The sequence below is a fragment of the Microcoleus harperi Pol14_C6 genome, from assembly GCF_036701295.1.
Taxonomy (GTDB): domain Bacteria; phylum Cyanobacteriota; class Cyanobacteriia; order Cyanobacteriales; family Microcoleaceae; genus Microcoleus.
The window spans coordinates 1-115343 of the sequence record NZ_JAUBQN010000004.1 but is presented as its reverse complement, the minus strand read 5'-3'; the positions used below and the strand labels follow the sequence as shown (position 1 = coordinate 115343).

The following is a 115343-nucleotide window of genomic DNA, read 5'->3' as shown; positions in this document are numbered from 1 at the left end:
ATCCAAAATGGTATATCAGCGGCAATTTGTTTCTCTTTATTGATTGCTAAAATGTCAAATCTGCCTGTAATCGTTGTGTCTTCATCTTCTATAATTATGTTAGCAATGTCTTGTTCGAGACTCATCTTGATTGGGCGGCGGTAGAAGCCAGCCAATAGCATTAAGGGAAACGTAGTTAAAGCTTGTACCAGTCCTTCAGAGACTCTTTCCACTGAGAGGTATTCGCGAAAATCGTTGCGGATTTGGGCGAGTTCTAACTGTTCTATCTCTGTTAAGGATTCTAAGGATAAAAAATTTGTGTAGGCGTCATTATTAAGCTGCTCTGGGAATTTCAAAAATTGACTGACTTCACCGAGCGTTATATTTTTGGCGTTAATAGTTGTTGTCATGTTTAATAGTTATTTAAGTTTTAATTATAATTATAACATAACCCTAATTCTCAAATATAAGTTTGTAGTAAGAACTTTACTTATTTCAATCTTGGAATTAAGGACTAAAGTCCTTACTACGAACCTAATCTATCCTTTCCATCACAATCCCATCAACTATTTCATAACCCCAATTAAAATAATGTCGATTTGCCAACTGCTCGGCCATTTTATATTCGCCTAAATTGCAGAGCTCAACTAACATTTGATATGCTTCATCTCTTTCTCGCTGTAACCTTTCCTCTCGCAGGTTTTCTCTCTCTTTCTCAGAAGGATTTGGTCGCTCTTCCCCCAGCGGATTGATATCGCTAATTCGTTTCATATCAGCCTCATTAAAAAGGTATTGATTCGACTATTTCACCGTCAACTATTTCGTAGCCCCAGTCCGGGTTTGCAGCGATTTGTTTCTCAACTATACTTCGGCCGAGAGGAGTTTGGTAAGCTTTTTGCAAAGAGGAAATACTGGGGATTTCGGCGGCGGTTGGTGGCTCTTTTAGTTCGATGTTTGGCGGTTCAGGAACTATTTCAGATGTGGATTGATTTAAGACCGATTGAGGTGCGATCGCCCCTAATTTCCGCATTACGCTATCCTTGGTGATTTGCGGTTTTTCGTTGAAGGAAGAGGGCAGATATGGTGTGTCAACGCCCTGCTGTTTGGCTTTGAGTGCATCATCAGCAATACGATCGCACTTTCGCAGAAATCCCTCCCACAAATCTTTGCCCAAAACCGGGTTTCTCAAATCAGCACGGGCTTTAGATACTGCTGCTTCCAGCGGTTCGCCTTTGTGCACGTAATACTGAATTCGCTCTTCTTCAAAGGCAGGATAAGGCACTTCCGGCTCGATTTCCCAATCTCGTTTAACTTTCTGACTTTCTCCTAAAGGGATTCCGGCGATAAATTCATCCCAAAAAGTCGAGGTTAAGCCTTTTGTCATGCTGTCAATAATTTTAAATGCCCATCCAGAAGGATTGCCAAATCCTAAGTTGTGCTCTTGAGCATATGCTTCTAAAGCTCGCTGAAAGTTGTGCAGTTCTTCTTGGGAATTCCAAGGCCCGCTAAATCGGTAATGAGGCGTGACAGCAACGGCTATTTGCTGGCGGGGTTGCCCGAAATATTTGTCTGTTTTAACTACATGATTTGGGGGTGATATTTCGCGGAAGATTTCTACAGGGTGATTGTTGTTTTCGCGATTTATCGGTGTTATAGTATCTGGCGGATTCGGTGTCCAAAAGTTATTGAGTTTTTCCTCGAAAGCGTCAATGTCCGCCCAGAGTTCTAGGATGCCCGTGTTGGGATTGGTTAATTTTTCTTTCAGGAGCGATCGCACTTTAAGCAGGCGTCTCGCGAGTTCTTGTTCTTCGTGACTTAGACCGGTGGCTTTTTCAATTTCGCTGCTGTTAGTTTTTACCCATTCGTCGGAGTTGGACTTTTGTGATTGCCATTGCAATAATTGGCAAAGAAAAATACTCGCCGCGACTCCGCCCGTAATTGAGGCGAGTTTGGGATAGTAGATGGCAGGGTTTCCTAGATTTCCTAAAAATATTCCTATTTTCATTTTGTATATTCTTAATTCCCTTGAATCTTAGGGTTATTATTGGCGCAGCTTAGCTTTAATTCTAGGGGGCGCATGGGGGCAGCTTACCTCGACTAAACTAGCATGGAGAAACTTAAGATTTTCTTTAAGCTTCTGTCTATTCCTGACTGAATGGAGTTTCTAGACTAAAAACGGGGATCGCTTATTCGATCGCGTGATTGACAGGACTGAGTTAAACGTAATAATAAATTATTTACTGTACAGCTTCTGCCAAAATGAATCCAGAACGTCAAGAGGCTTATTTGAACTTAATCGAGCGAGTGCTTACCTGTCCCAACGGCCAAGAGCCAGAGGTTTTGAGTTCGTGTTCCGATTTAATTGATGCGGGATTTGTGCAAATGCTAATCCAGATATCGGCTTCAATGGCGCGCGAAGGTGACGAAGATACTGCTAATTTTTTAGTGCAACTTGCTCGTTTGCTGGGGAAATCTTTGGGTTTGTCGCCGGATTTGAGGCCGGCTGGGTACAGTAGTGCAAAGGGGTAGAGAAAAAGTGCGATCGCCTCGTTGTATCATGTTTTGAAAAATCAGGGCGATTCCCTACCCTTTGCGATAGCTTAGCTTCACCTAAATTTTAAATGCAGCGATGGCTTTACAGTTTATATTCGAGAGGCTCGCAAAACTCATTCACCCCAGTTTTAAATACATAAATAATCACCGAAGTCACCAAAATATCAGGGCAAGTTTTTGCTGCAACTAAATCTCTAAAGGCTGCATTCAATTGTCCGTTTGCTAACTCTTCTTTAACCTCGGATTTGCAGATAGCAACGCGGCATCTTTTAGCTAATCCGTCTAACCAATTTTCTGATATATTCGGTTCTTGTCCGGCTTGAATTGCTAGAGATATCGCTGCATCCTCGATGTTACCTTCGCAATCTTCGATTGCGTCTAGGGCTTTTAGGGCTTCGGGATATTCGGCTAATTGCGAGCGAAACTGGGCAATTTGTTGGGAGGTAATAATCATCATATTATTTTCCTGTGTTCTCTGCTGGCGGGACAAGTTTAGCAATTAAAGTTGGTATTATAGCATTTTTTGGAGTCAAGGTGGAATTGGGCGATCGAACCTCATTGCATTTTCAACTAATATTTTGGACTTCGCAATAGTCCGCCTGGGGTTGGAACCCGTGTCAAAGCTTAAGTGCTCTGGCATAGGAATGATGTTAAATGCGATCGATATCTGGCATTGACACCCTAGCCCGTCTGGGGTTTAAACGCATTTCAAAGCTTAACTGTTTTTGCCTAGGACTGATGTTAAATTAGATTAGTTTCGTCTATTATTTACAAAAAGCAGCCCTAAAATAGGTTTGCAGAACTCATATTTCTAGGGAGTTGGGAAAAATGATAACCGTTACTTTAAACTTAGATACTGTCGAACTAACAGACGAACAGTTTTACCGTTTGTGCCAGATGAATCGAGATTGGCAATTTGAACGAACTGCTAAAGGAGAAATTATCATTATGTCACCAGTAGGCGGAGTCAGCGGCAATCTAGAAGCCGATTTAATTACAGATTTGGGCTTGTGGAACCGTCAAACGCAGCTAGGGAGGGTGTTTAGTTCTTCCACAATTTTTCGGTTGCCCAATAATGGCGATCGATCTCCAGACGCAGCTTGGGTTAGCTTGGAAAGATGGTCGGCTTTAACAGAAGAACAACAAGAGAAATTTCCGCCAATTTGTCCTGATTTTGTCATTGAATTGCGCTCGCGTACAGACCCGCTGTGACCCCTTCAGGAGAAAATTCAGGAATACCTCAACAGCGGCTTGCGCTTGGGTTGGCTAATTAATCCTCAAGACGAACAAGTAGAAATTTATCGCCCTTCTCGCGAGGTAGAGATTGCACAGTTTCCTGTGAGTTTATCAGGAGAAGATGTCTTGCCCGGATTTGTCCTTAATTTGCCGATGATTTGATATTGCCTCAAATTTTTCCTGTTTCCAACTGTATTTTCTTCGGACAAATATCATCATCGTACCAACCCGTCAAAGCCACCGCCAAAGCATCCGCCGCATCATCCGGTTTCGGAATATAACCCAACTCTAACTCCCGCGCCACGGCCTCTTGCACTTCAGATTTATCCGCATTACCGCGGCCTGTCAAAGCTTGCTTAATTTGAGCCGGCGTAAACTCGAACAGCGGCACTCCACACTGCGCTAATACCAGTGTCAAAACACCCCGCGCTTGCGCTACCAGTATGGTATTTCCCATCTTGTAAAAAAACAATTTTTCGGCAATTGCTACATCTGGTTTAATCTCTTCAATTACCGCGTGCAAATCGTCGTAAATTGTTTTCAAGCGCTGGCCCATTTCTTGTTTTGGCATTGTTTTTATCACGCCGCAATCAATCATGGAAACAAAGTTTTCATCTTGTTTACCGGGGACAATTTGACAGCAAATTGCCCCGTAGCCGAGATTTGCTAAGCCGGGATCTAATCCTAAAATTCGTTTTTCCATTGCCAGAATTAGTAATTGGAAATGGGGAAGGAGGCATTAAAAATTTGGGAAATGTTTCCTCACCACCCATTACCAATTACCAATTATTAATTACCCCTCAGTTGTTTCTAGGCCGAATACCCGATCGAACACTTTAGTCACTTTATACCCCGAATCTATTGATTCTAGCGGGTCTTTCCGCAACCGGTGCCGCAAACACAGAGTCATCACCCGGCGAATATCGTCCACAGTTACCTCTGTGCGGCATTCCAAAGCCGTGAAAGCTTTCGCAGCCCGATTCGTCACCAAATCGCCCCGCAGCCCGTCTACGTCCAATTCCGCGCAAACTTGGGAGATTTTTACCCGCAACTCTCGATCGATAGTTACCGATTTCAATCTTTCCTGGGCTTCCACCAACCTCTGCTGCAGTTCATCTTGTTCGCGCTGGTATTTCGCCAGAAACTCCGCTGGATTTTGGTCAAAACTCGATCGCTGTTCGACAATTTCCACTCTTAAATTCGGGTCTTTCACAGTCCGAATTTCTGCGTGCATCCCGAATCTGTCGAGCAACTGCGGCCGCAATTCTCCTTCTTCTGGGTTGCCGGAACCGATTAAAATAAACTTAGCCGGGTGGCGGATCGAAATGCCTTCTCTTTCAACAGTATTCCAACCGCTGGCGGCCGAGTCGAGCAAAACATCGACTAAATGATCGTCGAGCAAATTGACTTCATCAACGTACAGAATGCCGCGGTTAGCTTTAGCTAAAAGACCGGGTTCAAAAGCTTTAACTCCTTCCGACAAAGCTTTCTCGATGTCGATCGTACCGCAAACTCGGTCTTCGGTCGCGCCCAGAGGCAAGTCTACCATTTGGACTTTTTTGCGGGCGATTTTAATGTCAGTTTGAGATAAAGTGCGATCGCGCACCTCATCGCTCATCAAATCTGGATCGCTGGGATGACTGTTAAAAGGATCGTCAGCCACCACCTCAATTTCCGGCAGCAAGTCAGTGAGGGCGCGGATTGTGGTAGATTTACCAGTACCTCGATCGCCCATAATCATCACGCCGCCAATTTTGGGATCGATGACATTCAACAGCAGCGCCAGTTTCATCTCCTCCTGGCCGACAATCGCAGTGAAGGGAAAAACAGCGCGGCGCGCTGGGGTAGCGGTAACGCTTGGTAGAACGCCCGCATTTAGGGTATTGCTGACTTCGGCAGTAGGACTCACAGGATAACTCAAAATATAATAATTGCTTGTTTATTGTGACATACAAGCGGACAACAGTCGATCTGCAGCCTTGAAATCCAAGTGCAGAGTTTGTGTGATTCCTCTCAAAACGCCGCCAAAAACAGACTATTACTGAGACACAGAACGCGGCAACTCTAAAATTTGTTGCTGACGTTCATCACACAAACGTTCAACTATCGCAGCTAATAGTTCCGATACAGACAACCAACGCCTTTCTTTCGACTTCCAAACAACTAAAAATTGCTCGGTAGACAGAGTATACAAAGCTATCGTTTCGCCAGAGCGATCGCTAAATTCTATTTCGTAATTTCCATCATCATAACAATCTACAATAGCCCGTCAAGCACCTAGGTGTAAATGAGATTCAGGCAATGTTACTAACAATTCTACTTACTACATCAAATACTTCTGGCACTATCGTGCTTACCTCCTAACGAATGATGAAGAGATTCAATGTATCGCTCAATTTCCTCATCCGTGCAACTAATTCCATTCTGCCAAAGTTCATATTCACTGATATCGATATCTTCATTCCAAACCAGTGCATAACCACCAGGTTCAATTTTAAAATTTCTGAAAAATCCAGGATTGCGTAACGTCGCAAACATCGGATTGTCTAATAACTTAGAGATGTCGTATTTCTTGATTTCAAGATTGGTAAACTTGACCGTCAAGGTGGGATTGTCAATAGCTTTAGCAGAAACAATGCGCTCAGGTTTAATAAAAAAAATCACAGTTATTTTAAGGGCGGAAGTTTACTAAATTTTTGGCTATTCCACATATCCAGCAGTTCTTTCTGGTACAACGTAGCCCATTCTATTACCAGCTTTTGGGCCCGATTCGGTCAATCTCCTTCAATAATCTATAAAGATTCAATGCCGATCAAAGCATTGTACTCACCGTAAACTGCGTGAAAATGAGGAGGTGGGTGATCCCCAAAGAAAATTTTGATGATTATTCCGTAAAATCGTGTAACTTCTGGCATAAAGCTTTTCTAAACGACGATAGGAAGATTATTGTATATAACCACGAAGAAGAATGACCAATAACTAATCACTACCACTGCGGCCCAGAAGCCATCAAAGCAGTCGCAGCCTCGCTCGGTAACGGCTTAGCAAAAAAATAACCCTGACCGTATTCGCAGCCGATCGCCCTTAATCTAGCTAATTGTGCCGCCGTCTCCACACCCTCAGCAATCACATCCATACCCAAAGCGTGAGCCAGCGCCACAATCGTGCGGACGATCGCCACATTCTCCCCCTCGCTTTCGAGCTCCATCCGCCCCACAAACGACTTATCAACCTTCAAAGTATCCGTAGGAAAACGACTCAAATAACTCAACGACGAATAACCAGTGCCAAAATCATCAATTCCCAACTTGACATTTAACGCTTTCATCTGCTTCAAAACCGCGATCGCCGACTCCACATCATCCATCACCACACTCTCAGTAATCTCCAACTTCAAACTATCGGCACTCAAACCCGTTGTTTCCAAAATCATCTGAATGCGATCGACCAAATCCGGCTGGGCAAACTGCTTTCCCGACAAATTTACACTCATAATTAAAGGTTGATCGAAATCAAACATTCCCTCCCAAAGCCGCAACTGCCAGCAAGCCTCCTCCAACACCCACTCACCCAGCGGCACAATTGCCCCCGTTTCCTCAGCCACCGGAATAAATTTCACCGGCGAAATCAAACCTCGCAGCGGGTGCTGCCAGCGCACCAAAGCCTCAAACCCAATAATCCTACCAGTTGCCAAAGATACAAACGGCTGGTAATGCAGCAAAAACTCCTGACGCTTCAATGCCACCCGCAAATCAGTCTCCAACTGCAATCTCTCCACCGCCAAAGCGTGCATCGAAGCATTAAACACCTGATACCTTCCCGTTCCCAAAGCCTTAGCCCGGTACATCGCCGTGTGGGCGTCCCGCAGCAAGTGTTCCGGCTGTTCCCTGACAGTAGCAGCAGGTTCGCCGCCCACCGCAATCCCGATACTTGCCGTCACAAACACCTCCTGCCCCTTCAAATCAAAAGGCACAATTAAAGCTTGGTGAATGCGACCGGCCAAATCCACCGCACTGCCAACATCAACATTCCTCACCAAAATCGCAAAATCGTCACCCCCCACCCGCGCCACAGTATCCCCGGAGCCAATAATCGCCCTCAACCGCTGCACCACCGACATCAGCAGTTCGTCCCCCGCCAAATGACCCAAAGAATCATTAATCACCTTAAACCTGTCTAAATCCAGAAACAGCACCGCAAACAGATAGCTGCGCCGGCCCCTAGTATTGGCGATCGCCCGCCCAAGACAATCCACGAACAAATCCCGGTTGGGCAAACCCGTCAGAGAATCGTGAAAAGCATCGTAAAGCTTTCTGTAAGCACTGACACCCACACCAGTCACCACCAAACCCAAAGTCGGCGACACTAACGGTACCCACCCACCCCCAGTAAAAATCCCATAACTAATCCCCAGCAGTCCCATCAATCCCGCACCCCCAGCCAATCCCGCCTTCACAGGATGCTGAATCCGCCAAGCCAAAACCCCGCCAACCATCGCCCAAGCACCGTTCCACAAAATTTCCGCCCATTCCGGCCACACCCAAAAGAGCGATCGCCCATCCAAAACAGCACTCAATATTTGGCTGAGCATTTGCGCGTGCAGCAGCACTCCCGGCATTTTCGGACTTTGCTTTTTAACGGGACTGTAGGGCGTCAGAAACACGTCTCTGGTGCTCGGTGCAGTCGTCCCGATCAACACAATTTTGTCCTTAACCCAGCTTGGTTCAATTTCCCCCTTCAATACCTGCGTGATACTGACTTGTCGCGCCACATCCTTACCAGAACGGTATTTGAGCAGAATTTGGTAGCCTTTGGCGTCGAGATTTGCATAGCCACCGCTGTGAGAAGTTAAAGGCACAAATTCTGCCTTTCCCCAGTTGATTTGGTGGGGATGAACAGGACTATTTTTCTGCTGTACTCTGTCTTTGAGATACAGCAAAGCCACTTGCACAGAAAACGATAAAGCAATCTTTTTGTCTGGTTGCGAGACTGAGAGCAAATTGCGGCGTACAACGCCATCAGGATCGAGCACGAAATCGTTAAAACCGAGCCGATCGGGCGGTATCCCCGGGGGCGCAGCCACTCCCTCACTTTCTGAATCGCTCAATTTATAAATCGCCACAACATTCCGTGCTTTGAGCCCGGCCAGCAATTCTTCGTGTCCCGGCGCTTGAGGCAAATCCCGGTACAAATCCAAACCGATGACTTTTGGCTGATACTTTTGCAGTTTTGCCAAGGTTTGAGCGATCGCACCGTCAGAAATGGGAAATCTCCCCAAAGCTTGAATATCGGCCTCAGAAATTCCCACTACCAGCAGTCGCGGATCGGGTCCCAAATCAGGCTGCAAGCGCAGTAACGAGTCAAAACTCCCCAATTCCAAGTTTTGCAGGCCTCCCAACTGCCGAACTCCCATATTCAGCAGCGTTACAGTCGCGCCCGCAAGCATTGCAGGCAAAATCCTGATCCGTCGGTTTTGAAAACTCAGGTTGAGACCAGTTGCGACAGACATGACATATCTAAGATTTCGAGAGAATTTGGCAGTCACAGAAAAAATATGTCGGTGCAAATTAGCTTTGCACAAGTCTGTTCTTACAGAATTGAGCTTAATATGAGATTGAATGTAATTTTTTCAGAACTTGTGCCGCAACCGAGTTTCTTTAAGCTAATTACTCGATTTGGCAAAGTATTTCTCGAATGGGAACCGGGTTTTTGAAGATTTGCCGACAAATCCTGTCTTTCATTCCTTGTTTCCCCAAATTCGCACAAGCGTTAAAATTTAGTCGATCAAACTTTCAGGATATTTTTGAGATGATGGCGAATCAACTTCCGATTCCGGTGATTGTTAACGGTGCAGCAGGCAAAATGGGCCGCGAAGTAATTAAGGCGATCGCCCATGCTAGTGACATGACCTTATTTGGGGCTGTAGACCGTTCTCCTGAGTACCTCAACGCCGATGCCGGCGAATTAGCCGGATGTGGCCCGTTAGAAGTTCCCATCACTGACGACTTGCAAGGAATGCTGGTATTAGCAGCTCAGGAAAAGCAGTTAGGCGTGATGGTAGATTTTACGCACCCTTCGTCAGTTTATGAAAACGTGCGATCGGCCATAGCTTACGGCATTCGCCCGGTAGTCGGCACTACCGGCTTGAGCAGCAAGCAAATTGAAAACTTAGCTGAATTTGCTGACAAAGCCAGCATCGGCTGTTTGATCGTACCCAATTTCTCGATCGGCATGGTTTTGCTCCAACAAGCCGCCGTCACGGCATCTCAGTATTTTGAACACGTAGAAATTATCGAGCTGCACCACAATCAAAAAGCCGACGCCCCCAGCGGTACGGCAATTCAAACTGCCCAAATGCTAGCAGAAATGGGAAAAACTTTCAATCCGCCAGAAGTTGAAGAAACCGAAAAATTAGCCGGAGCGCGAGGTTCAGTGGCGGATGAAGGGATTCGCATTCACAGCATCCGTTTACCCGGTTTAATTGCCCACCAAGAGGTAATTTTTGGCGGCGCCGGTCAAGTTTATACTTTACGACACGATACTAGCGATCGCGCTTGTTATATGCCAGGAGTCTTGCTGTCTGTACGCAAAGTCCTTGAATTGCGATCGCTCGTTTACGGCCTGGAAAAAATCTTGTAGTCATTAATCATTAGTCATTAGTCATTAGTCATTAGTAATGTGGAATTAATCTAACTTCTAACTTTTGACTTCTAACTTCTGATTTTTGACTTCAACATCAATCCGTTAAATCTGTTAAATCCCTTAATATAATCCGCTTCCGAACAGATAGCCGTTGCATCCCGTACATTGCTCGTTGCCGAACTTCCTATGCTAATTCCCTTAACCCGCGAAACCTTTCAAGAACTAATTCCCGCCGTCGCCACGGGAGCGCAATACAAATATATCTGGGGAAAACCGCCCGATTTTTTGAGGCGAATGTTAATCTCAGCAGTCAGCGTAGTTTTCCTCCTGGTAGTCTACAACTTCGCCGGTTCCGATGTCGGACCGCTAGTTTTAATCACCGGATTGATAGCTGGTTTGTACTGGCTGTGGGGGCCGATTTTGTGGGCGAGTTTGCGGAATGCAGAATGTCGCAAATATCAATACTGCGGTTTTTGGCAAGGACGAGTTTTGGATATATATATTACAGATGAAGTCACCAGTCAAGAAGAAACAGTCAATCAAAAAGGACAACTCGTAATAGTTGACAACTTAGAACCGCGAATTAATTTAGAAGTAGGCGACAAAACCGGATTTACCACTACACTTCGAGCTCCCTTGCGGAAAGATCACCAAGGAATTGCCCGCGGCCAAGCTGCTTTAATGTTAATCATGTCGAATCAAGAAGATTTGGGACGGATTGCCAAAGTTTCAGATATTTACATTCCCAGCCGCGACGTGTGGGTGAGCGACTATCCTTATCTGCGTAGGGATTTGTTTGTAGAAATGAGCCAGCAAATTAAAAAAGGTAGGAAAAAAGACCGCGATCGCGATAATCAAAGTAGAGGAGTAAAAAGGCGATCGCCCGCTGATTATTAATTAATAAAACAGACTACCTAATCCACGTTCAAGATTCTATTCTGCGGTTGAAACCGCCCAGAATTAAAAAGAAGTTTTCAACACGGATTTGGTATTAATTTCTGCTCGAAGGTCGAGTTTTCGGACGCCAGAAAAATTCAGACAGCTTCATTTTTGGTTGACCTAGCCGTTTTCGCCACGCTTCCATATAAGTGTAAAATACCGGAGTAAGATACAGCGTTAAAACTTGCGAAAACAGCAACCCACCGACGATCGCAATTCCCAACGGACGGCGCGATTCGGAACCGCTACCAACTCCCAGGGCGATCGGCAAAGTTCCAATTAAAGCCGCCATCGTCGTCATCATAATCGGACGGAAGCGGACGATGCAAGCTTCGTAGATGGCATCATAGGCGCTTCTGCCTTCTTTGCGCTGTTTCTCGATCGCAAAATCTACTAGCATAATACCGTTTTTCTTAACAATTCCCACCAGCAGAATAATCCCGATAAACGAATAGAGATTGAGTTCAACCTGAAAGATTACCAGCGTTAACAGCGCACCAAATCCGGCTGACGGCAAACCTGACAAAATTGTCAGCGGGTGAATGAAATCCTCGTACAAAATGCCGAGAATTAAATAAATCACCACAATAGAAACTAGCAACAACCAACCTAAATCGTTAAAAGATTGGTTGAATACCTGTGCTGCACCTTGGAAACTTGTTGTCACTGACGGCGGCAAAACATCCTTTGCAACTTTCTCGATAGCTGCGGTTGCTTGACTCAGTGATGTGCCTGGAAGAGTGTCAAAGGAGATTGTAGCAGAGGGCAATCCCGTTAGGTGATTGACGGTTAGCGGGCCGACTGTTTGGGTGACATTTGCGATCGTATTTAACGATATCATTTGTCCGGTGTTCGATCGCACGTAAAGCATCGACAAAGCACTCGGATCGCGCTGAAACTCAGGCTTTAGTTCTAACACAACCGTAAATTGATTGTTCGGGGTATAAATCGTCGAAACCTGTCCTGAACCGTAAGCTGCGCTGAGAGTTTTTTGCACTTGTTGAGCACTAACGCCGACGGCTGCGGCTTTGTCGCGATCGACTTTAACTTGAAGCTGAGGCGTGCTCAATTGCAAATCGCTATCGACACCGCGCAATCCCGGTAGCGTTTTGATTTTAGCTAACAATTCCGGCACCGCTTGACGCAGCGCTTGCAAGTCTAAACTTTGCACCGTAAACTGATATTGTGAATTTGTTTGTTGACCGCCGATCGGAATCGCAGCAGGAGAGCGTATAAAAGCTTGAATGCCGGGAATTCCGCGCAATTTAGGAGTGAGTTGTTGGATGATTTCGTCGGCACTGAGGCGGCGCTGCGATCGGGGTTTGAGCCTAATGGTAATGCGTCCGTTGTTCGCAGATGCGTTCGGCCCGCTAGCACCTACGGTTGAGTTCAACGCTGCGATGTTGGGATTTTTCCGAATGATATCAACAATTTGTTGTTGGTGAAGCAGCATATCTTCAAAGGAAATATCTTGCGCTCCTTTTGTGTTAGCCATCAGTTGTCCGGTGTCTTCAGTCGGAATAAAGCCTTTCGGAACTAGAACGAACAGATAAGCCGTCAATACCAGCAGAATTACAGAAACAATCAGCGTCACGAAACGGTATTTCAAAACAGGTTTTAGCGACCCTTCGTATCCTTGCAGCAGCAGCTCAAATCCGCGCTCGGAAATGCGGTAGAAGCGGTTTTGTCGTTGGTGGTGGGACGATTTGAGAAATCGACTGCACAACATCGGCGTCAGGCTCAGAGAAACAAATCCCGAAACCAAAATTGCCACCGAAATAGTCACCGCAAATTCATGAAATAATCTACCGATTAATCCACCCATAAAGATAAGGGGAATAAATACGGCAACCAATGAAAGCGTCATTGATAGAATTGTAAAACCAATTTCTCTCGATCCTTTTAATGCTGCTTCTAGCGGTGCTTGTCCCATTTCTTGATGGCGGACAATATTTTCGAGAACCACGATCGCATCATCCACCACAAACCCCACTGAAAGCGTCAGCGCCATCAGAGACAGGTTATCTAACGAGTATCCCAACTGATACATCACCGCAAACGTGCCGATAATTGCCACAGGCAAAGCTAAACTCGGAATTACCGTCGCTGTAAGGTTCCGCAAAAATAGAAAAATTACTAAGACAACCAGACACACCGACAAAACTAAGGAGAACTTCACATCATCTACAGAAGCCCGAATTGATTGAGAGCGATCGTACATAATTCCCATTTCGATAGATTGGGGAATTTGTTGTTTGAGTGCGGGTAACATTTTCACAATTGAATCGACGATTTCGACAGTATTTCCATCGGGTTGAGGCTGCACTGCCAGCAAGATTGCAGGTTGATTTGTAACATTTTTATCGGTGTACAAATTCAAGACTTTGTTATTCTGCACGTCGTCAATCACGTTTCCTAAATCTTGCAGCCTCACTGCTGCGCCATTTTTGTAAGCAACGATCAGCGATCGATATTCGGCTGCCTTATTTAATTGACCGTTTACCTGAATTAAATAGCTTTTGTTATCGCCCGAAAGGCTTCCGGTTGGCAAGTTGACATTTCCTTGCGTAACTGCGGTTCTAACTTGATCTAATCCGATTCCCCTGGCGGTCAATTCTCGCGGATCGAGTTGAATTCTGACTGCATATTGTTTCTGCCCGTAAACCTGCACTTGCGCCACACCGTCGATCGCTGAGATGGGTTGTGCGATCGTCACTTCTGCAGCTTCATCCACTTCTGCAATTGGCAGGGTTTTGGAGTACAAATAAAGGTATAGAACCGGCGCAACTGAAGGGTTAACTTTGCGGTAAGTTGGCGGTTTGGGCATTCCCGATGGCAATGAACCTGCGGCGGCGGCGATCGCAGCTTGTACGTCTTTAGCAGCAGAATTCACACTGCGGCTGAAGTCGAATTGTAGGGAAATGTTCGCGCTACCGGTGGAACTGGTGGAGTTAAACGAATTGAGGCCAGCTATTTCAGTGAACTGTCTTTCTAGCGGCGCGGCGACTGAGGATGACATTGTTTCGGGGGTTGCACCGGGTAAGCTAGCAGAGACACTCACAAATGGATATTCAACGTGAGGTAAGGCGCTAATTGGTAGCATAAAATAACTCATCAAACCGAAAATTAGAATGCCGATTGTGACCAGGGCGGTCATCACGGGGCGGCGGATAAAAATTTCTGAAAGGTTCATAATAATAAGGAAGTTCGGCAACGGATTATGTAACGGATGTAACGGATTAAAAAATTTGTTGGTAGTTGAGATTTTAGTTGTAGGGTGTGTCGCCCTCGAAAATACTTAACTAAATATCCACAACCTTATGGCGACGCACCTTATCTCATTTTGACAATCATAAAATTATCTGCGTTTATCTGTGTTTATCTGCTTGACATCTGCGGTTTCTGTATCAATCAAAGACTTATGCAATCTTGTCTGTTTAGTTGGGATTTATTGCCGACGACGCACCCTACGAATACTCACCCCAAGACAGGTGCGTCGCCCTGAGATTATCGATATTTAGTTGGGATTTATCGCAGGCGATGCACCCTACGACCAAGTTATTTTACCGTCCTCATTTAAAGGAAAAGACTTGCCGAAACTTCACCTGGCTGAGCTTTTTCCGCCACGATTCCATGTAGATGTAAAAAACGGGCGTGAGATACAGTGTCAAAACTTGTGAAAACAAAAGTCCGCCGACAACGGCAATTCCTAACGGGCGGCGAGATTCCGAACCCGCACCAACTCCTAGGGCGATCGGCAATGTTCCCATTAGTGCCGCCATCGTGGTCATCATAATCGGCCGAAAGCGCACTAAGCAGGCTTGATAGATTGCTTCCGCTGGTTTTTTGCCGTCGTCGCGCTGGGCTTCGATCGCAAAATCCACCATCATAATGCCGTTTTTCTTAACAATCCCTACCAGCAGGATGATGCCGATGAATGAATAAACGTTGAGCTCAACGCCAAACAACATCAGCGTTAATAACGCCCCAAATCCCGCCGAAGGCAATCCCGACAGAATTGTAATCGGATGGATGAAATCTTCGTACAAAATACCGAGAATCAAATAGATGACGAGAATTGCCACGGCCAACAGAAACCCTAAACTCGGCAGCGAACTTTGAAATACTTGACTCGCGCCCTTATAATTGGTAGAAATGCTGTCAGGAATTACCGATTTCACGATTTTGTCGATCGCGCTGTTTGCATTTCCCAGCGCCACCCCAGGCGCGAGGTTGTAGGAAATTGTCGCAGCATTCATCCGCCCGACATGGTTGACAATTAACGGTGCAACTCCCGGAGTGATTTTGGCAAACGTTGCCAGCGGTACTTGTGTTTTACCGCCAGAAGCATCACTCGAATCACTGCTTGTTGTCGCGATGTAAAGCTGCATCAAAGCATTGGGATCTTTTTGATACTTGGGCTCTAGTTCCAAAATAACTTGATACTCGTTGCTCGCACCGTAAATCGTGGAAACTTGGTAAGCACCGTAAGCATTTCTCAGGGTGTTTTCGATTTGTTGAGCTGTAATTCCTAATGCTGAGGCTTTGTCGCGATCGATATCAACTTTGATTTGAGAAGTCATCTGCAAATCGCTGTTAACATCCTGAATTTCTGGCATTGCTTTCATTTTGTCAACCAGTTGCGGGACGTACTCCCGCAGCGGAATTACATCAGAACTTTGCAGCGCGAGTTGATACAATCCAGTGCTTTGTTGAGTGCCTAGCGGGATTGCCGGAGGATTTTGCAAGAAGACTTGAATGCCGGGAATCTCTGCTAGTTGCGATCGCAAATTCTGCACAATTTCGTCGGCTCCCATCTGCCGCTGCGATCGCGCTTTCAGCCGAATAAACAAGCTTCCCGAATTTCCGGCAACAGCCGCCCCGCCGCCATTTGCACTCGCTCCTGCCCCGATATTCGAGTTAACTGCTTCCACATTCGGATCTTGGCGAATCGCGCTGACAACGGCTTGCTGGTGGCGAACTAATTCATCAAAAGAGGCATCTTGTGCAGCTTGAGTAATGCCCGTGATTTGTCCGGTATCTTGGCTGGGAATAAAGCCTTTGGGAACTACGACGAACAGTCCAACTGTGACAAACACCATTGCGAACGACAAAATCATCGTGGTGCGGTGATATTTTAAAACTTTCTTGAGGCTCCAATCGTACAAACTTAAAAAACGATCGAATACATACTCGGAAGCTCTATAAAGTCGGCTTTGATTGGCGTGATTTACCGGACGCAAAAAACGGCTGCACAACATTGGTGTCAGGCTCAAAGATACAAAGCCTGAGACCAAAATTGAAACTGCAATCGTCACTGCAAATTCATGAAACAAGCGCCCCAACAACTCGCTCATAAACAACATCGGAATAAACACCGCCACCAACGAAAGCGTCATCGATAAAATCGTAAAGCCGATTTCCCTAGACCCGTTTAGCGCAGCTTCTCGCGGGCTTTCTCCTTCTTCTATGTGGCGGACGATGTTTTCAAGCATGACGATCGCATCATCGACTACAAAGCCGACGGATAGCGTCAGTGCCATCATCGACAAGTTATCTAGCGAGTAGTCCAATAAGTGCATGACGCCAAAGGTTGCGATCAGCGAAACCGGCAGCGCTAAACTGGGAATGACGGTTGCAGACAGATTGCGTAAAAATACGAAAATTACTAAGATGACTAGGGCGATCGTCAAAACGAGGGTAAACCGAACATCATCCACCGACTCGCGAATCGATTGAGACGCATCGTACATCACCCCAAGATCGATCGAACTCGGAATCTGAGTTTTTAAGTCGGGCAGTAATTTTTGAATCGTCTCTACAACTTCTACAGTATTTGTGCCCGGCTGTCTTTGAATCGTGAGGATAATTGCGCGATCGTTGTTATACCAACTCGCAAGTTGAGTATTTTCTACGCTGTCAATTACTCGTCCTAATTGTTCCAGATAAACAGGCTGTCCATTTTTGTATGTCACAATTAAACGGCGGAATGCAGCAGCATCCTGAAGCTGTCCGTTTGTTTGCACAGTAAAGTTTTTATGGCTACCGGAAAGGCTTCCTGTGGGTAAGTTGACGTTTCCTTGTTCGATCGCAGTTTGCACTTGATCTATGCCAATTTGCCGCGTTGCTAACTGTTGCGGATCGAGTTGAATTCTAGCAGCATACTTTTGAGAACCGTAAATTTGCACTTGTGCCACACCTGCGATTGTGGAAAGCTTTTGCGCTAGATAGGTTTGTGCGTATTTATCAACCTCAGAAAGCGGAAGCGTTGGTGAAGTGAGATAAAGGTAAAGAATCGGCCCGTCGGCGGGGTTGACTTTGCTGTAGGTAGGCGGATTTGGCAAATCGTTGGGCATTTGGCCGGATGCCGAGGAAATTGCTGATTCCACATCTTGGGCCGCATCATCAATATTGTGGCTGAGATTGAATTGAAGCGTAATTTGAGTTTTGCCGCTGGTACTTGTGGAAGTCAGCGTATCGAGTCCAGCAATGCTGGAAAATTGCTTTTCTAGGGGGCGCGCCACCGATGCCGCCATCGTTTCCGGGCTAGCGCCGGGGCGGGAAGCGCTGACTTGAATCGTGGGATAATCGACGTTTGGCAAATCGCTAATCGGCAGTAAGCGATAACTCATCCAACCAAAAATCAGAATTGCCGCCATCACCAAGGTGGTCATAATTGGACGGCGAATAAACGGTTCTGAGAGATTCATTATATCAAGTCCGGTTAATTACTTATCAAACTTATACGGGCATAGGGCATAGGGCATAGGGCATAGGCAGGAGTGGGCATAGGGCATAGTCGAAGAAAAAAAAGGTACGATCGCTATTCAACCGGACATGATATTAGTTGCCTCCGCCCTGCGGATTCTGGCGCGATTTCCATGACTTATTTTCAGATGAATTCGAGCCTATGCCAGATTTTACACCCGATTTTTTAGATCCAGATATGTCTGAATTATTCCCTTGACTTCTATCAGAGCTCTTGCCTAAACCATCAGAGTTATCTTTAGCATCCCCTGCGGTTTTAATGCGAATCTTGCTACCATCAACCAGATTAGCTTGTCCGTCGGTGACAACTTCATCACCCGCATCCAGACCTTTTTGGATCACACTTAAGCCGTTGATTGTATTGCTGACAACTACAGGCACATTTTCCACTGTATCGTCTTCTTGGGCGACAAATACGAATTGTCCGTTCGGCCCAGTCTGTACAGCTTGTGAGGGAACAACAATCGCATTTGGTTGTTGACTTAATGTTAGAGTTGTGTTAACAAATTGACCGGGGAAAAGTTTGCCATCTGCGTTATTAAAGTCGCCAATCAGTTGAATAGATCCAGTGGCATTGTCAACCGTATTGTTCACAAATGATAAGGTTCCCGATATCGGACGATTGTTTCCAGCAAAGGTGACATCAACTTTAAGTTTGCCGTTATTCAGGTATTTTTGGATTTGTGGGAGGTTGGATTCAGGCACGGAAAAGGCAACTTGAATTGGATTAATTGTGGAGATTGTCACCAAGGGTTTGTCGGTGCTTGCTTGCACCACATTGCCGACTGTCACCAGCACATTTCCGGCACGCCCGTCGATCGGCGCATAGACCTTGGTATAGGATGATTCCACCTGAGCATTTTTCAAGGCACCGCCGTCTGCACTCAACCCAGCTTGAGAACCCTCGATCGCAGCCCGATCGCCCTCCACGACAGCCCGAGCGTTCTCAATCCCCACGAGATCGCTTTTCACCGCCGTCTCAGCATTCTCAATCCCCACGAGATCGCTTTTCACCGCCGTCTCAGCATTGGCGATCGCCACTTCATCACCTCTGACGACTGCCTCAGCATTTGCGATCCCGATGCGATCGCTCTTCACCGCCGTCTCAGCATTGGCGATCGCTTGCTGGTCGAGATCGACCGTTGCCGCTGCGGCTCGGCTGCTGGTAGCGTATTGCTGGGCTTGATCTTGACTGATTACTCCTTGTTTGTAAAGCTCTGCATACCGCTGACTTTGGGCTTCGGCATATTGTGCTTGCGCTCGATCCTTGGTCAAAGTGGCGATCGCTTGCTTAACTGCACCTTGGTCTTTTTGGAGCGTCATTTTGGCTTGTTCGACAAGTCCTCGGTCTTTTTGAAGAGTCGTTTTGGCTTGTTGGACAAGTCCTTGGTCTTTTTGAAGAGTCGCTTTAGCTTGCTCAACAATTCCTCGGTCTTTGTCAAGGGTTGCTCTGGCTTGTTCGACAACTCCTTGATCTTTAGAAAGGTTGGCTGTGGCTTGTTGCACCTGTGCTTGGCTTTTTGCTACGATTCCTTGAGCTTGCTGGATCGAGGCAGTTTGAGAGCGATCGTCGATCGAAAATAGCAGTTGTCCTTTCTTAACTTCTTGCCCTTTCTTGAAATAAACTCCTGTAATCCGCCCGCTAGCTTGTGCTGTCACCGAGACAGTAGAACTCGATTGCACGTTGCCGATCGCTTGCAACTGTATCGGAACCGTTTTTTGCGTTACTGTTGCTACTGTCACCGGAGTCACTTGCAGTTTACCGCTGCGACTCGGTTTTTCCGCTTTAGGGGCAGTCGATCGCACCCAAACCAAAAATCCCAACCCACCCACCAGCAGCAACCCCAACAGAAACAGCGCAATCCGCCCTTTCGCCAGCACCTTTTCTGTCGGTTGTTTGGTTGCAACACTTTCCGCCGGTTCGCTCTGGGGCAATGCTGGAGCTTCCTGAAAAACTTCACGGAGAGCGTCTTTTGGAGTTTCACTAACAATTTCTACGTTGTGCGTCGGTTGCTCGTTCAGCTTCAGATTTTCGTCAGAAACTTTAGGGCGAGTGCCATTCCGACTTTCATTAATAATTTCCTCGATCATCACAAACCTCTGTGGAAAAATAACTCTTAAAAACAGTTGCAAAAAAACTGTCAGGGAAGGAAACTGCAACCTAAATCATCAGGTTTCGGGAGGATGTCAAAAAAATCATTTACCCTCACCTCGATTCGGCGATCTCAATCTGCTATGAGGTTTAGGGCAGCTATAAATTACTATGAGAAGTTTTTAAGCTACTTAGAAATTGCTCTTATAGGACTTACGCTCATCAACTCGGTTTCTGGTAGAAATCTTGGGAAAGTCAACGAGGCACCCAAAGAGTGAAACCGGGAAAAATCAGCCCACACGGGCAAGTCCTGTATCTGTTTCGCACTGCAAATTGCCCGATCAGAGCGTTATTGCGAGCTTGTTTGAGACTGCTTTTGCCCCCGAGGATAAGCAGTCTTGAGAATTTCTTTAATTTTTGTCCTTTGTTCGGCGGTGAGATTTAGCTCGGACAAAGCTTTCCGCATTTTTTCACCTCCCTTAACTTTAGTTTCCAACTGTTGTACCTGCTCGGGCGTCAACACCGCTTCGACTTGTTTGCGAAGTTCCTCGCGTTTCTGTGCGCGTTCTGCATCCGTTGCTTTCGGTTGCGCTGAACTTGGAGTTGCAGTCGCCGCGACAGGTTGAGCAGTTTGAGTGGAAGCAGAATCCGCCTTCGCTTGGTCAGAACTTACTGGATTGGTCGCAGTCGTGTCAGGTTGGGTAGCTTCGGAAGTATTGGATTGCCTACTAGCAGACAAACCGCCTACCAAAAGTGCACCGACGAGGACAAATGCTGCTGCGATCGTTGTTCTTTTCATGCTTCACTGCCTCTAATTAACCTTCACCAACAAATCTTATAGGCTAAAATCAGCCAGCGCATGACCCAAGACTCCTAACCTAACCAGTCAAAAAGCACTTTGCGGTTGTGACTTTTTTCCTAGTCCCAAACCCCAAAATCAGTCTAAAAGGCTCTATCGGCAGCGTTGGCGGATTCGCTAAGCTGCTACACATAAATTGTTTGTTATGGCAAAAGGGGAGCGCGGGACAGTGGGAGAGTGGGAGAATTGGAGAGTGGGAGAATTGCTCAATGACCAATGACCAATTCCCTCAACATTCATCCGTTAAATCCCGATTCACTGCGCGTTGCCGAACTTCCTTCCGAACATAAGGGGGTAACGTGTTTTTTGACTCCAAGATACCTTCTACAATTAGGTCAGCGACCTTGCTTGAATCGCTCCAGCTTTTGATGGGGAAAAGTTCTATGATTCGCTTGACCTATCCGTCCTTTCGTTTGTTGCTTTATTTGGAGTGGCTGCTGCTGGCGACGGCAGCCTTGATGGAAGTGCTGCATCCGTTCCAGTCGCTCTGGTCGCCGCTGTTACGGGTTGGCGCGATCGCACTTTTCGGCGCGATCGGGTTGCGTTTGCCAACCGTTCGGTTAGGTAGAAAAGTTTTATTTACGGCCCTAGAATTTGGCTTGATTTTGCTGCCAATTGTCCAGGAAGGGTTATCGAGCCGATCGAGCTTTTTGCTTTTTCTCGTGCTGCTGATGCGTAGTTGTCTGATCTTCCGCCAGCCGGGGCAGGTGACAGTCTTGGGTTTAGCCCTGCTGTCCTATAGTTCGCTACTGTTATTAAAACCTATTTTACCTGAAAAAGTCATTGCAACTGTTTGGGAATGGCGATTTAGCAATGTGTTATTATTTGGCTTGACATTAGTGTTCGCTTTATTGTTAATTAATGCGTTGATTGCGGAACGCCAAAGCCGAGAGCAATTAGAAATCGCTCACGATAAATTAGCCATAACTCACGAACAACTCCGCCACTATGCGCTGCGAATTGAAGACCAGGCAACTTTGCAGGAACGCAATCGAATTGCCCGCGAAATCCATGACGGACTCGGACACACCCTCGCGGCTCAAACGATTCAGCTCAATAATGCCCTATTGTTCTGGAAATCGGAGGATGAGAAAGCGCTGGAGTTTCTGAAACAGGCGAAACAACTCGGATCGGAAGCTTTGTTAGAAATTCGCAAATCTGTTTCGGTGTTGCGATCGAATCCTTTGCAAGGATTGTCGCTCGAAAGTGCGATCGACAAACTTCTCCAAGACTTTCAGCGCATGACTGCGATCGAAGTTTCCAACTCGATTCGCTTACCAGTTCTGCTATCTCAGGAAATGAATACCACACTTTACAGAATTGTACAAGAATCGCTCACAAATATTCACAAACACGCTGATGCAACGATGGTGACAGTTGGGTTGCAGCAACACGCAGGACAGATTTATTTGTCGATTTCTGACAACGGCAAAGGCTTCGATCCCGCGCAAAATACCACGGGCTTTGGACTCCAAGGAATGCGAGAACGAGTGGCGGCGCTAAACGGTCAATTTGCTATTTATAGCGCGTTTGGAAACGGTTGCCGGATTTCGGTTTCTTTGCCCTCTCAAAACATATAGCAGAAGGAAGAACGAAGAAGGAAGAAGGAAGAGGTAATAATAGCTATAGACGCGGTTTCAACCGCATCTATACAAACTTTCGTCTGCCTGCGAGGACTGAAGAAACGAGCGTGCAGTGCGATTGTTTTCCCTACGCTAATTGATATGAGGATAGCTATATGATTCGGATTTTGCTAGTTGACGATCGGCATATTATTCGCCGGGGAATAAAGAGTATGCTGGAATGCTATTGTGATATGCAGGTAATTGGTGAAGCGGAAAACGGACAGGAAGCGATCGACCAAATCCCCATTCTAAACCCCGACATTGTGCTGATGGATATTCGGATGCCCGTGATGGATGGCGTAGCAGCAACCGGGGCGATGACACAATCTTATCCCGATACAAAAGTGCTGGTTTTAACCACATTTGATGACGATGAATATGTCAGCCAAGCAATGCGGCTGGGTGCAAAAGGCTACCTGCTCAAAGATACCGAACCCGACGAACTTGCGTTAGCGATTCGCGCTGTTTATAAAGGACACACGCAACTCGGCCCCGGATTGTTTGAAAAAGCCCTGATGACTCCTGCTGTAACTAATCCGACGGTTGTTTCTCCACCAGAATTAGATCAACTCACGCCCAGAGAATTAGAAGTGTTGCGTTTAATAGCTTCGGGCGCGAACAATCGAGAAATTGCTCAAACCTTATTTTTGTCGGAAAACACGGTAAAGAACTATGTAACGAATATTTTGAGTCGGTTAAATTTGCGCGATCGAACTCAAGCCGCGCTGTTGGCTCATTCACTCTTCAATTAAGGACTTATCGATGCCTGAAAGTGGCGATCCAAGCCTTGCTCAGAGACAGATTCAGCCACTTTCTTACCGCCCGATTTTTTACACCCACCCATCCGCGCCAGTAGCACACAAAATCATCAACTGTTCCCCTCTTGGCCGTAAGCCTGCCAAGCCAAATCCACCAGCCCGTTAACAATAGCCACAGCCACCACAGCAGAGCCCTTGCGGCCCTCAATCCGAATGTGAGGAATCATCGAATCGTGCAGCCGCGACTTCGCCACGTCAACCCCTACAAACCCAGAAGGAGTCCCAATTACCAAAGCCGGTCGAATTTCCTCAGATTCAATCAAATCCACGATCGCCGACAAAGCAGTTTGAGCCTGGCCCACCACAAAAATCCCTTCAGGATAGCGTCTTGCCAAAGTTTCAATCCCCCAAGCCGCCCGCGTCCTTTCCTTTTGAGGGCGTGTCAAAGCCTCCATCGAACAGTAAACCGGATTCGCAAAGGTACTTTGGATCAGAGGCGTAATGCCCACCTGCACCATCGGCACATCTACCACGATCGTAGTCCGAGCAGCCAAAGCCGCCGCCCCAGCCTGCAAAGCCTGATCGGAAAAACTAATTAAAGACTTGTACTCAAAATCAGCAGTCGCATAAATCACGCGGCGGACTATTTCGTACTCCGCCGCTGAAAAACCGTGGTCGCCAATTTCGTTATCGATTAATCCCAGACTCTGGGCATCGCTTACGTGCCATTCCATTTGTTGGATAGCTGTCGCCTCTGAGTTGTCAGGTATCAGCTTACCAGCTTTTAGTCATTCGTTGACTGTTGAGTAAAATCTGCCCAGTGCCAACTGACAACTGACAACTAAGTTTCCGACGACGAAGAAGATTTGCCCAACACCGGAGTCAGGAATGCCACCAAAACTCCGATCGCAAAACCCGCCACATTCCGAACCACAGGCAACCAGTCAGAAGTCCGAGTCACCACCGGCCCAAGTCCGAAAGCGAAAAACAGAATTCCCCACAGCGGCGAAAAAATCAGCGCCCACTGCCAAGCCACAACCTGTCCCGGCTTCCGAGGTTGAGCCGCAAAGCCGCAGATGACGCCGCCAACCACCGACGTAATTAATGTCAGAACCCACTGTTCCCTCGGCAAACCGGGAACCACGCGGCATCCGCCCTGACGCAAACAGCCTTCTATCGACTCCAAAGATTCAATAATCGCTCGATCTTCGCCATTGTCCCGCACAAAAAATTGATTACCGTAGCGGGTTTGCAGTTCCACCCAAAAAGTTCGCGGCAGCAGCGGATACAGCGAGTCGCCCACATTAAAATTGAGCAAATTGCCCCCTCGGGGGTCAGCAACTAGCAACACACTCTTGTCATCTAGCCCCCAATAACTTTTGACAGCCAAACCGGGCGTGCGATCGTACTGAGTCAGCACTCGCAGTTTCCAACCGGTTTCGGCTTCAAATGCCTTTAAATTTTTTGCCAAATTTTGTTCTTCAATATCCGTAAGGGCTTTAGCTAAGTCAATGATCGGCGTCTGAGTTGAAGGCAACAAATCGGGATTATTGAAAGCGTGGGCCGCCGGTGCGATCGCCCACACCGACAAAGCCAGACAAAATGCGACAACAGAGGCTAGAAATTTTCGCGGGAAAAGCTGTGACATAGGAACTTATAATCCGGGTCTTAATTGTGAATGCTAGCTGGTCGTCTTAACCAGAGGATAAGAGAAAACTCATATTTCTTTACAATTATTTACTTTACAGGAAGCCGAGACCAAGGGGAAGAGTTCGAGTAAGGAAAGTTTGGAATCCCTCTTCCCTCTTCCTTCTTCCTTCTTCCCTCTTCCCTCTTCCTTCAGACTACAATTGAGATTTTGCCCCAACCCCCTCACAAAGACCCCGATCGCGATCGCTCACATTAGGATTAGTTCTCAGATAATCTCCCACCCAGTCACAGCCCCTCACCAGCAAATCGTCAAGATCCAAATTCCACAAAATCACCCGATTATCCCGGCCCGCAGAAGCCAGAACCTTCCCATCCGGGCTAAAACTCACACTCATCACGCTATCCTTGTGACCCGTCAAAGTTTTCAGCAAAGTCCCGCTGCGACTCCACAACTTCACCTTATGGTCATAACTGCCCGAAGCAACCAACAAACCATCCGGGCTAAAACCCACGCTAGTCACGCTGTCGCTAGAACCCTTCAGCAGCGTCGCCACCAAAGTCCCGTCCACCTTCCACAGTTTCACGGAATTGTCGTAACCAGCCGAAGCCAGCATTTTGCCATCAGGGCTAAAAGCAACCCCCAACACAAAACTGTTGTGAGCTCCTTCAAAAGTTCTCAGCAAACGACCGTCTCGATTCCAGAGTTTGAGAGTACCATCATCGCTTGCAGAAGCCAGCATCGAGCCGTCGGGACTGAAAGTCACCCCAGTCACCCAGCCTGTGTGTCCCGTCAAAGTCTTAATCAGCCTGCCGTTTCTATTCCAGAGTTTCACAGTCTTATCCTTACTCGCCGAAGCCAGAATCTCGCTGTCGGGGCTAAAACTCACGCTCATCACGCTGTCGGCGTGGCCGTCGAGAGTGAACAGCACAGAAGGCGAACACGGGAATAGCGGAGCCGAAGGACAAGGGAGAATATTATTCATGCCATCTTCTGTCAAACTCCAGACTTTCACCGTTTTGTCGTAACTCCCAGAAGCAAGTAGCTGGCCGTCGGGGCTGAAACTGACGCTGGCGACTCTCTGAGTGTGTCCTTCCAAGGTTTCTAGCAAAACTCCCGTCCGACTCCAGAGTTTGATAGTTTTGTCCGTAGAAGCAGAAGCCAGCCTTTGGCCGTCGGGGCTGAAAGTAACGCCTTGCACCCGGTTTTGGTGTCCGTCGAGGGTTTTGAGCGGCACGTCATCGAGCCGCCACAGCCTGACAGTTTTGTCAAAACTTGCCGAAGCCAAGGTTTTGCCTTCCGGGCTAAAACTCACCTGAGTAACTCGATCGGCGTGTCCCTCAAAAGTTCTCAGTAAGCGACTCTCTGGTTTAATGTTGCTAGCATCGGTTGGGCGTTTGTCCCCAATACCAGCAAGACTCCAGAGTTTGACAGTCCCGTCTGCACTTCCCGAAGCAAGTGTTTGACCGTCGGGGGAGAAACTGACACCAAATACCCACTTGCTGTGTCCCCGCAAAGTTGTTAGCAGTTCACCTTTTTTTGCTGGTGTATAATTTTCTGTTGGTGGGTGTTTGAGTGCAGCGATGCTCCAGATTTTCACCGTTTTATCTTCACCCGCACTGGCTATCGTTTCACCATCGGGGGAGAAACTGACGGTGTAAATTTTCGAGGGTTGTCTGTTTTCGCTATGCCATAAATTAGCGATTAATCGGCCGTCAGAACTCCACAGTTTCACGGTACCGTCATCACTCGCCACAGCGACTATTTTGCCGTCGCGGCTGAAGCTTAGCCAATTTACGGGAGCAAATTGTTCGATCGTTCTCAGCAGCGTGCCGTCGGTTTTCCAAAGTTTGATAGTTTTATCTGTAGAGCCACTGGCGATCGTTTGACCGTCAGGGCTAAAAGCAACGCTGGTAACGCTGTTAGTATGCCCTTTGAAAGTTGCCAGCAAACTGCCGTCTGTTTGCCAAATTTTGACAGTTTTATCTAAACTTGCCGAGGCTAGGGTTTTGTTGTCGGGACTGAACGCCACACAGGAGACACTGTTAGTATGGCCTTTGAAAGTTGCCAACAAACTGCCGTCGCGCCGCCAAAGTTTGACGGTTTTATCTACACTAGAAGAAGCTATTGTTTCGCCGTCTGGACTGAAGCTAAGACCCCAAACTACATCGCCGTGTCCTTCCAAGCGGTTGCGTTCTTTGACTCCATAAACTGCCTGCTGGAGGGCAGCAGAAATCAAAATTTCGGTGTCTTTGAGAGTATACATTTGTTGGGAGTGTTCGATTTGTTTCCACTTTTTACCAGCTCTCAAACTTTCCATCATGGCGTCAAATTTGTTGTTTGAGAAATAAAGTGCTTCAGAAGCTGCTGTCAGGGTACTGATTTCGGCTCGCTGAGTTTGAGCGACAGCTAGCTGTTTTTGACCAACGGCCCGCCACCAAAAGTTGACGGCAGCGATGGTGGAACTGGTTAGCAGCATGACGCCGATCACTGCTACTCCCAGCAGTTGTTTGAGAAAAGTATTGGCTCGGTAGAGCTGTGCTTGACTCATTTTTTTGTCTGCTTCTGCTTTGTGCAGTCTGGCTTCTAAGCCGAATCTTTGGCGGATTGGTCGCACTAAATAGTCGTGTACCAATTGATAGCGGTCTTCGGGCGCTTCCCGTAGCAGAAATAGCAAACCATGACCAACTAAAATGTCTAAAATTAAGTCGAGGTTGTCGGTTTTATTTTGTCGGTTTTCAGAGTCTTTTGCGAACTGTCGGTGTAAGGGAATTCGGTTTCTGCCGATCGCCGATAATTCGGTTTCCCGGGCCTCGGCTGGCTGCGGACCTGTCACTAACGAGAGTTCGTGTTTGGTTTTTATCAGGCGAACGCCTCTTTCATCTGTCAGGGAAAACAAGATTTTCCACGCTGCATCTTCGTTAACCAGACCGCAGTCAGAGATGACTCCTTCGAGCGATCTTTTCACTAATTCCGCTTTGGGATTGTCCCCCAATTGCTGGTATTGTGCTAAACTGGTAATGCCTTCTTCTTGCAGTTGCGCTCCTACTACCTGCAATTCGATTGGTCGCACTTCTTGCAGTTCGTCTGCTAAATCTTCTACGAAGGCATCGATCAGTGCCGGCTCTAAATAAAATTCCGCCCGCTCTGTTAAGTGTCCAATGACAGCCCGCGCGTCTTTGATAGAAAAACTCCGCAGTTGGTAGCGGATACTTTTGTCGAGAATATTATTGTTAATAGCGTCAAGATTTGGGAAGCGATCGCAATCTAGTAAGTAGTGCAAATAATCTTCGCGCAAGCACAGAATTATCTTGACATAAGGCAAATTCAAGAACAACCGCAAAAAATTATAAAAAAGTTGTCTTTGTGCCACTGAAGTCGAAACAAAGAAAAACTCTTCAAATTGATCGAAAATCAGCACAGTCAATAAATTATTTCTGGCATTTTCGCGCAACTGCTCTATAATAAAAGAAGAGACTTCCGAGCTGCGAGCAGGAATAACCGAGCAACTTTTTTGGTGGATTTCCTGTAGTCCTTTCGAGATTAATTTACTTTCCTCTTCGGCTTGTTTGTCGTACAGTGCGCTGTTCAAAGCATTTTCTAACTCCACCAGCCAGTCGGTGTAAACTTTGACTACTACGGGCAATGTATCCCGTGCGCCCGGAGTAATATTTTTCAAAGCTGGTACTAAGCCGGCATTGACTAGAGAACTTTTCCCGACTCCGCTGGGCCCATGAATAATAGTTAATTTATGGTCGTCCCTGCTAATTCTTTCTAGCAAGCTATTGATATCTGTTTGTCGCGAGTAAGCTGTCATTTCGGCTGCGATGGCAGCTTGGTTTTGAGCTGAGGGACCTGAAGGATTGACCGCTTGGCGCTGCTGCTGCAATTGGCTGGCTCCGATAAAAGCTCTAAATCCGTATTGATATTCGATCGAACGCTGGGTTTTTTTAATCCGAAACGCTTTCAGATACTCTCCCTGCTCGAAATAAACCGCTTGCAGTTCTGTCAAAATATCGATGTAAAGTCGGGGGTCGTACTTCGGCTCGCTTTGAGATTGAGCTAACTCCAAAGAATGAACCGCCGCTTCCCACTGCCCTAGCTGTCGCAAACTTCTGGCTAAAAGTAAAAGATACGAACTCCTGTCGGATTTAGGATGTTGGATTTTAGATTTGGGTTCATTACTTAACTCGTTAGGACCCACAAATTCTGGATAATTTCCCTCAAACCCCAATCTCAAATCTTCAATCAGCAATCTCAAATCATTAGGCGTTTGATCCAAAATCGCCAAAGCCAACTCGGCTAGCTGGCGGGCTTGACTCCACCTCGACTGTTGCAGGGCAACTTCAGCCAAAAAGCCGTAATCTTGAGCTAGTTGACTGGGAGTACCGTAAGTGAAGTGCAACTGCAAAGAATTTTCAGCTAATGCTTGCAACTCTCCCCAAGCTTTCAGGCGCTGCAGCACTTCTCCGAGGTGTGCTGTCACCTCAGCTACCAATTCGGGGCGTGAGGCAAGGGAGAAAGCGTTTCTAGATTGTTCCAGGCTAATCCAAGCTTGTTCCCAGTGCTGGCGGTTAGCTACCGGATTTCTGGCTGCTTGCAAGCGGTGACACAGGGCTATGTGAAATAGCACTATCCCTTCTCTCTCTAAAAATAGGATGTTGGGGACAGGATTGGACAATGAGCAGGAGAGGGTTTCTGGGTTTTCGGAATTTTCCCAGTTTGCGAGTTCCCAATTGCCAGTTTGATGCTGCCAAAATACTAAGCTTTCTTGGTAGTGAATTAAGGCAGTTTCGGTTTGGTCGCTGACATAGTAATCTCGACCGAGAACGAATTGCAGGCTGGCTTTGAGGGCGGGTTCTAATTCTTCACCGCGATTTTGTAAATCTCTTAAAGCTAATTCTAGTTCTCGGCGTGGCAAAGAGCCGATCGCCAAATCGAAGGTATTGCCCGGGCTCAATGGCGAATACGAGTGGACATTTGATTGTCGTCGGTTTTGGGGCGCTGAGTTAAAAGTTAGAAAGCGTTCTCCAGAGCTGATTTCGCGCTCCAGACCGCGTTTTTCGCACGGGGTTTCGCAGGTCTCACAATTAGCTATGCTGCTGACGTTGCTGCTGGCGAGTTCTTGATTGAGTTCGCCTATTTTAAATATAGTATCGGCCCGCTTAGCGAGGAAATTAATTAATTCGTCAACGCTCATTTCAAATTTAATTGTGGCGGCGGCCCAACTTTTGAAATCCGGGGCCAGACGAATCATTTTGGTCACGATGTCATCTGTTACCCACAAAATCACTGGGCAGGAAAAATTTTTGCGAAATTCGTCTCGCACTTGATTGGTAGAAGCCATCAGTTCGTCGATCGCTACTACTGTTTCTAAACCGAATACCATCAAAGCCGAGGCGGCACCGACAGGCGAGTACCCCTCCTGGAAAGTGCTTGCCTGCAGAGTAGTGTAAAGGGTTTTGACTGAAGCTGGCAGGAGGAGATCTTGAATTGGAACTGGGGACACTTCTCGCAGCCGCTCCGCTATTTGCTGCCGCAACTGCTCGTAGTTGCAGCGCACCAAAATTAGCGAGAATTGGTGTTGAGACATTGTGATTGACCTGACCAGAGTTTTGAGCGAGCGCTCGTTGTAGTTGGCAGTTTCTTGTACCTTAATTAGATCGGTCATGCGTGCACCTCTTTTGCATTCATCAATTACCTAACGCTCGCCAATCGTGACTGAAAGCGTATCTACTTAGACATAGCCGTCTCTGTCTGACGCTTTATCTCTGTATAAATACGTAGTTTTCCGTACTTGTATTATCAATACTTACATAGTTATTAGAGCCAATGTAAAGATATCATACCTCTCAATCTCAGAGAATGCTAGACTTCCCAATAAAAATTTAAGGTCATCCTTAGATTTTTTGATTCAGCTACATATAAAGGACTACAGATCGTAAATAGGGAACTGCTAAGTTCACGATCGTACCGACTGCTAGCTATTAGTAAACAACTTCGATATATCTGTAGCAGGCATTTAAAACAACCGCAAAAAAAATGTTGTTCGGGCTCAAATTATGTGAAATTAAGAGCAACAGATAAAAACAGAAATAGGGGGTCTGACATTGCAGATATGAGAGTTGAGAGTGGGCAAAGTCCTTAGTGGTGGCAAAGTTTTACACGACAATAACATTCACCGCCTATAGCCAGCATTCAACAGAAATCAGCCAGTGGCAAAAACCGCTGACTGATTTCTGTATTGGATGGTAAGATTTCGGAGTTGTGAGCGATGAATTTTCAGTTAAATACTTTCTAATTCCCTCGTGGTTAAGGGTTCTTAGAGTCACGAAGCTATCTCACAAATCCCAACTATTTTGCTTCACAGCGCTGCAGCCACTCCTTATATTTTCTGGTTTCTGCTAGAGCTGGATTAATCCCAAACCAACGACCTTCTTGATCGCGGTATTCAAAGACAAACATACTTCGCAACAAGATTTGAGACTCTTCTTCGCCTGTTACACTTTGTCGCTTGACTACTTGAAACAGCAATTCCCATTCCAGGTCATTGATGGCTCCCAAAAGGTCATCGCGATATTCTTGAATGACGCTTTCGAGGCATTCGCGAGAGAAGGGAGGGTCTTCGTGCTGTAAACAGCTATACAAAAGCATTAGTAGATTGCGAACGTGACCGCCGCTAATCCGACAAAGCCGATCTAAAGTTTCGGGAGAGTCAAACACCTGGGAAATCAAATCGATGCGTTGATGGGGAGCAACTGCGGGGAAAGCTCTAGCTAATACTAGCTGCCGCAGCAGTGCCATTCCTTCAATGTGGTCGTCGCCCGATCGCATTTGCACCGGTACCATCGGCATCACCTTGGGTTTGACTCCAAATCGACTGGCAAGGCGGCCGAAGTCGTTGGAAAAAATCAAAGTCAGGGGAATCGTGTAGACGACGTGGCAATTGAGTTTTTTCAACTGTTCGCCGCGGTCTAAAAACAGGTATTCTGGCTGGGTGCGTCCGCTGGGTTTGAGGGATGCGTCGAGGCGATCGAGGTTGTCAACGATAACTGCGAGTCCTTTTTTGCCTTGCTGCTTAAGTTCAGCGTTAGCTTTGTTGAGGAGTTCTTCGTTGATCGACTGCAAAATGCTGTTGGTGCGGGGTTCGAGATATTGCCTAAGTTGCGATCGCAATTTGGGAGAGTCTTTAGTTTTAGCAGTAACTCTCGCAATGCCTACAGATAACTCGGCTTCCGCTGACAAATCTATGGGAGTCTGCAAAAATTCTGCTACTTCTGCAAACAGATTTGTAAAATAGCTCGGTCTGAGTTTGATTTTAGCCGATTCCATAGTTTCGCTGACTTGGCGCGCAATGCTCAGCAAAATATCGCTGATGTCTACATCACCCATGTCTAAGTCTTGGGAAGACTCGAAGTAGACGACGCAAAAACCCTCTTGCTCTAACTCAGCTTTCAGCCGAAACAATTCCGTAGATTTGCCACACCCGATATGTCCTGTAAATAGCTGACAGGTTGGCTCGTTGGGGGAGATGCGGGTAATCGTTCGCTGTAAAGATTCAATGATTTTCCCGCCGCGCACGGAACCAAAATCAATGTAGTATTGATAATCTCCTGGGTCTCCCGCAACAAGAGTCTTGCTCGGGTTGCAGGCTTTATAGAATCTGTCTAATTCGAGTGCGATCACAATTGAAGCCGAATAAAAGTTAAAAAAGTTAATCGAAAGTCTAAACTTTCTTTAGTTGAGTTTAGTTTGATTTATAACCTTTTGCCCTGTGGGGTAATGCCCTAAATACCCAAACAACCTTGATCTGGCAAGGGGTTTTCCCGGCGCGGGAATTGCGAATTTTTAATTAATAATTTTTTATTACTTAGTGGGATCAGTGATATTACTGATATTGGCAGGAGGCTGGGTAAATTTGCGGGGATCTGGTTAAATGGTAGGGGAAAACAGGGCTCAAGAGACAAAGATTAAACAGTTTTGAATTTGTGCTAATCCTTAATTACTATATTGTCAAGACGTAGATGGCTAGTTTTGGAGCGGTTTCTCAAACAGAGTTAGGGCGCAGGCGCCAAAAGTTGCGGCAGCAGAGGCGCGCTCGATTGGCGGCTGTTGTGTGGCAAATGCTGGCAGCGAGCGCAATGGCTGGAGGTTTGCTGTGGTGGATTGCTCAGCCGGCTTGGTTAATTGCCCGATCGGAACAAGTGAAGGTGGAGGGCAATCAGTGGCTATCCGATAAGGCGGTGCGGTCTTTGGTGCCGCTGTCTTACCCGCAGTCGCTGTGGGGGATTCAACCGCAGGCCCTGGCCGAAAAGTTGGAGTCAACGGGGCCCATTGCCAAAGCGAAGGTGACTCGCAACTTGTTTCCCCCTAGTTTGACTGTAGAAGTGGCAGAACGCCTGCCGGTGGCGGTGGCGCAGCCGACAGCGGTGTTGAGATCCAACAGCGACAAGGAAAAAGTGGGGTGGCTGGACGCTCGCGGAGGTTGGATGCCGTCGGATAGTTATACTGCTGTACGATCGCAGAATAGTTCGATCGGGCCCGGCAGCATTCCGGGAACGCAGCCTCAGCGTTCTTTGCCCACTTTAAAAGTCATCGGGCCTTTGGAACAGTATCGCGCCTATTGGCCGAAGTTTTACCAAGGACTCAGCGGCTTGACGGTGAAAGTGTTTGAGATTAATTGGCAAAACCCGAACAACTTGATCTTGAAAACAGAGATCGGTACCGTACACTTAGGGCCGTACAGTTCCAGGACTGCGGAGCAACTTAAGGTTTTAGACCGAATGCGACAATTGCCAAAACAGATAGATTCAAGCAAAATAGCCTACATTGACTTGAAAAATCCTGCTTCGCCGATCGTCCATTTGCCAGAACTCCCCCCCAGTTTGGAGAGTTCAACTCCCGCACCCACTCGCGCCCAGAATTGATTCTCTGTCAACAGAACGTAGAAGGTATCGATCGGACGGCAGAATTTTTAGCCATCAGGATCAATACCCAGCGCTGGAAATAAGGACTGTTTTTTAATATCGAGTCCGGAAAAAAAATCTGATTTTTCTTTCCATCCCGATGCCTCTGAGGCTAGTATCCTTTTTTTTCCTTCTGCCTTGCTTACAACTGCCTTAATCCGGTCAAGTACCTGGATGGCGTCAAGCGAGGTCTGGGCTAGCGAGGTCGGCAAAATCCGAGATTGCTAACATTAAGCATCGACCAGTGTTAGTTTTTCGCGCAACTTAGCCTATAGTTGATTGTGAATTGGCGTTTAGTTAAAAAGCTGTAATCTACTATCCCCGACTCTAATGAAGCTTAATAATAGACAGGGGTCTGACCAAGACAGTCCCCCTTCGGAAGAAGTAAAAAATTTTCCGGTGGCTGCAGATTCCGCCAATCCCTTTAGACGCAAGTCTGGTTATGTAAATGTAGATAGTATTGATATCGATCCTATGGTCAATCCCAAAGACATAATGCCCAGCAGTGCTGCCAAAATCAAAGTAATTGGCGTCGGCGGCGGTGGGGGCAACGCCGTTAACCGGATGATTGCCAGCGAGGTTTCTGGTGTCGAGTTTTGGTGCGTGAATACAGATTCCCAAGCTCTGGTTCTCTCAAATGCTCCGAAACGCTTGCAAGTCGGACAGAAATTGACGCGCGGTTTGGGCGCGGGGGGCAATCCGGCGATCGGTCAAAAGGCTGCGGAGGAATCTCGCGACGAGGTTGCTAATGCTCTGAATCATGCGGATTTGGTATTTATCACAGCCGGCATGGGCGGCGGTACGGGCACAGGCGCGGCTCCGATCGTGGCTGAGGTCGCTAAGGAAATGGGCGCATTGACTGTGGGCATAGTGACGCGGCCTTTTACGTTTGAGGGACGGCGGCGCACCAGCCAAGCTGAAGAAGGGATTGCGGCTTTGCAAACCCGGGTGGATACGCTGATCGTAATTCCTAACGACAAGCTGCTGTCTGTGATTTCGGAACAAATGCCGGTGCAAGAGGCTTTTCGAGTTGCTGACGATATCCTGCGCCAAGGGGTTCAGGGTATTTCTGACATTATTACTATTCCCGGTTTGGTGAATGTTGACTTTGCTGACGTGCGGGCAGTAATGGCTGATGCCGGTTCGGCTTTGATGGGCATCGGCGTGGGTTCTGGGAAGTCGCGGGCTAGAGAGGCTGCGATGCAGGCTATTTCTTCGCCTCTGCTGGAAGCTTCGTCTATTGAGGGCGCTAGAGGTGTGGTGTTTAACATCACTGGCGGTACTGACATGACGCTGCACGAGGTGAATGCGGCGGCTGAGACGATTTACGAGGTTGTCGATCCGAATGCCAATATTATTTTTGGAGCGGTGATTGACGAGCGGCTTCAGGGCGAAATTAAGATTACTGTGATCGCTACTGGTTTTTCGGGGGAAGTTCCGTCGCCTCCGCCTACGGGGCGGACGCAAAATGTTAATGCTCCTTGGCGGGCTGCAACTGTGCCGGTGACTCCTGCTCAACAGACGCCCGATCCGAAAACGAAACCGCCGCAGGATTTGGGATTGGATATTCCTGAGTTTTTGCGTAACCGTCGCCCACCAAAATGATTTTAGATTTTAGATTTTAGATTTTGGATTGGGGATTGTGGATGGCGGATTAATCTCAAATCTCCAATCTGAAAAATCTAAAATCTCTTGAGATTTGGGATTTGGGATTTTAGATAAATCTAAAATCTAAAAAATCTAAAAAATCTAAAAAATTTAAAATCTAAAATCTAAAATCTCTAGGGTTTGGCCTGGTTCGGGTTCGAGAAGTTGGGTGGAAAGTCCCGATTTTGCTAGCAAATCCCGAAATTCGGGGATGCTGCCGACCGATCGCACTAACATTGGTAAAATGCCTGTGGCTCGGATGTCTCCCGCCGCTGTAGGCAGGAAAAACCGAGGTTTGAGTGTTTGGGCGAGGCTGAGGGCTTCCGAAGGGCCGATGATGACTTGTCCGAGGAATGGGAAGATTTGACCGATGACTGGGGCGATGGCTACGTCTACTGTGTCTATTTTCTGTTTGACTTTTTCTAATGGTGGCCGGTGCGGTTCGTAATAAAGTGTCTCGCCGCTGCTTAAATCTTTGAGCAAATAGCCGTTTTCTTCTTGTCCCGGCCCGATTTCGGCTCCGGGTACGGCAGTAATTTGTAACTTTTCTTTAAAATTTAACTCTTGCCAATTTGCTAAAGATGTGATAGTGGTGTAGCCTAAACTGCTGAGGACTTTGGCGGCGGTGGGTGAGGTGATCGCGGGAATTGTGCGATCGAGCTGTTCGAGTGTTTGTTTGTGACAGTGGTCGTCTAATCCTTGGGAAATCAGGATGAGGTCGATCGGCGGTAAGGTGCTGGGAGTGAAGGCGACGGGGGTGTTGTGGTAGGCGGTGAACAGCCAGGGTTGACCGTAAAATACCAGGGGATCGACCAGCCAGGGATCGACGAGGATGGTTTGCCCTGCGATGTGGAATATCCAAGAGTTGAGGTCGATTCGGGTGAGTTTCACAGTTGTTTGCAATAATTCTTTACATTGGTTTTAATCATAGCTAATTTTGTTTGGGAAGTTTTAACCGCAGATGAGGGCGGATGAGCGCTGATGAACGCGGATAAGATGGGAAGTTTTAACCGCAGATGAGGGCGGATGAGCGCTGATGAACGCGGATAAGATGGGATTTATCTGCGTTTGTTTGCGTTTATCTGCGGTTGCAAAAAAGATGATTAAATCGAAAATTCCTGTGGCTTTGACTGTGGCTGGTTCCGATAGTGGCGGGGGGGCCGGGATTCAGGCGGATTTGCGGACTTTTGCGTTTCACTGCGTGCACGGTACGAGTGCTTTGACTTGTGTGACGGCTCAAAATACTTTGGGGGTGACGCGAGTTGATGCTTTGTCTGCGGAGGCTGTGGTGGCTCAAATTGAGGCGGTGGTTGGGGATATTGGGGTGGATGCTGTGAAGACTGGGATGCTGCTGAATCGGGAAATTATGGCGGCGGTGGCTTCGCAGGTAGAAGCTTTGGGAATAGGGAATTTGGTTGTCGATCCGGTGATGGTTTCACGATCGGGCGATCGATTGATTGACGAGGGGGCGATCGCATTTTTGCGGGATATTTTGATTCCTTTGGCTGCTGTCGTGACTCCGAATCGGTTTGAGGCTCAGATTTTGAGCGGTTTAGAGATTGTTTCTCTAGACGATATGCGATCGGCTGCGGAGAAAATTCACAGTTTAGGGGCGAAGGCGGTTTTGGTGAAGGGTGGCGGGATGAAAGGAGATTTGCGGGGAATTGATGTTTGGTTTGACGGTACGCGGTTGGATGTGTTGAAGACTGAAAATGTTGATACTGGGAATACTCACGGGACTGGTTGTACTTTGAGTGCTGCGATCGCCGCTAATTTGGCTTTGGGGAAAGATTTGTTTACAGCCGTGACATTGGCTAAGGATTATGTGACTACTGCTCTCAAATATGCTTTGGATATTGGGGAAGGTCAGGGGCCAGTAGGTCATTTTTTCCCGCTTTTACTGAAGTAAATTGTGAACTCATCCCTTCTCTTCCCTTCTTCTTTCGCGTCCTTTGCGTCTTCGCGGTTCGTTTAATTTCTTAATTTTTCAGGCGATAAAGCGATCGCCACCAAGTCTTCGATTTTCTTAATATTCGGATCGCCGGCCAAATAACCAATCCCTCGGTGCAAGTGCAGGCGAAATTGTTTGGCTAGAGTTTCTTTTTCTGTGCCTAAATTGTCTTGGTGACACCGCTGCTTGAGGGCCATTATCAAGATATCGGCCATGTCGCCGCCGAAGACATCCCAGCTTAATTCGACGTTGCTGTCGCTGGGAACTGGTACTGGCGAGGGGATGCTGGGTTCGGCGAGTGATCGGCAAAATCCCCACCGACAGAGGATGTTCCACTGGTCAATTTTGGTCGATCGTTTCAGTTTTGATAGTTGGTCTTTGCCTGTTTGGGATAGGCGGATGCGATCGACTGGTGGTTCCATAGGTTGATAATTTTGTTACCGCAGATGAGGGCAGATGAACACGGATTAACGCAGATAATAGCATGAGATTGTATCTGCTGCTTAGAAGTTATTGACTATTCGTTGAATTTCTACTTTAGGGTTGCCAAAATTGATGAGCAAGCAGACGGTTAGTTTTGTAGCTTTTATGACATTGAGACACTGTGCCATTTCTCTTTCACCCAGTGATTTAATAGCTTTGAGTTCTACAAGCACGGATCTTTCCACCAACACATCTGGGATGAATTTGCCAACGATGATATCTTCATAATGGACATAAATGACAAACTGAGGTTCAACCAGCATCCCTGTTTTGCGAAGTTCATAAACCAAAGAATTCTGATAAACTTGCTCCAAAAATCCACAACCTAAAGTATTTCCTACCTTAAAAGCACAACCAATAATTTTTTCCGTAATCCCATTCAATTCCAATCTGCGTTCATCCGTGTTCATCTGCCCTCATCTGCGGTTAAAAAAATCCCACATCCCAAACTATACCAAAAATCCCCATCCAATCCAATCTGCGTTCATCCGTGTTCATCTGCCCTCATCTGCGGTTCATTCCCAGAAGTAACCTTTTTCGACGGTGGTTTGGTGTTTTGCGGAGTCGTATTTGAGGAGGTAGCTGTGGGCAATCGCCTCTAATTCTTGGAGTTTTTCGTATTCTACTTTTCTAATTTCCGTGTCGGTAGAAAGCAGGATGACTTGGTGGCTGGCCGAGGGGAAATAGCGTTCCACTAGGTTGTTTCTGTGGGAGGAGTCGAGGCGGCCCAAAGGAGTGTCGATCGCCACTGGCAATTGTCTCCCGGATACTCTCGCTAATCCCCACAAAAAGGCGATCGCCAGCAATTGTTTTTCCCCGGCTGAAAGTCGGTGTTTGGGTACCGGTTTGCCTTCTGGATCGTAAATGGAAAGGCTAAATGTTTGAGTGTCGATCGCAACTCTGTGCACGAGGTCGGTTTTGTGCAACAGGTAGCGGAAACAGTCGGTAATTTCTATTTCGAGTTTGTTGAGTTTTTTGAGGGTGAGTTTTTCTTTAAAGAGTTTGAGGGTGGCTTGGGCTTTGGCGATCGAAGCGATGACGTGTTGGCTGTTTCTGATGGTGATGTATTCGCTACTGTAGTTTTCTAGTTCTTTTTGGTTTTTGGCTAATTCTCTCTCTAATTCATCGACGCGGCGGTTTGCTGATTCCAAGGCTGCGGCTGCGATAGCGACTGCTTTTTGGGCTTTCCTGACTTGTTCTTCTAGTTTTTCGTAGGCTTCGGGGGAAGCTGCGGCTGCGAGTTGTCTGTCTGTGAAGTCGATTTCTGCTTCGATGTTTTTGATTTCTTCTATTTGGTCGCGGGCTATAATTTGCTGGGCTTTGATTTGGTAGCTAAGGAGGTTGTCTAGTTGCTGGATGCTGTTGTTGTCGGCGTTCATCCAGGGCGGGGACTCTGTGCCGGCTTGCTGTTCGAGTTCTTGGTTTTCTTGGCGGATGAAGTCTTGAATTTTATCTAGGTGTTGGGGATTTAACGAAATTTCCGCGATATAGTTGAGGAGGCGATCGCTTCTTTGTTTGATAACATTTTGGGCAATCTTTGCTTGCTGCTGGGTGGCTTCTGTTTCTGCTTGCGTTTTTGCTTCACTTAGCAAGGGCGAAATTAGGGCTAGTGGTAGCGTGTTTGATGCCAATTCCATCATGGCTTGACGGGTTTTGTCTGCCTGATTTCTGTAGTCGTTTAGCTGTCTGTCTAGTTGACTGCGATCTGCGGCAATTTTTCCGCCTTCATAAATAAACTTTTCTGAGGCTTGTTGCTGATTTTTTTGAGCTTTATCTAATTCGTTTTTAAAGCTGGCTTGTTCTTGCTTAGCTGAGTCTATGTCATCAGTAATTTTCTTAAAACTTTCTTCGATTTTCTCTAAAGCAGCCAAGTCTTTTTTGCCAGCAATTTCTTTCCGCTTGCGGCCGGCTAATATTTCTAAATCGACGGCGAGGCGTTCTGCTAATTCTAAACCTAAAAGAGATTTAATCGCCCCGACGACAAACTCTGGTGGTGTTTCGAGTTCGGCGAGTTCTTTTACTTGTTCGCCGTCAAACAGAAATAGGTTGGATATTCCGACGGGCAAAAGGGTTTCGATGTATTCGTCCCAGGTGTTGGTAATCGCTTTGTCGGACCACCAATCGCTGACAATTTCGCTGTATATGAGAATGCTTAAGTTATCTTTGATATCGGCTTTTTTCCAGTATCTAACTATTTTGAATTGAGCTAATTTGTCATCTTGGACTTGTTCAAATGTTAGTTCGACGCGGGTATCTTCTAATGGGGGAGTGTGGCGGTTGACGCATTGATTGAGAAAGTCGCTGTAGCTTAAATTGCCTCTGGTGGAACATTGGGCGCGACCACCGTAGAGGGCGAGGCGAATGGCGTCCATGAGGGTGGTTTTGCCGCCGCCATTCATGCCGCCAAATAAAATGACTGGGCAGGAATTTCCGTCTTTTTCGGGGCGGAGATTGATGGTTTGGGTGCCTGCATAGGGGCCGAAGTTTTTGAGGACGAGTTCGAGGAATTGCATTGTAGATGTTGTCGGTGGTTGCTGATTTGTTTGGTAGGTACGCCAGCGATTGGGCTATCATTATGTCGAGAATAATGATAGCTGACGCACCTTACGCAGGGGAAATTTTGATTTAACAGATTTAATCTTTGCTATTTTTATCTCCTACATCGGGAGTAGAAAATTTGATGTCTGCCCAAGATAGCTGTCTGCTTTGATTGCTGTTGCTTTCGAGTTCTTCTTTAAGTTTGGCAATATCAACAGTATCGTTTTTTGCGGAACTGTTGGTTTGGGCGATCGCATCTTTGAATTGCTGAATGTTTTCCGTCGGATTTGCTTTAATATCTTCCACCGCTTTTTTTAAATTGCGTTGATAGTGGGCGTTGCCAATCGCTTCTTCCTTCGATCGCGAACTGGTTTCAAAGCATTTGTCCAAATCGCCGTAAATTCCTGTACGGCGGGGTTTCGTGTAGTATTGGCGTTCTGTATCAAGGAGTTTTGCCATCAATTCGAGGTGCATTTTGTCCTCGCTGCAAATCTCTTCGATCGCAGCCCATTCATCGCTACCGAGGAGTTTTCTTTCGGCGGCGGGACGGGAATCTTCAAAAGGTTCGCCCGTGACTTCTTCGTAAATCCGGGGCAAACTGTCGTCAAATTCGTGTTTTTCTTCCAGCCAAATGCGACGGATTTCGCTAAGTTCTTCTGGGGTAATTAAGGTGATGTCGCGCATTTCTAGGGGTGCGGTTTTGCGGATGTGGGTTTGTGCTTCCAAGACTCGTCTCAGCCAGTGTTCTCGCCAGAATTTGGTGTAGGGCCCTGGGATGGGTTCGACGGAGGTTGTGTCGTCGCCCATGTTGCGTTCAAACAGTTCTACTCTACCGTAGATGCGGCGGAAGTCTCTTTTTGGGCGATCGTCTTCAACATCTAATTCGTTGCGAATATCCAGGAGAGGCTGCATCCATTCTTTTTCCTCATCATTTTGAATCATTGCTTCCATAGATTTATCTTGGCTTACCATTGTGCAAACCCAGCAGCCAAAGCGAGAATTTCCACAACTAGGAGTAGAAGTATCGACAACTAAAGGACATTCATTATCTGCAGTTGCACCTCGATACATGGTTAGTAAATCTTTATTGTTATTTCCCCAAGGATTATCCCACTGCATCAAGTAAAGCCACACTTCATCTGTTCGCCAATCTTCAATGGGAAGGTAAATATAAGAGTTAGGGCGAGTAGGATTAGCATTGAGGCGTTCGCTTACCCGCCACTCCCTATGTTTTGCCATATTTGCGGCGCGTTTTGCACTTTCTGCCTTGCGAGTCCCTAGAACAAGAATTACCTCACCGCTAGTTCTAATTATTTCACGAACAAAAGAACCTGTTGGTTGTATTTTCAATCGTTCTGTACACCATCTAAATCGGTTTCTAGGTGCTGGGTATCCTTTACCTATTAAGCACACCCAAAAGGTATCTTGAACGGCTGGATAAGTTAAATGAGTCTCTATTGGCATTCCCTGTTCTTGGGCTGCAACTTTCATCCGTTTTAGAGAATTATGTACTCCAGCAGATACTATAGGGTTTTCTACCAGTGTATCATTTGTTAAAACATGAATTTTTTTGTGGCGTTTCTCAATGGGTAACTCTGCAATCGCATACCAGACAAGCTGTAAGACTGCCGAACTATCTTTGCCGCCACTCCAACCGATTACAAGTGGGAGTTCATCTTGACAATAAAGCTCTTGAATTTCCTTTTTTAAAATTTCTATGTCTGCCATTAAATCGCCAATACTGCGGGGCGGAAATAGTGACATCTGTTGTAATTCATTCATTTTATCGCTCTCCCTTTGGATTTTGAAGTAAACACATTTTTGCGATGCCATTGAAGCGCATCTATTCTCGGATAATATTGGTCTGAACTTGGCAAAAGAATCTCTTCTCCCTGAAACTCTCTCATTAATCTAGGGTATGGTGAGTCCTCTTGTAGATCGCTAGCAACTATAATTTGATAACGATCGTCAACAGCAAACCATCCTCGGTCGAATGCCCAATGATGATTTTTACATAGTGAGAGTCCATTATCTGGTCTATTATCATAAAACTCAGAGAATGGCTTGATATGTGCGCCGTCTACAATACTTTGACTAAGCGAACGTGTAACTTTCAATCGACAAAAAGCACATCGGTAATCATACAAATGCACGATAGATTTACGAAAAAAAGCCTCTCTAACCACAGATTTTTTTAAATACACCTTTGGTTGTCTATCTGTATTACCAGATTCAATAGTATCTAATTGATGCAATGTTGAATCTTGAAAAAACTGGTTAATATTTAAAATATCTTCAATTTGTTTATTGGTAGATGAAAACCAGACCGAGATCAGTACATCTATTAATTCTTTCCTGGCATTACTATCTTGCAATAAATTAAATAGTTTCTCGTCCAGTTTGGCACTGTCAACATTTCTTTTTAAGGTGGTGATTGATTGACCACGCTTTCCTTCATATCCTTCGTTAAATTTAAGGTGCCAAAATGGAGGCTTCCTATTGTTTATGCTTAAATGAAAAAACGCAATAGAAAAACTCACCTTCTCGCGAGAATGAGGACTCAGCACAGACAAGTATTTGTTGAAAGTGTTAGTTAATTCATCAGAAATCGTAATTTTGTTCTCCTCGATCAAACCTTGTGCAATTAAATCAGTTACAGACATTAGTAGTATTGGCTGATATAGAGCATCGACTCTTTTTGTATACTTGTCTCGCTTGCCTACAATGATCTGAGAAAAACAATTGCGATAGTATGCTAAATTCTTATTTTTGGACTCTTCCCCTGTAGTCATTTCCTCCTCCAGCTATGATTAAATACAATCCAACCTAAAATTTTACACTCTTTTCAAGAAAAAGTTAAGCACCGCAAGGCACAACCATAACGCAGAAAGTAGACAATTTAAGCAGTGTCAGCAGACTAAAAAGTAATTTTCTAGCCTAAACAGGAGATAATTATATCACTGTCCGCGTGCATCTGCGGTTTCCAAGCCCAACCGCTTTTTCAAATAATTAGTCATCCAACTAACACTCGCCCTCGATCGCGAAATCCCCCCTTTCAACAAAATCCCACCCTCCCAATCAGGATTAGAAATCGACCAATCAACCTGCTGCAAAAGGCTCAAACGTTCCTTCCAACTCTCAGGAAAAGCCCATAGCAAAGCCGCCCCAACTTCCCCCAAACTCTCAAGCACAACACTGTGACAGTGCACGCAATCCCGGCGCATTTCCCCCGCCGCCACTTGCTTGTGCAGAACTAATTGCCAATCTGGAATAAAATTGCTAACCGCATTCCAATAACTAACCGCCAGTTGTATTTTTTGAGCGAGTTCTTCCTCTTTCTGTTCTTTTTTGGTGCGAGAACCAGAGGGTTTTGCCTGTTCGCTGCCCTCAATATTAGACAGCAAAGCCACGATCGCACGATCGATCGCACTCAGCGTAAACAATTTGTGCGATCGCCCGTTCAAACTCCCCCTCTCCATCTCTGTCAAACACCGGAAAACCTCAACCTGCTTAACAACAGCCTTCACCACAAAAGCGCGATCGTCCCGGTGGTTGTAAAGTACACTTAGCGACGCCTCCAAAGGAACTTGAAAATTATTCAAATCAGCAAACATCTGCTGCGATTTTTCCAACCCAATATCGAGAAACAAAATCAGCGCCACCGTCTCATATCCCAACTGCGGATTTTCCCTCAAAGCCATCTCAAAAGCCGCCCGGCGATGCTGTCCGTCATTAATAGTAAACTTAGCATCCATCGGCACCCGCAAGCGACCGATTTTCCTTTCCTCCGCCTCATTTCCCACTGCTTCAAAAGTAATATCCGCATCAATCGAAGCAGCAATAGCCCCACAAGTATAATTTGTAGGGTTCTTGACAAAATAATCAGCAATTTCGGGAATCCTAGCTTTGTTAAGCGCGCGTTTCGCCCGCATAGACGGCGGCAACTCTTCTGATTCAAAGGGAAACAATTTCGGCAAAAAACGCACCGGACACATCGACACGTAATATTCGCGGCCCGCTTGAATTCCCCGGATGACCGGCAAAATGTATTCAAAGGAAGGAGTAGACATATTTTAGAATGGGGCCTTGGGAATGGGGCATGGGGCATTGGGTATGGGAATTAAGCATTAATAGCTATTGAGTTTATGCAATTTTTATGATATTTAGGGGCAAGTAGGGCATAATTTAAGTATTTCACAAGGTTTTTTTAAAAACAAGTGTTGACATAAACTTTAATATATGATATTTTTTTAAAAAATATCATATTTATATAAAAACCGCCGATGACTACCAACCCAGCGGATGACCTCGCTAGTCAATTTTTGGAAAAAGAAAATCGCGAAAGACAGCAAATCGCACTTTTATTAGATAATTATTTAGGAAAGGACGATCGCATTTTTGTCCAAAAAACCCAGATGGGAAACACTGAAGCATACATCGGTTCAGTCACCCTAGAATGGTTAGACTCTCGCGTCCGTTTCGCCTCGCAAATGCCGCTTTTCCGCCAAAAATTCGACCTCCAAACGAACAACATCGTCCGCGACGACGAAACCATTGACGAAATTATCCAGCGTCCCTTAGATTGGTCGCGCCAAGCCACCCTAACTCAATATTTAGCAGCCCGAAAATCGCACAAATTCCCCGCAGTTTTAGTAGTCGTCAGTCCCCCGTGGGTAGACAATCCTTTAGCCGAGGAATGGGATAAAAATGGCGTAGCAACTAAATCGGCTGCTGAATTTACATCCTTTGATAAAAACGAGAACATAGGGCTTTTGAATGTCTCTCAAAAAGTCTCAATTTTTGCCTTAGACGGCCAGCATCGGCTGATGGGAGTTCAAGGTTTAATGAGTTTAATTAAAACCGGAATCCTGCAAAGATACAACAAAAATAAAAAACCTGTCGGCGCTGCAATTACTCTGGAAGATTTAGCAGAAGAGTATCAAATCGACCCCGAAACAGTGTATAAATTAGGTCACGAAAAAATCGGGATTGAGTTTATCCCGGCGGCGGTAGCGGGGGAAACGCGACAGCAAGCACAACGGCGCGTGCGATCGATCTTTGTGCACGTTAACCTAATGGCGGTAACGCTGAGTCAGGGCCAGCTAGCATTATTGAACGAGGACAACGGATTTGCGATCGCGGCCCGAAAAATTGCCGTCACCCATCCCTTATTAAAAGAACAAGATGACAGAAACCCCCGCGTCAATTGGGACAGCGCCACAGTCGCAGCAAAATCAACTGTCTTAACCACATTGCAAGCGCTGCAAGATATGTCCGAACGGTATTTAGAATACAAATTCCCTCATTGGAAGCCGGAACGAAAAGGTTTAATTCCCATGCGTCCCGAAGATGAGGAACTAAAAGAGGGAATTGAAGAGTTTAAAAAACTGTTCGATCATTTAGCAACTTTGCCCAGCTATCAAAGAATTGAAAGCGGCGAAGAAACGGCGGAATTGCGCCGATTTAGTTTTGAAAAGCCAGGGGGCGAGGGAAATATTTTGTTCCGTCCCGTCGGTCAAATTGCTTTAGCTAATGCTTTGGGAATTCTAGTATTTAGAAAGAAACTTTCCCTGAAATCTATTTTCGACAAACTCCGCAGATTCGATGTGGATGAAGGATTTAGCCACATGGATAATCCTGAGTCTGCCTGGTACGGGATTTTGTACGATCCGAACAAAAAGCGAGTGCTAGTTTCTGGAAAAGATTTAGCGACGAAGTTAATTGTATATTTGGTGGGGGGAATTCAGGACGATATGGAGCGAGCTCATTTGCGGCAAGCGGTAGCGGAAGCGAGGACTTTTGAGGATAAAGCTATTAGTTTTAACGGCAGGTTTGTGCAGCCGCAAGAGGTAGGATTGCCGCCAGTGCTGAGCTAAGTTTTTCTTGGGCAAAGTCCACAGCGACGAAGACAGATAAAGCAGGAAGCAAATTGGTTTTGTATAATTGAATCTGCACCTTGCCTAGAACCAGATTATGACCATCGCTGAACAGATTTACGCAATCGTCAAAACCCTTCCCAAAGACCAAGCCAGCGAAATTCTCACTTTCGCTGAATTCGTTTGTGCCAAGCACCTGAGCGCAAACCAACCAACAGACACCGTAGACTCTCCGATTCCTTGGACTGAACTTGTTTTTTCCCTTGCTGGAACTTGGGCAAAAGATTTTCCACCCTTGGAAGATATTCGTGCTGAATCCGGACAAGACATCCTGCGGGAGAGTCTGTAAATGTACGTTTTGGATACCAACACTTTGATCTATTATTTCAAAGGTCAAGGAGAAGTTGCTCAAAATCTTGCTAATGTTTCTCCCCAGGAAATAGTCGTTTCTACGATCGTCCTTTTTGAGTTGCAAGTCGGCATTGCTAAATCAAATTCGCCGGCAAAACACACCCAACAACTTCAGCAATTTTTGAGCAGAGTTAACGTTATTCCTTTCGATCGCGATGCTGCTCTTGCGGCTGCTACCATTCGCGCCCAGTTGGAGCAACAAGGTACTCCCATCGGTCCGATCGATGTTTTGATTGCAGGGACAGCCGTAGCCCTCCAAGCGACTCTCGTCACCCACAATGTCAACGAATTTTCTAGAGTTTCGGAACTCGCAATCGCAGACTGGTATTGACTATAAAACTTCTCACAATCTGGCTTCCTTTAACAAAATAAGTTCTGCTCCTACAGGCAAATGATCGGACTCCGTGGCCTTCAAAACCGAACTAGATTTAGCAGCCCAATGCTTGGAATACCAAATATAATCAATCCGGAAAACGGGATAATTTAATCTCCAATTCGACCTTTTTACCAAGAATTTAAGTTCCCAACCGTGAGGCCAGGTAAAACCAAACCCCAATCCAGATTTTCGGAAAGAATCTTGCATGACTTTCTGCACCCTGTCATAGTCTTGAGTTTCGTCGGTCATATTAAAATCGCCCGCGACAATTACTGGCAGAGTTTCTCGCTCAACTCGCTGCACTAAATCTTGAATTTCAGGCGATCGTTTGTCATATTTGTAAACTGGAACTTTGAGAAAACGCCATTTTTTAGAGAGTTTCAACCACGGCCCGGTAGCTTGCATATTATAAATCACTACTTCTTGTTCGTTAAATTTAATAATGGCCCGCTGCTGCGTTTCTGGATGGCCGGCTAAGTGCAGTATTTCGCTAGATACAATTGGATATTTACTGAGAATTCCTACAGGGGGAGTGCCAATTTGATAGGGGTAGTCTGCTTTTAACCAGGTGAAAGCTCTTTCGGTATGTTTCCTAACGATTTCTTGTAAAAATATAATATCGGGTTTTTGCTTCTGAATCAGTTTAAATAAAGTAGGTGACTGAGTTTTATGCCAACTGAGGTTATGGGATAAAATTTTGATGCTGGGCTGCGAATCTGTGATGTTGATAGGTGCGGGAGAAAAGTATTTGACGTGCAGCCAACTTATTAGGAGAATGCAGGCGATCGCAGAAATAATAGTGAACCATCTTTTTTTTATAATTAACAATGCGATGATGGTAAGCAGGAAAGTAGGTAAGAAAATTAAGGGGCTAAAAGTGCTAACTAAGGCAATAATTCCTATTTGATCCCAAAAGATTAGTTTGAGAAGCAAATAGCAGATAATAAATGCTGAGTAACTGTAAGCAAGAAATTTTGCAGCTTGCTTTAAGCATCTCTTGATTATATCTTTTGGGATGTGCATCATTGGGAACCTATTAAAATAAAAACTTGCTTAAATCGAATTCTTCATTTGACCGATGTTGGTTGTCTCTTTCTGAAATCAAAACCAACAAAAGGCGATCGGTATAATCCGCCGCGCCCCGCAACTCTTCGCGCAAAATTTCCAGTCCACCATTAGCATATTCTTCAAAAATTTGCAAGCGTTGTGCTTCCAATTTTTCGTCGAGATGGGAGAGAATTTGAGGATTTTTAGTTTCGGCGATCGCAATTAATTTAATCGCCATATCGTAACCCCTGGATACAAAGATATCAACATCTATTGCCCCCGGTTCTCGTTTAGAAATTTCTCCCAAGGGCGATCGTTTTTTCCGCTGATTTCCCAACGCTGCGGCAAACGCGATGACATCGGCGTAAGTCTGAAATGGCGCGGAGTTGTTATCCGATAAAGTTAAGGATTTGACTAAATCGGCTTTATCTTTAGCAATTCTAATTTTGTTAGCAGCCATTGGGATTAATATGTGATTTTTAACTGAGTAATTTGATTGATAGAGTAACCGCAGATTAGAGGCAGATAAACACAGATTAAGGCAGATAATTTTCAGAATGTCCGCAACAACATAATTTTTTGTGCAAAACCTCCTCTGGCTTCCCGCCGCTTCGTTTGTTCGGCCAAAAGTCGATCGGCCGAAATGCCAAAACTCGCCATCACCGCATCTATTACTTCATACAAATCCGCCAATTCCGCCACCAAATCTTCCTCATCAGCCTCCGCCGCTTCCCCTGCTTCTTCAATTAATTTCCGCAGCAAAGCTTGACGGTATTCTGCATCCGACAAAATTACAACCTCGCATTCGTTCCCACTTTGGCGAATAATTTCAGGAATGCGATCGCGCACCAACTTATGATACTCTTTTTCCACGTCCAACTCCCTTCAACCTTGACTAAAAGTTTGAATCAACCAGCGATTAATTTCCCCATCATCTTGGGTTTGACTGCGGTTCAAAGCTTCCTCAACTAACCGGATTTCCAGCCCAGGCAAAACCCGCGACTCTTGAATTCTCCCGCTACATCCGTTATTAATCGCAAACGCAAAAACCTCCCGCGTGTGTGCACGTTCAACCCAATATTCACTAATTCCTGCATTTTCGTAAAGCAACCGCTTACTGCCTAAATCATCGTTAAAAGAAGATGCACCAATTTCTATTACCAAATTAGGCGGATCGTATTCATCCAAATCAACAGGTGAATTGCTGTCATTAGGAGGAACTCTCAAATCTGAACCAATGTAGTAAGCTAAATCAGGTTGAAACTCGCCGATCCCTGCTTTGCGAAAACTGGTGTTAGTAAACTGAACTACTCGGATATTTCTGAATGTTGCAAACAGAATAACTACACAGGCCACAATTGAATTTTGACGCCCGTGCAATGGCCCTACTGGTGACATTTCTACTCTCATGCGTTCTTGATAGTAATAAAACTTGCCCTTTTCCCATGCTGAATTCTCAGCAAAATTCAGAAACTCTTCCCACGTCGCCTTCACCCAAATATCCGTTTCCAAAACCTGCGTAATTGCCGAATTAGAAGCCATAATCCACCTCTACAATTTCTGTATATTCAAACTCATTTGGACTGCGCTTAACTAAAGGATAGCGCGTCCCGCCCAGTTCGATCGCATCTTCTTCACAATCAGCTTTCGGAGAATTGTACACCAGCACGTATTCCCTGCCGATGAAGCTTTCCATCTCTTGAGCAACTTCTCCACGCCACTGAGTTTTTGTTACCAAAACTACCAATTGATTCGCCAACTTCGGTAGTTTATTGGCAATTTGCTTGCGATAAATCTCGTCCAAACTGCCAAAGGGAGAATCCATCACAATTGGAAACGTACTGCTATCCGGGCCCATCAAAGTATTTTTTTGACTCCACTCACGCACGCCCTCAATAATTCCCCCGATAAACGACAAACTGAGAATTTGATTTTCTCCCGTAGAAGCGGCAACCAAAGATTCTTTACCCGACGTATTTTCTACTAGCGTCAGTTCGTATTTATCGCTCAACTTGGGGATGTAAGGAGTAAAAGAAATTTGACTGAAAATATCTTGCACCCGCTTTTCCAACTGAGAACAAAACTGTTTTTCTAAGCGCGATCGCACTTCAGTTAGGCGATCGATCGCATCCTGAGTCGCAGCAATCCGGCGCTGGGCTAATACTTGCCTTTGCTCATTCAGTTGCTGCTTGTCGATTTGCTTGTCCAGATTCGCGATCGACGCCTTCAAACTCTCAATCTGCTGCTGGTTAGAGCCTGTTTCCCGGTGCAAATCGCCAATTTTTGCCTCAATTTCATCCAAGCGCTTTTGCAAGCGGCTGACATCGCCGTCAGGAAAATTTCGCAGCTTGTTGTGAATATCGTCTAGCTGATTTTCCACCCGAGAAAGTTCGGTTCTGTCACGGCTGATATTGGCTTGTTGTCGGTCAATTTCCTCCCAAAAACCAGCCACTTGCCTATCAATTTCATTGACGCGATCGCTAATCCGAATAGTTGTTTCTTCCACATCCCCAATTCCTGCTTTATCCATCCAACCGCTAACCTGTTGGCGAGATTCAGAACCCTCCACTAATTCCGCCCCGCAGATACACCGCTGCTGCGCTAATAACTCTTCCAAAAACGGCCGCTGAATCCCCGAAAGCAACGAGCCACCTTCTCGTAAGCCCCCTACTATTACTTCAAATTCAGCCACCGCATCTGACAGAAAAACCGCGTAACCACGCACAGAAATTGCTCGTTTTAGAGCATCTGTAGCCTGGACAATTTGTTGCTTCAATAAAATTTTCTGCATTTCCAATTCGTCTCGCAATTTTTGCAAATCGGCAGCACCGCTGAGTTCCAAAAAATTACCATTAACTGCTTTTTTTAACTCTCCTTGGTTTGCCAATTCCCGCTCGATTTCTACTTGTCTGCTTGCAAGTTTCTCAGCTTCTTGCTCAATTTTTTGCTTATCTTTTAAAAGTTTCTTCGTTTCAGCATTCCCAATTATATTTAAATCTGTCTCTAGAGATTTTTTTGCTTCTAGTAAATGCCGGATCGATCGATTCAAGACTTCCACCCCCAGCAACTCCTTAGTAGCTTCCGCAATTTCTGCCTTCTTGTCATAGCGGACAATTTGCTCGATTCGCTCCCCGTCAAAAAAGAAATATTTATGTAAACTTTCCGGCAAAATCCGCCCGATAATATCATCGGGATGCTGATCCGGCTTCAGCCAGAGACCGTTATCTTTTGCTACAGTCAGAAACAATTCAGCCTTGCCATGTTCTACAGTATTTTCACTTTTATAAGCACGACAGATGCGTTTTGCTTGATAGCGCATGCTGTCGTGTTCAAACACAATCTCCGCCCAACAACCTACGGCTTTTCCCATTTCCGCCTCAGCCAGAGCGCGCTTGTTTACTAATTGTTCTTCTGCCGCAAAAGCTGCGCTAAATTCTCCGTAAAGTACCCACGTAAAAGCATTCATCAAGGCAGTTTTTCCAGCGCCGTTATTACCGTGAATTACTGTAATATTTTGCCGACCCCAAGCTAGTTTAATTTCAGGACTTTTGCCGTAAAATTGACGAAAGTTGCACAGAGTAATTGAGATTAACTTCATACAATTGCTTCCTTAATGATTTTTAAAATGTCATCGTTAATGTGGCGGGGAGCTCTCATGTACAACTTATCTTTTTCAAGTTCCAATACCCGCTCAATAATTTGTCTGACTTCTGGCGGCGCGCTAGTAATAGGTTGCTGTACGTCGCTGAATTCGTGATGAGTTTGATAAGAAGAACGCTTTTCTGCTAAAATGGTTGTCGGTACGGATGCGATCGCACTATCTTCATATCTAAATGCCATAATCAGATTTTCATGCAGATTTTCAGTCATTTTTTTTCAAATATTAAAAGCTAGAAACTCAAACTGCGATCAAATAATTCTCTATTCTCAAACATAAACCGAACCTTAATAAATGTCAAATGTCTAATAGCCCGTAACGCTTCTGAAGTTGCAGCAATTTCACTCTAGCTTCCCCAGCATTGTCGGCTAAATCGGCAAATTCCAAGAACCGCTTCAACTCTTTTCGCAGCAAATTGCGCTCGACTTCTAAGGTTTCACGACCCAAATCTGGAGGCAAAACTATCATGTCAAATAAAGTTGCCCTTTCCTTCCCCGGATGCGGCCGCAAAATGCGTCCTCGGCGCTGAATAAACTGGCGCGGATTGCTGCTGCTTGCTAAAATTACAGCATTGCGAATTGCTGGAATATCAACGCCTTCATCCAAACACCGAATCGCTACCAAACCTTGCAATTCTCCACTCTCAAATTGCTGGCGCAATCGTTCTCTTTCTGCTAAAGGAGTTGCTGCAGTATAAGTGTTAACTCGGTAGCCTAATTCTGAACCCAATAACTTCGCGGTTTCTGTTAGTTGGCGGTTATTATTTCGGCGCGCACCTCCTTCGATCGCACCGTCGCCGCAGTAAAATAAAGTGTGGGCTGTGTCGAGACGGTGAATCATTAATTCTCGCAAAGCTGTTAATTTATTAGCTGCAGCCCCAATCAACCGGGCTCGCTGCATTAATAAAGTTGTTAAAGCATCATTTTCTTCTACTTTTTCATCGCCCCAAAGCGCCCAGCCAATTTTTTGAGTTAAGCGGGAATACTTGCGGGTTTCGGCTTCTGTCAATTCTACTAAAATTGGATAGTATAAATAATGTACTAATGCTTTTTGGCGGATGGCGTCGGCTAAGGTGAGTTCCGGCTGCAAAACAGGGCCGAAATAATCTAAAATCGCTTCGGTTCCTTGTTCGTCGAAATGCCTTTCTGGGGTGGCGGAAAGGGCGAGTCGCAGTCCAATATTGCGCGGCAAACTTTCTCCTAAACGGGGCGCGCCTAAGTTGTGAACTTCGTCTCCAATAATCAGGGTTTTTTCTGGGAAATAGCGCAGTTGCGATCGCAAGCTATCTCCCATTAAGGTAGCATTGGTAGTGATGATTGTGAGAAATGCTCGCTCGCCTGATCGCACTTCATACAAACCCGCAGCCAGCTTGTTTTGCCAACTGCGGGCGCTATCAAAAGCCAAAATAGGTTTTAAACCAAATTTCTCCGATTCGCGCGCCCACTGATTCACCAGGTGGCAGTAAGGGCAAATTACGAGCAGAACTTGCAGGTTAATTTTGTTGTATAATTCAGTGGCGATCGCCAGTGCAGTAATCGTCTTCCCGCTACCCGTCGCCATTTTCAGCGTACCGCGCCCCTGATTCGCAAACCAATTAGCAACCGCCACTCGCTGATACTGTCGCAATTGCAGCGATGGCGGCATTTTCGGAAATCCAAATTGCGAACTATTAGCCGTTGAGCGATTCACCTTTAAATGCCGTTAGATGCAAAATTCCCTATACTCAACTTTAACTCACTGGCGATCGAAACTTAACAGCCCAAACAAATCATCCGCCGACAGTTGCAAATCCGACAGCACATCGAGCACAGGTAAAAGATCTTCATTCTCTTTAATCTCAGGTTCCTGCTGCGGTTTAAAAACAATTACCAATTCTTCTTCCGGGTCAATCAGCCAACCTAATTTAGTATGATTCTTGAGGCAAAACAGAATCTTATTAATTACGCGAGTTGAACTTTGCTCCGGCGATAAAATCTCAATTGTCCAATCCGGCGCAATTTCAAACCTATTTTCAATCTTTCCCTGAGAATTCAGAGGAATGCGCGGCCACTCGAACACTGCTATGTCTGGAACAATAGAACTTCCATCAAAAGAGCAGCGCAATTCTGGAAACGCATAAGCTAACTTCTGCGGTTTGCCAACTCGATTAATAACAGATGGAAACTCGAATTGTAACGTGCTGTGTTTTCCTTGGGGCATAGCTTTTTGATAAATTTGACCGTCAACATACTCGCTAGCCGGCTTAGTCTCTGGCAATAGCAGAAACTCTTCCAGAGAAATCTTTGACGGAGGCTGAATTGACGTTACCATAAGCCATTAACCCCTCAACAACTCAACTGGGCCATCAAAAATCTGCATCGCCGTCTGTTTCCCAATCAGCACAACTTTCGGATTCCACACCAGTAGGGTGCATCGCACAAACCAACAAATTTCCCCCGTAAACTTGACCGTGATAGTTGCGGCAACCGCGACAAGCCGGCTGCTGCGTCGGCGAAGGGTCTACATAAGTCACCATCGACAAATCTATCTCATCAAATTGCGGGTCGAAGTCGCGGCAAATTTCAATTATCGGTTCGATAAATTCATTAAATAAACCGTCAAATTCATTGAAATAACCGTCAATGTCGTTAATCAGATTATTTTGTACTTGTTCAGTAAACTCTTCCGACATTTTTGCCAAAACGTCCAGCATTTCGACAAACTCTTCGCTGATGTCGCTGAAAAAATGCTCTACTTCAGAAACAGCATTTTCCATTGCTCCAAAAAAATCTTTAGACCAATCTTCCATGAATTTGACAGTTGGCTATTACAAAATATTTTACAGACAAGTGCAGCCAGCCTCATGCGAAGCGATCGCACCTACTTTCAATTCTATTACCTATTGCCTGATATCCGTCCACATCTGACAGGAGAGATATTCAAAAAGGGAACTCAAGAGTATTATCCTGAGTTCCCTTCATGCTTTGCTGAGCGAGCTTTTTCCTGCTTAATCCCGCTTCAACCGCCGCAATTCCTCTTGTAAATTCTGCACCTGTTCGCGGAGCTTGTCTACGCCGCCTGTCTCTTTAGCATCTTTTGCCGAGACATCTTCTTCCTCAGAAATAATTTCAATCCGCCGAGGTTCAGCGGGTTTTTCGTTCCCAGCCGATGCTACGGGAGGCTGCTGCTGAGCCTGTTGCACCATGTCATCAACAAAGCGGCGAGCTTCTTCCGTGGACATCTCGCCCCGCTTCACCAATTCGTCTGCCAGCTTTTGGGCTTCAGTGCGTAATTCAGTTAACTTGCTGCCAGCTTTTTCACCAGCGTAGGAAGCTAGCCCGACACCAAGGTAAACTGCTTTTTGTAAAATATCTCCGAAACCAGGCATAGGAGCTACACCTCATAAAACTGGGTGAACCGGAGACCACGCCTATTACAAGCATCCCGTGTTGCTGCTACCTTCCGGTCCTGACAAGATTTGGGCGTTGGAATCGCGTGGGTCCAGTTCATAAATGAGTATAACACAGTTATTTATTCTTCAACCACACACCAGTGATAAATTTCATAAATAACGCAACCGTTCTTCACCAGCGGGTCTTCAGCGACGATCGCCTTCGCCTCATCCATCGAACCCGCCTCAAACAGCAACATACCGCCGCCCCGCCGCCCCCAGTAGCCAGTTTTCGCTCGGTGTCCTTTAGAAATCAACTCTCGGACATAAGCTCTGTGAGCTGGCACGTATTGGTCAAAGACAGGCTTTTCGACAATTCCTTGCTCAATTTTGACAAACCAAGGCATTTTTATTTGGGATTTTAGATTTTATATTTTAGATTGGGAATGGGTGATCACCAATGGGATCTAGGGCAAATGCTCTCTATTCCATTTTGCACCATCCTTTCTTAACTGCGATGTTATCCGATGAACCAGTCAAAACAGCGATTTTTTATTGCCCTAGTGCCGCCTCCCGATATTGAACAGCACATTACTGAGATTCAACAGTATTTTGCGGAACACTACAACAGCCGCGGTGCTTTGAATTCGCCGCCGCACATCACGCTGCAACCTCCTTTTCACTCGTTAGCGGAGGATGTTCCCAAATTAGAGGAAAGTTTGAACCAGTTTTCTGCAAATCGGCTGCCCATTCCCGTTACTCTGTCCGGTTTTGCTGCTTTCGCGCCCCGCGTCATTTACGTTGATGTTGTCAAATCGCCCGAATTGCTGGAGATTCACAAAGATTTGATGAGTTATTTGGAGGCAAATTTGGGAATAGTCGATCGAGTTTCTCAGACTCGCCCCTTTGTACCACACATGACAGTAGCCTTTCGCGATTTAACTAAAGAGAATTTTCAAACGGCTTGGTTGGAATTTGCAGGGCGATCGCTCCACTTTGAGTTTACCGCTTCGGCATTAACTTTACTGCTTCACGACGGCAGCCGTTGGAACATCAGCAACCAATTCCCGCTTCCAGCCTAAACTCTCTCCCTTCTCTTTTTTCGTGTCCTTAGCGTCTTCGCGGTTCGTTTTCCCAAAAAATCTTATTAGCAAATCCCGATCAATATCATTTCTTCACTACAAACCTGTTTAAAATTAAAGCCAGTCACAACTTACCGATCGCTCTTATTCGGAGTTGCCAGTGCCACAGTTCCGTAAACCGAAATTCCCGACAGTTTCAATATTTGAATTGCCGACTTAACCGTAGTACCGCTAGTGTAAATATCATCAACTAACAGCACTCGATCGCGCGGAAGGCGGCGACGAAAATCTTTCCCCAAACTTAAAGCATTTTTCATTTCCGCTTGGCGCTGCTGTGGCGTCAGAGCGAATAAAGCCTGAGTATTTTTCACCCGCTCCAAACCGTGCCGCTGCAAAGGCAAACCAGTCAGCTCGCAAAAACTTTCAGCCAACAGTTCTGCTTGGTTAAAACCGCGCTCCTTGACCTTTTCTTTGTGCATGGGAATCGGTACAACTGTTAGATTGTCTATAGCTAATTCCGGAAAACTCAGCCAAGCTTCTGCCAGCCAGCCGCCTAGAGGTTTGGCTAATTGCGGATTGCCGTCATATTTCAAAGCTGCGATCGCGCGTTTGAGAGCCCCGCCATACTCACCCCACACAAAAACACGCTGCTCAGAATTCCAAAATCTACCGGAATCGCTTAACTGACATCGCTGAAGTTGCTTGTGACAGTACAAACAAAACTCTCCGGCGGCCGGTCGCTGACAAAGAGGACAGTTAGACTTAAGAAATAGATTGAGAAAAGATTTGACTAATCCCGTCCATTGTCGCTTGTTCATCCTAAAATTGTCGTAAGTGATTAATGGGAAAAACTTTCAACTTCAATCAGTTTCCACGAACAGGCTCGCAGCGTGAAAAACCTCTACTGGTTAGACAAAATTCAACCTTCAGACCGAGATACAGTGGGAGAAAAAGCATTTTACTTGAGCTGTTTGCTCCAGAAAAATCATCCTGTTGTACCGGGTTTTGTCGTGCCGGCTACCACATTCTGGCAGTTTTTAGAGTCGATCGAGTGCCTAGAACCGCTGTTTGCTGACTGGCCACACTCTTCCCTGCACTTGAATGTCGATGAACCCAGACAACTGCAATCGATCGCCCGCAGCATCCGCCACCAAATCCTCGCCAGCAAACTGCCAGATTCACTGCTCTCCACCCTAGAGTCTGCTGTTAGTCAACTCAACTCCAAGTCAAACTTAAACTCCACAGCCTTAATTTTTCGCCCTTCCCTGACTTCCTGGAACCCGAAAACATTCGGCATTCTGGAATCTCAGGCAGTACGGGCAGAACCCGAAGCCATTGGGGCAGGACTCCAACGAGCTTGGGCAGAAATGTTCAGAGCCCGAAGTCTATTTTACTGGCAGCGGTGCGGCCTGCGGGTACAGCAAATCAATCCCGCAGTTTTGGTGCAGCCACTTCAAGAAGCGATCGCCGCAGGCGATGTGAAAGCAAAGGCGGGCGCACAGTGGGAAATCCAAGCCACCAGCGGTTTGGGATTGTCCCTCGCTAGGGGAGAAACCATCCCCGATTACTATCAAGTGCAGCCGGAAACAAGGGCGGTTAAATTCCAGCGGATCGGTTACAAAACATTAGCCTACAATCTCAAAGTCGGCGATGGTGAACCGAAAAAAAAACTGCTGCTGGGCAAGTTTGCTGCTTTCCCAATTTCTGATTCTCCATTTATAATTCCTGATTTTGCTGATTGTTGCGTGCAAGTTTTAGCGCTGGGAGAGGAAGCACAAACAGAATACGTTTTAGAGGAAGCGCAACTGCAAAAAATCATTGAATTGAGTAAAAAAGCGATCGCAGAATTTGACTCGGATGTAATTTTGGAGTGGACGCTAAACCAGACAGCCAACTGCAGCGAACCGCAGTTTTATTTCACTCAAGTTCGTCTTGTGAAAGCGGAAAAAGTCGCGCCACTAGAGGAAAACTCGATCGCCCTCCCGCAGCCAAACTCGATCGCCCCAGCCCGAACTCCTGCCATACTCAGAGGTGTGGCAGCAGCATCAGGAAAAGCCGAAGCAATTGCCCAAGTTATGACTAATTCCCACCCAGAAAACGCGGAATTCTTAGCCGGAGGCATTTTGGTAGCCCGGACAATCGAGCCGAATTGGCTGCCTTGGCTGAAGGTTGCTGCTGGGGTGGTTGCGGAACAAGGAGGTATGACAGGCCATGGCGCCATTTTAGCGAGAGAATTGGGGATTCCCGCCGTTGTGGGAGTGGCCGGGGCCACTCGGGCGATCGCCTCGGGCGATTCGGTTTTGGTAGACGGCGATAGCGGAGAAGTTTTTGCCCTCGCCCAACACGATGCGATCGAGACAGGAGACAGCGGCCGACTTCGGGACACAGCAAAAAAGACAAATATCTACAGTACAGCAGCCAAAATGTCAATAGCCAAGCACCAATCTTCTATCTCCGATCGATCGTCCAATTCCGCGCCTAAATCTCGACAATCTGAGTCTACTCAATATGTTTGGGGCCCACCAACGGCGACTCAACTGCTAGTTAATGTCAGCCAAACAAGTTCGATCGACCGCCTCAAAAATCTGCCAATAGACGGCATCGGATTGCTGCGATCGGAATTAATGGCATTAGAAGCTTTGGACTGTCAAAACCCCAAAGTTTGGCTGCAAGACGGCCGCCAATCGGAATTTGTCGATCGCATGGCGGATTGCCTCAGCTTATTTGCTGCTGCCGTTTCGCCGCGGCCAATATTTTATCGCTCTCTCGATTTACGGGAGTCCGGCGCCCACGGCAGTTTCAGTTATACCTTTGAACCGGAATTATTTGATTGGGAACTCTGCGTACTTCAAAAAGTCGGCGAGTCAGGCCATACGAATGTTAATTTAATTTTGCCTTTTGTGCGCTCAGTTGACGAGTTTATCTACTGCCGCCAGCGCTTAGAAACTGTTTGGAAAAACCGCTCAACCGAGTTTCAGATGTGGATTATGGCGGAAGTTCCTTCGGTGTTATTTTTATTGCCAGATTACGTAAAAGCAGGAGTTCAAGGAATTTCCATCGGCACCAACGATTTAACCCAATTGCTGTTAGGTATTAACCGCCACTCCGACCAGGTAGCAGGTGCTTTCAACGGGCGCGATCGAGCAGTGATGAGGGCGATCGAACAATTAATCAAACAGGCCCGGGCCGCCGGCATTCCTTGCTCAATCTGCGGCGACGCTCCCGCATTGTATCCCGAAACAGTGGAATCCTTCGTGCGATGGGGAATTTCGTCTATTTCGGTCAATGTCGATGCTGTAGAACAAACTTGTAGGGCGATCGTCCGCGCCGAACAGCGCCTACTCCTAGAACTCGCTCGATCGATAATTAACAATTAACCACTCCCGGACTCACTTGACCCCAAAAATTCGATTTCTAATCTAAATCATAGCTTTGGCAAGCAGCCACCCGCTCAGAAATCGGATTTCTAGACAACCCGTGCGTCCAGGAATATTAACAACTACAGAAACCCGGTTTCTGAGTAGATATAGCAACCGCCCTGACGGTTAGGAAATTCTTACTTTCTCAAACCCCTGCTTTGATTCCTTTTATTGCTTCTTCCTTCTTCCTTCTTCCTTCTTCCCTCTTCCTTCTTCCTTCTTCCTTCCACTAACATCCGATTTTAAAGCTAGGATAGAAATATCACCAACTCTTGACCCGGAGGTACCAACAGTGAAATCAAAAATTATTGCAACCGCAGCAATACTTGCCGCCCTGGGCTTTCTGCATCCCTATCCAGCATTATCTCAACCTGCAACTGACGGTGGCACCAAACCCGGATTCTGGCAACCTCAAGCGCAGGTTGACAATACTCGCAACATTACCCTCAGACTGTTAAATGAAACGGGATTAAACTTAGAATACGGTCCATCAGGTGCCAGCTTGTCATCCTTGCCCGTCGGAGCCAGCAAAAACATCATTGTTCGGATCAGCAATCGCACCGGCGATATTGCCAATATTCCGATTAATGCCACAGGAGGAAGCGCAACTTTGAAATACGACTATAACGTTGACTCGCAGACAAACATTGTGACGATTCGCATCACCAGATCAGACCCCCGCACTAGGCAAGACCGGTCAGTTTATATTGATGAAAAAGGGCGGGTTTACTCTTTCTAAGACTAACGCTCATCAACCCGGTTTCTCCTGATAAATTTTGCTTTTACCAGCGAGGTATCGCGGCAGAAATCGGGTTTCTAGACTAGCGTGCATAAATTCTGTCTTTCTCAAAAAGTTAGGAATCAAGTGCAGCCCATAAAGAAGCGATATTTTTGTGCAGCGGATTTGACATTTCATCCCCAAAATCAACTGCTGTTTGCAATTCGGCGCTACTGGCGCACTGGTGCATCAGGTGGGTTTCGAGAGGATGTCAACCGCCGCATCGCGGACTAATATCCGTCGTTTCTCTTGATACCTGCGCCTCGATTTCCCTCTTCTTTCGGTTTAGCTTTGTTCACTCGCAAGGGGCGTCCCATCCACTCTGCACCGTCTAATTCGGCAATTGCAGCGTCTTCTTGGGCATCCTCCATCATCTCAACAAATGCAAAACCGCGCATCCGACCGGTTTCCCTGTCGGTAGGCAAGACAACTCGCTTGACTGTGCCGTATTCTGCAAATACTGCTTTCAGGTCTTCTTCGGTGGCGCGGTAAGACAGATTTCCAATATAGATAGTCATGTCGATCGAACTGAACTTGTTGTGCTATACATAATAACCTTTTAATTTAACTGTCAAGTGCTATCTGGCATACAACTGGGCGATCGACTCTGACTAAAAGGGTTTGCCGCACTGACCAACTCTTGGTACTGGCTGCAATAGTTAGCTTAATCAAAACTCATATCCTCACTCATCCGCATGGCGAGTCCGGATATGAGTTTTGGGGCGGCGAGGAATTCCACCCCTGAACAATACTTGATTTTAATCAGATCAGTGATAGGTGGGCGACGCATCGCCAAGCATCTTCGGAAATAAAGCGAGTAACAAGGTATAAGATATTAGGCTGCTCTGGATCGCGATCTTGGATATAGCGGTTTTCAACTTTCGTGAGGTACTTGGCAGTTAATTACCAATTCCCCACTTCTTCCATTCTTTAATCTAAAATTTAAATCTGTACCTCATTAACTTGAGAATTGCTATACACATCTAGACAGGCCTTTGAGCAAACGTACTTCACATCTGCCCACCCCTTTCTAAACGGGGAGATGTCACCTTCAATCCTTGGGCAAAATTGGGAATTGCAAATTGGAAATGAGGAATTGGGAAGATTTTTTCTCCATCTCTTTAATCCCCAGTTTAGTCTATTACTTTTCTCATTTAAACTAAGGATGTGAGATTTAAAGCAGCTTTGTTAAGTGTTTGAGTGCCGATTCGACTTTGGGTAATACCGCTGGCTGTTTCCGTTGCTCCTTTACTCAGAACATTCATCGCATCTACCACTTGCTCAATAGCGATCGCCTGCTGTTTGGTATTCAGATAAATTTGCTGACTGCTCACAACTACACTGTTAATAGCATTAGCAACATTGTTAAAATTATCCGCCGTACCTTCAGTCAATTTTAGGCTATTATCTAAAGTTTTCTTGCCCTCATCTGTTACCATCACTGTTTTATTAATGGAATTCTTAATACCGTTTATTAAATCATTAATCTGATCCGACGATTTTTTGCTTTGATCGGCCAGTCTGCGAATTTCCGTCGCTACCACCCCAAACCCTTTTCCTTGTTCTCCGCTGCGTACTGCTTCCACTGTAGCGTTAATTGCCAGCATATTAGTTTGATTAGCCAAATCGCTGACTAAATTGGTAATATTAGCAATCTGATTGGTTTGCTGGCTCAAATGTAAAACTTGATCGGCGATCGCTCCGACTTTTTCAGTCAAACTCAACATTCCCTGCTGGGTTTTATGCACTACTTTACTGCCTTCTGCGGCCAAGTTTAAGACATTACTGGCATTCTCAAGAGCTGACTCGGCTTGCATAGCTGATTGCCTCGATGATGCGCCCAATTCATCCATGGTGGTAGTTGTTTGATTAACAGAAGCAGCTTGTTGTACAGCAATACGTTCCTGTTGCTCTATTGTCGCAGCGATCTCGGTAGAAGAACTGACAATCATATTAATAATACCTTTCAGGGCATTATCTAAAGGTTTGGCGATCGCTATGCTTAAAGCTATTCCTAAAATAATCGCTGTTAGCGGTCCAACTGTCATACCCAATAATACAGCTACTTGAGTATCACTACTATCATTTTGTGCGGTTTTATAAGCATCATCTGCTTGCTTTCGGTTGGATTCAATTACTGCTAAAATCGCTTGTTCTGCCTTTATATATTCAATGCGAATTACCTTAGATTGCTGACTGAGTTCATTCAAAAGGTTACTAGCTGTCTTGGCTCTTGCCATTTCGGGCGAATTACTTTTACCTTGATTAATTAGGTTTAGCTGCAAGCCCAAAGGATTCAAAATTCCCAATTTCTCAAATTCTTGATTAATTCGCAGGAGTTCTTGATCTTCCTGCTTCCACTTCTCCCAATACTTAAGCATTTGTTGATATAGTGCGTTTTCATCTGCGGTACGTGGAGTGGCTTCGTATGCTTTAAACCCATCTTGAATCTGCTGCCAAGCCTTGTCCATTCTGTTTAAGGCATCTTGCCTTTGTGCTTGACTGAGGGCAGAATTAATTAGCGCTCTCTCGGATGACTCAATTTGGGTTTGTCCCTCGTTAATTTTAAATAATCCTTCAATACTCGGTAAATTATTTTTACCTATAGTACCTATGTGTTGACTGAGATTAGATGTTGAGTTCCATCCTACCCAAGCAACTAAAAATACTAAAAGTCCCATAATCAGAAAGGCGCCGATCAGTCTGGTTTGTAAATTCATTTTTCTCAACATACTATTTCTGCTTCCTTCTACTACAGTTATCCTCGCTGTCATCCTCAACATATCTTGTATATTATAGCTTTTCTCCAGTAGATCAAGTACCTATTAAGATTTTAGCTTTGAGATTTTACCTTTTAAAATTAGTAATTAATTGAGCGGTAACTCGCGATCCTGAAAGTCGCTATCGATTTGGGGTGACGACGCAGTTACGGTAGCTTTTTGGTTGTCATCATGCTGAATTCATTTTTATAAACCCCTTTAGTCTACAGCTTAAAACCTGGCTTTACACAAACCAAGCCTGCCCACGCCAATTATAAAAAGTGGTAAGATTATAATTAAGTTTAGAGTTCAGAGATAAAGCCTTTGTGAGGCAGATTAGGTATCATATTGTTGACTCATTCATAACGGTAAAATATAAAATATAAGATAAATGAATTATAATTCGCTCAAGAGTCACAGCATCACCCTAAGTAGAGGAGACGCCCCCTCCACTCACAGCACGTTTGTTTGCCAAGCATTGAAAACATCATACATTACTAGCAATGAAAGCTGATTATCTTGATTTTAGACAAGAAATTATCGATGTTTATCATTACGGAAGCAATCTCACAAAAATTCATACCTAACTGTTTTTTGGGAGTTCTCAGTTTTGTCCAAAAAATTACTTAAACCGACTCCTAAAACCAAAACTATTGCTCAGCGAGCTAATTTATGCGATCGTGCAAAATTAAGGCAGAAAAACTGCTAATTTTAGCGATGAAGGCAAATAAAAAGAATTCAACTCTTGAATAACTTCATTCTTAACTATTTCCCAAAAAAGTTCAAGGGGTAAAAATCAAAGGAAGAAACCTGTGAAAATATTTTTCACAACCACTTTATATAACAATCAATAAAGTTATAATATAAGTGATTTGAAGACGTAAAAGGATACAATACATTTGAGGCTATTATGCTCCTAAAACCAACCACAAATAGGGAAAAATGCTTTGGTAGCGAGGGAGAATGGTCATAGAAATAGACAAAACAAGTAAAGAAAGTAATTAATAAAAACGGCGAAAGTAATATACTTGCCGCCCCCTTTGTCCGATTTATCACAAACCTGAGAATTGATGGTCAAAACTTAAATATATTTTCAGTTTTATCAACACAACAAATTATCAATAATTAGGAAAGGCGATAGAGTTTGCATTCCGTCAACTTTCTAAGGTCAACTTTCTAAGCAAGATATTTGGAACTGGTTTACACACTGCTGTTATTGTACTTTATCTATCTGAGAAAGACTATACGGGAATCGAAAGTGTCAGTGCAGACTTTCTAGCGGGCACTGAGAAATTAAGTCTAGCCAAGTGTGGAAATCCCGTAAGGGAAAAACGCGAAAAGCCAAACTGTGAAGTTTGGAAGCCCACGCCATAACTGTAATCAGTTTGGCGTTGGGAGGATGTTACTGCTTTTCCTTAGTCGATCGAGATTGACTGAGGCCCTGTGCTTTTACCGTTGGTGGGTTCGGCTGGGGGAGTAGTGTAGGAAGTTGAACCAGCTTGCTCGTCGATCCAGCTTTTAACGGGATCTTCGTGAAGGTTGAGTCGAAGCAGGCCAGAAAAAAATCCGCCAGTGAAGGCGATCGGCTGTTCGATCAATTCTTTCGCCATTGGGATGAGTTCGTCGAGGAACATTAAAGAGTCTCCTTGTGCTGCAGGGGTTCTACCTTAACTGTATCGTTTGTACTGCGATGCTGGCAGCGGGCAACAAAAAACCTTGTTGCCAGCGCTGAAGATGCCCGATCGGGCAATTTTTCGGCTAATGACTTACAATGCTAATCACATTGCTGCAAAAATTTTATGTGCCGTTTGCTTGGCTACCTCGGGGAGCCGATTTTACTCGATGCTATTTTGTACAAGCCGGAACATTCCCTAATTGTGCAGAGTTACGAGCCCCGCGAAATGACTTCTGGCGTACTAAATGCTGACGGTTTTGGTATTGGTTGGTATCACCCACACTTAGATACTGATCCGTTTACATATAAAAATGTACAGCCAATTTGGAGCGACATTAACCTTCCGAGTATCAGTCGATACGTTGAATCTGGATGCGCGATCGGATACGTTCGCAGTGCAACTTCAGGACAAGCTGTAGATTTGAGCAACTGTCAGCCGTTTCAGAACGATCGCCTGCTGTTCGTACACAACGGCTTCGTGAAGAATTTTCGGCAAACTCTTTACAGACCAATTCGCGATCGACTTAGCGATACCATTTATCAATCAATTAACGGCACTACAGATTCAGAGCATATCTTCGGTTTGTTTGTCAATGAATTGACAGCGGCCAATGTGACTCTAGAAGCTGCTTTGCAAAACACGCTGAAAACTGTGGCAGAGCTAGCAAACTTTCACCAAGTAGAATTTTCAGCTAATATCATTATCAGTGACGGACACCAGCTTGTTGCCTCTCGCTTTGCTTCCCAAAAAACCCCTCCTTCCCTCTATTGGCTGCGGGACGATTTAAATTTCCCGGATTCTGTCATCATTGCTTCTGAACCTTTATTTGCAGGCAATTGGCACGAGTGCCCAGTCCAGAGCATTATCAGTACCGGAGTAGAGCGTGATATCGAAATCTATCCAATCTTGTAGAGAGGCAATTTATCGCGATTTGCAGCAGTGTCGCCGCGGCACTTTCAAGCTATTTACAGACATCGACTACGATACTTTTTGCCGTCAAGCTCATCCTGATTTCAGTCCAGTTGGCTGGCACTTAGGTCACATTGCTTATACTGAGGATTTGTGGCTGTTGCAACGGTGTGCTGGCTTGGAACCTGTCTTTCCTCAGTATCACCAACTGTTTGCTGCTGATATTTTGCCGAAAAAACAACGGGTTTTTCTGCCGACGTTACCTGAAGTTGAATTATATCTGGACGCGGTTAGAAAAAAGGTGTTAGATTATTTGGAAGTAGCGCCGATCGACAAGCAAGAACGTCTCTGGCGGTTTATTATTCAGCACGAAAGCCAGCACTGCGAAACAGTTGCTTTCGTGTTGCAAATGCACAAGAAGAAGGAAGAAAAAAGAGGGAAGAAGGAAGAAGGAAGAGGGAAGAAGGAAGAAGGAAGAAGGAAGAAGGAAGAAGGAATATTAATGCCCAATGCCCAATTCCAGATGCCCCATGCCCCATGTCCAATTCCCAATTCAGCGATTGAAATTCCGGCCGGGGAATTTTACATGGGAAACCATGCTGCTGAGGCTTTGGATAACGAGCGATCGCGTCACCTGTGTTATTTAGAAGCATACTCGATCGATCGCTATCCCGTCACTTGCCGTCAATACCGAGATTTCATGGAATCCGGCGGCTATCAAAACCCTGATTGGTGGTCAGCGGACGGCTGGAAATGGCTGCAAGGCGAAGCCGTCTATCAACCGCTTTACTGGTCCGAAAATCCAGCTTTCAACAACCATCCAGTCTGCGGTGTCAGTTGGTACGAAGCCGAAGCTTATTGCAACTTTATCGGCAAGCGTTTGCCATCGGAAGCAGAATGGGAAAAAGCTGCGAGTTGGGATGCCACAAATCAAACATATCGCATCTATCCTTGGGGAGAAGAACCGCCAAACGGCAGCCTGTGCAATCACGGCAATAATATTGCCAATACCTCGCCAGTTGATGCCTTTCCCAAAGGAGCAAGTGCGATCGGCTGCTGCGATATGTTGGGCAATGTTTGGGAGTGGACTGCTTCAACCTTTGACGCCTATCCGGGATTTGAAAGTTATCCTTACAGGGGCTATTCTCAAGTTTATTTTGATGGAGAACACCGGGTTTTGAAAGGGGGGAGTTGGGCGACTTTTCCGCAAGCACTGCGATCGAGTTTTCGCAATTGGTACTATCCAGGAGTGCGGCAAATTCTGGCAGGCTTTCGCTGCGCTCGATGATTTTGTCAGTTATCAAACAAGTTTTTTCGGTGTTTCATCAGTGGAGGTTTGCTGTTTCTTCCAGTCGTCTGTTAGTAGCCCTGAGAATCCCCAGTCTTCTTCTGCAATTTCTTGGATGACGATATGCGTATGTTCTGGCTTTTTGCCAAGAATGCGTACCAGTGAGTCAGTCACTTCTTTGACAAGTTGAGCTTTCTGCTCTCTGGTAGCACCTTGCGTAATCTGAATGTTGACGTATGGCATTGTGATTTCTTGAATCTCAATAGTCAATACAAACTGACCGCTATTTTATCAGCCTTTGTAAGGCTTAGACTTACAATTGATAATTTATAATTTTCAATTTGAGGAGGGATCGCCATCCGGTGAGAAAATACAGAATCCAGAGCCGCATGAAAAATCTGACTTGAGCGCGATATTTGGCAACGCAACTGCGTGCTATACCGATATGTGCATCTAAAAATTACTTTATGAAATCCCCAAGACTGTCCGATACAACAAACTCAGCCTTAACGAAGGAAAACCGGCTGCACTTAGAGCGACTGGTGAGCGCTGCGGCACTGACACCGGCAGAAATCAATGCTGGCAGCGATGTAGTTAGCGGGTTGACTCAAACCCCCAAATCCCTGCCTCCAAAGTATTTCTACGACGATCGCGGCTCAAACCTGTTCGAGTTGATTTGCCAGTTGCCAGAATACTACCTGACACGGACTGAGACGGCGATTTTGCAGGGGTGCGCGGGGGCGATCGCCAATTTAACTGGCCCCTGCGAAATCGTCGAACTCGGCAGCGGCAGTTCCACCAAAACTCGGATTCTCCTCGATGCTTACAGTCAACTGGAGTATCCCCTGCATTATTTGCCGATCGACATCAGTCCTACTATCCTAGAAAGCAGCGCTTGTCAACTGTTGGCCGATTATCCGTCGCTCCAGATTCACGGACTTGTCAGCACTTACGAATTAGCCTTAGCTAAAATTGCACCGTCGCCGTTGCCAACCCGAATGATTTGCTTTCTCGGCAGTACCCTCGGCAATCTCAACGCTCAAGAATGCGATTTGTTCTTCTCGCAAATTGTCGGTGCATTGCAGCCGGGAGAGTATTTTTTGCTGGGAATTGACTTGGACAAATCTAAAGATATTTTAGAGCCTGCATACGATGACAGTCAAGGAGTAACGGCGGCATTTAACTTGAATATGCTGCGGCATTTAAATCGAAAATTTGAGGGAAATTTTGACTTAGTACAGTTCGATCATTGGGCTTTTTACAATCAAGAGGAATGTCAAATTGAAATGCACTTAAAAAGTAAAAAAACGCAAACAGTGCAGTTGCGTTCTCTCAATTTAACGGTTGAATTTGCAGCGGGAGAAACTATCCGCAGCGAAATATCGCGCAAGTTTAATCTCAATACTGTAAAAAAAGAACTTTCGCAGCGTGGTTTAATGCCTGTGCAGGTTTGGACAGATCCAAATCAGTGGTTTGGCTTGATGCTTTGTCAGATGTCAGTTGACAGTTGACAGTTGGCAGTTGACAGTTGGCAGTTGACAGTTGACAGTTGGCAGTTGACAGTTGACAGTTGACAGTTGCCAATTGTTATTTGTTTTGAATATCTCCCAATAATCAGTAACTACTGACTACTGACTGCTGACTAATAACGTTCGCGAGCGGGGAGAGCACTATGACTACTGACTACTGACTGCTGACTACTGACTAATTAACAAATTGGCCGCTGTCCGGGTTTGACGGCGTGAATGTACTCGCTGCCCGAGGTCGGCCATCCCCGCTTGTAATAAGCTTCCTCCGGCTTCCCCCAGCCCAACTGTAACAAAATTTCTAGAAAATCCAACTTTTCCCACTTCGAGAGACTGGCCCATTCTGTGCGCTGGGCTATAGCCTCTACATCAACCGGCTCGATAGATCGAAAATCCTTCCCGCTGTTAATGCTTAAATACAAATCCATCCCGGCAGTTACCTGCTGCCAGAATTCCAACATAGCAATCTTAGCTGCCTTCAGCGTGATCAAATCAACCGGTAGAGCTATTAATTCGTCATCTACTGCCGGATAGCGTAGAGTATTGCCTTTAACCGCGATTTCCCGCCAGACAATCCCAGAAACTTGATGTTCCCGCTGGTATTCGTGTACGGCAGCCTTAAAATTTTGATAAGCAGTGAACTTCTGAACTCCCTCAGATTTGAGAAAGCGGTCAATCACGGGGTTGCCTGTAGCAGGAGTTTCAGTCAAATTGAGGCGCCGCCCATGCAAGCAGGCTTGGCGCTCTTCTTCGAGGATTTTAATGAGTTCCGCCGTGCTGTAGACCTTGGACATCTTTATTGAGGCAAAATCAAGATATTGGCTGATATTCGGCTGGTTTTCTCGACTAATCTTCGGTAAAGATAGTTTTGCTGTTCTAGGCAATATTCAGTTTTGCCGTTATTCTAACTTTTCTTACTGCTTAATTCTAGTTTGATAGTTTACAGGAGTCGAACCGCGAAATCCCGACTGCCTCTTAAAAAAAGCAGTTAAGAGGGTATCGAATCACGCACTAGAGTGGGAACTGCACCGCAGATGTACCTCGCGGGATTTTTCGCCAAAAACAAAGCCCCCTCCAACGAGGGGGCAAAACTGATTTAGAGGTTTGGGAGTTTTATTTGATGGGTCGATCGAACAACTGGAAAAAAAAGCAGCATTCGCACCTGCAGTCAACTACCAAAACTCAAATTTTCAGTGTCAAAGCTTAGTAGCGTCGTGAAGAGCGATCGTTGTCGCCCCAGCCACCGCCGCCGCCCGAGGAGCGTCTGTTGTTGTTGTTTTCGCGAGGTTTGGCTTTGTTGACTTTCAAGTCGCGGCCCATCCACTCAGCACCGTCTAGAGCTGCGATGGCTGCTGCTTCTTCTGCCTCGCTTGCCATTTCCACAAAAGCAAAACCCCGCATCCTGCCTGTTTCCCGGTCCACTGGCACTTGGACGCGGCTTACAGTACCGTACTCGGCAAATACTTCGTTGAGGTCCTCTGATGTTACCTCATATGAAAGATTACCCACGTAAATCGACATAAAATCTCCAGAATCATTAGGGTGCAGAGACTTAGATTCGGAGAGACGCTTGTAAATAAATACCAACAAACTACGCAACCGAATTTAATTCTTGGAAAACCACTATAACATGAAGCCAGCAGAATCAGCAATTGGCTGGCATAATTTTCAATTTAGGGTGCCGTCGGGCAATCGCCAACAGAAAGTATTCGTGATAACTGACATCTTACACTGTTGGCGTCATCTGCTTGGTTTGTTGCTGCGCGATCGACCTGATATCTGAGATTTTTCGTCGCTGTTACCAGGTTGATTGGGTCTGATTGAGAACAGTGCCTGAGATTCACTTATCACTAACATCACGCACTGTTATCCCTGGACAAGCCTCCTGCCCGTTCCACCAGAGATAAATGTTTTTAGCCCAGGATTAATCTTCCGAGTCAATCTCCCCTCTCTCATCGCATCCGATTTAGCACCAGAGAATAACGGTTCCCAAATAATTATCAAAAGAGTTATTAGCCATATCTACGCGCATTTTATAAATATATAGCAATCCTCGCATCATTTGTTAATTTCTTACTCCCTCCCCGAACTCGCTCTGAGGGTTGGGGTGGGGTAAAAATTTTACAACTCCTGCAAGTATTGCTATATATGTATAATTATTTCTATAATATTTCCCTTTTATTCATTTTTTAAGGCTTTATGTAGTTTCTCTATTTGCTCTTTCTCTAAGATGATTCTATGGTGTCCTTTTTACACTAATTACATGAAGTTTGTTTTCGTTTATACCGTATTTAAATGCCTAAAAGCTTATGTCCTGGGAAAGATGCGAGCGCACTCCTGCATCCCTAGCATTGTAAAAGTTGAAAGCCCACAGTCCACAAAGATTGTCTGGTACAGAGAAAAGCAAGTCTAGACAAACGAGCGTGAAGCAGTAACAGAGGATTTTAAATGGTTATAAACAGTTCGTTGACCCGGCCCTGGGCTGTCGTGACGGGTGCCTCTAACGGTATCGGTTACGAACTCGCCAAACAGTTCGCTCAAAACGGATTCGATCTCCTAGTCACCGCCACCGGAGCGAGCATCAATGAAGCGGCTCAAGCCTTTGAGGGGCTCGGTGCCAAAGTCGAGACAGTGCAGGCAGACCTCGCTACCTACGACGGTGTTGAGACGCTCTACAACCATATAAAAGCGACTAATCGGCCAGTGGATGCGATCGCAATTAATGCCGGTGTCGGCGTCGGCGGCGACTTTGCCCGCGAGACAGACTTGAAGGACGAACTAAATCTGATTAACCTCAACGTTGTCTCGTCTGTGCATTTGGCTAAACGGGTAGTTAAGGATATGGTCGATCGAGGCCAGGGACGGATTCTATTCACTTCCTCCATTGCCGCCCTAATGCCCGGCCCGTTCGAGGCAGTCTACGCGGCATCCAAAGCATTTATACACTCCTTCTCAGAAGGGCTGCGTAACGAGTTAAAGGACACAGGCGTCACCGTTACCGCGCTGATGCCAGGGCCGACGGATACCAACTTCTTCCATCGGGCGGGAATGGACGACACGAAGGCGGGCGCAGACAAGAAAGACGACCCGGCCGAAGTTGCCAAGCAAGGCTTCGAGGCGCTGATGGCGGGTAAGGACGACATTATCGCCGGTTCACTTAAGACAAAGATTCTAGCCAGCGCGAGCAAGGTTTTGCCTGATACCGTTAATGCCGAAATGCACCGCCAGCTTACTGAACCGGGATCTGCTAACAAATAATTCGCGCCCGTCTTACTATTCTTATGTGCAGATTTAAAGGAAGTAAACATCGCAGATAATGGCAAGATTGCAGCCGATAAAAGCGTGTTTACTTCTCCCTGTATTGGCGATTTAGCACAGTTTTCTCAGGAGTTCATCGATGGCATCATGTAGCATCGGCCTTGGATGCGAACTGAGGAATAAATGGTTCCCGCCTAAGTAATTTAGTGCAGCACATTTATGCAAATTCATCATCTCAATTGTGGCTGTATGTGTCCCATTGGTGGGGCGCTTTTCGATGGCTTCAGTCGGGGTTTGACGGCTAACCTCGTCTGCCACTGTCTGCTCGTTGAAACGAATCAGGGACTTGTTCTGATCGATACCGGTTTCGGATTGCGCGATATCGAGTCGCCTTACTCCCGGCTCAGCCCGTTTTTCGTTCATTTTAATAATATCCAGTTCGATCGCAAGTACACGGCAATCCATCAAATTGAACAGCTCGGATTTTCACCAAGCGATGTGCGCCATATTGTACTCACCCACCTCGATTTCGATCATGCCGGTGGTATCGAGGATTTCCCGGAAGCCACGGTACACGTCATGCAGGCTGAAATCGATGCCGCACAGGATCGGCACGGTTTCATCACAAAAAGGCGTTATCGTCCGGGGCAGTGGGATGAAGTCAAACGCTGGAAATACTATTCGGCGGGTGGCGAACCTTGGTTCGGTTTTGAAGCTGTCCGCGACCTCGACGGATTGCCGCCGGAAATTTTGCTAATCCCGTTGGTGGGGCACACGCGCGGTCATGCGGGTATTGCCATTGATACAACCGATGGCTGGCTCCTGCACGCAGGCGATGCCTATTTCTACCGACAGGAGATGGATGCCGCTAACCGACGCTGCACGCCCGGTCTGCGGGCCTACCAATGGATGATGGAGGTCGATCGCAAGGCTCGGTTGCTCAATCAAGGCCGGCTGCACGCATTATCGGTGCAGCATAGTAAAGATGTGCGCCTGTTTTGCAGTCACGATGCTATTGAGTTAAAAGCCTTCGCTGGCGGGTCTAGGAACTCTTAAAACTAGAAATTTCATCATTATTTTTTTGGTAACAGATTCTGATGGTTCGATCGACCATCGGCGTATCCAAGGCTTTTTTGTCCGCGACACTCGTCCGCTCTTTTTCTACAACATCTCATAGCAAGGGCATCAGTATAAAGAAGGTTGAGGGCTGACAATTTAGATGCGGAAAGCTAGTTCAAAGTCGAAGGGTGGGAGGGGAACAAGCTCAAATTTTCAGTACACGATCGCAAATGGTGATGCAAGGATTTTGTGCTATTTTACCTGTTTATCTTGCACTATTCCACATTTTTTAGCTCACACAATCCATACAGTGTTTACTTGGAAAACTAATTCAGCAAGCCCTAATTATGCTCAGGATATTCAGGCGGATATAGCAATACTAATGGTTTGGGGAATTAGATTTTTTTATTAACCGCAGAGAACGCAGAGGAAGAGAGAAGAGGGAAGTTTTTGTAGTTTTAAGTTAAATAGTTCCCGCTTTACCCCAGCCCGGTATTACGAGGAACAAAGCAATTCCAAAACTCAAAACTATTCGTCAATTTCCCCTTACCACTTTCCTGACATCGCGTCCTTGAGTCTCAATTCTTCTCGACTGACTAGAGCTTCGTAGTAATCGGGTTTGATTTCGAGGGCGACTCCGTAAGAGCTAATGGCATCTTGAGTTCGCTGCAATTTTTGCAAAACGTCGCCCCGCTGCGCCCAAGCTTCCCAGTTGTCTGGCTTGAGTTGAATCACTTGGTCAAAAGCGACGAGTGCTTGGGAATAATTCTGCATTTCCCCTAGGATCAAACCTCGCTGTACCCAGCCTTGATAGTTGTCGGGCCAGACAGTAATTGCTCGATCGTATGATGCTAGAGCTTGTTCGTACTGCTGCAATTTTGACAAAGCGTTGCCGCGTTGCAACCAAGCTTCAAAATTGTCTGGCACGATTTTTAGTACGCGGTTGTAAGCTGCGACGGCTTCTTCGTAACGCTGCAATTTTTCCAGCGCTGCGCCTTGCTGCAACCCTACTTTTGATGTAATTTCTGCTTCTGAAGTCAGAGAGATTACTTTATCAAAACAGGCGATCGCTTCTTCGTATTGCTGTAATTTTTCCAGAGCTTCGCCTCGCAAGTTCCAAGCTTCTAGAAAATTACCTTCAATTTGTAGGGCATTGCTGTAAGCGATAATTGCCTCTTTGTAGCGTTCCAATCCTGCCAGGGCGATGCCTCTACCCAGCCAAGCTTCGGGAAAATTCGGATTAATTTGAACGGCTTGGTCAAAAGCTGCGATCGCCCCTTCAAAATCTCTCGATTCTGACAGTGTTTGACCGCGCCCGATCCATGCTTCGGGATAAAAAGAATTAATTTGAATTGCCCGATCGAAACAAGCAATTGCCGCGTCTGCCCACTGGTGTTTGAGGGCCATTCCTTTATAAAACCAAGCTTCGCAGTCGTTGGGCTGCATTTGCAGTAGGCGATCGTAAGCTGTCACCGCTTCTGCATATTTGTGCAATTTTGCGGAAGCAATGCCCCGATTGAACCAAGCCAGACTATTTTGCGGTTGCAGTTGAATGGCGCGATCGTAAGAAGTTACAGCTTCAGCGTAGCGTTCGGCTTTCATCAAAGCCAAACCTCGGTTCAGCCAAGCTTCCCAATTAGTCGGGACGAGTTTCAAGGCGCGCTCGAAAGCCGCCACGGCTTCAGGGTAGCGCTCCGCTTGAACCAACACGTTGCCTTGCCGATACCACATTGCGGGCAAATTTGGATGAAGTTGGGTTGCTTTTTTGTAACAGCTTGCGGCTGCATCCCACTGCTGCAATTCCTCTAAAACTCGGCCTCGCTGATACCAAGCTTCGTGCTTTTCTGAATTGATTTGAATTGCGGTGTCGAAAGCCGCGATCGCTTCTGAGTGATTTTGCAAACTTAACAGCCCTGTGCCGCGCAGCATCCAAGCCCAGTATTCTTCGGGATTAATTGCTGTAGCTCGATCGGCGCAGGCTACGGTTTCTGCGTAGGAATGCAGTTGCTTGTAAGCTTTGCCCAGATTCAGCCAGGCACGGGCCCAGTCCGGCTTAATTTGAACGGCTTTTCCGTAGCAAAGAACTGCCGCTTCGTACCTTCCTGCGGCGTACAATCTATTGCCCCGATCGTAATCGGGAAACGCTGCAAAAATTCTTAAAATCGGCGGCAGCAGCGCTGGCTGGGGGTTTGAGGAGTTTTCTGTAGCCGAAGTCGAGAGGTCTGGCATACGCCTTTCACATAAAAATTTAGTGGGATAACAAGCTTGCGGTCTTATATATTAACTTATGCTTTTCTTAATATCGCTGCTGTTTTGAAACAAATTTAGCATATCAGGCTTGGTGCGACAAATCCTTTTTACTTAATTCGAGTAGGTATAAAATTATGCACCCTTCTCACTTTTGGTACACCCCTATAAGATACGGTCAGTCGATTTTCGATTTTCGATTGACCGAAAGCATCGAGGACACAAGCACATATGCCCTAATTCAGGTTTAATACCAAATTTAAGATGCTAGAGTTGCACACGCTTTTAGATTTCACTGACTGCGATTGGGAGTTGATCGACTCCCACCCCAATTATTGGTACGAAGGCCGTTGTCCTCAAAGTGGCGAGCTGCTGAGACTGCCCCGCACTCCAATGTCCGAGGATCTCGCCCGGGGTTTGATGCGGTACCTTGCGGCTGACGATTCCTACGCTCGCGAGGGCAAGATGTACGGCATATTACTGGTGGAGATGCCTTCGGGGGAACAGGGGATACTCAAAGCATTTTCCGGGCTGCTGAACGGTTGCAGCATTGTTGAGGGCTGGGTGCCACCGATTCCCGGACGAGATCGAGTTGCTTTTGAGGAAGCCCGCACGTTAACTCAATTGGAGGCGATGAAACAAGAACTTATTGCACTGAATCAACTCCCGCAGCGACAAGAGTATGAAGCCTTATGTCGGGAGTTTGAAGTGCAAATGCAAGTTTTGAGCGATCGGCACCGCAATTGCAAGCTGCAGCGAGACGAAAAACGCCAGTTACTGTGTCAAACTCTCGCAGCAGAAACACTAGAAATTGCCCTGGAACAACTGAATCAAGAAAGCCGTTTAGAGAAAATTGAACGCAGGCAATTAAAACGGCAGCGGGATGAAACATTGCAGCCGCTAAAACAATTAATTGAAGCTGCAGATGGGCGGATGCGGGCGCTGAAACAGCGGCGAAAAGAACTTTCCCGCGAACTTCAGACGCAAATGCACGCAGCTTACACTCTGGTGAATTTTTTGGGAAAATCGATCTCGCTCTCCTCATTAATGCCAACTAATTCTATTCCGACTGGCACCGGCGACTGTTGCGCGCCAAAATTGCTCCACTACGCGGCAGTACACAATCTGAAACCGCTGGCAATGGCTGAGTTTTGGTGGGGGCCGCCATCGGGGGATAAGATTCAGGGAGAATTTTATGGCGCTTGTGGCGATCGGTGTCAGCCGTTGATGGGTTTTTTGCTGTCAGGATTGGCTCACAATCCGATTGTTTCTAATATAAATGAGGGTTTTACGGGCGGGCTAGAAGCCCAGCGCACAAGGAATAATTTTTCTTGTGGAACGGGCATCTTGCCCGTTACGGAAATGCTACCGATTATTTATGAAGACAAATGGTTTATTGCGGTCAATAAACCCTCTGGCTTGCTGTCAGTTCCCGGTCGTTATTTAGAAAATCAAGATAGTGTTTTTAGTCGCTTGCGTAACTTGTTACCGGATAGTTTTAATTTGACAGTTGTGCATCGTTTAGATGGGGAAACATCTGGGATTTTGCTATTTGCGCGGGACAAAGAAACTAGCAGTCAACTCAGGCAGAAATTTGAAACAAAGCAGGTTCACAAAGTTTATGAAGCGGTGCTTTCGGGTACTGTAAAAATTGAGTCGGGGACGATCGAACTCCCACTTTGGGGCGATCCAGAAAATCGCCCTTACCAGCAAGTCAATTGGGAGTGCGGAAAGCCCAGCGTTACTCGCTTTCAGGTAATGGCGAGGGAGGGAAATTGCGATCGCGTCGAGTTTTTGCCGCTGACGGGACGCACGCATCAATTGAGGGTTCATGCAGCGGATGTTCGAGGGTTAGGGATACCGATTTTGGGCGATCGGCTTTACGGATGTCGGGCTGCTGCGAAGCGGCTACACTTGCACGCGCGGGAACTTTCATTTGAGCATCCGCAGTTGGGAGAAAGGCTATACCTAAAGGCAGAAACACCATTTTGAGCTAAGAGCGATCGCGCAACGAAGGATAGTTAAGCAGTAGGAATTACAGATAGAGGCAGCAAATATTTATTGTTGAGTAATCTGAGCAACAAATGGGGTAACTTAAACTTAAGTTGTCACCCATGAGTAGAGCAGGCAACGAGTTACTTATTACTTCTTTTAGATCGCATTACTCGGAAATCTCTGCTTCAAAACAGGCATTACCGGACAAGGTTTTTGCTCTTGCAAATTCTCCGGTTTGTTCCAAGTAAAAGGCCCTTTCTTCTCCGCCGCCATCCACAGCAAGCTTTTTGCTCTGGTCATCGCCACATACAGCAGTCGAAACTCTTCTGCTGTTTTCAAATAACCTGCTTGTTCCCAGGCTTCGCCTAGATTTGGTAAAGGATATTTTTCGTGCAAACTTGCTCGAATTTGTGCTCTCGCTACCTCTGCTAAAGTGAAATCTCCTAAAAATCGGGTTTGTGGCAAAACTCGCAAATTTCCGGGGATGGTTTGTTCGTGCAGAAACGGCAAAAATACGCAATCCCAATCCAATCCTTTGGCTTTGTGCATGGTAATAATTGTTAGTTGACCTTTGCTGGTATACCGTTCTTCTATTTTGTCCTCTGCATCCACAGGTTCAAATCTTTCGGAACTGACAATTTCGCTCAGTACGTCCAAAATATTACGCATGGAATTGTTGCCGGCTGTTTGGATTGCTACTCGTTCTGCTAATTTGTCGGCGGTGGCTAATTCTGTTTGGTCGTATTGCAGCGCTAAGGCTAAGAAGGAAATGATTTGGTATGGTGGCAGTTCTAAACTAGCTTGCAGCAAACTGCAGCAAAAATAGCGGCATTTGCGAACGGGATCTGACTGCTGCGGGTCTAGGGGGCCTGGGTAAAGAAATTGCTCGGGGCTAGTCGCAAAAGCATTGTAGTCTTGTTTGGGGATCAGTTGCCGATCGCTCAAAATCTTTAAGGCTGCTTTCAGGTAGTCTGGAGAGTGCGGGCGATCGAGGAATTGCAGCAGTGTTAAGATTTCCCAAGGTACTTGAGAATGTCTGTCCCGCTCTCCCACATCCTCAATTTTAATCCCGTATTTCCGCAAATCAAAGCTTAATCCGTGTTTTTGAGGATTTTCCAGCACTTCTTTGATAAACTTACCTTGTTTGTTTTCCCGCACCAAAATAGCCATCGATTTCAAATTTTCTAACGGCAATTTGGCACTATTTTCCCCCTCGCTCGCTTCCCCGCCTGAATCGATATCTTTGCCATCCCTGCCAAATTCAAAATCGGTCGGTAAAAATTCCTCAACTAGATCAATTACCCGCTTGCCAATTAACTCAATTGTATGGTAAATATCGCGGGGAGTATGCAATTCTAAGCCGCGACCAATGGGAGCCGGATTTGCATTCTGCTGCGGGTCATGGCTGGGTACGGGCTTAATAGTTTGGTCGCGAAAAGGCTGTTCTGTTCCCGCTAATTTAGAGCTATTTACCCATTGCAACATAAAGTTAGCCGCATCGATAATCACCTGGGTGCTGCGACCAGCGCCGTCCATCGTCGCTAACTTATTTTCCACTTCGCACCGATCGCAAAATTGGTTAAAATAAATCGGGTCGGCGGGAGTGAAAGTAGAATTAATCGCTTGATTAGGGTCGCCAACTCTGATAAAATTGGGAGGTAAAGTAGGATGATCGGGATCGATCGCCAATGTTTCCAAAAGCCGAGTCTGCAAAGGTGTCGAATCCTGCGCTTCGTCCTCGAAAACGGCAAATACTTGCTTTTGCTCGATCGCCCTCGCTCTCGGATTTTCCAACACCCGCAAAGCGGCTAAAATCATCTCGTCGTAATCGATGAATTCCCGACTCCTCAACAAAGCCTGATATTTTTGATATAAACCCCCAGCTACTGCTAAAATCTCATAACCGTCCCCTGTATCAAGAGCGTTCATTTCTAACAACTGTTCGGGAAATAAACCAGAAGATTTCGCCTCGTGAATCACAGTTTTCGCTACCTGCGGCAAAATTTCTGTCCGCAAAACCGATTGTCGCCGCAGCCTCTCCGTTTCCTCTCCGTCGAATTGCTGTCCTTCCAACAAAACTTGATATCGGCGGGGGTTTTCGGCAATCCAAAGTTCTACACAGGTACGAATTAATCGGTGACTTTGAGTAGGAGTAACTAAGGTTGAATTTTCTAAATTTAAACCAGACAAATCGGGATGGCGCATCGCAATATTCAAAGCTAAACCGTGCAAAGTGTGCACCGCAAAACCGCCTTGAGATAAAGATAATTCTGCCAATCTTTCCCGAATTTTAGCTTTAATATTAGCAGCAGCCGATCGCGTAAATGTCACGACAATTAACTGGCGGCGGCTGTGAAGCTGGTTGCGGGCGATCGCAATTGCCGACGCAGCAGCCATTCCCGTAGACTTCCCGGCCCCCGGAACCGCCGAAACAGCAAGGGGGCCGCCTTGCCAATCCGCCATGTCCTGCTGCCCCGCACGCAAGCTTTCCCGAATTTTAAGGCAAGCTTGTTCTCGCAAAACTGCGGCAAACCCTGATTCGGAAAGCGCTGAGGCTACATCCGGGCGATCGATATTGGTTGTCGATCGCATAAAATCAGTATCAAATTCATCTGTCATGCGATTTTAGATTTTAGATTTTAGATTTTAGATTACAAAAATATTTGTGGCGTTCAGCCTTTTCAAACGGTATCAGAAACCGAGTTGCTTTAGTTGCGATCGCGTAGGCCCAGAACCCAAAGCGTCAATCGATTTTAGATTTTAGATTTTAGATTTTAGATTGAATAAAGCAACCCCGCTCAGAAATTCGGGGGCTGGCAATGAGGAGCGAGGAGCTTTTTTCTCCCTCCACTGATGAATCCGGGCACTGGCGACCAAATTGTTTTCGGTCATCGCACCAATATTTATTGGCTTTCATCTGCGTTTATCTGCGGTTAAAAATCCCAAAGTATTCAACCTCTACCGTTTCCATTTCGGTATCAGCTAAACTAATGCTATCTATTGAAGCTTAAATTGAAACCAGCATAAAATTCAATACCCAAGCCTTTTTTATAGGAGTCACCCAAATGAAAACTCACCTCAAAACCAATTCCCCGCCACACAAGCCAAACCCAAACCCAGCCAACAACAGCACAACTCGTTTTGCTGTGGCGGTATTATTAACTTTATCTTCAGCCATTGCTTTGCCTAGCTGCGGAGGAGATTCATCCACCAGCAGCGCTCCAGGCGGCACAGGTTCATCTAGCATCCGTGAAAACCAAGTTCCCGCATCGGCTCCACCACCCCCACCCGCACCCGAGCCAGCAGCCCAAAGGCCAAAAGCTCCTGGTTCATCAAAAAAAGCAGCAGAAACTCCAGCAACCCGTCCCCAACTGATTAAAAAAGCCGAACTCACTGTAGTTGTCAAATCAATTGACGCCAGCACTAAATCTGTTACTAATATTGTCGAAAAACAGCAAGGCGATATCTTGGGTTTCCAAAACCAAAAGCCGCCGGATTCGAGTGTCCGCCAAACGGCGTCTGTGGAGATTCGCGTGCCTCAACAACGGTTAGAAACTACTTTAGACACTTTGGCAAAACTCGGAACTGTAGAAAACCGTGCTCTGACGGCTGAGGATGTTACCGATCAATTAGTTGACAGCGAGGCTAGACTGCGGAACCTCCGCAAATCGGAAGAAATGGTGTTAAAAATTATGGAGCGATCGGGCTCTGTCGGCGACGTGCTCAAAGCTGCTCAGGAGTTGAGCAATATTCGGGAGTCGATCGAACGCATTGACGCTCAGTTAAAAAGTTTGCGAAATCAAGTAGCCTATTCGACTATTAGCTTAACTCTAGAAGCAGCAGTATCTGCTCAACAAACTCAGCAACCTTCTCTAGGTTTGCGGGTACAGGAAACTTGGGGGAAAGCGACTCATTCTGTGGGCGAATTGACGCTAGGTTTGTTTGCTTTGGGTATTTGGCTGTTGGCTTACAGTCCTTATTTTCTGTTAATTGCGGCTGCGGTTTACGGCTTTAATCGATTTAAGAAACAGCATTCTGTTGTTCCGCCAATTCAAGAACCGAAACCGCCTCAGTAGTCAGTAGTCAGTAGTCATTAGTTAGTAGTCATTAGTCATTAGTCATTCCACCCACGTAAAATTTATGTATTGTGGAACGGCCGGAAAACCCGTTCTTAAAACCAACGACAACTGACAACTGACCACTGACTAATCATCAATTTGCCATCCATCTTTGGTATAGTCTTCATCCACAATCTTTTTGGGACGCATCACCAGAACAACTCGCCCCAAAATAGGAATATCCGGGGATTGTTCAAACCAGTACAATTCTAAATTGCCAGCGTTATCGGCGAGGAAATAACTGTCAGCATCCCACTGTCTTTGGGCTCGATCGGCAATAATTAAAACTTCTTCAACTTTGCCTTGCAGCGGTACCGGCAATCTATCGCTCATTTCCAAAACAGCCACCGGATCTTCAGCGTTCAAAATTACCTGCCATCCGGGAATCGCCACCCAAGCTCCGGCTCCGGAAAATTTTACCATTCGGAACGGCTCGATTTCCTCCGGCAAAGGCACTGCCAGCAAATCTCTCGTAGAAAGCGGCAATTTGCCCACAACCGGGACAATGCGGGGCAATTGTTCCTCGGTATCGAGCCTGTAGACGGGCAGGCGGGGCGCTTCCCGTCTCGGAACTACGGTAAAATCAACGAGCAACTGCTCGATTTGTGCCCTAGCGGTTTGGCTGCTAGCTAATTTTAAACCGCGAGCAATTAAGCGCGATCGTTCTTGCAAATCGCTTTTCTGTCTCGCTAATTGCCAGCATTGGTAAGCCATAGCATCGCCGGGAGTGTCTGTGAACCCTTGGGGGAGACTCCCGAAGTGCGAAAACTCCTTGATCGCTTTAGCAACTTGGCGAGCATCGTCAACATCCAAATTGTGGGTTAGCATCAAAGCAGCCGCCCCCGCCCGCTCTACTTGAGAGAGAATCCGAAACTCGTATAAGATATCGCTACCTTTGCCCAAAAAGTGCGATCGAACTTCCTCGGAAGCCCCAGCATTTACCATGCTGGTGTAGACTTGGGCTGCGACGCTCACTTGATTTTGCTGAATTGGCTCAAAACCTGTTTCTTCAAAAATCCTTTGAGAGTTGTAGCCAGCTTTTAGCAGTGCAGTGCAGGCTTGTCCCCACTCTACCCAAGTGCCTTCTTTTCGGCGGAGCGATCGAATTAACTTTTCGGCATCCACAGCATTTGTGGAGGATGCAGATGCAGGAGGAGATGAATCTTGCGGTGTATCAGTCATAATTGAATCAAAAACCAGCGCTAAGTTATGTGTGATTGGATTACCGGCAAGGCTCGTGTCGCGGCAGAGCGATAGATTAATAGTAAGTGAGTTATGAGACTATTGTTACAGAATAGTTGCTCGCCTAAATTTACAAAGGGGAGTTTATCGTATTGTTATGGATAATGCCATTTCAGAGCTCGATCAAATTAAACGCCAGCTCATGACCCTACACAGACCGAAAAAGCCCAAAATGCTGGTAGTAGACGACGAACCAGACAATCTGGATTTACTCTACCGCACTTTCCGACGAGATTTTAACGTGCTCAAAGCTGAGAGCGGAATTCGCGCCTTGGAAGTCCTCGGCATCGAAGGCGAGGTCGCCGTCATCATTTCCGACCAGCGGATGCCCGAAATGAAGGGAACGGAGTTTTTGAGCAAAACCGTGCCGCAGTTTCCGAATACGGTCAGAATTATCTTGACTGGTTTTACGGACATTGAAGACTTGGTGGATGCGATTAACTCAGGACAGGTTTACAAGTATATCACCAAGCCTTGGGACCCAAACGAATTGAAAATGGTGGTGCAAAAGGCTGCCGAGACTTATGAAATTCTCAAGCAGCGAACTGAGGAATTGGACCGCGCCCAAAATCAAATACAACTGTTAGCAACAATCATGCAAACGGCTGTGGATTATCCGAGTTTGGAAGCAAGTTTAGACCCAATTGCTACTGCTATAAGTGATAATTTTTTGGCGGACTATTGCATTTTACAACTGGTGGAAGAAAATGTTTTAATACCACTTCAAGGCACTCACACCACGGGTTCCACTGTGGAAAATTGGCTGGCAGATGACCCTCTGGTTCGAGAAGCAATTAGCTCTCAAACTATTCAGGGTGCTGTGAATATTGGACTCGACACCGCCCTAGCTAGTCTGCCGCACTATCAGAACTCCGGCATTCAAGCTCACCTGAGCATCCCGGTGATTCACAAAGGTCGAGCGATCGCCCTGATTTCCATGCAGTGGAAGCAACCTTGTTCCCTTCGCCCCGACGAACTCACAACAGTTCACCTCGCCGCTCAAGAAGTTGCTTTGGTATTGACGAGTTTTCAGGGTCATTAGTCATCAGTCATGAGTCATCAGTCATTAGTCCTTAGTCGGCTCTAAGTCTTGAGTTTAAAATGATAGCAAACCAATGATTCTCGACAAAAGCTCACCGCTCGCTAACAAATAAAAAAGCATTAATGACTGGCGACAGCATGACATGAAAGCACGGATTAATTATTTTTCTTCGCTGATAATTACCAATAATCAATCACCCATGAAAAATGAGAAATGACTAATAACGCCGAACAAATTAAAACTATATTTAATCGAATAGCACCAGTTTACAATCAATTGAACGACTGGTTGAGCTTTGGGCAACACCGGATTTGGAAGCAAATGGCGGTGAAATGGAGCAGTGCCGGCCCCGGAAATACTTGTTTAGACTTATGCTGCGGCAGCGGGGATCTAGCTTTGCTGCTGGCCAAACAAGCAGGGCCGACCGGTTGCGTATTTGGAGTAGATTTTTCCGCCGAACAATTGGCCGTGGCGGCCAGGCGGGATCGACCTTTTCTCACCCCTATAAGTCCCATTTCCTGGGTAGAAGCTGATGCCCTAAACTTGCCTTTTGCTGACAATTACTTCGACTGCGCCACAATGGGTTACGGCCTGCGTAACGTGACTGACATCCCCCGCAGTCTTCAGGAATTGCACCGCGTCCTCAAACCCGGTGCTAAAGCAGCTATTCTCGACCTCCACCGCCCCACCAATTCCCTCATGCGGAGCTTTCAGCAGTTTTATTTAGACACTCTCGTAGTGCCCATTGCTCAGCAATTTGGCATGACTCAAGAATATGCTTACATTAATCCTAGTTTAGAAAAATTCCCGATCGGCCAGGAGCAAGTAGCGATCGCCCGCAAAGCCGGATTTGCCTCCGCCACCCACTACCCCATTGCCGGAGCTATGATGGGAGTATTGGTATTAGTCAGTTGAGTGTTGACTGTTGTCAGTTGACAGTTGTCACTTGTCAACAGTTAACAATTAACAATTAACAATTCCCAATTCCCAATTCCCAATTCCCAATTATTGATGAATCCGTCTGAAATTTGGCTGTTGTTGGCCCCACCTGTAGTGGGAGGAATTATTGGCTATTTCACTAACGATATAGCTATCAAAATGCTGTTCCGCCCCTATCGAGCTATTTACATCAAAGGGCGGCAGTTGCCTTTCACTCCAGGCTTGATCCCCCGCAACCAAGAGCGCTTGGCAAAGCGAATTTCCGACACAATTATGGGTTCGCTGCTGACGCCGGAGGAGCTGCAAAACTTAGCGCGCCGCCTCCTGCAAACCGAGCGGATGCAGTCGATAATTCTCTGGCTGTTGCAGTTGGCACTGGATCAGGTAAAAGCAGACGCAGAGCAAAAAACCGCTAAAATTCTCGCTAACATTCTGCGAGATTTGCTGGGGGAATCTGTGCCTCGAGTTCTCAAAGTTTTGGCGCGCCGGGAAGATTTTTTAGAAGCTCAGCTAAATCAAATTTTTGACCAAGTTTTGCTGGAGATTCAGCTAACGGAAGCTCAGGCTGCTCAGCTTGCTGAGTGGTTGTTGCAGGTAGTAATACCCCCGGAAGTGCTGCGGCAAGCTTTAATTGACTTTTTGACGGATCGCAATATTTCGATCATCGATGAAGGGTTTCGAGAAAAAACCAGCGGTACTTATTGGGTAGTAGCAAATTTGTTTGGTTTGCGGAACACTTTAACTCGGCTGCGGACTTTTTGTCTGGATGACAGAGATGCGACAAATCAGCGGTTAGCAGAGTTAACTGTTTCTTTGGGAATTCGCGGGCGAATTCAGGAATGGCTGCAAAATTTGTCGATGCAAAATTTACCGGTTTCTACTGTGAGACAGTTGCGAAAAACTATGCGCGACAGCGTTCGCAGCTACGTTCAGCAGCGGGGTACAGAGGTACTTGAGGGGTTGAGCAAATCTATTGATTGGGAAAATATTTCGCGGTTGATTCTCAATCGATTGCAAACTTCAGCGGTGATGAGCGCTTCCCTGGAAATTGTTAGCAAAGAACTGGCTTTGGTTTTAGAGCGCTATTTAGAGCGGGATCTAGAAAATATTGTAGCTCAGGCTATCCCAATTTTGAATATCGACCAGGTGATTGTCGATCGAGTAAAAGGTACTTCTCCTGAAGAGTTGGAGTTAGCAATTCAGGGAATTGTCCAAAGCGAGTTGCAGGGAATTGTAAATTTAGGAGGTCTTTTGGGTGTTTTTGTCGGCTGTTTGCAGACAGTTGTGGTTTGGATTCAGCGGTGATTTATTTCGGCAGTTGTGAGATATTTGTTGTAGTATAATATTCACTCGACTTGCGAACACAGTACCAAAAGCCCGGTTTTTCGGCAGTATTTGCCCCGTCCGCCAGAGGATTTTTGGTAGAAAGGGGGTTTTTGTCGCCCAATCCTAATTTACCTATTTCCTACATCTATGCCAGCCCCCAATTCAGACGATCGCACAAACATCCCAAAAAACCCGCGCAACCTCAGTCGCCAACAATACGAGCGTTTAACCGCAGAAATGGCCACTCCCTACCGGCCTCTGCGACAATTTGTTTACGTAGCCTGTGGCGCTTCGGGCTTTATCGGCGGCTTGGTTTTCCTCGCTAAAATTGCCTCTGGCCGGGAAATTGGCTCTGCTTTGCCCAATTTTGCTCTACAAGTCGGAGTTGTGGCCCTGATGGTGTTCCTGTTTCGCTGGGAGCAGCGCGCCGAGGACCGATCCCCGAAGTCGAAGTAACAAAAGTTTACAAATCGAGACAAATATCTATCTGACGCAAGGAAAAGTTAGAAATATAAAGAAATTATTATGAAATCCTGGTTTGCCAGCGATCCCTGTAATGATAATGATGTGGCTTCAATTGGGGTCAGCACATTTAAAGGCCCTAATCATAAACCGCTTGTAATTCCTTCAATTGGGGTCAGCTTTCATAAAGACCCTAAATATATAAAAAAAGTTAAGCCCAGCGCCAGCCTTCACTCATAGAAGAGCTGGCGTTCGGTATTTTGGTAGGATCGGGAGATTGGGAGATAGAATCAGTAGGGTGCACACCCCGCACAGAGAGGGCCGTACAAGCGCCCTGAACCGAGTTTTGTGCCTAGCATCCGATATAGGTAATACCAGTTCCCAAAAACCATGCAACTGTAGGCCCGTGCTCCAAACCCGGATAATCATCAGTCATGTGCAAATCTAAAATCTAGAATCTCTCTAAAATCTCAAATGGTATAAGTGCTGGGGCGATCGAATAATTTGGTATTTCCCGAAGACCTTCGCCTGTGCAGTAACTAATGAGATGTGTCAAAGTCTAAGTAGAAAAAGATGTTGGGAGGTTTTACTATGGGTCGATCATTTTTCCAAGGGCGGTGGACGTTATTTTTTGCAGCAGGCGCTGGAATTGTATTTTACAGCAATGCTGCGGCGGCTGCCGAAAAGGTAGTGCTCAAATACAGTGCGATCCGAATGACTTTACCCGTCAGCGAATTAGAAATTTTTGCAGAAACTGGGCAAATGTCGCCCGCCTTAGAAATGCTGCTGGGAAAGGCAAAAAAAGACCCGGAAGCTGTTCGCAACAGTCTGACGAGACCAGTAAAAGTCAGTCAAAGCTTTTTGGATCGGACGCTTAACAGCAAGGTTGGGGAAATAATTCTCGATGAAGTCGGTCAGGTAATTAGCACTCCTTCTGGGAATGCAAATCGAGAAGCATTGCGCGAGGCATTGGTGCTGTCTGCAACTAATGATAACGAGATTACACTGCTGGAAGCGATGAAGAATTATCCTACTCCAGAAGTTTATGTTGAGGGCGATCGCTTAGTGGAAGCTTACGGTAAACTTGTAGCTTTGTCAGAACAATTGGGCGGCGTTTCAGAACGACTGCAAGATATTTTAAATAAGATTCGCCTGCCTAGACTGTAGTTGATGTTTTCAAGGACGGTTGATTGCTTCGAGCGATCCCACAATGTTTCTGAACCTGCATCAATTACAGGGGAGTTACATTTTTTTGTGCAAAATTTGCCTAATTTTGACACGAGTTTAAAAAAAGAATGCAACGGTAGATAAGCTTCAAACCTAACGGGAATCAGGCATTCTCTAATCTAAAATATAAAATGGTATAGGTTGGCTGTAATAGAAGTGTCGGGATAAACCTTCGATGGTTTACACAAATTTAAAATAAAATATATATTTTGATTAATAAAGCTCTGTAAGTAAAAAAGAGGGAAAGACCTTCTGTATCCCCCATAAACTGAAATATTATCGGGTGGACATTGCAGATTATCTATCTTAAGATAGATCAACGCTGTCAGAGTCAGGCGCTTGGGGAAAAACCACGGGTAATTAGTAAGCTCGTGCTATAAAAGACACTATTACGCAACCTATACGCCCAAACTCTTGACTAAAAAAAAGTTGAAAAAAGGTGAGAGACTGTATTAATTAACAGCACCTCAATTCCCAATAAAACCGTACTTGCCAAGATAGCCTAGTTTCACTATACCGACGGTATTTACTGAGTAACATTAGCAACATGAACCACAATCCTATTCGTTCAAAAGACCGTTTCTTGGTTTTCGGTGCTCCGGCGATCGAAGATGCTGAAATTCAAGAATTGGTATCGACCATGAAAACAGGTTGGTTGGGTACAGGCCCTAAAGTCATGAGTTTTCAAGACGCATTCAATGCTTACAAGGGTTCCCAGTACGCAATAGCAGTCAATTCTTGTACGGCGGCACTGCACTTGAGCCTTCTCGCTGCTTCGTTAGAACCGGGGGATGAAGTCATTACTACTCCGATGACTTTTTGCGCTACAGTTAATGCGATCATCCACGCAGGGGCAACACCGATACTGGCGGATGTAGATCCGGTGACAATGAATATTGACCCGGCTCAAGTCGCAGCTAAAATAACTCCAAAAACTAAAGCAATTGTGCCGGTTCACTTCGCAGGTCGTCCCTGCGATATGGATGCGCTTTGCGAGATTGCTCGCCGTCACAACTTGAAGTTAATCGAAGACTGTGCTCACGCGATCGAAACAGAGTACAAGGGACGGAAAGCAGGCACCTTTGGCGACTTCGGATGCTTCAGCTTTTATGTTACCAAAAATATCACGACGGGCGAAGGAGGAATGATTCTGGTCGCCACTCAAGAAGATACTGACAGGCTCAACATTTTAGCGCTGCACGGTATGAGCAAAGATGCTTGGAAGCGATTCGGAGACTCGGGTTACAAGCACTACCAAGTGGTGGGAGTGGGTTTTAAATACAATATGATGGATCTGCAAGCTGCGATCGGCATTCATCAATTGAAACGAGTCACGCCTTATTGGCAGCGGCGGGAGCAGATTTGGCAGCGCTACAACGAAGCATTTGCGGAGCTCCCGATTACTTTGCCCGCCAACCCTGAACCGGATACAATTCATGCTTATCACCTGTACACCATTCTGGTAGATGAAGCCAAAGCAGGAATCAGCCGCGATGAGTTTCTCAACGCTATCAATGCGGAAAATATCGGTGTCGGCGTACATTACATGAGTATGCCGGAACATCCTATCTATCAACAAATGTTTGGATGGCAGCCGAAAGACTATCCGAATGCTGCGTACATTGGGCGGCATACAGTTAGCTTGCCGATTTCGGCAAAATTAACAGATGCAGATGTGGAAGATGTAATTGCGGCTGTTAAAAAGTGTTTGGCGATCGGCCAAGCTAAAAGTCTAGTTTTAGCAACAGCAGACTAAAGTCGTTAAATAGGTTGTCATTAAAACATCCTAGCTGTTTTTTACCAAAAGCAAGTAGGATGTTTTTTAACTCCCCAACGCTCTGTTAGTTTTTAGGGCCTTGGCAGCCATTTTACTTAAATGTTATCGTTTTACAGTACAATCACTCTCAGGTTACTGAATCTGCTTTTAATTAAAACAAGATAAAACAAGACAGCTCTATAAACTGAGCACTCCCCTCCTATGTGAATAGGCTTCTTGCCAAAGCCCTTTTTATCACTTTATTGAGCAGGCGGGACGCCCCCACAAAAAAATGACTCTTGTGAAATGGACAGGAGAACCCGTCCAAGTTATTATTCAAGAGGTCTAATGTTTAGATGAAAGCAGACAAAGTTGAGTTGATTAAAAATTAATGCTATGTTAAAACTTAGTGCTTTATTCCCATTTCATTGTAATAACCGAGCCATCAGCCACGTATTTTTTTCAGTGTGCAAAGAATGGCAAGGCCCTGATCTGAAGGCACTTATGGTTGTCCCGAGTTGCGATCGCGAGTGCCGCGACTCCAATATAGTTGAAGCAATTCCGTCATTTCTGACACAATTGTATTACCGCAGCCCTAGTGCTCCCAGAATTAAGGCAGAGAAGCTTTTTATTAAAGAGCTCAAAAAATTTGATGTTGCCTACTTGTGGCCCGGTACCTCAGTAGATACTGTAAAGAGCGTTAACAAGCAGAGTAAGGCGATTTTTTGGGAGCGAGTTAATAATTCTCAAAGGCAAGCTAAGAGTATCCTTGACGATGCTTACTCTCGCTTGGGATTGCAACCTCAACACCACATTACCCCAGAGAAAATTCAGAGAGAAGAGCAAAAACTCAAGGACATTGACTTTCTGTTTTGTCCTAGTCCGATAGTAGTAAAATCGTTTCAAGAAGCCGGAGTTTCTGAAGAGAAACTGCTTTTAACGACTGAAGGTTGGTCGCCAGAGCGTTTCCCCAATTATCAATCCCAAAAACCGCCTTCAGAGGAAGTTAACGTCCTTTTCCTAGGTTTTGCCTGCGTCCGCAAAGGGGTTCACCTGCTCTTACAGGCCTGGGAGCGAGCTGGCATTAAGGGATCGCTGACAATTTTTGGCAAACTCGAACCGGCGATCGCTCAAACTTGCAGGGATTTGCTGAAACGTTCTGATGTAGTTTACTTTGATTATGCTTTGGACTACAGTTCGGCCTATCGCCAAGCTGACTTTTTTGCCTTTCCCAGTCTTGAGGAAGGTAGCCCACTCGTCATCTATGAGGCAATGGGTCATGGTTTGCCCATTCTCGCTTCACCGATGGGAGGAGGTGGTGTTGTGCGTGATGGCATTGAGGGCATAATTCTTCCTCCCTACGATACCGACGCCTGGGTGGAGGGACTGCGAAAACTATCTAATTCTCCTGATTTGCGGGCTAAAATGGGAGCCGCCGCCCGCCAGCGAGCTTTGGAGTTGACATGGCCACAAGTTGCTGCTAGGCGCCAAGAGCAGATTCTGCAGAAAATGAACGCAAAATGAAAAATAGGCGTTGCTTAATCAGGGTATGAAAAAGATCGGTTGAAAATCCCCAAGCTGTGTCGATACTGGTTTCTATGAGTGGCATATTTAGCCTTTCATACCGTAAATCAGCAACGCCGAAAAATAAATAGGGCTTACGGTGCAAAAGGTTTGTAATCAGATTGATGTGGACGGTTTGATGTACTGCCACTCTAGCACTGTTAATTTTATTTTTGTTCAGCATTCTTATAAAGAATTTTGGCAATAGCCAAGTCAACAGATAGCAGCCGCAGTCTCTCTGTCTGGGGGTTTCAGGCTAATTTTCTCTTGAAATCTCTGAGAGTGCGTGGCCAGTAGGCTGCCAAAATTAATCCGCACTGCGTAAGCAGAAATACTGTCCCCTGCAATTTGATGCCCGAAGTTCAGATCGACACTCACTCTCGACACTCACATAGCATATTGGAGGGGATGCCAGCAGAATTGGCCTGTAAAATTCACAAACCGTGGCCATATTTGGTTTTATGGTACTCAATAAGCCAAAGTTTCTAAAGTTTCCCGCAGATAAGAACGAACTTGCTGATCGATGGTGGCATTTTGCTGTTGACGCTCAAAATTGAGTTCGAGCTGCCAGCGTTGAAATCCTGAACTTGCACCGATCGCGGATTTGAGACTGCCCCAGATTTCAGAATCTTTGCACAGCTCGATCTGCTCTGCGGCTTGAGGTTCTTCTGCGAGCGGTAGATAATTCGCCATATTGTTATACCTCTGTTTTAATCCCTTGTAAGGATTGAAAGCTGACCTTGACACTCTCTATTATAGATTCTTCTCTCCAAAGAGCCAACATAATATATCCACAACCTGCCATTAAAAATTAAATATTAAGACTATTAATAATCTCTATCCGAAGAGGGGTCTTACCTATTTTTTTCAAAGCATACATCGGTACAAATTAAAGTAGCTTAAACTACAATTGTCCACCTTTTAATTTTTTATTTCTTTTTTATTTCACTTTTTTTTGCTCGACTGTTCGGGTAGAGATGTAACGCCGTTGGTGTCAGCAGGTTTTGGGTTGACAAGACTGCCGACTGACGAATTCCCTATGCCGGATGCTGGCCCAATTGACTCTACGGGTGCAGCCACAGCGGCAGTTGTCTCGGCTGCAAAAGCCGGCAAAAGTCGATCGACTTGCCAAGGCGCGATCGTAAAATCCTGCCGAATTTTTTCTAAAATATGAGGCTTGGTCGCTGCAAATTCTGATTCCGGCGTCAGCAAAACCGCCATGACACTAGCAGACACCTGCAAAAACAAATTGCTAGCTAAAAAAGCAGAAGCTGCCAACAACAATCCAGCCCACCGCCAGGAAGGAGGAAAGGGAGCCACCGAAGCCGCCAGGGGAGCGCATCGGTAAAGCTGCCACAAAATTACTGCCAGCAAAACAGCTATAAAAAGAGCGATTCCTTGATTTAACTTTGTTTTAAACCGAGTCAGAAGCCGGTGCTGCACAGAAGTTAAATTCTGCGGTTTTACCGCCACAACTAAAATACTAAAAATGTAAAAAGGGCGGAACAACTGCATCCACAGCACAGGAACAATACCTGCTACAGCCACTAAAAACATTTCTAACCAGACAGGGAGCAAGGGAGAACCCACTGCGAGTCCCAGCAAGCACAGTCCCAGGAAAATCGGCAGTGTAGCAGCCCCAGAAAGGTGAATCCACAAAAAAGGATCTGACCAAAAAGAACGCACTTTAAATAATTATGAGTTATGAGTTATGAGTTTTGAATTTTGAGAGGCTGGGACGCACTCTTGCCCCATAAACCCGGTGCGAAGAGTACATTTCTAGAGGTCAAACCGAGCATTTTGGGAGGAAACTCGGTTGATTTGCGTAAGTCTTATTTTAGTTTTAAATTTTGAATTTTCAGCAACAGCCAAGATGATTATGACGTTGTTAATTGCGAACATCTTTGCTTTTATTGCTTCTTCATTCTTTCCTCGATAACTAAAACCTTCTTCCTTCTGCTATAAGTTAAAAACCAACTTTGCGAGTGATGAGTTTGGGAGTATTGAGTGAAGAGAAGAGTTGCGAGCGATCGGCAATTTGGTTGCGATCACTCAAAAATTCTCTTCCCCCTCAACACTCACAACTCAAAACTATTGAGAGAGAGTCCGGCGTTTAGTAACCATCCGGTAGGCTTCAATAATATCGCCATCCGCCCAGTCGCTAAACCCGCTCAAGGAAATGCCGCATTCAAAGCCAGCATTGACTTCTTTGGCATCTTCCTTCATCCGTTTTAGGGAGTCGAGGACACCTTCGTAAACGACATTGTTGCCCCGGCGCACCCGCACCTTACAGTTACGGATGACTTTGCCAGAGAGTACCATACATCCAGCCACAGCCCCGCGACCGATCGCGAAGACAGCGCGCACTTCGACTTGACCCAAAGGTTCTTCCACCAATTCTGGTTCCAGCAGACCTTCCATCGCCCCTTGAATGTCATCCAAGAGGTTGTAGATGATGCTGTATTCCCGCACGTCTACGCCCGCTTGGTCGGCCGCGAGGCGAGCGTCGGTTGCCAGAGTAGTATTGAACCCGATAATCACAGCATTGCTGGCTGCAGCCAGGTCAATATCCGTTTCTGTAATTTCCCCAGGAGCAGATAGTAGCAGTCGGAGTTGAACTTCTTTTTGAGGAAGTTGAGTCAGAGCGCCGACAATTGCTTCGAGGGAGCCTTGGACATCTGCCTTCAAGATCAAGTTTAGTTCCTTGAGAACGCCTTCCTTAGCTTGTTGAGAGAAGCCGCTGAGGCTGATCCTGCCGCCTTGCAGCAGGCGGGAATCTCGTTGGGAGGTAGCTCTTCCAGAGGCGATCGCCGCAGCTTCTTTTTCGTTTGCGAATACATCAAACTCGTCTCCGGCGCGAGGAACTTCCCGCAGCCCCAGCACTTCCACCGCGAAGGATGGAGTTGCTTGCTCTACGCGTTCGCCCCGGTCGTCGATCATTGCGCGCACCTTGCCCAAAGCCGAGCCTGCGACCACAATATCGCCCACTCGCAGAGTACCGTTCTGCACCAGCAGAGTTGCCACAGGCCCCCTTGCCTTGTCGAGGTGAGCTTCAATCACAGTACCCTTAGCTGGTCGGTGCGGGTTGGCGTTGAGGTCTTCCATTTCCGCCACTGTCAGAATCATTTCCAACAGCGTATCCAGGTTTTCTCCTCGGATCGCGCTGACTGGAACCATCGTGATATCGCCGCCCCAGTCATCTGCGACCAAGCCGTACTCAGTAAGCTCTTGCTTCACCCGTTCCGGCTGAGCACCCTCCTTGTCAACTTTATTGATAGCCACGACAATTGGCACTTTCGCCGCTTTCGCGTGGCTGATCGCTTCAATTGTCTGGGGTCGCACGCCGTCGTCCGCCGCCACCACCAAGATGGCGATGTCCGTAACCCGTGTTCCCCGAGCCCGCATTGCTGTAAAGGCTTCGTGACCGGGCGTATCCAAAAATACCACCTGCTGGCTCTTGCCTTCGTGTTCCACATCTACGTGGTAAGCACCGATGTGCTGGGTAATCCCCCCAGCTTCTCCCTGAGCCACCTTGGTTTTGCGGATCGAGTCGAGCAAGGTAGTTTTGCCGTGATCCACGTGGCCCATAATCGTTACGACTGGCGGACGGCGTTCGAGGTATTCCAAATCCGCTGCATCCAGCATCTCGATCACTTTGATAGCTGGGGCTACTTTTTCTGGGGTTTCCACCTCTACGCCCATTTCTTCGGCTACCATCCTCACCGCTGGAATGTCCAGGGTTTCGGTAATATTTACCGCAATTCCTTTAGAGAAAAGCCGCTTAATAATTTCGGTTTCGGGAACAGCCAGACTAAGCGCTAGTTCTTGAACGGTCATCGGCCTGCTCAGCAGCAGCTTTTCTGGACGTTCTACCTTAGCTTCGGCTGTTTTACCCCGGTTGCCGCGTCCCCCGCTCGAGCCCGAAGAAGAACTTTTATCGTGAGAAGGGCCTGGTCTCTTATTTTTTCCGCTGCTGCCGGGTGCGCCCGGAGTTGGTGTTGACTTGGGTGCTGCTTGTCCCTTCGCTTTAGCTGGGCGGGCTAGGGACAGGCTGACCGTGACTGGTGCTGGCAGATCCAAGCCGTTTTCTAAGTCATCGTCATCCTCGTCTATGGGTTTGAGGCGAGAACGTTTTGCCTTAACAGCCTTGGCAGCTTTTGCCGCATCTGAGTTTTCGTCATCATCTTCTTCCCAAATGACAGATGTCTTTTTGGCAGGACGAGGAAGAGTTGGCCTGCTGAGGAGAGGAATCTCCAGCAACGGCGTATTATCTTCTTCATTGTCATCCGTGTCATCTCCTACGGCTCCGGTGTCACCGCCCCGGCTACGCAGCCCGGTAGCTGACGTTGCGGGGGCAATGCTCCGGCGCGGGCCACCCGGCTGGGGTCGATCGGCCAGTTGAGTTTTGACTGGGCCACCAGCGCCTTCCCGGCGCGGTCTTTGTGCGTCGCGAGATTCGGTAGCAGATCCCGGTGCAGGTCGGCTGGGGCGACTCGGTTTAGCCGGCGCTTCCAGAGTTTCTGAATGTTGTGATTGCTCTTGCTCGGTTTTGGCAAGTTTGAGTACCGGCTTGTTTCCCAGACTTTGTGGGTTACGGCTAGCCGACTCGGACGCCGCTCTGACTGGCGGCGACGTGAGTTTTGCCGAAGGCGCGGGAGGGGCGATCGGCGGTTGCGGGATGCGTTCTGGAGCCTTTTCCGACGGCGGTTGAGGTGCCGCAGGTGCCTGAGCCTGGGCGGTGGTTTCCGGGGCGATCGCACCTACTGTTTCCGACACTTCTGACGGAGTCGCCGAGACAGCGACATTTGGCTTCGACAGTACAGGTCGATTGATATTGGGTTTAGCTGGAGGCTGGAGTTGTTGAGCTGCAGGCGACTTGGGAGGAGTTGCCACGGTTGCCGCCGGCTGGTTTTTGTTCTCCTCGTTGCCTGCAGGCTGGGAGGAAGCACCAGCCGGGCGTACTTTGGGACTGCGTATTTCTAAAATTTGCTGCTTTTTTTGTTGGTCGTTAGGGTGAGGGCCAGATTCTCTAGATGGCGCTGCTGCTCTTTCGGGTGGAGCTGGCTTGCCGGGGGAAGAGTGGCTACTGGCTACGTATTTTTCCGCCGTTTTGCGAATGCGCTCTGCTTCGGATTCTGTAATTGTGCTGCTGTGGCTCTTGACTGAAATATTGAGCCGCTCGCATACTGCCAAGATGTCTTTATTATCCAAATTTAGTTCCCGTGATAATTCGTAAATTCTTACTTTGCCGTTGTTCATCCACTCTGCCCTCTTTTATGCCAACCAGTTTTTACATTGTGATTTTTTGTGCTAATGACGACATCATTCGGTGTGATTGATTCAGTGTCAGGAATCGGGGTTGCGGTACTCTCTCAGCAATTTTATCTAGAAAGATGCAACTCGCTGAAGTCTGCGGTTGAAGAATTCTCAAGTCTGTTTGGCAACTTGGAACTCCGAAGTCTGAGTTTTGGCAAAACCCACTCTTTCAAGCTTCAAAGTTTGCCTTGCCACCTTGAGGATACCTCTGCTAGTACCCTACCCTTATCTAATCTGACACAAATCTTTCCAGACTGGTGGGCAGATCGGATTGGGGTTTTATCGCTGGCGCTACCGGTAATTACTGGTAGGGCTGCCAAGAGGGTTTATACAGTCGATGCCGAACTATTGTCGGTTTTTCATCCGGGTGAGCCAGAGTAAGATGTACAGTCAGATGTGGCTAAACGCTGCCAAAGTGTTTGGTACAGTTCGTCAGACACAGGCGCTTTGAGCGATCGCCCAAGTCGATTTTTTTTCTGAGCTGCTTTGAGGCATTCTGTTTCCCGACAAAGGTAAGCAGAACGGCCCATGCCACGATCTAATTGTACCTGATGAGAAGGATAGAGCCTGACTACTCGCCAAAAAGCTTCCTTAGGAGCTATTTTTCGACAACTTGCACAGCACCGGTAGTTCGGTTTCATTTCTTGTAAGAGGGGGAGTAGGGGGAGAGGGGGGAGTAGGGGACAAGTCCTCCTGGTCTCCCGAAGACAGAAAATCGTGTAAATGTCACAGTTTTTAGACTGCAGCTTCGGTTTCCTCCGTGGTAGCTGCCTCCTCTTCCTCAAATTCTGCGGTTTCCTCGTCGCCGTCGTAGTCCCCCGCTTCGTCAGCATCGTAGTCGCCTGCTAGTTCTTCGAGCCTAGTTGCTTCTGCTGCCAATTTGCTGTCTTCGGCCGCGCGATCGTACTTAGCAATATCTTTGATATCGATTTTCCAACCGGTTAGGCGGGCTGCGAGGCGGACGTTCTGACCTTCTTTGCCAATGGCAAGACTCAGTTGGTCTTCAGCGACCAAAATGTGAGCTCTCCTGCCTTCTGGAGCGACTAAACGCACTTCATCTACTCTAGCGGGACTCAGAGCGTTAGCAATATAAGTTGCTGGGTCTGGAGACCAGCGGATCACGTCGATTTTTTCGCCGCGCAATTCGTTGACTACCACCTGAATCCGCGATCCCCGCGCTCCGATGCAGGCTCCTACGGGGTCTACGTCGCGATCGAGAGTATCAACTGCTATTTTAGTCCGGGGGCCGACGTGCCGGGAGGGCGGATTTGCCTCCCTGGCTACGGCGACAATCCTCACCACCCCGTCTTCTATTTCTGGTACTTCGTTAGCAAACAGGTAAACCACCAAACCTGCGTCGGCTCTAGAAACAAGTAACTGCGGCCCTCTAGTAGAGCCTTCGCCTACTTTTTTGAGATAAACCTTGAATGTAGCGTTTGCCCGGTAATTGTCGTTGGGCAACTGTTCGCGCTTAGGGAGTTCGGCATCTACTTCTGGCTGACCGAAGCTGCTGGTAACTGCTAAAATTACCGACTGCCTCTCAAATCTGAGAACTCTTGCTTGAAGAACGGTTTCTTCTAAATCTTTAAACTCTTCTTGAATCATTTTGCGCTGTTGGTCGCGCAGTTTTTGAGCGAGAACTTGTTTGGTCTGGATCGCGGCCATGCGACCAAATTCTTTTTGATTTGGTGTTACGTCTACAAGCACGATGCTGCCAGGTTGAGCTTCCGTGGCTACTTCTTGCACTTCCGTAAGTGAGATTTCGTGATCGGGATTGATGACTTCTTCGACAATAGTTTTGTTGGCTAAAACGCGGAAACCTTCTTGTTCTGCGTCGAGTTCTACATCAAAGTTGTCGAAGTATTCTTCGCTGAAGTGATCGAGTTTTTGGGTACGGCGGTAGCGTTCGTATCCTTTGAGCAGGGCTTCTCGCAAGGCTGCTTGGACGGCGTGTTTGGGTAAATTGCGTTCTTTGCTAATACCTTCGACCATTTCTTTTAGTCCGGGCAGGGGAACCATTGACATATAAAACACTCCTTTTTTGCTGTGGTAATAAGTAACTGGTAATCGGTAATTGGTACTGGAAAATTTTCAAGCAGAAGTGATGACAGAGGAGTGATGAGTTACTGAATAGGATTAGGGTAACTCGGTGCTGTAACAATTTATTTGTTATTCCTATTCAACCCGCAGCTACAGATATGATTGTTAAAAATTAACTCGCAGCCAAGCGTTTTCAGCTTGCTGCGAGGCAATCTCAAAACTCAAAACTCAAAACTCAAAACTCAAAACTCAAAACTCAAAATTTCCCTTTACATCTTTTTTCCTTCGTCTAGTTCAACTTGGACAATCTGAGGGCGGGGAATTTTAACCTGTCGCCCTTTTTGATTGAGATAAACCGCTGTTTCATCCCGGCCCAGGAGTAGTCCTTTCCACTCTTTGATTCGCGAGTCCGGTTCGGTGGTTTTGGCTGTCACGGGGAAACCTTTAAAGGTAATGAATTCTCGATCGCTGCTGAGCAATCGGGATATTCCGGGACTGGAAATCTCTAGCACGTAGGCATCGGGTATGATGTCGGCTGCGTCTAACTCAGCATCGAGGGCTGTGCTCATGCGCTCGCAGTCTGCTAAACCCGTGTCTTGTTGGAGGTTGCGGATGTCTACCCGCAAGACGGGAGGATTTTGGTTGGTGTGAAACACTGCTCCCACTACTTCCAATCCCAGTGTTTCCGCAACGGGGGTAGCTAAGTCAATGATTTGTGGGATTAGGGGATGAGTCATATCGAATACTTAAGTTAAAACTCCTAAACTCGGATACGGGCAAGAAAAAATTTGGTGCTGAGATTGTTTGGCTTTGAGGTGGTTTGATTAGGTGGCTGCGACTTTCGTCTTCAACTTTGGGACTTACCCAACATCCCAGCAGGGGATCTCAAGCGGGGGGATTAACCCTACTAAATCAGTCCTCAACTTGCAAGTCAGACGCCCTGAGCTCTTTTCCTGCGACTAATGCAACAAAAAAAGTGGGCTTGACCCACTCCTAGGTAAAACAATTTCTTCCAAGAAGTTTGAGGACTTCTTCTGATCGAAGCGAGGCCTCAGTTCTCAGTTTAGCTCGATCGCCCGTCCGGTGACAAACCGAATCGGCATCGGCGGACTGTCCGAGGGCAGAAGGGGAGAGCTGACAGGGGAAATAAGGACGACTCGATCACCGTTTTGGAGCGGAGTGGGGCGATGGCAAATTCCTGGTTGATACCGAAGCCGGTGCGATGTCCCTAAAACTGTTGGCGATGGTCACTCAGGCGTTCTAGGACTTGCGATACGGGAGTTTCTTTGGGAAATTCTAATTTTAGTTCGGACAAGCCCTCTGCTTCTTGATAGGTGGCGAAGAGGTTGACAGTGAGGGCGATTGGTAGATTCGACATGGGCGATCGCCAAATTAACGATATATTGACAAAACAGCCAAACTAAGATTGACCATAAAAAATCCCCATTACTAATGCTGAATAGGAAGCTCAATTACAAACTCTACCCCGGATTCGGGCGAGGAGATGCAGGTCAGCGTACCACCATGTTTTGCTTCTACAATCTCACGGCTAATAGACAAGCCTAAACCTGTCCCTTTACCCACTGATTTTGTAGTAAACATCGGCGTAAATAAATGCTGCATTATCTCCGGCGTTATCCCCAGCCCATTGTCAGCAATCCGAATCACCACTCGGTCGCCCTGAAGCATTTCAGTACATATCCGAATCTGTGGATTGTCATTGCTCTGTTGCTTTTCCCCGCAGAGCGGACAACTGATCGTAGACTCTTCTAAAGCATCAATTGCATTCGCTAATACATTCATAAACACCTGATTGATTTGTCCGGGATAGCACTCTACCAGCGGCAATTCGCCGTAATCTTTAATAACCTTAATAGCTGGGTGAGTGCCTTTACCTTTCAATCGATGACCTAAAATCAACAGGGTACTATCTAGCCCATCGTGAATATTCACTGGCGTTAGTGCCGATGTATCCAACCGAGAGAAATTACGCAGTGACATAGAAAGATTGTAAAGGCGCTCTGTTCCTACCGCCATTGAATCAATAATTTTGGGCAAATCTTCAACAATAAAATCTAACTCCATCTCCTGGAACTTATCCTCAAATTCGGATGTCGCAGTAACGCTTTGCTGGCAAAGCCGAGCCATCCCGATCAAATCGGCAATATATTCCTTGGCAATAGGGAGATTATTGGAGATAAAACTAACTGGATTGTTAATTTCGTGAGCCACCCCAGCTACAAGTTGACCAAGGCAAGCCATCTTTTCACTTTGAACGATTTGCACTTGAGCTTTTTTAAGATTCTCCAAAGCTTGAGAAAGTTCACCCGTTCGTTCTTCCACCCGTTTTTCTAACTCCTGCGCGAGCTCATGTAACGCTGCTTCTGCAGCGAGCCTGTCTTCTATTTCCCGTTTCAGCATTAGGTTTTGCTCGGCGAGAATTTTAGTCAAAGAACGCACTTTTAAATGGAGGTTGACGCGAGCTAACACCTCCTTTTGTTCAAAGGGCTTAGTAATGTAATCCACCGCCCCTAAATTAAAGCCTTTGACCTTATCTCCTATGTCAGAAAGAGCGGTCATAAAAATTACGGAAATTTCGTTCGTCAACGGACTTTCCTTCAACCGATGACAGGTTTCAAACCCGTCAATTCCTGGCATCATCACATCTAACAGAATCAAATCAGGCTGACTATATTCAGCCTGTTCGATGGCAGTTTCGCCATCAGTTGCTACCAATATCTCCCATCCTGAACCAGCTAAAGCTTCAGAAAGCACGTCCAGATTGCTAGGATTGTCATCGACGATTAAGATGCTACTTGTTTCCATAATATTTGCTGCCTTCATTCTTTTTCTATCCTGTGGGATGTAATAAACTCTTTGATTTTTTTGACTTGATAACCTTGGGCTAACTGGCGCAGCTCAACAGCAAAGGGCACAAATTGCCGATCTAACTTCTCTAGGTGCTCACTGCGCTTCACAATTCCTTTCACGTTGCCTCTCATCGCCAGTTCAAATAAAAGTTCCATTTCTCCTGGCGGGGGAGCCACTACAGAGGTAGATTCAGAAAGTGATTGAGGATCAGATGAAAAAGGAATAGCGCTGATTTTTTCATTTTTTCGTTCCTCATATATCCATTCAAGTTTTAAATACTTTTGCAATATCTCAAATAGTTCTTCTGCCTGCACTGGCTTACCGAGAAAATCGTTTGCTCCCCCCTCCAAACTTTTATGTTGGTCGGTAGCAAATACACTGGCAGATGAAGCAATGATTGCCACGTCTTTATAGTGGGGCAAATTTCGGATACGGCGCATCATCTCAAAGCCATCTAACACTGGCATCACCAAGTCAGTAATAATCAAATCAAACTTAAACTCTTCTACTTTTTCTAAACCCTCTTGACCGTTTTTAGCTTCGGTTACTTCAAAGCCGAGGGGTTCCAGGAGATTGACAATGACCGAGAGGTTTTCCCATTTGTCATCCACAACCAAAAATTTCTGCTTTCTACCTTGGTAGCCAACCAGCTTTCTTTGTTTGGCAAGCGTGGCTGTATTTGCCCAGTCTGCCGCTTCCGGTAAATCCAAATCTAGCCAAAAAACACTCCCGACTCCTGACTGACTTTTTACTTGAATTGTACTACCCATCATTTCAACAATTTTCTGGCTAATTGTTAAACCGAGCCCGGTCCCTTCCGCCTGACGTTTGCTGTCTCCTACCTGTTCAAAAGGCAAAAATATTTTTTTTAATTGTTCGGGTGTCATACCCACGCCAGTATCTTCAATTTGAAACCTAATTTTGTGAATTGGTGAGTCTGGCATTTGCTCATTGGTTTGTACCTTTTCACCTGTCCCCTTTTCCAGATGTTCTATCTTAAAAGTCACTCGTCCCGAGTCTGTAAACTTAATTGCATTGCTCAGTAAGTTAATTAGTACCTGTCGCAAGCGTTTCTCGTCAGCGTAGATGCCAGCAGGAATTTCAAAACTGGGTTGATAAACAAAAGCAATTCCTTTTTGTTCGGCTCGGATGCGGCAGATTTCCGCGACTCCCTGCAAAAAGGAAGGAAAATGGAAATCTTTCGCGTACAGTTCCAATTTCTGAGCTTCAATTTTAGCGAGGTCTAAGATGTCATTAATCAGGGTTAACAGGTGAGAACCACACTGGTGAATAATACTGATGCCTTGGATATCTTTCGGAGCCATCGTTTTTGAGCGTTCTAGGATTTGAGCGTATCCTAAAATTCCATTGAGTGGCGTTCTCAATTCGTGACTCATATTCGCTAAAAATTCACTTTTAGCTTGGTTGGCAGTATCAGCGATTTGTTTGGCTTCCGTGAGTTCAGCGGTGCGTTCTTCTACTCGGATTTCTAGCTCGGAATTGGTCTTGGCTAGCGCCTCAAAGGATTCGCGCAACTGTTGTGCCATAAGATTGAAAGACTGACCCAAAACTTCTAGTTCTTCTACGCCTTTTACCTGCACCTTTTCCTCTAAGTCGCCACTGGCGATCGCTCTAGAAGCTGCGCTCAAACGGAGAATCGGGCTGGTAATCCAGCGTGCGGTTAAGATTCCCAAAACGGTAGCTAGCGCCAAGGCTCCCAAACACAACAAAATGGTAGTCTGGGTATTGGCGTTAATTTGATCCATGAAATCGCTTTCAGGAACTACGACGACGATCAGCCAGTCCAATCCTCGGCTATCCTGAAAGGGCATAACTTGGAGGAATTGCCGCTGGCCGGCGATCGTAAAATCCAATTGCTGAGAGCTATTAATTTTAGTGAGGTTGCCAAAGCGTTCTTTTAAATGCGCTGTTGTCAGCCGAATTAAATCATCTGTGCTATCTAAAGCATTCAGGCGATCTAGTTTGCCATTGTTGGTGATAAATGCTTCTTTGAGAGTGGAACTCCCTACTAGGAGTCCAGAACGTTCCATAATGAATGTCTGTCCCGTTCGACCGATTTTTAAGCTTTGCAGAAAGTCACTGAGGAAAGAGATTAAAAAATTAGCAACGAATACTCCGCGCAGTTCGCCACTTTCGTCATAAACTGGATGTCCGGCAGGGAGGGAGAGCGTTTTCTGACCTGTAAGCGGAAAAATTTGGCTCCATGTAGGCAGACCTAAGCGTACACTGTCTTTATACCAAGAACGGTTGAGTATATTGTTGCTAGGAGAAATTTTTAAGAGAGCTGTTTGATTGCCTTTGCTATCCGAGTCATAAATATGAAATTCAGTACGACTATCCTTATCTACTCTTTTAAAAAATATTTTGCCATTCTCTTGGCGTTCAATGGCAATGAACTCTCCCGTTTTAGTAGCAAAACCCATCTGGGGCAGAGAAGGAAAGGCTTGAATTTGCTCCCACAAATAGCGCTCCATACTCTCCAATTCGTCGGGATTTAAGTATCCTAGGCGAAGGGCATTGGCATTCAGTTGATTGACGCGAGGGGCTGTGTCTAGATAAGTGTTGAGCTGCTGCTGGATGCGGGCCGTAATTTCACTCCGCAACTGGCTAGCAACTTCGTTGACTGCTTTTTGCCCGTTGCGTAAGGAGAGCCAGCCTGTCAGCCCGACGGCAGCAAATATTTGCAGAACGAATGGGAATACTAAAATCAGGCGCAGGGATACCTTTTTTTTAGAACGATTTGAGAGGAAATTAGTTGCAGAGGTCTGTGACATTTATGGGTGTTACTCCTGGGGTAACGAGTTGGCTGAAAAATTTCAGTGGATTTAGTGAAATGAGGCTGAGGAAATATATATTGAAAAGCAATTTATAAGAGTTAGTGTAATTTTTTAGAAAGTAATTTACTTGAACAAGCATTGCTACTTACGTATTTTCCCTGAAAGCTTTATAATTATAGCTGACTTAAAATGCTGACGCGCCTTATTTTTTTCTAGCAGTTGTAATTTTTTATCGCTTAGCAAAGCAGTTAGAAATCATATCTAATAGATTACCTGCTTTAGAGATATTTGTAGTAATTTTTAACTTTACTTTACACAGTGGTACTAAAAAGTATAACTTCATCAAAGTTACATATAAATTGATATAATATACATCTAAAAAACTTGCTCTTTCTCGCTAAAAAAAGGACACGCAGGCGGCTGAGAACCGTAACGACGGTCTAACTCACTACCCCGCTGAAGATTTCATGCACAACCCTGCTGATGACTCTCGTAGACAATGCCGATCGCACATGAAACTTTATAATTCCAGCAAGTTTTATTTGCAAGAGTTACAGCAGGGTAATTGCTAATTGCTAATTGGGGAAGAAAAAAATAAGTAGAGCGCTGGAGCAGAGGGGATTATGACAGAGGAGAAAGCTGAGGCTATTCTTTTAATTCTGTGACACTATCTCAGCTTAATAGTGAATTTGGTATTAGAGGTGAACACATGGCTGGCAAGGATTTTAAGGTTCTTCAAATCCGAGAGGCTAGGGTTTGTCATCACTTGATGTAAAGGAAGGTAAAGGAGAGATATAGCCGACTAGAAGGATTCGATCGCCATGACAAGTCGCCGTTATGCCCTACGGGATTAACAGTGGGAAAGGATCAAAGATTTGTGGCGCGGACGTGAAGGTGATGTGGGTGGGACAGTCTGCTTACAATTGGTTGTTCGTGGAAGCGGTGTTGTACCCCTACCAAGGGGGCATCGCCTGGGGAGACTTGCCCTAACGCGGGGCTATCCGTTGCAATTCTTTGGCTTGTTCTAAAATTTTCTCGAAGTCTTCTTCGCTCAACCGCTGAATGTAGTTGATTTTGAACTCTTCTAGGAAGTCGCACAGCAGCAGTTGTATTTCTTGCCAGGTTTGCTGCTGTTGCAGTTCGGTTCCTAAAGCTTGCCCGAAATGTTGGACTAGCTGGCTTGAGAGTTTGATGCTTATGGGGTCTTCGCTGGCGATTTTGAAGGCCTCGTAGGCATCTTGGGGGCCGAGGGTGACTAATTTTGAAAGTTCTGCAACTAATTGCTCTGCTAGCTGTCGAGGCAGGTTTCCCAGGCCGGGTACTTGCTTCCATCCTTCATACAGGGGGGATTGTTTGAGGAAGGTTTCAATATTGTACCGGAGGAGGGCTTCTAGGTCGGGTTGGAGTTGGGGGAGGACTTTATAGACGGTTATTTGGACTAGATGGGTGGCGATCGCTTCTATTTCATTGATATTGTTGATGTCTAGATAGCGCTGTTTTTGGGATTGAAAAAGTTGACGAGCGAGTTCGCCTGTGGTAATTGATTGTTGCATCTGGTTGATGAGTTGAATTACTACAACTTCGGTCAATTCTTGGGCGAAGTTGGCGACGAAACCTCGGCTGATTTGGGTGCGTATGGGTTGGAGATCTGGCATTTTGGCTTGGTGGATGCGAATTGTGACGGGTAATATTCGCAACAGGCGCCAGAATGGGAGCAGCAGGAAGATGTCGTACCATCGCCAGAGCATGGCTGCTCGCCAAGTGACGCTGCGGTGACGGCGGCTGATCAAGTAGGTACGGGCGAGAAATTCGATCGCGAATAGGGCAATGAATGGCAGGTCGATTTGCCAGAAGTTATCGGTAAATTCGCCGTTTTCTCCGATCTCGCGGTAATAGTTAGTGGCGATTAATGGCTTGATTTTGGTGTCAAACCACTTGATTTCTTTTTGCCAGCCTTGTTTGTTTAAATAGTCAGGACTCCAGAATGTTTGGAATGATTGTTTAGCGGAGTCTTGCGGATTTGGGACGCGATCGCGCATCCGGTCTTTGATTTTTTCTAGGGTGCCGCTTTTTGATGCTACTCGAAAGGGATCTTCGTCGATCATTTTCGCGCTCAGAGTGTTTATTTCCTGCAATTTTGCTGCTACTTGGGGAGAGGGCAACCCTGTTTGCACTACTTGAATTTTTAACTCTTCTAAGGTTTCTAGATATTGCTGGGTGTCTCGGTGGGGTTTAATTCCTTTAAATGGGTCGTATACTTGAGTTAGAACTGGCAGTTGCCGGAGGTAGAAATCTCGACCGGGGACGTAAGTTATGTCAAATAATACTAGACTTAAATTTCCTAGGGCTACCAGTGCCATGAACCGCTCGAACCATGGTACTTTTGGTGATTTTATGCGGGAGTTTGGAGTGGGAGAGGGCTGTAGTTTTGGTGTCACTGGCGATTCCTAATTAAGTAGACCGATCGAATTAGATATAACTGGTAATAGCTGAAAAAAGGAAACAGGGAAAACTGGCTAAGTGTCTGGTCGGGATCGGGTTGCGATCGCGGAAGCTAGTCTTTATTTTAACCTGCGTTTGTTGGCGAGTTTTGGATTGTTGATTCCGCCTGGTTAGCTAATAAATTATGCTGCTAAAATATTAAAGCCGAGCTAAGTTGACGGAAGCTGTGGCTCCCGTTAGTGTGCTTCTGTCTGGCAATAAAATTATATCTCAGGCGGAATCCTCAGTTTTTTTGGCGTTGCAGAGCTCACGGGGGTGGTAATAAATTACTATTTCTGTTTGATCTGGTGGCTATTTGACCGCTAAATCAAATGTTTTGCACGGAGCGGAGTCTAAGGTTAGATATGGACTTCGAGTTTGAGGTCCAACCCTCAAGAGAGTTATACTTGCTCAGGGGCACTCGGGCGAGAGCGCCCCCTCTGAGCGATCCCGTGGCAGCCGCCGGAGTAAGGTTCGAGGTGTCGCCTCTACAAAAACCAGCTCGCGATCGGACTCTTGAATAATATAAAACCCTGAGTATAATTTTGTTCGCATTTTTTTAATATATGACATACTGCCTTAATCTCGATTGCCCAAGAGACAAGCGTCAGAACCCACCAGGCACAAAGTATTGTCTTAATTGTGGTTCAAAGCTGCTATTAAAAGACCTTTATGCAGCAACTGAACCGCTGCGCGATGGGGGATTTGGCAGGACTTTCAGAGCTGTTAATCATGGAAAGTTTGAGGAATTGTGCGTGATTAAACAGTTGTCACCCCCTCAAGAGTTTCAGCGGAAGCCCGGTCATTTTAAAAAATATGTTCGACTGTTTGAACAAGAGGCAAGGCGGTTATACGAACTGAAGCACCCGCAAATTCCTCAGTTAATTTCTTATTTTGAGGAAGATGGGCGATTGTATTTAGTCCAAGAGTTTATTGATGGCAATAATTTAAAGGATGAGTTAGATAACTACGGTGCTTATAGCGAAATTAAAACTTGCGAACTGCTGTTAGATTTGTTGCCTTTATTAAAGTTTGTTCACGACAGAAATGTAATTCACCGCGATATTAAGCCTGAAAATGTGATCCGCAGATCTCGCGATCGTAAGTTAGTGCTGATAGATTTTGGGGTTTCTAAACAGGTAGTAGCTGCTGCTCCGACCAAAACAGGAACTAAGTTGGGAACTCCCGGCTACGCGGCTCTTGAACAGCGTCACGGTAGGGCTGTTCCTGCTAGCGACCTTTATAGTTTGGGGGTGACTTGCATCCGCTTGCTGACTTCTGTTATGCCTTACCTGGATATCTATGGGGACATTCACGATGACCTTTACGATCCACTTGAAGGCCGGTGGCTTTGGAGAGAGGCTTTGCCAAAAGGAACACAAATTAGCGAGGATTTAGGTCAGGTTTTGGATAAGTTGATTCAGGAATATGTTAAAGATCGCTACAAATCGGCTGTGGAAGTTTTGGAGGCTTTAAAACCTCCTGTTGTTGTTGTACCCGTGCTGGAAAATTCGCAGCAAGCAACTGTTGTTAGTCATTCGGTTCCTACTCAACCTGTGACTGTTCCTCCGCTAGTTTCTGTGAATTTAGAGTCCGAAAAAGGTATTGATTATTCTCACTTGGCAAGGCTGCTGGCTGCTAAAAATTGGCGTGGTGCTGATGAGGAAACTTCTGTGAAAATGCTGGAGGTGATGCAGCAAATTTCACGGGGTTATTTGAGCGAGGAAGATATTAGGAAGTTTCCAGCTAAGGATTTGCAGACTATCGATCAACTTTGGGTGCGGCACAGTCACCGCAGATTTGGTTTTTCTGTGCAAAAGGGTTTGTGGCTCAAGTTGGGGGGAAAGCCTGGTGTTTATGATGCTACAGTTTGGGAGAAGTTTGGCGATCGAGTGGGCTGGCGGGTTAACAGCCAGTGGGTATACTATTCGGAGCTGAATTTTACTTCTAAAGCAAAACCTGGACATTTGCCGGGGGGGACTGTTTTTGGGTGGGAAGGCGGGGTTTTGTGCGGTGTTTTGGGTTTGGGTGGGATCTGGTTTCTGCTGTCGCGGCGGGATTTGTAGAAGGAAGGTAGAAGGTAGAAGGCAGAATTTATTAGTCAGGCTGCACCCCAAGCGAAGTCGAAGTGTTAGTCATGAAATAGTTTTGAGTTGGGAATTAAAGAATTAACAATTTTTTAGTTTAATCATTTTTCATGTAGGAATTAGGTATAAAGAAAGCGGAAAATAAGATATAATCACAAACTATTTTTTTTGTGCTATGTTCTTAGAGAAGGGCAAGTTTGCAAAGTCAAAAGCCAGTCCTCGGCGGTGTCCAACCATGGGGAGTGGCTTTTGCTCCAATTTACCAAGGAGATTTATCTAGTATGTTGCAAGAAAAACGTCTCAAGCCGTGGACTATAGTTCGCTCGCTTCCAAATGTGGAAAAGGTGGTTGTGGGTGAGTTTCGCAGTTGGTCTGATGCAGACGGTCACTTGAAAATTCTCAAGCGGATGGTGCCGGCGGATCGATTGAGTGTTGTTTTCGATCCGGTAGTTCAAGCGTAACGTCGCTGGTAAATTGATCAGCGTGCGATCGCTCTTTGAGCTAAGCGATCGCCTCTTTTTTTAGATACTGTTTTTTTACATAAAAAATGCGACCGCTAAAAAGGATCTCGCAACTTGAATCATTGTCCTTAACTGCGGCGAATTTCAGTAATTTGGTCGGCAACATCCAAAATTCTTTGCGGCATGGATGGCCCGGTAAAAATCATATCCAAATGATGCGGCTTGTTGTCAATCAATGCCACCACTTCGGCTTCAGGAATCAAGCCCAAATTAACCGCTAAACTCAATTCATCGAGAATAACTAAGGAATAACGACCTTCGCCCACCGCATTTTGAACATACTGCCACAATTGTTCGATCGATCGCGTCTCCAGTTCATCTAAATCGGCATTCTCAATGCAGCGTGACAAATCGCAGCGCACCCAATCTAAATTTTGCCCCAGCCGCACCGGATGCTGATGCCCTTGATTAATTCCCCCTTTGAGGAACTGCACAGCTAGCACGGGAGCTCCCTGTCCTGCAATTCGGAGGGCTTGAGCCATGACACTGGTAAAAAAGCAGCGGTGCGGGCCTGTAAAGACTTGCACCAGCCCTTGAACTGTGTAGGGCAAGCTGTGGTTTAAATTTAGTTTAGGGGTTTGTAACTGAGCAACCATAGGGCAATATTTAATCAGCAACTAAGTCTTGAGTGCAGCTCCGACCTTGGCGTGGCTGAAGCCTGCTTGACAATATATAGTGTACGGGGCCGAGTGCACATCGGATCGAACACTATATATACAAGTTGTCAAAAGCTCGCGGCAGTGGCATTCGCAGTCGTTTGTTCGATTTTTGAACTCAATTAGCACTTACACAGAAACGGGGTTTTTTAGGAAAATACGGCGTGGAGCTTGACATTTATACAGTTATAGGGTGAAAAACCAAGGTGATGAGAGTCTCGCTGCGTCTAGGGCTTTTCAGAAAAGGTACACACATCGCGTAAAATTTGAATGTCGCGGCACTAGGAGCAGGGACTGTGAGAGTGGTGATTCTGGGAGGGCCAGGAGCGGGAAAGGGAACTCAGGCTGAACTACTGTGCAGCAATTTGAGCCTTCCTTGGCTGGCTGTGGGGGACATTCTACGGGAGGCGATCGCAGAAGACACAGATTTAGGCAAGCTGGCGGCGTCTTATGTCGAAAGAGGGGAATTAGTTCCCGACGCAACTATGATTGAATTCTTTCGCAGCCGACTGCTGCTGTGGGATGTCTTTAATGGCTGGGTATTGGAGGGCTATCCGCGAACTGCTTTTCAAGCTGAGGAGTTGGATTTTTTATTAGAGGAGTTGGCGCAGCAGCTAGATTGGGCGATTTTGTTGAAAGTGCCGATCGAGGTTTTGCTGAGCAGGTCGATCGAGCGCGATCGAGCGGATGACCACCCTGAAATTTTACAGCGTCGCCTCGATTTGTTCCACGAACGCACTATTCCTCTTTTAGAGTATTACGAATACCGCAACAAACTGTTAACTATTGATGGTGATCAATCCCCACAACAAGTCCAGCAGGATATTCTCAAATTAATCGAGGCTAAGGGGAAATAGTCATACCATTTTATATTTTATATTGAATGACTGTATATTTAACGAATCAAAAAAAGCCGATAATTCCTGATAAATTCCAATTTTTAAATCCCAATAACCCATTACCAATCACCTAAATATTATGTCTTTCCAACGTCCCGATGGCAGACAACCAAACCAAATTCGTCCGATTAGTTTCGATCGACAGTTTACCAAATTTGCTAGCGGCTCGGTGCTAGCAAAAAGTGGCGATACTCAGGTACTTTGCAGCGTTACAATCAAGCCGGGAGTGCCGAGATTTCTGGAGAATACCGGACAAGGTTGGCTGACAGCGGAATACCGAATGTTGCCTGGTTCTACGCCGCAGCGACAAGAGCGGGAATTTATGAAATTATCGGGACGCACTCAAGAAATTCAGCGGTTGATTGGGCGCAGTTTGCGATCGTGCTTGGATATGCAACTATTGGGGGAACGCACCATACTTGTCGATGCGGATGTTTTGCAAGCGGACGCGGGGACTCGCACAACTTCAATTACTGGCGGGTTTGTGGCTGTGGCTGATGCTTTAAACAAGTTGGTAGAAAAAGGTGATTTGGTGCGATCGCCCATGATTCGCCAAGTAGCGGCTGTGTCTGTGGGACTTTTGGAAGGAGAGCCGTTTTTAGATTTGAATTATCTGGAAGATGTGGCGGCTGAAATTGATTGTAATGTGGTAATGAATGGAGATTTAAACATCATCGAAGTTCAGGGAACTGCGGAAGAGGGAAGTTTTAGTCGCAGTCAGTTAAATCAAATTTTGGATGTGGCAGAAATCGGGATTCAGGAATTGTTGGAGGCTCAGCGGCAAGCTTTGGTTGATTAGGTAAATCTGGCGTTGCTTAATCAGGGTATTAAAAAAATTACTTTAAAATCAAAAAGCTTTGTGGATACTGGTTTATATGAGGGTCATATTTAGCTTTTGATACGGTAAATCAGCAACTCCAAATTTTCTACATTTAATTCTTCGATTACTGTTTCTACAAAGCGTCCTAAGATTTTTTGGTTACCCTCATGGAGTCATAATTTCTAATGTTGCGCGATCGTAAGTCAAACGAATTCCCCGTTGTTGGGCTAACTCGTTTACCAGAGATTCGTAAGTCTGCCAACTAATATTTTTCAGCACAACTCCCGGTTGTGGGGTTTTGAATCAGGGTGGCTGTCATGGCTACCTGCTTGCTTTTTAGCTTATTTATTAAATCTTAGCAAAACTCAGCTTTACGAAACGCACTGAGGGGGTGAGAACACCTCTGAAATTTTGATTCTAAGAGCATTGAGGCTGCTGAACAACGAAAAAGATAGCGGATTATTGACAAGTTTATTGACTCGTAGGATCGGCAGCGATCGCCCCACGCCAATAGTCCTGAACCCACATTGAGGCTAGAAACCGGGTTTCTTCGTATCTCTCTAGCTGAGAATCTGCGATTTTTCATAGAAACCCCGTTTCTTCGCGTAAGTCCCACCAAATCAAAATCTGGCAATACGCTAAATATAATTAAAATTTGTTAAGATTAACTCGACCTCAGCGCCGGCATCCCATCCGCCGCTAAACCTGCCCTTCCCCAGTCCCCACAACAATGCTGCGACTCGAACACATCAGTAAAATTTACCCCACAGGCGTCGTACTCAAAGATGTCACCTGGGAAGTCAAACCGGGCGATCGCATCGGCTTAGTCGGCGTCAACGGTGCCGGTAAATCCACCCAACTCAAAATCATCGCCGGCGAAATCGAACCCACCGCCGGCGAAGTCATTCGCCCCGCCAGCTTGCACATCGCCTACCTCTCCCAAGAATTTGAAGTAGATCCGACTCGCACCGTCAAAGAAGAATTTTGGCGTGCCTTCAGCGAAGCCAACGAAGTCCATGAATCCCTGATGCAAGTCCATCGAGACTTGGAAAACTCCTCCCCAGAAAATCTTGACGAACTGATCCACAAAATGGATCGGCTGCAACGGCAATTTGAAGGCTTAAACGGCTACGGTTTAGAAGCCCAAATCGAGAAAATTCTGCCCGAAATCGGATTTGAACCCGAAGACGGCGATCGATTAGTCAGCGCCTTCAGCGGCGGCTGGCAAATGCGGATGAGTTTGGGCAAAATTCTCCTCCAAAAACCCGACATCCTGCTGCTAGACGAACCTACCAACCACCTCGACTTAGAAACGATCGAATGGCTGGAAGTCTACCTCAAAGGGCTGACAACCCCAATGGTAATCGTATCCCATGACCGAGAATTTCTCGATCGGCTCTGCACCCAAATCGTCGAAACAGAACGCGGCGTTTCCAGCACCTACCTCGGCAACTACTCCTCTTATTTACTGCAAAAAGCAGAAGCCAGAGAAGCCCAACTCAGCGCCTACGAAAGCCAGCAAAAAGAACTCGAAAAACAGCAAGCATTCGTTGAAAAATTCCGCGCCAGCGCCACTCGCAGCACCCAAGCCAAAAGCCGCGAGAAACAGTTAGACAAAATCGAACGCATCGAAGCGCCCACCGGCGGATTAAAAACATTGCATTTTCGCTTTCCTCCCGCACCCCGCAGCGGTCGCGAAGTAGCAATAATTCAAGATTTGGTGCACACCTACGGCGAAAAAATCCTATTCTTGGGAGCAGACTTGTTAATTGAAAGGGGCGATCGTATTGCCTTTCTCGGCCCCAACGGCGCGGGCAAATCAACCCTGCTGCGCCTGATTATGGGTTTAGAAAAGCCGACCGAAGGTACGGTCAAATTGGGAGGCCACAACGTCATCCCCGGTTACTTTGAACAGAATCAGGCAGAAGCCTTAGATTTGAATAAAAGCGTGATGGAAACCATTCACGACGAAGTACCGGACTGGAAAAATGAAGAAGTTCGGACTTTATTGGGGCGGTTCTTGTTTACCGGCGAAACAGTATTCAAACAGGTTGGCGCTTTAAGCGGCGGCGAAAAAGCCCGCCTCGCTTTGGCAAAAATGCTGTTGACTCCCGTGAATTTGCTAATTTTGGACGAACCGACAAATCACCTCGACATTCCGGCGAAAGAGATGATGGAAGAGGCGATTCAGAATTATGACGGTACTGTAATTATCGTTTCGCACGATCGCTATTTCATCTCCCAAGTAGCTAACAAAATTGTCGAGATTCGGGATGGAGAATTTCGCCCTTATTTGGGAGATTACCACTACTATCTCGATAAAATTGCTGAGGAAAAAGAGCTAACTAAGTTAGCCAAACTTGAAGCAGAAAAAGCAGCTAAAAAAGCCGAAAAAGAGGCAAAGAAAAAAGCTGCGGCTAAGCAAAAATAAACTTGTAACACTCGCAGATAAACCTTTAATCCGCGTTTATCTGCGTGCATCTGTGGTTAAAAAAGAATTTGATTCTTAACTAACCCAAAATTCGATTAATCATTTGATTCGCCTGGGACTCGTAACTCCCACCAAACAAATTAAAATGATTTAAAATGTGATACAGATTATAAAGAGTTTTGCGTTCTTCATACCCTGAATCCAAAGGCCAAACCTGATGATATCCCCGGTAAAACTGTGCCGGAAATCCACCAAATAGCTCAGTCATCGCAAGATCAACTTCTCTATCTCCAAAATATGCTGCCGGGTCAAAAATCACCGGTTCCCCCGCAGATGTCACCCCCGCATTTCCACCCCACAAATCCCCGTGAACTAGCGAGGGTTGAGGTTCATAACCAGCTAACAATTCAGGAATCATCTTTAATAAACGTTCTCCTTGCGGAAAATGACCGCCCCGACCCCTAGCCAATTTTAACTGATAACCAATCCGATGTTCGGCCCAAAATTCTGCCCAGTTTGCCGTCCAATTATTAATTTGTATAGTTGATCCGATCGTATTATTAATATCCCAACCAAAAACTGCCCTCAATAAGCGCGAATTAGGCTCTTCTCCCGCCCTTATCAAGGGGAGGTTGGGGGGGGTGTATTTGTGCATTTCGGCGAGTTTTCGCCCCATTTCTTCCCAAGCTCGATCGCCCCTGCGACTTCCCAAATCCAGCCATTCCAGCACAATATAAGCTGAATTCCCCTCAGTTCCCCAGCAAATCGGCTCAGGTACTCGAATCGTCTGGGTTTCCCCCATCTGCTGCAAACCCCGCGCTTCAGCTTCAAACATCGCGACTTGGGAAGCTTGATTGATTTTCACGAAGTAAGCGCGGGAACTGCTGCTGATATAATAGCCTTGATTTATGCAGCCCCCGCTGACAGAACGCCGATGGTCGAGAGAAAATGTTTCTCCGGTTGTTTCACAGATATGCGCGGCAATTTTGTCCCACATAGCATCAAATCGTTTTGAATGCGATCGAAATTAGTTTAACAGGTATGGCAACTTAATGAGCAAAAACAACAAAACCGCTATCTGAAGCTCAGAAAGAGGCTGTGTAATGTCAAATATAATCCCAGGCATTGATCTATTTTCCAGCGGCAGTGAAGGGCTAAATATCTTCGCCACCGCAGCGTTTAACAAGCGATCTCAGGATAGTATCGCAGTGATGGCACTGAGTAATGGACAGTAGGGAAAAGTTGTGATGTTAAAAAACGCTGAAGACTGCACAGAATTAAGTCATCATCACCATATCGAAACAGAGGTCAAGCCCTCGGTCTATTAGTA

Annotated in this window: 97 protein-coding genes, 1 other RNA gene and 2 pseudogenes (1 of these 100 running past the window's edge); 40 read left to right on the top strand and 60 right to left on the bottom strand. The window is 46.1% G+C overall.

The features are described from left to right. From QUA27_RS05135 to QUA27_RS05125, 3 genes are all read right to left on the bottom strand, one after another. On the bottom strand, positions 1-389 hold the 5' portion of the coding sequence (locus tag QUA27_RS05135) for a restriction endonuclease subunit R (RefSeq protein WP_333066766.1). 253 nt of this gene lie to the left of the window's left edge; 389 of the gene's 642 nt are visible here — the first part of the coding sequence; its start codon is at positions 387-389; its stop codon lies beyond the left edge, outside the window. Positions 390-513: 124 nt separating this feature from the next. Then, positions 514-750, bottom strand: a complete 237-nt coding sequence (locus QUA27_RS05130; protein ID WP_333066765.1) for a hypothetical protein — start codon at positions 748-750, stop codon at positions 514-516. 10 nt (positions 751-760) lie between these two features. Then, complete coding sequence (locus QUA27_RS05125; protein WP_333066764.1) at positions 761-1984, bottom strand: hypothetical protein; 1224 nt, start codon at positions 1982-1984, stop codon at positions 761-763. Positions 1985-2238: 254 nt separating this feature from the next. Between QUA27_RS05125 and QUA27_RS05120 the strand changes: the two genes are divergently transcribed. Continuing rightward, positions 2239-2508 (top strand): hypothetical protein, encoded by a 270-nt coding sequence (locus tag QUA27_RS05120; RefSeq protein WP_190660572.1) that lies wholly within the window; start codon positions 2239-2241, stop codon positions 2506-2508. Between the two features lie 106 nt (positions 2509-2614). On the opposite strand, the gene QUA27_RS05115 is transcribed toward QUA27_RS05120, so the two are convergent. Then, complete coding sequence (locus tag QUA27_RS05115; RefSeq protein ID WP_333066762.1) at positions 2615-2989, bottom strand: hypothetical protein; 375 nt, start codon at positions 2987-2989, stop codon at positions 2615-2617. Positions 2990-3360: 371 nt separating this feature from the next. On the opposite strand from QUA27_RS05115, the pseudogene QUA27_RS05110 reads away from it, so the two are divergent. Beyond that, positions 3361-3930, top strand: a pseudogene (locus QUA27_RS05110) (Uma2 family endonuclease). A gap of 7 nt (positions 3931-3937) precedes the next feature. Here the strand turns inward: QUA27_RS05110 and ruvC are convergent. The 6 genes from ruvC to QUA27_RS05080 form a co-directional block, all read right to left on the bottom strand. Next, positions 3938-4471, bottom strand: coding sequence for a crossover junction endodeoxyribonuclease RuvC (gene ruvC / locus QUA27_RS05105; RefSeq protein WP_333066760.1), 534 nt, complete (start codon positions 4469-4471; stop codon positions 3938-3940). Positions 4472-4561: 90 nt separating this feature from the next. Continuing rightward, complete coding sequence (gene bchI, locus QUA27_RS05100) at positions 4562-5677, bottom strand: magnesium chelatase ATPase subunit I (RefSeq protein ID WP_333066759.1); 1116 nt, start codon at positions 5675-5677, stop codon at positions 4562-4564. A gap of 129 nt (positions 5678-5806) precedes the next feature. After that, entirely contained in the window at positions 5807-6031 is a 225-nt protein-coding gene (locus tag QUA27_RS05095) for a DUF4926 domain-containing protein (RefSeq protein WP_333157688.1), read from the bottom strand. 65 nt (positions 6032-6096) lie between these two features. Further along, on the bottom strand, positions 6097-6432 hold the full coding sequence (locus QUA27_RS05090; RefSeq protein ID WP_333066758.1) for a DUF2442 domain-containing protein: 336 nt from the start codon (positions 6430-6432) through the stop codon (positions 6097-6099). Between the two features lie 128 nt (positions 6433-6560). Beyond that, entirely contained in the window at positions 6561-6683 is a 123-nt protein-coding gene (locus QUA27_RS05085; RefSeq protein ID WP_333066757.1) for a DUF4160 domain-containing protein, read from the bottom strand. A gap of 71 nt (positions 6684-6754) precedes the next feature. Then, positions 6755-9277 carry an EAL domain-containing protein gene (locus QUA27_RS05080; RefSeq protein WP_333066755.1) on the bottom strand — a complete coding sequence of 841 codons (2523 nt, stop codon included), beginning with the start codon at positions 9275-9277 and terminating at the stop codon, positions 6755-6757. A gap of 302 nt (positions 9278-9579) precedes the next feature. On the opposite strand from QUA27_RS05080, the gene dapB reads away from it, so the two are divergent. Both dapB and QUA27_RS05070 read left to right on the top strand, forming a co-directional pair. Next, on the top strand, positions 9580-10407 hold the full coding sequence (dapB, locus tag QUA27_RS05075) for a 4-hydroxy-tetrahydrodipicolinate reductase (RefSeq protein ID WP_333066877.1): 828 nt from the start codon (positions 9580-9582) through the stop codon (positions 10405-10407). A 189-nt stretch (positions 10408-10596) separates the two neighbouring features. Then, the gene (locus QUA27_RS05070) at positions 10597-11307 is read left to right on the top strand and encodes a DUF8619 family protein (RefSeq protein ID WP_333066754.1); all 711 of its coding nucleotides are present in this window, start codon (positions 10597-10599) and stop codon (positions 11305-11307) included. 94 nt (positions 11308-11401) lie between these two features. On the opposite strand, the gene QUA27_RS05065 is transcribed toward QUA27_RS05070, so the two are convergent. From QUA27_RS05065 to QUA27_RS05050, 4 genes are all read right to left on the bottom strand, one after another. After that, entirely contained in the window at positions 11402-14542 is a 3141-nt protein-coding gene (locus QUA27_RS05065) for an efflux RND transporter permease subunit (RefSeq protein ID WP_333066753.1), read from the bottom strand. Positions 14543-14921: 379 nt separating this feature from the next. Continuing rightward, entirely contained in the window at positions 14922-18059 is a 3138-nt protein-coding gene (locus QUA27_RS05060; RefSeq protein WP_333066752.1) for an efflux RND transporter permease subunit, read from the bottom strand. A 133-nt stretch (positions 18060-18192) separates the two neighbouring features. Then, positions 18193-20208, bottom strand: coding sequence for an efflux RND transporter periplasmic adaptor subunit (locus tag QUA27_RS05055; protein WP_333066751.1), 2016 nt, complete (start codon positions 20206-20208; stop codon positions 18193-18195). 350 nt (positions 20209-20558) lie between these two features. Next, positions 20559-21008, bottom strand: coding sequence for a hypothetical protein (locus QUA27_RS05050; RefSeq protein WP_333066750.1), 450 nt, complete (start codon positions 21006-21008; stop codon positions 20559-20561). Positions 21009-21451: 443 nt separating this feature from the next. Here QUA27_RS05050 and QUA27_RS05045 point away from each other — a divergent pair, with 443 nt between their 5' ends. Next, positions 21452-22648: a sensor histidine kinase gene (locus tag QUA27_RS05045; RefSeq protein WP_333066749.1), complete on the top strand. Its 1197-nt coding sequence runs from the start codon at positions 21452-21454 to the stop codon at positions 22646-22648. Between the two features lie 158 nt (positions 22649-22806). Then, positions 22807-23445, top strand: coding sequence for a response regulator (locus tag QUA27_RS05040; protein WP_333066747.1), 639 nt, complete (start codon positions 22807-22809; stop codon positions 23443-23445). A 116-nt stretch (positions 23446-23561) separates the two neighbouring features. On the opposite strand, the gene QUA27_RS05035 is transcribed toward QUA27_RS05040, so the two are convergent. The 4 genes from QUA27_RS05035 to QUA27_RS05020 all read right to left on the bottom strand — a co-directional run bounded on the left by QUA27_RS05035 (position 23562) and on the right by QUA27_RS05020 (position 32785). Then, positions 23562-24185, bottom strand: coding sequence for a precorrin-8X methylmutase (locus tag QUA27_RS05035; RefSeq protein WP_015179019.1), 624 nt, complete (start codon positions 24183-24185; stop codon positions 23562-23564). Between the two features lie 107 nt (positions 24186-24292). Then, on the bottom strand, positions 24293-25099 hold the full coding sequence (locus tag QUA27_RS05030) for a TPM domain-containing protein (RefSeq protein WP_333066746.1): 807 nt from the start codon (positions 25097-25099) through the stop codon (positions 24293-24295). 196 nt (positions 25100-25295) lie between these two features. Further along, positions 25296-30770, bottom strand: coding sequence for a WD40 domain-containing protein (locus tag QUA27_RS05025; protein WP_333066745.1), 5475 nt, complete (start codon positions 30768-30770; stop codon positions 25296-25298). A 683-nt stretch (positions 30771-31453) separates the two neighbouring features. Further along, positions 31454-32785: a P-loop NTPase fold protein gene (locus QUA27_RS05020; protein ID WP_333066744.1), complete on the bottom strand. Its 1332-nt coding sequence runs from the start codon at positions 32783-32785 to the stop codon at positions 31454-31456. Positions 32786-33123: 338 nt separating this feature from the next. Between QUA27_RS05020 and QUA27_RS05015 the strand changes: the two genes are divergently transcribed. Further along, a complete protein-coding gene (locus QUA27_RS05015; RefSeq protein WP_333066742.1) occupies positions 33124-34026 on the top strand; it encodes a cell division protein FtsQ/DivIB in 903 nt (300 codons plus the stop codon). Positions 34027-34073: 47 nt separating this feature from the next. On the opposite strand, the gene QUA27_RS05010 is transcribed toward QUA27_RS05015, so the two are convergent. After that, the gene (locus QUA27_RS05010) at positions 34074-34277 is read right to left on the bottom strand and encodes a hypothetical protein (protein WP_333066741.1); all 204 of its coding nucleotides are present in this window, start codon (positions 34275-34277) and stop codon (positions 34074-34076) included. A 118-nt stretch (positions 34278-34395) separates the two neighbouring features. Here QUA27_RS05010 and ftsZ point away from each other — a divergent pair, with 118 nt between their 5' ends. Continuing rightward, a complete protein-coding gene (gene ftsZ, locus QUA27_RS05005; RefSeq protein ID WP_333066740.1) occupies positions 34396-35670 on the top strand; it encodes a cell division protein FtsZ in 1275 nt (424 codons plus the stop codon). A 153-nt stretch (positions 35671-35823) separates the two neighbouring features. Here ftsZ and QUA27_RS05000 read toward each other — a convergent pair whose 3' ends face one another. After that, complete coding sequence (locus QUA27_RS05000; RefSeq protein WP_333066739.1) at positions 35824-36603, bottom strand: MBL fold metallo-hydrolase; 780 nt, start codon at positions 36601-36603, stop codon at positions 35824-35826. Positions 36604-36811: 208 nt separating this feature from the next. On the opposite strand from QUA27_RS05000, the gene thiD reads away from it, so the two are divergent. After that, the gene (gene thiD / locus QUA27_RS04995; protein ID WP_333066738.1) at positions 36812-37621 is read left to right on the top strand and encodes a bifunctional hydroxymethylpyrimidine kinase/phosphomethylpyrimidine kinase; all 810 of its coding nucleotides are present in this window, start codon (positions 36812-36814) and stop codon (positions 37619-37621) included. Positions 37622-37683: 62 nt separating this feature from the next. On the opposite strand, the gene dndE is transcribed toward thiD, so the two are convergent. From dndE to dndB, 6 genes are all read right to left on the bottom strand, one after another. Continuing rightward, complete coding sequence (dndE, locus tag QUA27_RS04990) at positions 37684-38085, bottom strand: DNA sulfur modification protein DndE (protein ID WP_333066737.1); 402 nt, start codon at positions 38083-38085, stop codon at positions 37684-37686. Positions 38086-38166: 81 nt separating this feature from the next. Continuing rightward, positions 38167-38556 carry a GxxExxY protein gene (locus tag QUA27_RS04985; RefSeq protein ID WP_333066736.1) on the bottom strand — a complete coding sequence of 130 codons (390 nt, stop codon included), beginning with the start codon at positions 38554-38556 and terminating at the stop codon, positions 38167-38169. 105 nt (positions 38557-38661) lie between these two features. Then, positions 38662-40659: a DNA sulfur modification protein DndD gene (gene dndD / locus QUA27_RS04980; protein WP_333066735.1), complete on the bottom strand. Its 1998-nt coding sequence runs from the start codon at positions 40657-40659 to the stop codon at positions 38662-38664. Positions 40660-40780: 121 nt separating this feature from the next. Then, a complete protein-coding gene (gene dndC / locus QUA27_RS04975) occupies positions 40781-42466 on the bottom strand; it encodes a DNA phosphorothioation system sulfurtransferase DndC (protein WP_333066733.1) in 1686 nt (561 codons plus the stop codon). After that, complete coding sequence (locus QUA27_RS04970; protein WP_333066732.1) at positions 42463-43476, bottom strand: HNH endonuclease; 1014 nt, start codon at positions 43474-43476, stop codon at positions 42463-42465. Before QUA27_RS04970 ends, dndC begins: the two co-directional genes overlap by 4 nt. 165 nt (positions 43477-43641) lie before the next feature. Further along, positions 43642-44754 (bottom strand): DNA sulfur modification protein DndB, encoded by a 1113-nt coding sequence (dndB, locus tag QUA27_RS04965; RefSeq protein ID WP_333066731.1) that lies wholly within the window; start codon positions 44752-44754, stop codon positions 43642-43644. A gap of 213 nt (positions 44755-44967) precedes the next feature. Here dndB and QUA27_RS04960 point away from each other — a divergent pair, with 213 nt between their 5' ends. From QUA27_RS04960 to QUA27_RS04950, 3 genes are all read left to right on the top strand, one after another. Further along, entirely contained in the window at positions 44968-46560 is a 1593-nt protein-coding gene (locus tag QUA27_RS04960; RefSeq protein ID WP_333066730.1) for a DGQHR domain-containing protein, read from the top strand. Between the two features lie 97 nt (positions 46561-46657). Next, positions 46658-46909, top strand: a complete 252-nt coding sequence (locus tag QUA27_RS04955) for a DUF2281 domain-containing protein (RefSeq protein ID WP_333066729.1) — start codon at positions 46658-46660, stop codon at positions 46907-46909. After that, the gene (locus QUA27_RS04950; RefSeq protein WP_333066728.1) at positions 46910-47302 is read left to right on the top strand and encodes a type II toxin-antitoxin system VapC family toxin; all 393 of its coding nucleotides are present in this window, start codon (positions 46910-46912) and stop codon (positions 47300-47302) included. 12 nt (positions 47303-47314) lie between these two features. Here the strand turns inward: QUA27_RS04950 and QUA27_RS04945 are convergent, their stop codons facing one another. The 12 genes from QUA27_RS04945 to QUA27_RS04890 form a co-directional block, all read right to left on the bottom strand. Next, positions 47315-48373: an endonuclease/exonuclease/phosphatase family protein gene (locus tag QUA27_RS04945; RefSeq protein WP_333066727.1), complete on the bottom strand. Its 1059-nt coding sequence runs from the start codon at positions 48371-48373 to the stop codon at positions 47315-47317. 10 nt (positions 48374-48383) lie between these two features. Further along, the gene (locus tag QUA27_RS04940) at positions 48384-48854 is read right to left on the bottom strand and encodes a DNA phosphorothioation-associated protein 4 (RefSeq protein WP_333066726.1); all 471 of its coding nucleotides are present in this window, start codon (positions 48852-48854) and stop codon (positions 48384-48386) included. Positions 48855-48946: 92 nt separating this feature from the next. Next, positions 48947-49267 (bottom strand): nucleoside triphosphate pyrophosphohydrolase, encoded by a 321-nt coding sequence (locus tag QUA27_RS04935; protein ID WP_333066725.1) that lies wholly within the window; start codon positions 49265-49267, stop codon positions 48947-48949. Between the two features lie 12 nt (positions 49268-49279). Beyond that, positions 49280-49936 carry a Uma2 family endonuclease gene (locus QUA27_RS04930; protein WP_333066724.1) on the bottom strand — a complete coding sequence of 219 codons (657 nt, stop codon included), beginning with the start codon at positions 49934-49936 and terminating at the stop codon, positions 49280-49282. Next, positions 49926-51992 (bottom strand): AAA family ATPase, encoded by a 2067-nt coding sequence (locus QUA27_RS04925; protein WP_333066722.1) that lies wholly within the window; start codon positions 51990-51992, stop codon positions 49926-49928. The genes QUA27_RS04930 and QUA27_RS04925 overlap by 11 nt, the downstream gene beginning before the upstream one ends. Next, the gene (locus tag QUA27_RS04920; protein ID WP_333066721.1) at positions 51989-52264 is read right to left on the bottom strand and encodes a hypothetical protein; all 276 of its coding nucleotides are present in this window, start codon (positions 52262-52264) and stop codon (positions 51989-51991) included. Before QUA27_RS04920 ends, QUA27_RS04925 begins: the two co-directional genes overlap by 4 nt. 85 nt (positions 52265-52349) lie before the next feature. Continuing rightward, positions 52350-53696, bottom strand: a complete 1347-nt coding sequence (locus QUA27_RS04915; RefSeq protein ID WP_333066876.1) for a DNA phosphorothioation system restriction enzyme — start codon at positions 53694-53696, stop codon at positions 52350-52352. Between the two features lie 90 nt (positions 53697-53786). Then, the gene (locus QUA27_RS04910; protein WP_333066720.1) at positions 53787-54362 is read right to left on the bottom strand and encodes a Uma2 family endonuclease; all 576 of its coding nucleotides are present in this window, start codon (positions 54360-54362) and stop codon (positions 53787-53789) included. A 34-nt stretch (positions 54363-54396) separates the two neighbouring features. Continuing rightward, positions 54397-54840 carry a hypothetical protein gene (locus tag QUA27_RS04905; RefSeq protein ID WP_333066718.1) on the bottom strand — a complete coding sequence of 148 codons (444 nt, stop codon included), beginning with the start codon at positions 54838-54840 and terminating at the stop codon, positions 54397-54399. Between the two features lie 198 nt (positions 54841-55038). After that, complete coding sequence (locus tag QUA27_RS04900) at positions 55039-55419, bottom strand: phasin family protein (RefSeq protein ID WP_333040711.1); 381 nt, start codon at positions 55417-55419, stop codon at positions 55039-55041. Positions 55420-55442: 23 nt separating this feature from the next. Next, positions 55443-55539, bottom strand: an RNA gene (gene ffs, locus QUA27_RS04895) — signal recognition particle sRNA small type. Positions 55540-55562: 23 nt separating this feature from the next. Further along, complete coding sequence (locus QUA27_RS04890; protein WP_006632991.1) at positions 55563-55829, bottom strand: YciI family protein; 267 nt, start codon at positions 55827-55829, stop codon at positions 55563-55565. Between the two features lie 120 nt (positions 55830-55949). Here QUA27_RS04890 and QUA27_RS04885 point away from each other — a divergent pair, with 120 nt between their 5' ends. Continuing rightward, the gene (locus tag QUA27_RS04885) at positions 55950-56504 is read left to right on the top strand and encodes a 2'-5' RNA ligase family protein (RefSeq protein ID WP_333066716.1); all 555 of its coding nucleotides are present in this window, start codon (positions 55950-55952) and stop codon (positions 56502-56504) included. A gap of 131 nt (positions 56505-56635) precedes the next feature. On the opposite strand, the gene QUA27_RS04880 is transcribed toward QUA27_RS04885, so the two are convergent. Next, entirely contained in the window at positions 56636-57322 is a 687-nt protein-coding gene (locus tag QUA27_RS04880; protein ID WP_333066715.1) for a ComF family protein, read from the bottom strand. Positions 57323-57394: 72 nt separating this feature from the next. On the opposite strand from QUA27_RS04880, the gene QUA27_RS04875 reads away from it, so the two are divergent. The 3 genes from QUA27_RS04875 to QUA27_RS04865 all read left to right on the top strand — a co-directional run bounded on the left by QUA27_RS04875 (position 57395) and on the right by QUA27_RS04865 (position 60935). Continuing rightward, positions 57395-59881 (top strand): putative PEP-binding protein, encoded by a 2487-nt coding sequence (locus QUA27_RS04875; protein ID WP_333066713.1) that lies wholly within the window; start codon positions 57395-57397, stop codon positions 59879-59881. Between the two features lie 334 nt (positions 59882-60215). Then, positions 60216-60662: a hypothetical protein gene (locus tag QUA27_RS04870; RefSeq protein WP_333066712.1), complete on the top strand. Its 447-nt coding sequence runs from the start codon at positions 60216-60218 to the stop codon at positions 60660-60662. A 126-nt stretch (positions 60663-60788) separates the two neighbouring features. After that, positions 60789-60935: a hypothetical protein gene (locus QUA27_RS04865; RefSeq protein ID WP_333066710.1), complete on the top strand. Its 147-nt coding sequence runs from the start codon at positions 60789-60791 to the stop codon at positions 60933-60935. On the opposite strand, the gene rbp (QUA27_RS04860) is transcribed toward QUA27_RS04865, so the two are convergent. The 3 genes from rbp (QUA27_RS04860) to QUA27_RS04850 form a co-directional block, all read right to left on the bottom strand. After that, entirely contained in the window at positions 60932-61219 is a 288-nt protein-coding gene (rbp, locus tag QUA27_RS04860; RefSeq protein ID WP_015179076.1) for an RNA-binding regulator, read from the bottom strand. The two genes, QUA27_RS04865 and rbp (QUA27_RS04860), sit on opposite strands and share 4 nt — an antisense overlap. Before the next feature lie 636 nt (positions 61220-61855). Then, a complete protein-coding gene (locus QUA27_RS04855; protein ID WP_333066709.1) occupies positions 61856-63421 on the bottom strand; it encodes a HAMP domain-containing methyl-accepting chemotaxis protein in 1566 nt (521 codons plus the stop codon). Between the two features lie 1454 nt (positions 63422-64875). Beyond that, positions 64876-65094: a ssl0294 family protein gene (locus tag QUA27_RS04850; protein ID WP_333066707.1), complete on the bottom strand. Its 219-nt coding sequence runs from the start codon at positions 65092-65094 to the stop codon at positions 64876-64878. 165 nt (positions 65095-65259) lie between these two features. Between QUA27_RS04850 and egtC the strand changes: the two genes are divergently transcribed. After that, entirely contained in the window at positions 65260-66048 is a 789-nt protein-coding gene (gene egtC, locus QUA27_RS04845; protein ID WP_333066705.1) for an ergothioneine biosynthesis protein EgtC, read from the top strand. Continuing rightward, positions 66020-67333, top strand: a complete 1314-nt coding sequence (gene egtB / locus QUA27_RS04840; protein WP_333066703.1) for an ergothioneine biosynthesis protein EgtB — start codon at positions 66020-66022, stop codon at positions 67331-67333. Before egtC ends, egtB begins: the two co-directional genes overlap by 29 nt. A 12-nt stretch (positions 67334-67345) precedes the next feature. Here egtB and QUA27_RS04835 read toward each other — a convergent pair whose 3' ends face one another. Next, positions 67346-67576: a tautomerase family protein gene (locus tag QUA27_RS04835; RefSeq protein ID WP_332949223.1), complete on the bottom strand. Its 231-nt coding sequence runs from the start codon at positions 67574-67576 to the stop codon at positions 67346-67348. Between the two features lie 224 nt (positions 67577-67800). On the opposite strand from QUA27_RS04835, the gene egtD reads away from it, so the two are divergent. Continuing rightward, entirely contained in the window at positions 67801-68844 is a 1044-nt protein-coding gene (egtD, locus tag QUA27_RS04830; RefSeq protein ID WP_333066701.1) for an L-histidine N(alpha)-methyltransferase, read from the top strand. A gap of 197 nt (positions 68845-69041) precedes the next feature. On the opposite strand, the gene QUA27_RS04825 is transcribed toward egtD, so the two are convergent. Both QUA27_RS04825 and rbp (QUA27_RS04820) read right to left on the bottom strand, forming a co-directional pair. Beyond that, positions 69042-69653: a hypothetical protein gene (locus tag QUA27_RS04825; protein WP_333066699.1), complete on the bottom strand. Its 612-nt coding sequence runs from the start codon at positions 69651-69653 to the stop codon at positions 69042-69044. 409 nt (positions 69654-70062) lie between these two features. Then, positions 70063-70380, bottom strand: a complete 318-nt coding sequence (gene rbp / locus QUA27_RS04820) for an RNA-binding regulator (protein ID WP_333066697.1) — start codon at positions 70378-70380, stop codon at positions 70063-70065. A gap of 109 nt (positions 70381-70489) precedes the next feature. Here rbp (QUA27_RS04820) and QUA27_RS04815 point away from each other — a divergent pair, with 109 nt between their 5' ends. From QUA27_RS04815 to QUA27_RS27305, 4 genes are all read left to right on the top strand, one after another. After that, positions 70490-70642 carry a hypothetical protein gene (locus QUA27_RS04815; RefSeq protein WP_333066696.1) on the top strand — a complete coding sequence of 51 codons (153 nt, stop codon included), beginning with the start codon at positions 70490-70492 and terminating at the stop codon, positions 70640-70642. A gap of 665 nt (positions 70643-71307) precedes the next feature. Further along, positions 71308-72117 (top strand): SDR family NAD(P)-dependent oxidoreductase, encoded by an 810-nt coding sequence (locus QUA27_RS04810; protein ID WP_333066695.1) that lies wholly within the window; start codon positions 71308-71310, stop codon positions 72115-72117. A 219-nt stretch (positions 72118-72336) separates the two neighbouring features. Continuing rightward, entirely contained in the window at positions 72337-73173 is an 837-nt protein-coding gene (locus tag QUA27_RS04805; RefSeq protein ID WP_333066693.1) for an MBL fold metallo-hydrolase, read from the top strand. A 25-nt stretch (positions 73174-73198) separates the two neighbouring features. Then, positions 73199-73294 (top strand): glycogen debranching N-terminal domain-containing protein, encoded by a 96-nt coding sequence (locus tag QUA27_RS27305; RefSeq protein WP_445251473.1) that lies wholly within the window; start codon positions 73199-73201, stop codon positions 73292-73294. Between the two features lie 428 nt (positions 73295-73722). On the opposite strand, the gene QUA27_RS04800 is transcribed toward QUA27_RS27305, so the two are convergent. After that, the gene (locus QUA27_RS04800; protein WP_333066691.1) at positions 73723-75405 is read right to left on the bottom strand and encodes a tetratricopeptide repeat protein; all 1683 of its coding nucleotides are present in this window, start codon (positions 75403-75405) and stop codon (positions 73723-73725) included. 282 nt (positions 75406-75687) lie between these two features. On the opposite strand from QUA27_RS04800, the gene QUA27_RS04795 reads away from it, so the two are divergent. Beyond that, positions 75688-77415 carry an RluA family pseudouridine synthase gene (locus QUA27_RS04795; RefSeq protein ID WP_333066690.1) on the top strand — a complete coding sequence of 576 codons (1728 nt, stop codon included), beginning with the start codon at positions 75688-75690 and terminating at the stop codon, positions 77413-77415. 159 nt (positions 77416-77574) lie between these two features. Here QUA27_RS04795 and QUA27_RS04790 read toward each other — a convergent pair whose 3' ends face one another. After that, positions 77575-80037: an ATP-dependent helicase gene (locus QUA27_RS04790; protein ID WP_333066688.1), complete on the bottom strand. Its 2463-nt coding sequence runs from the start codon at positions 80035-80037 to the stop codon at positions 77575-77577. Between the two features lie 446 nt (positions 80038-80483). On the opposite strand from QUA27_RS04790, the gene QUA27_RS04785 reads away from it, so the two are divergent. Continuing rightward, positions 80484-81494 (top strand): DUF4349 domain-containing protein, encoded by a 1011-nt coding sequence (locus tag QUA27_RS04785; RefSeq protein WP_333066687.1) that lies wholly within the window; start codon positions 80484-80486, stop codon positions 81492-81494. Positions 81495-81623: 129 nt separating this feature from the next. Here the strand turns inward: QUA27_RS04785 and QUA27_RS04780 are convergent, their stop codons facing one another. Next, on the bottom strand, positions 81624-82718 hold the full coding sequence (locus QUA27_RS04780; protein ID WP_333066685.1) for a RuBisCO accumulation factor 1: 1095 nt from the start codon (positions 82716-82718) through the stop codon (positions 81624-81626). A gap of 157 nt (positions 82719-82875) precedes the next feature. Here QUA27_RS04780 and QUA27_RS04775 point away from each other — a divergent pair, with 157 nt between their 5' ends. From QUA27_RS04775 to QUA27_RS04740, 8 genes are all read left to right on the top strand, one after another. Continuing rightward, complete coding sequence (locus tag QUA27_RS04775) at positions 82876-83820, top strand: response regulator (RefSeq protein WP_333066684.1); 945 nt, start codon at positions 82876-82878, stop codon at positions 83818-83820. Between the two features lie 213 nt (positions 83821-84033). Continuing rightward, positions 84034-84735, top strand: coding sequence for a bifunctional demethylmenaquinone methyltransferase/2-methoxy-6-polyprenyl-1,4-benzoquinol methylase UbiE (gene ubiE, locus QUA27_RS04770; RefSeq protein ID WP_333066681.1), 702 nt, complete (start codon positions 84034-84036; stop codon positions 84733-84735). 96 nt (positions 84736-84831) lie between these two features. Beyond that, positions 84832-86064 (top strand): DUF445 domain-containing protein, encoded by a 1233-nt coding sequence (locus QUA27_RS04765; protein ID WP_333066680.1) that lies wholly within the window; start codon positions 84832-84834, stop codon positions 86062-86064. 168 nt (positions 86065-86232) lie between these two features. Beyond that, positions 86233-86541 (top strand): DUF3493 domain-containing protein, encoded by a 309-nt coding sequence (locus tag QUA27_RS04760; protein WP_333066679.1) that lies wholly within the window; start codon positions 86233-86235, stop codon positions 86539-86541. A gap of 69 nt (positions 86542-86610) precedes the next feature. Beyond that, positions 86611-86787 (top strand): hypothetical protein, encoded by a 177-nt coding sequence (locus QUA27_RS04755; RefSeq protein ID WP_333066678.1) that lies wholly within the window; start codon positions 86611-86613, stop codon positions 86785-86787. A gap of 351 nt (positions 86788-87138) precedes the next feature. Beyond that, positions 87139-87714 (top strand): alpha/beta hydrolase, encoded by a 576-nt coding sequence (locus QUA27_RS04750; protein ID WP_333066676.1) that lies wholly within the window; start codon positions 87139-87141, stop codon positions 87712-87714. A gap of 607 nt (positions 87715-88321) precedes the next feature. Then, positions 88322-89530, top strand: coding sequence for a DegT/DnrJ/EryC1/StrS family aminotransferase (locus QUA27_RS04745; protein WP_333066674.1), 1209 nt, complete (start codon positions 88322-88324; stop codon positions 89528-89530). 504 nt (positions 89531-90034) lie between these two features. Then, the gene (locus tag QUA27_RS04740) at positions 90035-91054 is read left to right on the top strand and encodes a glycosyltransferase family 4 protein (RefSeq protein ID WP_333066672.1); all 1020 of its coding nucleotides are present in this window, start codon (positions 90035-90037) and stop codon (positions 91052-91054) included. Between the two features lie 507 nt (positions 91055-91561). Here the strand turns inward: QUA27_RS04740 and QUA27_RS04735 are convergent. The 3 genes from QUA27_RS04735 to infB form a co-directional block, all read right to left on the bottom strand. Continuing rightward, positions 91562-91786, bottom strand: a complete 225-nt coding sequence (locus QUA27_RS04735) for a hypothetical protein (protein ID WP_333066671.1) — start codon at positions 91784-91786, stop codon at positions 91562-91564. 252 nt (positions 91787-92038) lie between these two features. Then, positions 92039-92779, bottom strand: coding sequence for a low-complexity tail membrane protein (locus QUA27_RS04730; RefSeq protein WP_333066670.1), 741 nt, complete (start codon positions 92777-92779; stop codon positions 92039-92041). A 405-nt stretch (positions 92780-93184) separates the two neighbouring features. After that, complete coding sequence (infB, locus tag QUA27_RS04725) at positions 93185-96352, bottom strand: translation initiation factor IF-2 (protein ID WP_333066669.1); 3168 nt, start codon at positions 96350-96352, stop codon at positions 93185-93187. A gap of 54 nt (positions 96353-96406) precedes the next feature. Here infB and QUA27_RS04720 point away from each other — a divergent pair, with 54 nt between their 5' ends. Continuing rightward, positions 96407-96790, top strand: coding sequence for a hypothetical protein (locus tag QUA27_RS04720; protein WP_333066668.1), 384 nt, complete (start codon positions 96407-96409; stop codon positions 96788-96790). Here QUA27_RS04720 and QUA27_RS04715 read toward each other — a convergent pair. The 6 genes from QUA27_RS04715 to QUA27_RS04690 all read right to left on the bottom strand — a co-directional run bounded on the left by QUA27_RS04715 (position 96769) and on the right by QUA27_RS04690 (position 104115). Beyond that, positions 96769-97050: a YlxR family protein gene (locus QUA27_RS04715; RefSeq protein ID WP_333066666.1), complete on the bottom strand. Its 282-nt coding sequence runs from the start codon at positions 97048-97050 to the stop codon at positions 96769-96771. The two genes, QUA27_RS04720 and QUA27_RS04715, sit on opposite strands and share 22 nt — an antisense overlap. Positions 97051-97144: 94 nt before the next feature. Continuing rightward, on the bottom strand, positions 97145-98434 hold the full coding sequence (gene nusA / locus QUA27_RS04710; RefSeq protein ID WP_333060929.1) for a transcription termination factor NusA: 1290 nt from the start codon (positions 98432-98434) through the stop codon (positions 97145-97147). A gap of 284 nt (positions 98435-98718) precedes the next feature. Continuing rightward, positions 98719-99186 carry a ribosome maturation factor RimP gene (gene rimP, locus QUA27_RS04705; protein ID WP_333066665.1) on the bottom strand — a complete coding sequence of 156 codons (468 nt, stop codon included), beginning with the start codon at positions 99184-99186 and terminating at the stop codon, positions 98719-98721. Positions 99187-99677: 491 nt separating this feature from the next. Then, positions 99678-99827, bottom strand: a complete 150-nt coding sequence (locus tag QUA27_RS04700) for a ubiquitin family protein (protein WP_333066663.1) — start codon at positions 99825-99827, stop codon at positions 99678-99680. 71 nt (positions 99828-99898) lie between these two features. Beyond that, positions 99899-101275: a hybrid sensor histidine kinase/response regulator gene (locus QUA27_RS04695; RefSeq protein ID WP_333066662.1), complete on the bottom strand. Its 1377-nt coding sequence runs from the start codon at positions 101273-101275 to the stop codon at positions 99899-99901. Between the two features lie 14 nt (positions 101276-101289). Continuing rightward, on the bottom strand, positions 101290-104115 hold the full coding sequence (locus tag QUA27_RS04690) for a hybrid sensor histidine kinase/response regulator (RefSeq protein ID WP_333066661.1): 2826 nt from the start codon (positions 104113-104115) through the stop codon (positions 101290-101292). An 869-nt stretch (positions 104116-104984) separates the two neighbouring features. Between QUA27_RS04690 and QUA27_RS04685 the strand changes: the two are divergent. Beyond that, positions 104985-105105 (top strand): annotated as a pseudogene (locus QUA27_RS04685) (IS5/IS1182 family transposase); the annotation flags it as partial. Here QUA27_RS04685 and QUA27_RS04680 read toward each other — a convergent pair. Beyond that, positions 105105-106556 carry a hypothetical protein gene (locus QUA27_RS04680; protein WP_333066658.1) on the bottom strand — a complete coding sequence of 484 codons (1452 nt, stop codon included), beginning with the start codon at positions 106554-106556 and terminating at the stop codon, positions 105105-105107. The pseudogene QUA27_RS04685 and the gene QUA27_RS04680 sit on opposite strands and share 1 nt — an antisense overlap. Positions 106557-107165: 609 nt before the next feature. Between QUA27_RS04680 and QUA27_RS04675 the strand changes: the two genes are divergently transcribed. Together QUA27_RS04675 and QUA27_RS04670 are read left to right on the top strand one after the other, a co-directional pair. Next, positions 107166-108665, top strand: coding sequence for a GUN4 domain-containing protein (locus tag QUA27_RS04675; RefSeq protein WP_333066657.1), 1500 nt, complete (start codon positions 107166-107168; stop codon positions 108663-108665). 218 nt (positions 108666-108883) lie between these two features. Beyond that, positions 108884-109147: a hypothetical protein gene (locus QUA27_RS04670; RefSeq protein WP_333066656.1), complete on the top strand. Its 264-nt coding sequence runs from the start codon at positions 108884-108886 to the stop codon at positions 109145-109147. 128 nt (positions 109148-109275) lie between these two features. Here QUA27_RS04670 and QUA27_RS04665 read toward each other — a convergent pair whose 3' ends face one another. Further along, complete coding sequence (locus QUA27_RS04665) at positions 109276-109803, bottom strand: P-loop NTPase family protein (protein WP_333066655.1); 528 nt, start codon at positions 109801-109803, stop codon at positions 109276-109278. Between the two features lie 356 nt (positions 109804-110159). On the opposite strand from QUA27_RS04665, the gene QUA27_RS04660 reads away from it, so the two are divergent. From QUA27_RS04660 to QUA27_RS04650, 3 genes are all read left to right on the top strand, one after another. Beyond that, a complete protein-coding gene (locus QUA27_RS04660) occupies positions 110160-110720 on the top strand; it encodes an adenylate kinase family protein (protein ID WP_333066874.1) in 561 nt (186 codons plus the stop codon). 121 nt (positions 110721-110841) lie between these two features. Continuing rightward, a complete protein-coding gene (rph, locus tag QUA27_RS04655) occupies positions 110842-111561 on the top strand; it encodes a ribonuclease PH (protein ID WP_333066653.1) in 720 nt (239 codons plus the stop codon). A gap of 751 nt (positions 111562-112312) precedes the next feature. Beyond that, positions 112313-114013, top strand: coding sequence for an ABC-F family ATP-binding cassette domain-containing protein (locus tag QUA27_RS04650; protein WP_333066652.1), 1701 nt, complete (start codon positions 112313-112315; stop codon positions 114011-114013). 79 nt (positions 114014-114092) lie between these two features. On the opposite strand, the gene QUA27_RS04645 is transcribed toward QUA27_RS04650, so the two are convergent. Continuing rightward, positions 114093-115010 carry a fructosamine kinase family protein gene (locus tag QUA27_RS04645; RefSeq protein WP_333066651.1) on the bottom strand — a complete coding sequence of 306 codons (918 nt, stop codon included), beginning with the start codon at positions 115008-115010 and terminating at the stop codon, positions 114093-114095. Positions 115011-115343: the final 333 nt, after the last annotated feature.

Coding starts and splice junctions, on each gene's coding strand:
- QUA27_RS04950 (WP_333066728.1), top strand. CDS start 46,910: ATGTACGTTTTGGATACCAACACTTTGATCTATTATTTCAAAGGTCAA.
- QUA27_RS04795 (WP_333066690.1), top strand. CDS start 75,688: ATGCTAGAGTTGCACACGCTTTTAGATTTCACTGACTGCGATTGGGAG.
- egtC (WP_333066705.1), top strand. CDS start 65,260: ATGTGCCGTTTGCTTGGCTACCTCGGGGAGCCGATTTTACTCGATGCT.
- QUA27_RS05045 (WP_333066749.1), top strand. CDS start 21,452: ATGATTCGCTTGACCTATCCGTCCTTTCGTTTGTTGCTTTATTTGGAG.
- QUA27_RS04675 (WP_333066657.1), top strand. CDS start 107,166: ATGACATACTGCCTTAATCTCGATTGCCCAAGAGACAAGCGTCAGAAC.
- QUA27_RS04880 (WP_333066715.1), bottom strand. CDS start 57,322: ATGAACAAGCGACAATGGACGGGATTAGTCAAATCTTTTCTCAATCTA.
- QUA27_RS04695 (WP_333066662.1), bottom strand. CDS start 101,275: ATGGAAACAAGTAGCATCTTAATCGTCGATGACAATCCTAGCAATCTG.
- QUA27_RS05055 (WP_333066751.1), bottom strand. CDS start 20,208: ATGATCGAGGAAATTATTAATGAAAGTCGGAATGGCACTCGCCCTAAA.
- QUA27_RS05040 (WP_333066747.1), top strand. CDS start 22,807: ATGATTCGGATTTTGCTAGTTGACGATCGGCATATTATTCGCCGGGGA.
- dndB (WP_333066731.1), bottom strand. CDS start 44,754: ATGTCTACTCCTTCCTTTGAATACATTTTGCCGGTCATCCGGGGAATT.
- QUA27_RS04785 (WP_333066687.1), top strand. CDS start 80,484: ATGAAAACTCACCTCAAAACCAATTCCCCGCCACACAAGCCAAACCCA.
- QUA27_RS05050 (WP_333066750.1), bottom strand. CDS start 21,008: ATGAAAAGAACAACGATCGCAGCAGCATTTGTCCTCGTCGGTGCACTT.
- QUA27_RS04810 (WP_333066695.1), top strand. CDS start 71,308: ATGGTTATAAACAGTTCGTTGACCCGGCCCTGGGCTGTCGTGACGGGT.
- QUA27_RS04765 (WP_333066680.1), top strand. CDS start 84,832: ATGAATCCGTCTGAAATTTGGCTGTTGTTGGCCCCACCTGTAGTGGGA.
- QUA27_RS04650 (WP_333066652.1), top strand. CDS start 112,313: ATGCTGCGACTCGAACACATCAGTAAAATTTACCCCACAGGCGTCGTA.
- rph (WP_333066653.1), top strand. CDS start 110,842: ATGTCTTTCCAACGTCCCGATGGCAGACAACCAAACCAAATTCGTCCG.
- rbp (WP_333066697.1), bottom strand. CDS start 70,380: ATGTCGATTTACGTGGGTAATCTTTCATATGAGGTAACATCAGAGGAC.
- QUA27_RS05060 (WP_333066752.1), bottom strand. CDS start 18,059: ATGAATCTCTCAGAACCGTTTATTCGCCGTCCAATTATGACCACCTTG.
- rimP (WP_333066665.1), bottom strand. CDS start 99,186: ATGACTCATCCCCTAATCCCACAAATCATTGACTTAGCTACCCCCGTT.
- QUA27_RS04960 (WP_333066730.1), top strand. CDS start 44,968: ATGACTACCAACCCAGCGGATGACCTCGCTAGTCAATTTTTGGAAAAA.
- ubiE (WP_333066681.1), top strand. CDS start 84,034: ATGACTAATAACGCCGAACAAATTAAAACTATATTTAATCGAATAGCA.
- QUA27_RS04735 (WP_333066671.1), bottom strand. CDS start 91,786: ATGGCGAATTATCTACCGCTCGCAGAAGAACCTCAAGCCGCAGAGCAG.
- QUA27_RS04905 (WP_333066718.1), bottom strand. CDS start 54,840: ATGGAAGATTGGTCTAAAGATTTTTTTGGAGCAATGGAAAATGCTGTT.
- QUA27_RS04915 (WP_333066876.1), bottom strand. CDS start 53,696: ATGCCGCCATCGCTGCAATTGCGACAGTATCAGCGAGTGGCGGTTGCT.
- dndE (WP_333066737.1), bottom strand. CDS start 38,085: ATGGAACCACCAGTCGATCGCATCCGCCTATCCCAAACAGGCAAAGAC.
- QUA27_RS05035 (WP_015179019.1), bottom strand. CDS start 24,185: ATGGAATGGCACGTAAGCGATGCCCAGAGTCTGGGATTAATCGATAAC.
- QUA27_RS04945 (WP_333066727.1), bottom strand. CDS start 48,373: ATGATGCACATCCCAAAAGATATAATCAAGAGATGCTTAAAGCAAGCT.
- QUA27_RS04940 (WP_333066726.1), bottom strand. CDS start 48,854: ATGGCTGCTAACAAAATTAGAATTGCTAAAGATAAAGCCGATTTAGTC.
- QUA27_RS05120 (WP_190660572.1), top strand. CDS start 2,239: ATGAATCCAGAACGTCAAGAGGCTTATTTGAACTTAATCGAGCGAGTG.
- QUA27_RS04740 (WP_333066672.1), top strand. CDS start 90,035: ATGGTTGTCCCGAGTTGCGATCGCGAGTGCCGCGACTCCAATATAGTT.
- QUA27_RS04645 (WP_333066651.1), bottom strand. CDS start 115,010: ATGTGGGACAAAATTGCCGCGCATATCTGTGAAACAACCGGAGAAACA.
- QUA27_RS05130 (WP_333066765.1), bottom strand. CDS start 750: ATGAAACGAATTAGCGATATCAATCCGCTGGGGGAAGAGCGACCAAAT.
- QUA27_RS04885 (WP_333066716.1), top strand. CDS start 55,950: ATGAACCAGTCAAAACAGCGATTTTTTATTGCCCTAGTGCCGCCTCCC.
- QUA27_RS04815 (WP_333066696.1), top strand. CDS start 70,490: ATGAAGCCAGCAGAATCAGCAATTGGCTGGCATAATTTTCAATTTAGG.
- QUA27_RS04985 (WP_333066736.1), bottom strand. CDS start 38,556: ATGAACACGGATGAACGCAGATTGGAATTGAATGGGATTACGGAAAAA.
- QUA27_RS05030 (WP_333066746.1), bottom strand. CDS start 25,099: ATGTCACAGCTTTTCCCGCGAAAATTTCTAGCCTCTGTTGTCGCATTT.
- QUA27_RS04800 (WP_333066691.1), bottom strand. CDS start 75,405: ATGCCAGACCTCTCGACTTCGGCTACAGAAAACTCCTCAAACCCCCAG.
- QUA27_RS04790 (WP_333066688.1), bottom strand. CDS start 80,037: ATGACAGATGAATTTGATACTGATTTTATGCGATCGACAACCAATATC.
- QUA27_RS04970 (WP_333066732.1), bottom strand. CDS start 43,476: ATGACTACAGGGGAAGAGTCCAAAAATAAGAATTTAGCATACTATCGC.
- QUA27_RS04715 (WP_333066666.1), bottom strand. CDS start 97,050: ATGAAACCGAACTACCGGTGCTGTGCAAGTTGTCGAAAAATAGCTCCT.
- QUA27_RS04700 (WP_333066663.1), bottom strand. CDS start 99,827: ATGTCGAATCTACCAATCGCCCTCACTGTCAACCTCTTCGCCACCTAT.
- QUA27_RS04910 (WP_333066720.1), bottom strand. CDS start 54,362: ATGGTAACGTCAATTCAGCCTCCGTCAAAGATTTCTCTGGAAGAGTTT.
- QUA27_RS04690 (WP_333066661.1), bottom strand. CDS start 104,115: ATGTCACAGACCTCTGCAACTAATTTCCTCTCAAATCGTTCTAAAAAA.
- QUA27_RS04890 (WP_006632991.1), bottom strand. CDS start 55,829: ATGCCTTGGTTTGTCAAAATTGAGCAAGGAATTGTCGAAAAGCCTGTC.
- QUA27_RS05070 (WP_333066754.1), top strand. CDS start 10,597: ATGCTAATTCCCTTAACCCGCGAAACCTTTCAAGAACTAATTCCCGCC.
- QUA27_RS05065 (WP_333066753.1), bottom strand. CDS start 14,542: ATGAACCTTTCAGAAATTTTTATCCGCCGCCCCGTGATGACCGCCCTG.
- dapB (WP_333066877.1), top strand. CDS start 9,580: ATGGCGAATCAACTTCCGATTCCGGTGATTGTTAACGGTGCAGCAGGC.
- dndD (WP_333066735.1), bottom strand. CDS start 40,659: ATGCAATTCCTCGAACTCGTCCTCAAAAACTTCGGCCCCTATGCAGGC.
- egtD (WP_333066701.1), top strand. CDS start 67,801: ATGAAATCCCCAAGACTGTCCGATACAACAAACTCAGCCTTAACGAAG.
- QUA27_RS04665 (WP_333066655.1), bottom strand. CDS start 109,803: ATGGTTGCTCAGTTACAAACCCCTAAACTAAATTTAAACCACAGCTTG.
- dndC (WP_333066733.1), bottom strand. CDS start 42,466: ATGAATGAATTACAACAGATGTCACTATTTCCGCCCCGCAGTATTGGC.
- QUA27_RS04780 (WP_333066685.1), bottom strand. CDS start 82,718: ATGACTGATACACCGCAAGATTCATCTCCTCCTGCATCTGCATCCTCC.
- QUA27_RS04930 (WP_333066724.1), bottom strand. CDS start 49,936: ATGGCTTCTAATTCGGCAATTACGCAGGTTTTGGAAACGGATATTTGG.
- QUA27_RS05015 (WP_333066742.1), top strand. CDS start 33,124: ATGGCTAGTTTTGGAGCGGTTTCTCAAACAGAGTTAGGGCGCAGGCGC.
- QUA27_RS05125 (WP_333066764.1), bottom strand. CDS start 1,984: ATGAAAATAGGAATATTTTTAGGAAATCTAGGAAACCCTGCCATCTAC.
- QUA27_RS04745 (WP_333066674.1), top strand. CDS start 88,322: ATGAACCACAATCCTATTCGTTCAAAAGACCGTTTCTTGGTTTTCGGT.
- QUA27_RS05025 (WP_333066745.1), bottom strand. CDS start 30,770: ATGACCGATCTAATTAAGGTACAAGAAACTGCCAACTACAACGAGCGC.
- QUA27_RS04720 (WP_333066668.1), top strand. CDS start 96,407: ATGACGACATCATTCGGTGTGATTGATTCAGTGTCAGGAATCGGGGTT.
- QUA27_RS04805 (WP_333066693.1), top strand. CDS start 72,337: ATGCAAATTCATCATCTCAATTGTGGCTGTATGTGTCCCATTGGTGGG.
- QUA27_RS04760 (WP_333066679.1), top strand. CDS start 86,233: ATGCCAGCCCCCAATTCAGACGATCGCACAAACATCCCAAAAAACCCG.
- QUA27_RS05085 (WP_333066757.1), bottom strand. CDS start 6,683: ATGCCAGAAGTTACACGATTTTACGGAATAATCATCAAAATTTTCTTT.
- QUA27_RS04955 (WP_333066729.1), top strand. CDS start 46,658: ATGACCATCGCTGAACAGATTTACGCAATCGTCAAAACCCTTCCCAAA.
- nusA (WP_333060929.1), bottom strand. CDS start 98,434: ATGTCAATGGTTCCCCTGCCCGGACTAAAAGAAATGGTCGAAGGTATT.
- ruvC (WP_333066760.1), bottom strand. CDS start 4,471: ATGGAAAAACGAATTTTAGGATTAGATCCCGGCTTAGCAAATCTCGGC.
- QUA27_RS04825 (WP_333066699.1), bottom strand. CDS start 69,653: ATGTCCAAGGTCTACAGCACGGCGGAACTCATTAAAATCCTCGAAGAA.
- QUA27_RS05080 (WP_333066755.1), bottom strand. CDS start 9,277: ATGTCTGTCGCAACTGGTCTCAACCTGAGTTTTCAAAACCGACGGATC.
- QUA27_RS04755 (WP_333066678.1), top strand. CDS start 86,611: ATGAAATCCTGGTTTGCCAGCGATCCCTGTAATGATAATGATGTGGCT.
- rbp (WP_015179076.1), bottom strand. CDS start 61,219: ATGACTATCTATATTGGAAATCTGTCTTACCGCGCCACCGAAGAAGAC.
- QUA27_RS04775 (WP_333066684.1), top strand. CDS start 82,876: ATGGATAATGCCATTTCAGAGCTCGATCAAATTAAACGCCAGCTCATG.
- QUA27_RS04835 (WP_332949223.1), bottom strand. CDS start 67,576: ATGCCATACGTCAACATTCAGATTACGCAAGGTGCTACCAGAGAGCAG.
- QUA27_RS04855 (WP_333066709.1), bottom strand. CDS start 63,421: ATGAATTTACAAACCAGACTGATCGGCGCCTTTCTGATTATGGGACTT.
- QUA27_RS04900 (WP_333040711.1), bottom strand. CDS start 55,419: ATGCCTGGTTTCGGAGATATTTTACAAAAAGCAGTTTACCTTGGTGTC.
- ftsZ (WP_333066740.1), top strand. CDS start 34,396: ATGAAGCTTAATAATAGACAGGGGTCTGACCAAGACAGTCCCCCTTCG.
- QUA27_RS05115 (WP_333066762.1), bottom strand. CDS start 2,989: ATGATGATTATTACCTCCCAACAAATTGCCCAGTTTCGCTCGCAATTA.
- infB (WP_333066669.1), bottom strand. CDS start 96,352: ATGAACAACGGCAAAGTAAGAATTTACGAATTATCACGGGAACTAAAT.
- thiD (WP_333066738.1), top strand. CDS start 36,812: ATGATTAAATCGAAAATTCCTGTGGCTTTGACTGTGGCTGGTTCCGAT.
- QUA27_RS04850 (WP_333066707.1), bottom strand. CDS start 65,094: ATGTTCCTCGACGAACTCATCCCAATGGCGAAAGAATTGATCGAACAG.
- QUA27_RS04750 (WP_333066676.1), top strand. CDS start 87,139: ATGGGTCGATCATTTTTCCAAGGGCGGTGGACGTTATTTTTTGCAGCA.
- QUA27_RS04920 (WP_333066721.1), bottom strand. CDS start 52,264: ATGACTGAAAATCTGCATGAAAATCTGATTATGGCATTTAGATATGAA.
- QUA27_RS04925 (WP_333066722.1), bottom strand. CDS start 51,992: ATGAAGTTAATCTCAATTACTCTGTGCAACTTTCGTCAATTTTACGGC.